A 115,343-nucleotide genomic window follows, 5' to 3' on the forward strand; every position below is an offset into this window, starting at 1 on the left:
TCGACCGCATGCAGGCTGCCTCCATGGCCGAGCTCACCCTGTCGCGTGAGCAGCTGGAAGCCGCCTGGTTGCGTCTGCCTGCCGAAGTGCAACAGGCGCTGAGCGCTGCTGCCGAGCGGGTACGCCGCTACCACGAAAAACAGCTGGCCCATTCCTGGAGCTACGAAGACGAAGACGGCACCCTGCTGGGCCAGCAAGTCACCGCGCTGGACCGCGTGGGTATCTACGTGCCCGGTGGCAAGGCGGCGTATCCCAGCTCGGTGCTGATGAACGCCATGCCGGCCAAGGTGGCCGGTGTGGGCGAAATCATCATGGTGGTGCCCACCCCGCAAGGCGAGCGCAACGATCTGGTGCTGGCTGCCGCTTTCATTGCCGGTGTGGACAAGGTATTCACCTGTGGTGGTGCCCAGGCCGTGGCTGCGCTGGCTTATGGAACGGAAACCATCCCGCAAGTGGACAAGATTACCGGGCCGGGCAATGCCTATGTGGCGGCAGCCAAGCGCCGCGTGTTCGGCGTGGTGGGCATCGACATGGTGGCCGGTCCGTCCGAGATTCTGGTGATTTGCGATGGCAACACCCCGGCCGACTGGATTGCCATGGACCTGTTCAGCCAGGCCGAGCACGACGAAATCGCCCAGGCCATCCTGCTGTGCCCGTCAGCGGAATACATTGCCCAGGTGGAAGCCAGCATTGAAAAACTGCTGCCGACCATGCCGCGCCGCGCCATCATCGAAGCCAGCCTGGGCAACCGTGGTGCGCTGATCCAGGTGCGCGACCTGGCCGAAGCCTGCGAGATTGCCAACTACATCGCCCCGGAACATCTGGAACTGTCGGTGGCCGATCCGGACGCCAGCCTGCCGCTGCTGCGTCATGCCGGTGCCATCTTCATGGGCCGTTTCACCTCTGAAAGCCTGGGCGACTACTGTGCCGGCCCCAACCACGTGCTGCCCACCAGCCGCACCGCACGTTTCGCCAGCCCACTGGGCGTGTACGACTTCCAGAAACGCTCCAGCCTGATTCGCGTGTCTGCCGCCGGCGCGCAGAAGCTGGGCAAGATCGCCAGCGTGCTGGCGCACGGCGAAGGCCTGACCGCCCACGCGCGTGCGGCCGAGCTGCGTCTGGAATCCTGAGCAGTATTGCCGCGCGTGAAGACATGGCCGGGCATTGACCGGCCATGCTTTTGTCTGGTAGTGCCGCTGTCGTTTTCGCGCCCGGTACGGCTGCTGGCGTACTGGTCCGGCTAGCCCAAAACGGCCGAACACGGTAGGATAGCCAGCCTGTGCGTTGTTCAGACAGCGCCCCTTGTATACCTGAAACAGCTACACCAGAAACAGCCGGTCGGTTGTGATGACAACCGACTCAGCTCCATCATCATGACATTGACTGCCAAGCAACTGGTCCGTCCGGAAATTGCCGGAATCAAGGCCTACCACGTGGCTGATGCCAGCGGCCTGATCAAGCTGGACGCCATGGAAAACCCCTACGCGCTGCCAGCTGCATTGCGTGCCGAACTGGGACAGTGCCTGGCCGACGTCGCCATCAACCGTTATCCCGATCCGCATGGCGGCGGGTTGAAGGACGAACTGAAAGCCGCGTTTGACATACCGGCAGCCGCCAGTGTGCTGCTGGGAAATGGTTCGGACGAAATCATCACCCTGATTGCCCAGGCGCTGGCGCGTCCCGGTGCGGTGATGCTGGCGCTGGAACCGTCCTTCGTCATGTACCGCATGAATGCGCTGTTCTCCGGCCTGCAGTATGTCGGTGTGCCATTGAATGCCGATTTCAGCCTGAACCTGCCGGCTTTGCTGGAGGCCATTGCAGAGCATCAACCGGCGGTGGTGTTCCTGTCCTATCCCAATAATCCCACTGGCCCGCAGTTTAGCCGCGAGCAGGTTCTGGCCGTGCTGGATGCCGCTCCGGGACTGGTGGTGGTGGATGAGGCCTATCAGGCCTTCGCCAGTGACAGCCTGATGAACCTGGCCGGAAGCCGGGCCAATCTTCTGGTGATGCGCACCCTCTCCAAGCTGGGTCTGGCTGGTCTGCGGCTGGGCTATGCTGCAGGCTGTGCCGAATGGATAGACGAACTGGACAAGGTACGCCCGCCCTACAACATCAATGTACTGACCCAGGCGGCCGCCCGTTTTGCCCTGCGTCATCTGGCTGTGTTCATGCAGCAGGCACAAACCCTGCGCGACGAGCGCCAGCGTCTGTTGCAGGCCTTGCGTCAGTACCGCGCGCTGACCGCGTTTGATTCACAGGCCAATTTTGTCACCATCCGCGTACCGGATGCCGCAGAACTGTTTGCCTTCCTGAAGAAAAATGGCATCCTGATCAAGACCTTGCATGGCAGCCACCCGCTGCTGGACCAATGCCTGCGCATTACCGTGGGCAGCCCGGATGAAAACACGGCCGTGCTTGCCGCACTGGCCGACTACTTTGCCTGAAATCATGAGAACAGCCTCCGTTACCCGTAATACCCTGGAAACCCAGATCACCGTCACCCTGAATCTGGATGGCACTGGTCGCAGCCATTTCGATACCGGCGTGCCTTTTCTCGACCACATGATGGACCAGATTGCACGTCACGGCCTGATCGACCTGGATATCGTGGCCAAGGGCGATTTGCATATCGACGCCCACCACACGGTGGAGGACATCGGCATCACCCTGGGCCAGGCTTTTGCCAAGGCCATTGGCGACAAGAAGGGCATTCGCCGCTATGGCCATGCCTACGTGCCGCTGGACGAAGCGCTCAGCCGCGTGGTGATCGACCTCTCCGGCCGCCCCGGTCTGGTGTACAACGTGGACTACACCCGCGCCAGCATCGGCCAGTTCGATGTCGACCTGTTCTCCGAATTTTTCCATGGCTTCGTCAACCACAGCATGGTGACCCTGCATATCGACAATCTGCGCGGGGTAAACAGCCACCATCAGGCCGAAACCATCTTCAAGGCCTTCGGCCGCGCGCTGCGCATGGCCTGTGAAGTGGACGAACGCATGGGCGGTGCCACGCCTTCCACCAAGGGTACGCTGACGGCCTGAGCCGCAGCCCACCTTCACCCGAACAGTTAGGGGCATGATGAAAGTCGCAGTAATCGACTATGGCATGGGCAACCTGCACTCGGTGCTCAAGTCCATCCAGGCAGTCAACGACCAGGGCGCGGACATTTTCCTCAGCCGCGACCCGGACGCCATCGTCAAGGCAGACAAGGTGGTGTTTCCCGGCCAGGGTGCCATGCCGGACTGCATGCGCGAGCTCAACAGTTACGGCCTGGCCGAAGCCGTACGTGAAACCACGCAGACCAAGCCGTTTTTTGGCATTTGTGTGGGTGCACAGTTGCTTTTCCAGCACAGTGAAGAGGGCGATACCCCCGGACTTGGCTTGTTTCCGGGCAATGTGGTCCGTTTTTCGGCTAACCTGACTGACGCCGCTGGCGAGCGCCTGAAGGTGCCGCACATGGGCTGGAACCGCGTTTACCAGACAACATCCCATCCGCTGTTTGCCGGGATAGAAGATGGTGAGCGTTTCTATTTTGTCCACAGTTACCATTTCGCCCCGGCTGATGCAGCGCTGACGCTGGCGGAAAGTGAGTACCCGGACAGATTTTCCTGTATCGTCGGGCGTGGCAATATCTTTGCGACGCAGTTTCATACCGAAAAGAGCCACCGTGCCGGTCTTCAGATGATGAAGAACTTCCTGGCATGGGACGGCAGTGTTTAACTTACGTTGATCTAGCACCATGCTGCTTATACCCGCTATCGACCTCAAAGATGGTCAATGCGTACGCCTGAAACAAGGCGTTATGGACGATGCCACCGTCTTTTCCGATGACCCGGTCCAGGTGGCCGCTCACTGGCGAGACCAGGGCGCCCGCCGCCTGCATCTGGTGGACCTGAACGGTGCCTTTGCCGGCAAACCCAAGAACCTGAATGTCATCCGCTCCATCCTGCAGGAAGTGGGCAACGACATGCCGGTTCAACTGGGTGGCGGCATCCGCGACCTGGATACCATCGAAAAATACCTCGACATGGGCCTGTCCTACGTCATCATCGGTACCGCGGCGGTGAAGACCCCCGGTTTCCTGCATGATGCCTGCGATGCCTTCCCCGGCCAGGTGATTGTCGGTCTGGATGCCAAAGACGGCATGGTCGCCATTGATGGCTGGGCCAAGATCACCAATCACAATGTGATTGACCTGGCCAAGCGCTTCCAGGACTACGGTGTCAATTCGGTGATTTACACCGACATTGGCCGTGACGGCATGATGAACGGCGTCAATATCGAAGCTACCGTCAAGCTGGCACAGGCACTCACCATCCCGGTCATCGCTTCTGGCGGCCTGACCAATCTGGATGATGTGCGCAATCTGTGCGCCGTGGAAGACGAGGGCATTGAAGGTGCCATCACCGGCCGTGCCATCTACGAAGGCAGCATCGACTTTGCTGCCGCGCAGACGCTGGCCGACGAATTGTCCGAGGCTTGATCCTGCCTGAAACCCCAGTTTGGCCGAAGACGCTTCGGCCAAATTTTTTTGTGTTGCGAACATGACTCTGGCCAAACGCATTATTCCCTGCCTGGACGTGACTGCCGGTCGCGTCGTCAAGGGCGTCAACTTTGTCGGCCTGCGCGATGCCGGTGACCCGGTGGAAATCGCCCGGCGCTACAACGAGCAGGGTGCCGACGAGCTTACCTTTCTGGACATTACCGCCAGCTCGGACGACCGCGACCTGATCCTGCATGTGATCGAATCGGTGGCCGAGCAGGTGTTCATTCCGCTGACCGTGGGTGGTGGCGTGCGCAAGGTGGAAGACATCCGTCGTCTGCTGAACGCCGGTGCCGACAAGGTCAGTATCAATACCGCTGCGGTGACCAATCCCGAACTGGTGCGCGAAGCTGCCGCCAAGTTTGGCAGTCAGTGCATCGTGGTGGCGGTGGATGCCAAAGCCGTCACGCCGGAAAACGACCGCTGGGAAGTGTTTACCCATGGCGGACGTAACCGTACCGGTATTGACGCGGTGGAATGGGCGCAAAAGATGCAGGAATACGGTGCCGGGGAAATCCTGCTCACCAGCATGGACCGCGACGGGACCAAGATCGGCTTCAATCTGCCGCTGACCCGTGCCGTATCCGAAGGGGTGGGCATTCCGGTGATTGCCTCCGGTGGCGTGGGCAATCTGCAGCATCTGGTGGACGGGGTGAAGCTGGGCAAGGCCGATGCCGTGCTGGCTGCCAGCATCTTCCACTTCAGCGAATACACCGTGCGTGAAGCCAAAGAGGCCATGCGTGACGCGGGCATCGAGGTACGGCTATGAGCAACTGGCTGGACGACGTGAAGTGGGACGCCCAGGGCCTGGTCACTGCCATTGCCCAGGACAGCGCCACCGGCCGTGTGCTGATGGTGGCCTGGATGAACCGCGAGAGCCTGCAACTGACGGCCGATACCGGCATTGCCCATTACTGGAGCCGCTCGCGCCAGAAGCTGTGGAAAAAGGGTGAGGAATCCGGCCATCTGCAAACCGTGGACGAATTGCGGCTCGATTGCGATGGGGATGTGATCGTGATGCAAATCCAGCAGGCTGGCGGCATTGCCTGTCACACTGGCCGCGAAAGCTGCTTCTACCGGCGCTTCGAAAATGGCGGCTGGACCATCGTGGACGCCGTACTCAAAGACCCGGACGCCATTTACCAGCACAAGCATTGAGTTGCGCCGTGTCAAACGGCTGCCAGCGGCAGCCGTTACAATGGCAGGCCGCCTTCTGGCGCTAACGGCCGATGTGTGAATCGGCCTATACTTGCCGAATTCCCAGTATGCAAAGGTGAAGTATCATGACCTTCGATGTGCTCAAGACTGTAGCCGACACCCTGGAAGCCCGCCGCGAGGCGAGCCCCCAGTCCTCCTATGTGGCCTCCCTGTTTCACAAGGGTGAAGACGCCATTCTGAAAAAAGTGGCAGAAGAGGCGGCAGAAACCATCATGGCCTCCAAGGACAAGGACAAGCTGCATCTGGTGCGTGAAGTAGCCGACCTGTGGTTCCACTCCATGGTGCTGCTGGCTTATCATGGCCTGCGTCCGGAAGATGTGCTGATGGAACTGCACCGTCGTGAAGGCATTTCCGGCATCGACGAAAAAGCCTCCCGTCCCTCCTGAACACCCGACAGGAACACGCTATGAGCGACTGCATTTTCTGCAAGATTGCCGCAGGGGAGATTCCCTGCAACAAGGTATACGAAGACGACGACGTTCTGGCTTTCCATGACATCCGTCCGCTGGCACCGGTTCATTTCCTGATCATTCCCAAGTTGCACGTGGCTTCACTGGCCGAATGCGGCCCCGAGCACGAAGCCCTGCTGGGTCGCATCATGGGCCTGGTACCGCGTCTGGCTGCCGAGCAGGGACTGGCGGCCGGCTTCAAGACCGGCATCAATACCGGTCATGGTGGCGGCCAGGAAGTGTTCCACCTGCATGTGCATGTATTCGGCCACAAAGGCTGATGGCTTTATCGGCGTGCCTGCTGGCCGGGCGCGCCAAATCATGATGAAAGGAAGTTGCAATGGGTTCTTTCAGTATCTGGCACTGGCTGATTGTGCTGTTGATCGTGGTGCTGGTGTTTGGCACCAAAAAACTGAAAAACGTGGGTGAAGACCTGGGCGGTGCCGTGCGTGGCTTCAAGGAAGGCATGAAGGGCGAAAACGAAAAGGCCGACAAGCCTGCCGAAACCGGTCGCATCATCGACAACGAATCCGACAAGAAATAAGCCACAGGCCGCATCGTGTTCGATATCAGCTTTGGTGAAATTCTCCTGATCGGCATCGTGGCACTGGTGGTGCTGGGGCCGGAGCGCCTGCCCACCGTTGCCCGCACTCTGGGTGCGCTGGTGGCGCGTGCCCAGCGTTTTGTGGCCAGCGTCAAGGCGGACATCCATCAGCAGGCCAATCTGAGCGGGCTGGATGGCTTGCGCAACGACATCCAGGATGCCGCCAGCAGTTTCAAGGCGCAGATGGAAGCGGAAGTGCAGGGCGTGCGGCAGGAAATGGCCGCCCAATCCGCCCAGTTGCAGCAGTTGTCTGCGGAGGCCAAAGCACCGCTGGAAGAGGCGGCCCACACCATTCATGGCGGGCTGGACTTGCAGCCTGCCCCGGCCCCCGCTGTGTCTGCCGTGGTGGAGGAAAAATCCGTGCCGGAAGCCCCGCCGCGCGACGAGAACCAGCTGGACCTGTTTGATGACATGCCGCCAGCGTCTGGCCAGACTTCCACCCCATCCCATCCTCACGCATGAACGAACAACCTCTGCTTGTCCATCTGCTGGAATTGCGCACGCGGTTGGTCCGCGCCATTCTGGGCCTGATGCTGGTGTTTCTCGGCCTGTTCCACTGGTCTGGCGATATCTATCATTTGCTGGCCAAACCCTTGCTGGACGCGCTGCCCAATGGCGGCAGCATGATTGCCACCGAGGTGACGGCCACCTTCTTTGTGCCGATGAAGCTCACCATGCTGGTGGCCTTCCTCATCTCCTTGCCCAATACCCTGTACCAGGTGTGGGCCTTTGTTGCGCCGGGGCTGTACAGCCACGAGAAAAAGCTGATCCTGCCCTTGGTGGTGGCCAGTGTGCTGCTGTTCTTGCTGGGGATGGCGTTTGCCTATTTCCTGGTATTCCCGGTGGCATTCCATTTCTTTTCGATGATGACACCCAGCGGGGTGAGCATGATGACCGATATCGACAAGTACTTGTCGTTTGTCATGGGCATGTTCATCGCTTTTGGCGTTACCTTTGAAGTACCCATCATCGTGATCGTGCTGGTGCGCATGGGGGTGATTTCCATTGCGCAGCTGCGTGAAGCGCGGCCTTATGTGATTGTCGGTGCTTTCGTGGTGGCCGCGGTGGTGACGCCGCCGGACGTGTTGTCGCAAACCATGCTGGCCGTACCGCTGTGGTTGCTGTACGAAGTGGGCATCATCATGGCGGTATTCATGGCGCGCCCTGGTCGTGCCGTGAGCGTTGGAAGTCAGGAAAAATGAACCGAAAACTGTTTCACTATGGCGCTGCTGCCAGTCTGGTCGCCCTGATTCTGCTGACCCTGGCCTGGGAGCTGTGGCTGGCCCCGGTTCGGCCGGGTGGCTCTTTCCTTGCGCTCAAGGCGGTGATTTTGCTGGCTCCTCTGATGGGCATTCTCAAGGAGCGGCTGTATACCTACCAGTGGTCCAGCATGTTCATTCTGGCTTTCTTTACCGAGGGCATCATGCGCAGCTGGGGGGATAGCGGCCTGTCGCAAACCCTGGCCTTGTGGGAAGTGGCAATCAGCGTGGTGTTCTTTGGCTGCGTGCTGGGTTTTGCCCGTACTTTCAAGCGCAAACCGGCCTGAATTGTCATCCAGGAGGCTGCCGAACAAAACCTGCCATTGGCAGGTTTTGTTTTTTCTTTGCCAATCCCAAGCAAACGCGCAAAATCCAGCGAATATTTTGCTTGTATTTTAAAGTAAAGATTTTAACTAATCTTAACATCTTGTCGCCTTTGAAGCTTCGATTAGAATATCGTCATTAATGAAGAGTCGAGTATTTCAGACTCATCACATTCAAGCTTCTGAAGGGTCGCGCATGCACTCTCCGTCCTCTGTCGGACAACATGGTTTCATTCCTCCGCAGGCTACACATCTGGACCCCTTGCTGGATTGTCTTTTTGCCCTGGCGCGTTCGTATGGCATCAATGCCACCCGCGAATCGCTGGTGGCAGGCATTCCACTCACCAATAACCGTTTGAATCCGTCCATGTTTTCACGGTCGGCGCGGCGTATCGGCCTGACCTCCCGCGTGGTGCGCCAACCGCTGGACAAGTTGCGCGATGCACTGCTGCCCGCCGTGTTACTGCTGCATGGTGAGGAGGCCTGCATTTTGCGCGCCATCGACCCGGAAAGCGGCATGGCGCGGGTGAGTTTTTCCGAACTGACCGAATCCGAAGTCAGCATTTCGCTGGACGAGCTGGCTGACAAATACCTGGGGCTGGCCATTTTTGTCCGCCCCCGCTTCAATTTTGAACGCCGTGCGCCGGAGCTGGGTGAAATCCGTTCGCGTCACTGGTTCTGGCAAACCGTTTACGGCGGCCTGCCGCTGTATCGCGACGCCATGATTGCAGCCTTGCTGATCAACCTGTTTGCACTGGTGATACCGCTGGTGTCGATGAATGTGTACGACCGGGTGGTGCCTAACATGGCAACGGAGACGCTGTGGGTGCTGGCCATTGGCGGCTTGCTGGCCCTGGTGTTCGACTTTTTGCTGAAGATGACGCGCGCTTATCTGATCGACCTGGCCAGCAAGCGGGTGGATGTGACGCTATCCAGCCTGATCATGGAGCGGGTGCTGGGCATCCGCATGGAAGCACGTCCGGCCTCGGTGGGGGCGTTCTCCTCCAATCTGCGGGCTTTTGAAACGGTGCGCGACTTCATTGCCTCGGCTTCCATCACCGCGCTGATCGACCTGCCGTTCGTGCTGATCTTCCTGCTGGTGATCCTGTGGATTTCCCCGCTCTTGACCGTGCCGGTGCTGGTGGGCGGCTTGCTGATGATCGTGTTTGCCCTGCTCATCCAGGAAAAGATGAAAGAGCTGACCGAGGCCACCTTGCGGGCCTCGGCCCAGCGCAATGCGCAGCTGGTGGAAAACCTGGCGGGGCTGGAAACCATCAAGATCCTGGCCGCCGAAGGCCAGCAACAGGGGCGCTGGGAGCAGGGTACGCTGTTTCTGGCCCAGGTAGGGGCGCGCCTGAAGCTGCTGGCCACCTCGGCCAATACCTTTGCCGGTTTTGTCACCCAGCTGGTATCCATCGTGATGCTGGTGCTGGGGGTGTACCAGATCATGGATGGCAATACCTCGCAGGGCGGGGTGATTGCTGCGGTAATGTTGTCCGGCCGTGCCATGGCACCGCTAGGTCAGCTGGTGGGCTTGCTCACCCAGTATCACAACGCCAAGACTTCGCTGTCCTCGCTGGACGGTTTCATGAACATGCCGGTGGAGCGGCCGCAGGATGCCAACTTCTTCCACCGCACCAGCTTCCAGGGCGAAATCGAGTTCCGCAATGTCTCGTTCAGCTATCCGGATAATCCGCAGCAGGCGCTGCGCAATGTCTCGTTCAAGATCAATGCCGGTGAGCGGGTGGCCATCATCGGCCGCGTGGGTTCTGGCAAGTCCACACTGCAAAAGCTGATTCTGGGCCTGTTCCAGCCCACCGAGGGTTCGGTGCGGGTCGACGGCATCGACATCAATCAGGTGGACCCGGCCGAGCTGCGCCGTCATATCGGCTATGTGCCGCAGGATGCGGTGCTGTTCTACGGCACGCTGCGCCAGAACATCGCCATGGGCTCGCCACATGCTTACGACGCCAGTGTGGCAGCAGCGGCCGAACTGGCCGGATTGTCCGACTTCATCAACGGTCATCCGCAAGGCTTTGACATGGTGATTGGCGAGCGGGGTGATTCCTTGTCCGGCGGCCAGCGCAAGGCCGTCACCATTGCCCGTGCGCTGCTCAATGCACCCCCCATCCTGCTGATGGACGAACCCACCAGTAATATGGACCACACCACCGAAGGCCAGATCAAGCAAACCCTCGCCAAGGTGATGGCGGGCAAGACCATGATCATGGTGACCCATCACAATGCCCTGCTGGATCTGGCCGACCGCCTGATCGTGATCGACAACGGTGCCATTGTGGCTGACGGACCCAAGGCCGCCGTGATTCAGGCCTTGCAACAAGGCCAGGTGGGGAGGGCAGGCTGATGAAAAAAACATGGAAACAACGCCTGCAAGGCTGGATTCGTGGCGGACAGGGACGCACCTCGCCGTACTGGGACAAGCTGATGGATTGGGCGGCGGCCCGCGATTTGCAGGACCGCCAGGATTTTGCCACCGACGGTGACTGGGCCATCCTGGAACAGAATCCGGGCCGGCCGCGTGTGTTTGTCTGGAGCATGCTGGCCTTGCTGGTGGTGGCACTGCTGTGGGCTGCCCTGTCGCAGATTGACGAAGTGGCACGTGGTGAAGGCAAGGTGGTACCGGTATCGCAAAACCAGCATATCCAGAGCCTGGATGGTGGCGTGGTGTCGAAGATTCTGGTCAAGGAAGGCCAGATCGTGCAAAAAGGCCAGCTGCTGCTGAATATCGACAACACCCGCTTTGTCTCTTCGCTGAACGAGAACCAGGCCCAGTATCTGTCCTTGCTGGCCAAGGCTGCACGCCTGCGTGCCATTGCCAATAATGTGCCGTTCGAATTGCCCAAGGAAGTGGAGCAGCAGGCGGCCGATATTGCCCGGCAGGAAACCGACCTCTACCAGACCAAGCGCCGCGAGCTGGATGCCAACGTATCCATTGCCCGGCAAGAGCTGACCCAGCGCTCGCAAGAGCTGAACGAAGTGCGCGCCAAGCTGGCCCAGGCCCAGCAAGGTTACCAGCTGACCCAGCGCGAACTGGCGGTCACCAAACCGTTGAAAGAATCCGGTGCGGTATCGGATGTCGACCTGTTGCGCTTGCAGCGTGATGTATCGCGCTATCAGGGTGATCGCGATATGGCCAGTGCGCAGATTCCCAAACTGCAAGCCGCCATCAGCGAAGCCAACCACAAGATCCAGGAAGTAGAGCTGAACTTCCGCAATCAGGCCAGCGCGGAACTGACCGAGACCATGGGCAAGATCAACAGCCTGTCTGCCGGTAGTTCTGGCCTGGCCGACAAGGTGAAGTTGTCCGAGGTGCGCTCGCCGGTCAAGGGCGAGGTCAAGCGCCTGTTCGTCAACACCATTGGCGGCGTGGTACAGCCGGGCAAGGACATCCTGGAAATCGTGCCGCTGGAAGATTCGCTGATGATCGAAACCCGCGTGTCGCCGCGTGACATCGCCTTCCTGCGCCCCGGTCAGCGCGCCATGGTGCGTTTTACCGCCTACGACTACACCGTCTATGGCGGCATGGAAGGCAGCCTGCAGGAAATTGGTGCCGATACCGTGACCGACGACAAGGGCAATGCCTTCTATATCGTCAAAGTGCGCACCAGCCAGGGCGCATTGGGTGAGAAACACCTGCCCATCATTCCCGGCATGGTGGCGCAAGTGGACATCATGACGGGCAAGAAGAGCATTCTTTCCTATCTGTTGAAACCGGTGTTGCGTGCCAAGGCAGAGGCCTTTACCGAACGATGAACGCTCCCGTCATTCTGATTACCGCCAGCGCGGCCCTGGCCGACGGCTGGGCCGATAGCCTGGGGCTGCAAGACGCCCTGCGGTTGCCGGACCTGGCTGCGCTCAACCGGGCAAATGTGGTGGCTGACAGCCTGGTGTTGCTGGACCTGGCGGCCGCAGCTCCGCGCGAGCAGGACATGCAACAGGCTTGCCAGCACTGCCGGGTATTGGCGCTATCCTCCCTGCCTAGCGACGAAGAAGGCATGCAATGGTTGCAATACGGTGCCGCGGCCTATGCCCACGCCATGAGTACCCCTGACTTGCTGCAACAGGTATTTGATACGGTGCAGTCCGGCGGCACCTGGGTGGGGCGCAGCATCATGCAGCAGCTGTGTGCCCGCTTTGGTCGCCAGTTACCGGCCAAGACCGAAACCGACTGGCGCAGCCGCCTGTCGGCGCGTGAGCAGGACGTGGTGGAAGCACTGCGGGAAGGCCGCGCCAACAAGGATATTGCCCGCCAGCTGGATATTTCCGAACGCACGGTGAAGGCGCATCTCACCTCGGTATTCCAGAAGTTCGGGGTGGAGGATCGCCTGCAACTGCTGCTGAAACTGACCGGCCGCTAGTGCAGCTCCGGCCTTGCCCATCAAGCCGCTCCATCAGCCGATGCAGCGGCTTTGTTGTTTTCTGAGTTAACAATTTCTGAAAATAATCAGGATTTTGCCCTTCAGTACAATGTATTTTTTTGTCATGGCTGACTAAGCTGGCCGAATTGCATATTGCGTTTTCAGGAGTCAGACATGAGCACCACTGCTGTCCAAGGTCAGGTTGTTGCCGTCAACGGCGTTGCCAAAGCGATTGATGCCCAAGGGCATGAACGTATCCTCAAGGCCGGCGACATCATCCAGCCGGGTGAGCGCGTGGTGCTGCTGGACGGTGCCACCCTGTCGGTGGCCCGTGCCGACGGTGAGCTGCTGAATGTGGATGGCCCGCGCGAAATGGCGCTGACCCCCGAAACCATGCAGCCGCAAACCACGGACAAGACCGAAGCTGCCGTGGCCAAACTGGCACCGGAAGCACAGCAAGTGCTGGCAGCCCTGGAAAACGGTCAGGACCCCTTGGCTCAGCTTGATTCTGCAGCGGCCGGCCTGAATGGCGCTGGTGGTGCAGACGAAGGCAGCCACGGCTTTGTCCGCCTGATGCGGGTGAGTGAATCCCTGGGCGGAGCGCTGGGTGAGGGTGCCGGTGCTGCCGCCTTCAATCTGCAGTCGGTACAAGCCGACACCACCAGCAATACCCCGGCACCGGTCAGTGTGAGCATTGACAATATCAGTGCCACCAATGACGCCACCCCCACCATTCACGGCACCGGTATTCCGGGCCTCACAGTCATCGTTACCAATACCTCCGGAACGGTGATTGGCAGTGCCGTGGTGGGCAGCGATGGCAACTGGACCATCACCCCCACCTCGCCGCTGCCGGATGGCACCGACACGCTGATTGCCACCAGTACCAATACCGCTGGTGTCACCGCTACCGCTACGGGCACCGCCATCATCGATACCACACCGCCGGCCACGCCGACGGTGACGATTACCGAACATAACGACCCCAATGGTGTCATCAGTACACCGGACCTGGTCAACGGCAAGGTGGAAGCCACCGTCAAGCTGGATGCCGCCGACCTGGCCAAGAACGGCAGCGCCACCATCGTGGTCAACGATGGCGGCCATACCGCCACGCTGGTGGTGCACGCCGATGGCAGCGTCACCGGTACCGACAGCACGGTTGCCGCCAGCTACAAAAACGGCACGGTCACGCTCAGCATGACCACGCCGGCCGATGGCGAGTCGGTCCGCATCAGCGCAACCCAGACTGATGCCGTGGGCAACAAGTCCGGCCAGGGCAGTGATAGCGGCACCTTGCATACTGAAGGCCCGGCTGCGCCGTCGGTGACCATCCAGTCGGATAGCAACAATGACGGCATCCTCAACGTTGCCGAAACCAAGGGCCATACCACGGTGGATGCCGTGGTGCAGCTGTCCGACATGGTGATTCAGGCCGGTGGCAGTGCCACGGTGACCATTGTGGACAACGGCGTGACCAGTACCCTGACCAGTACCCTGACCGTGGACAAGAACGGTGTGGTGAGCAGCAGCAATCCGGATATCGGTGGCGAATATGTCAATGGCACCCTGCAACTGTACGGTGTGCCGCTGCCGGGGGATGGCAACAGCATCAGCATCAGCGCGGTGCAAGCTGACCAGTATGGCAACACCTCGGCCAGTGCCAGTGACAGCGCGGTAGAAAGACTGGGCGTACCAGCCGCCAGCATTACGGTTGACCCGGTCACCGCCGACAATGTGCTGAACATCAAGGAAGTCAGTGACAGCACCGTGACCATCACCGGCACGGTTGGCGGCGACGTCCAGCTGCACGACAAGGTAACCCTGACGGTAAACGGCAACCCGACGACCGGTGAGGTGATCGACCTTGGCGGTGGCAAGCTGGGCTTCAGCATTGCCGTCAGCAGTGCCGACCTGAAAGCGGACAGTCACATCCTGGCCAGTGTTACCACCAGCAATGACGCAGGCAACAGCACCACCGCCACGGCAGACCACGCCTATGGTCTGGACCTGAATGCCCCCACCATCGCCATTGCCACCACGCTGGCTGGCGATGATGTGATCAATGCTGCCGAGCAAAAGCAAGACCTGACCATCAGCGGCAGCACTACCGGCGTCGAGAACGGCCAGACGGTGGATGTGGTGCTCAATGGCACGCACTACCAGGCCATTGTCAACGGCAACAGCTGGAGCGTGTCGGTGCCGCAGGCCGATGTCGCCAAGCTGGCCGATGGCAAGAGCTACACCATCACCGCCGATGTCAGCGACAAGGCAGGCAATCCGGCACAGGAAGCCAGCCATCATCTGTCGGTCGATACCAGCGCCACCATCACCATCACCAACGATGGCAGCGGCGGTGACCACATCTTCAACCAGAACGAAGCCGGTAAGGTGAACGTGTCGGGTACCACGACCGGCGTGGAGCCGGGTCAGCCGGTGTATGTCACCTTCACTGATGGTGCGCACTCGGTCACCAGCATTGTTTATGTGCAACAGGACGGCAGCTGGAATACTGCCGACCTGACACTGAACCTGAACGCCCTGAAGCAAGGCCAGACCAGTGTGACGGCCAGTGTGACGGACTTGGCAGGTAATAGCGCCAGCGACAGCCTGAGCAAGGAAACGCTGGATACCAAAGCCAGCATCACCATCGTCAATGACGGCAGTGGCAAGGACGGCGTGTTCAACAAGAGCGAAGCCGCCGCAGCCGCCGTCAGCGGCACCACCAGCGACGTGGAAGAGGGGCGGACCGTAACCGTCACTTTCACCGACAGCCAGAACCATACGGTCAGCGTCGATACCACGGTAGGCAAGGACGGCAGCTGGAGCGTACCGGCACAAAGCCTGAGCACGCTGGTGGATGGCGCAGTGACGGTGAAGGCACAAGTCAGCGACCTGGCCGGTAATGTCGCCACCGACAGCCACAGTGACAGCCTGGACACGACGGCTAGCATCAAGATCACCAACGATGGTAGTGGCAGCGACAGCGTATTCAACAAGAGCGAAGCCGCCGCCGCCGCCGTCAGCGGCACCACCAGCGGTGTGGAAGCAGGGCGTACCGTAACCGTCACCTTCACCGACAGCCAGAACCATACGGTCAGCGTTGACACCAAGGTTGGTGCGAACGGTGGCTGGAGCGTACCGGCACAAAGCCTGAGCACGCTGGTGGATGGCGCAGTGACGGTGAAGGCGCAAGTCAGCGATGCAGCCGGCAATACGGCTACCGACAGCCACAAGGACGGTCTTGATACCAAAGCCACCATCACCATCACCAACGATGGCAGCGGCGGCGACCACATCTTCAACCAGAGCGAAGCCGGTAAGGTGAACGTGTCGGGTACCACGACGGGCGTGGAGCCGGATCAGCCGGTGTATGTCACCTTCACTGATGGTGCGCACTCGGTCACCAGCATTGTTTATGTGCAACAGGACGGCAGCTGGAATACCGCCGACCTGACACTGAACCTGAACGCCCTGAAGCAAGGCCAGATCAGTGTGACGGCCAGTGTGACGGACTTGGCAGGTAATAGCGCCAGCGACAGCCTGAGCAAGGAAACGCTGGATACGGTACCGCCGACCCTTGCCATCAGTACGCTGGCCGGTGATGACATCATCAATGCCAAGGAACACACCCAGCCGCTGACCATCAGCGGTACCACCAGTGCCGAAGATGGCCAGAAAGTGGACGTGGTGCTCAACGGTATCCATTACAGCGCGACGGTGAGCGGTGGTAACTGGAGTACCGTGGTATCGGCAGGCGATGTGGCCAAGCTGGCAGACGGCAAGAGCTACACCGTGACCGCCGATGTGCGTGATGCCGCCGGCAATGCCGCGCCGGAAGCCAGCCATGCCATCGCGGTGGACGTTACTGCTCCGGATGCACCCAAGGTCAGCTTTGTTTCCAGCGGTACTTACAGCTACAGCAATTACTTTGGCATTGACGATGCGCATATCAGCACCCCTGCCAGTGGCCAGAATGCACTGACGACCGTACTGGGTGATCTGGTCAACCTGAACCCCACGGCCACTTTCATTGCCCAGTCCATCAACTTCGGTACCAGTACCGGGGCTTGGCAAGACAGCTCGCTGGCCGTTAACAGCAATCTGGGCACATCCGGTGCACTGCAAGATTTCATTACCAACAGCAACGGCAGCACCGGCACCAACCTGCAACTGGCCGGCAACTATGGCACGACTTCGCGCGCCATCGTGGAAACCGGCGGCGTATTCACTGCTGCTACCGGTAACTACACTATTGCCGTTCGTGCGGATGATGGTTACATGCTGATGATTGACGGCAAGGTTGTGGCGCAGGAAGTCAACAACCAGTCCCCGGCAACGGCCTGGTACACGGTTCATCTGGATGCCACGGCGAACAATCAGCACACCATCCAGATGGTGTACTGGGATCAGGGCGGGCTGGCCACGCTGCAAGTCAGCCTGGAACAGAATGGCAACAACATCGTCAACCTGCTGCAACCGGGCAGCACGGTCACCGCACAGGTCACCCTCAACGCCAATGACCAGGCGGTACTGGTGAATGGTGGCTCGGTACACCTTACCGGCAGTGGCAATACCGACCTGACCCTGCATCTGGAAAACGGCAAGCTGGTAGACAGCAGCCACAACAGCTACAGCTACCAGAACGGGGTGATTTCGCTGAGCATGGCTGCCCCGGCAGCTGGTGCCTCCATTTCGCTGGCGGCAACCGTGGCCAACAAGGACGGGAATGTTTCCCCGTCGACATCCGCAAGCTACAGCCAGCCGGGTATCCCCACCGGCCATCTGCAGCATGATGCGGCCAACGATACCGGTAGCAATACCGCAGACAGCATCACGGCAGACAAGACCCCGGTCATTACCGGTACGGCAGATGCTAACAGCCAGATCACGGTTTCCCTGAACGGGCACAACTACACCACTACCGCCGATGGCAGTGGCCACTGGTCGGTCAGCGTGACTGACAGCCTGGGTGACGGTGTGTACATTCCGCTGGTCAAGGCGGTGGACAGCAATGGCGCTACTGCCACCGGCTTTGGCACCGCCTTCGCGGTGGATACCACGGCCACGATCTCCATCAGCAGCGATGGCAGTGGCAGCGGTGGCGTATTCAACAAGAGCGAGGCGGCAAGCGCGGCCGTCAGTGGCACCACCAGCGGCGTGGAAGCAGGCCAGACGGTCACCCTGACGTTTACCGACAGCGCGCATCATGTGCTTACCACCACCACCCAGGTGGGCAGCGATGGCAGCTGGAGCGTACCGGCACAAAGCCTGAGCACGCTGGTGGATGGCGCAGTGACGGTGAAGGCACAAGTCAGCGACCTGGCCGGTAATGTCGCCACCGACAGCCACAGTGACAGCCTGGATACCAAAGCCAGCATTACCATCGTCAATGATGGCAGTGGCAAGGACGGCGTGTTCAACAAGAGCGAAGCCGCCGCCGCCGCCGTCAGCGGCACCACCAGCGGTGTGGAAGCAGGGCGTACCGTAACCGTCACCTTCACCGACAGCCAGAACCATACGGTCAGCGTTGACACCAAGGTTGGTGCGAACGGTGGCTGGAGCGTACCGGCACAAAGCCTGAGCACGCTGGTGGATGGCGCAGTGACGGTGAAGGCGCAAGTCAGCGATGCAGCCGGCAATACGGCTACCGACAGCCACAAGGACGGTCTTGATACCAAAGCCACCATCACCATCACCAACGATGGCAGCGGCGGCGACCACATCTTCAACCAGAGCGAAGCCGGTAAGGTGAACGTGTCGGGTACCACGACGGGCGTGGAGCCGGATCAGCCGGTGTATGTCACCTTCACTGATGGTGCGCACTCGGTCACCAGCATTGTTTATGTGCAACAGGACGGCAGCTGGAATACCGCCGACCTGACACTGAACCTGAACGCCCTGAAGCAAGGCCAGATCAGTGTGACGGCCAGTGTGACGGACTTGGCAGGTAATAGCGCCAGCGACAGCCTGAGCAAGGAAACGCTTGACACCCAGGCACCGTTGGCGGCACAGCTGTCGTCCAGCACCAGTACCGCCGCCATCACCGGCCTGTTCAATACCGGTCTGGATGCCAGCGGCAATGCACAGACAACCGGGGTGGCTGATGCACACTACACGCTGGTGGTCAAACCGGCGGGAGCGCACCTTAATGGCACCACGGTAGTCAGCCAGACCGATGCCCAGAGCAAGTCCTGGGTGACCAATGACTACACCAAGTCGCAGTGGATTGGCGACATGTCTGATAACTATGGCCGCTATACCTACCAGACCACCTTCAAGATTGCATCCGCGGCCGATGTGGCAACGGTGCTGATCAGCTTTGATCTGTCGGCGGATGACAATGTGCACATTCTGGTCAATGGCAAGGATACCGGCCTGTCCTACAACACGCTGTGGACGCAGATCCAGCATGTCGACCTGAGCAACGATAGCGGGGCCGGTAAGCTGTTTGTGGTGGGCGATAACACCCTGACCTTCGAGGTGGACAACTCCGGTGGCGGTGCAACCGGCCTGAAAGTGGACAATATGGTGGCCACTGCCCAGAGTGAGGCGCTGGAACTGAATGTTTCGCTGGCGGGTACCGGTGCGGTCGCCAACGACACGCTCACCATCACTGCGGTGGAAAACGGCGTAACGACCAACACCACCCATGTGCTGACCAGCTCGGACATCAGCCACGGCATTGTCAGCCAGTCGCAGTATCAGCCGGAAGCCCACACGGTATCCACTTATACCGCCACCCTGACCGACAAGGCCGGTAATGTGTCCACCGTGGCGACGGAAACCGTGTTCGGTTCCGGTGATCATGCAGTGAGCGATGGCGTTGGTGTGGATACCTTCAAGTGGACGCTGGCTTCCAATGGCAACAGCAGTGCCCCGGCCACCACCACCATCAGCAACTTCGATCTGGCTGACCATGCCAACGGTGGTTCGGCACTGGACCTGAAAGACCTGCTGCAAGGAGAAAACCACGCCTCTGGCATCGGCAACCTCACCAGCTACCTGCACTTTACCCAGAGCGGCAGCGATACCACCGTGCATGTCAGTGCCTCGGGCAGTTTTGCCAACAGCACTGCCGGCGATACCGTGGACATCGTGCTCAAGGGCGTGTCGCTGGCGGATCTGGGTGGTGGCCTGGGCCATACCTCGGATACGCAAATCATTCAGAACCTGCTGAACCACGGCAAGCTGATCACCGACTAACACGGCTCAGCCAACAAAAAACCGACAGCTAAACACTGTCGGTTTTTTTCAGGCTGCAGGCAAAGTGATGTGGGGCGATTTGACCGTGCCCGGCACTGCCGGGTCTTGCAATCAGCTTGTAGATTGCGTCGCCCTTTCCCACGTGCTTACCCTGTCGGGAGGCTCGCCTTCCTGCGCAGCGCGAGAGGGCGGTTATCCGGTTTCAAACCGCGTCCCAGGGCCGGGATAAGGTGTTAGTGAATGGCCGGACCGGTCAGGCAGTGCACGCCCATCTCCACCAGCGCCCTGGCATCGTCGGCATTGCTGATGCCCTTGGCTTCCAGCCGCACCCCCATCAGTGCAGCCATGCGCAGCAGACCGCGTAGCAGTGCGGCACGACCTTCATCGGCATGAATACCCTGGGTGAGCGTGCTGTCTAGCACCAGATAGCTGATGCTGGCCTCGTGGGTACGGGCCACCAGCGCCAGATTGTGGCCCTGGATTTCCACCGCCAGCTGATGACCGGCCGGGCGGATGGCGCGGCTGAAGGCGACAAAGTGCTCCCAGTGCTCGTCCAGACCGGTTTCATGGAATTCAAAGTTGATCTGCCGTTCCGGATAGCGCTGCAACAGCTGCATGATGGCCGGCAGGAAATCCGGATACTGCAAGGAAGCCGGTGACATGTTCACCGCCAGGCAGCCGGTGGGGCCATGCTGCAAGGCCAGTTGCAGGGTGTTGATGTCCAACCGGTGCACCAGCCCCAGACGGGCGGCCTGCGAAACCAGGCGCAACGCACTCATGGCCGGCAGGGCATCCCGGGCCGGACGATACAGCATGCCCTCGTGCCACAGCACATGACGCTCCGGGTCACATACCGGATACCAGCGCAGCTGCAGCGAATCATCCTGGCAGGCAGCCTCCAGCAAGGGTTTCCAGTCCGGCTGTACCTGACTGGAGGCCTGGGCGTGCTGTTGGTCCAGCACCCAGCTGTTCAGCGGCTGGGCTTCGGCCAGGGTCAGGCTGTCGCTGGCGCGGGCCAGCACATCGCGCAGGGTGTCGCCGCTGTGGAAAGACGTAATGCCGATATGGCCCAGGCCCGGTTGGTCGGACAAGTCCATGGTCCAGTACACCGGCCATAGCAGGCAAAGTTCGTCCGCCAGCTTGCCAGCGTCTTCTGCCCCCAGTTCCGGGCAGAACAGCGCGAAGTCGGCACCGCGCAGGCGGGTAGCCATCCAGCCGCGCTGCGTCTGGCAACGGGTGGACAAATCATCCGCTACCCGCTTGAGCAGGGCATCGGTACGTTGCCCGCCCAGACGCTGGTTCAATTCGGCCAGCCCCGCCACGCGTACCAGCAGCAAGTGGCCGCTTGCCGGGTCGGCCTGCGGGTCCAGCAAGCTGTTGAAACGTTGTTCGAAGGCCTCGCGGTTGGGCAGGCCGGTATTGCTGTCGGTCAGCACCTCACGGCGCAGGCGGTCCACTTCGTCGCGCAGGCCTAGCAGGTAGTTTTGCAGCCGTTCCACCATGTGGTTCATCGCCATCGCCACTTCGGCCAGTTCCGGAATACCGGGAATGGCAATGCGCATGAAGCGCTGTTCACTGATGGCGTGGGCCTGGGTCACTACGGTTTGCAATTCGCGGCGCAGCTTGCGGATGTCCAGCACCCCCAGCAGGCCCGCAGACAGCCCGATCACCACCAGCCAGAAGACGGTTTGCAAGGCACCCTGCCACAGCGAACTGTAGGCATAGCCCAGGTGGGCGCGCACCACGATGCGCCCGGCCTGCAGCCAGCCATTGCTGACCTGGGCCTGGCCATCTTGTGGCTTGAGCGGCAACAAGTGGTGGAACCAGGCAGGGGTGTCTTCCAGACCATTGCGGTTGCGCAGATGGATGGTCATGTCGGCGGGCACACCTTCCCAGCTGATCTCGGCGAAATGCCCCTGCTCGAAAGCGGCCCCCAGCAGGGTTTGTGCCATCACCGGGTCGGCCTTGTACTGGGTGACCATCAGCGCCAGCGCATTGGCGGTATCGGCGCTTTGTGCCGTCAGCTGTTGTTCCAGATAGCTGCGGGCATTGAGCAGGTTGGCAATCAGCGCCCCGCCGATGGACAGAGAGACCAGCAACAGCAGCAACAGCCACAGGCGCTGTACTAGCGAGAGCTTGCGCGACATCACGGTTGTACTCAAAAGGCAAAACCTTCCGTTTTCAGTTTATCCAGCAGCTGTTTCCAGCGGGTCAGCCGGTTGACATTGTTGTTCTGGGTGCCGCCCACCCAGATGCTTTCCATATTGAAGCTGAATACCGGGATCAGGTCGGGCCGCTGCGAGGCAGGCTGGATGCTGGTGATCAGGTTATCCAGAATCAGCGGCTCCACGGTCGGACTGGCATAGTATGCCAGCACCATATGCGCCTGGGTAACATTGCTGGAGGGGCCGCCAATGCGGGCCTTTACATAAGTCAGCCGGATCTTGTCCGGTGCCATGCCCAGCAGCCGCAGCGAGACGTATTTGGCAATCACGAAACCCTTGCAGTCGGCCATGCCCTTGCCGAAGGTTTCCAGGGGTGTGGCCCAGTAATCTTCCTGCCGCCATACCTGGCTGTTTTCAGCGTAGGTGATGCGCCGGTTGAAAAACTCGTTCACATCCTTCAGCCGTGCGCTGTCGTTACTGCCGGCATTGTTCAGCATGGTTTGCCAGTCGCGGTACAAGCGCTGTGCCTGCGGGCCATAGCGCGCCACGGTTTGTTCGCTGGGCAGGCTGCTGCCGGTTACCGCCAGACACAGCAGCCAGCCCAGCAACACGGGCAGCAGGGCGCGCCAGCCGCTGCGTAGCAGGCTGATGGGGGCAATGACGCAAGATGTCGTCATTAAGGAAATGGGCACGCGCATGGCATTAAATGTGTAAAAAAAGGGAAATAACAGTAAAATTCCGTGTGTATAATTGTTAGATAGTGTTTAAAAAATTTGTTTAAAATTAATCACACATTCGATATGGGGTAGTATCAATGAGAAATTTGCGCAAATCCATCAGTTTGTCGGTGGCCATTGGCTTGACAGGCGTGGCCGCTTTGTTGCCGCAAGCTGCCAATGCTATCGAGGTGAATGCTGCCGTTCAGCAAGCCATCCTGAACAACCCCGAAGTGCTGGCCAAGCTGCACCAGTTCCGCGGTGCCGGCCAGGATGTGAATGTGGGCCGTTCCGGTTACATGCCGACTGTGGATTTGAGCTATGAATCAAACCGCCAGCGCTATGACTACCCCAGCACTGTTGCGGTTGCCGACCAGAATTACACCACCCGTGGCTGGAAGCTGACGCTGAACCAGAACCTGTTCCAGGGCCTGCAAACCTATAACACCGTCAAGCAACTGGGTTATGACGAACAGGCACGTTACTTTGATTTCCTCGATACCAGCGAAAGCATTGCGCTGCAAACCGTGCAGGCTTATCAAGACGTGCTGCGTTATCGCCAGCTGCTGGATACCGCGCAGGAAAATTATGCCATTCACAAGGGCATCTTCGAGCAGATTGCGCAAAAGGTACAAGCTGGTGTGGGCCGCCGTGTGGACCTGGAACAAGCCGCTGGCCGTCTGGCACTGGCCGAGACCAACCTGATCACCGATACCTCCAACCTGCATGATGTTTCGGCGCGCTATGCCCGCCTGACCGGTACCCAGGCTCCGGCCCAGCTAAGCGAGGTGCCGTCGATGAAAGACGCGCTGCCGGCCAACCCGGACCTCATCAAGAATGCTGTTGCCCATAACCCGGCCTACCTGAGCACGCTGGCCAGCGTGCGTTCGGCCACTGCCGAAGTGAATGTCCGCCGCGGTGCGTTTGCGCCGACGCTGGACTTGCAGGCCAGCAAGGCACCTACCGACAATTACAATGGTTACAATGGTCGCAGCAATATCAGCTCGGTGGCGGTCATTTTCAACATGAATCTGTTCCGTGGTGGTGCCGACCGTGCCCGTCTGGGTTCTTCCGCCGAAAAGCTGAATGCCACCAAAGACCAGCGTGAAAAAGTTTGCCGCGACATGCGCCAGACCCTGAGCATTGCCAACAACAACATCATCAAGCTCAAAGACCAGATGGAATCGCTGCGTCAGCACCAGCTTTCCACCGAGAAAGCGCGTGATGCCTATCGCAAGCAGTTCGACATCGGCCAGCGTACCTTGCTGGACGTGCTGGACAGCGAAAACGAGCTGTTTGATGCCCAGCGCGCCTATATCAATGCCCAGTCCGATTACAAAGTGGCCGAAGCCACGGTACTGGCCAATTCCGGCCGCTTGCTGGAAACGCTGAAACTGAAGCCGGTGGAAGACTTCAAGACCGACAACAGCCTGAACGAAGAAGAGCAGAACGCGTGTGATACCAGCTACACCCCGCCGCCGGTGATCGACGTGAAGTCGATTGCGGCACGTCAGTACACCGCGGCAACCGCCGAAGCCCAGGCCGCACCGCAAGCCGCGCCGCTGGCAGCCCAGCCGGTCAAGGCCGGCAAGCCCAAGGCCAAGAAGAAAAAGCCGGTAGCCTCCGCAGCCAACTGATCGTTCCGGCTCCATGAAAAACGCCACCGTAAGGTGGCGTTTTCGTATCTGGCTGATGCGCAGCGTGCCGGGGACTTAAACCCGGAAGCGGTTCAGGCTGTCATCCAGTGCGGCAGACAAATCCTTCAGCTTCTGCGCCAGCTGATTGGATTCCTGCACCGAGCGGTTGGTGCTGTCATTCATCTGCGCAATCTGTTCCACATTGCGCGCTACATCCTGACTGGCCTGGCTTTGTTCCTTGATGGCACCGGCCACATCGCCAATCTTGTCCACCGAGCGCTGCGACAGATCGCGAATCAGCTGCAAGGAGCTGGCCACCTGTTGCGTACTGCTCACCCCGGTTTCGATACGTGTATTGGCCTGCTGCATGCTGACAAAGGCTTGCTTGGTATCGCTTTGCACGCTGGAAATGCGCGAGGAAATTTCCGCTGTGGCCACGCTGGTGCGTTCGGCCAGCTTGCGTACTTCATCGGCCACCACGGCAAAGCCACGGCCCATTTCACCAGCCCGTGCCGCTTCGATGGCGGCATTGAGCGCCAAGAGATTGGTCTGGTCGGCGATGTCGCGAATCACCTGCACGATATTGCCGATTTCACCTGAGCGCTGGTTCAGCTGTTCGATCACCTTGGCCGTGCTGGTGATGCTGTCGGCAATCTGGCGGATTTCATCTGCTGCCTGGGCGGCCAGCTGGCTGCTGTGGGTGGCTTCTGCCGTGGCATGGCGTGCTTGTTCCTCCACCCCCTGGGTGTTGTCCGACACCATGTGAATGCTCACCGTCATCTGTTCGATGCTGGCGGCGCAGGCCGAAGCGGCCTCGGACTGCTGATGCGAAGCCCTGGCCACGTAGTCGCTGACATCGCCCAGCCGGTCGGCCACGCCAACCAGCTGCGATGAATACCCGTGGGATTCCTGGATCAGCGTGCGTACCGTGCCCACCAGGTCGGAAACCGAACGGCCCATGCTGCCCAGTTCGTTACGGCCCAGGTCCGGCAGCTGCTGCGTCAGGTCGCGGCTTTGTGCCAGCTGCTGGCTGCTGTCGCGCATGCTGTTGAGCGGGTGACGGATGGAATGGATGATGACCCAGGACAGGGCAATGCCCAGCAGCAAGGCAATCACCAGCAGCGCCACCACGGCATTGCGTACCGATGCCGACGTGCTGTTGATTTGCCCGCCCAGGGCATTGACTGCCTCCACCGCCGCCTTGCTGATGGTTTGCAGCATGTCTTCCATCTGGTGCACGTTTTCCTTGAACTTGCCGATGGCTGCATTGCCGTCTGCCGGGCTGGTAATGCTGCCGGCTTCTACCTGTGCGCTGACATTATTGAAGCCATCGGCATAGGCTTGCAGCAGCTCGCCTTGTTTTTGCACCGGGCCTGTCAGGCTGCCACTCAGGCTGTTGCTGCCGTCGCTCAGCGACTGGGACAGTTTTTTCACCGTGTCCTGCGCCTTGCTGTAGGTGTCTTTCCATTTGCCCAGGTATTCGCCGCGTTTTTCGCGGTTGGCAATGTTCAGGAAATAGTCTTTCTCAAAGCGGCGCAAATTACCCATGTGGACGCGCAGCTCGGAGACATCACGAAAGAACATCAGCTCGTGGCTGGCGACTTCATCGACTCGGCGGTCGATACGGCCCAGTCCTTGCAGGGTAATGCTGCCGATGATGGCCAGCGCTACCAGCAGCAGGCCGAAGCCCGCCGTGATGCGCGCGGCAATGGATAAATTTTTCATTGTGTTCCCCACCCAGGTTGACAGGCAGTCAAGACATCATCATTAGCCGATGAGTGCTGCCTGATACATTCCGCCATCTTGATGACCGGCCGATGACAGTTGCAGTGCAATGAAAGTGTGCAATGTCAGCAGTTGCTGTCCGGACTGGCGTTTATTCGGCGCGAACCTTGCCACTTCATGCCAAGGAATGCAAGCTGTTTGACAGTATTGTCATGCAGGGGTGGCCAGGCCGATGACCTGGTAGGTATTACGCCACAGTGCCTGCTTCAACTCATTCAAGTCCATCTTGCGCAATTCTGCCATGACGATAGCGAACTGATTGAGGTTGGCCGGGGTATTGGGCTGTTGTTGCGCCCATTCCGGCCGGATGTCGGGCGCGTCGGTTTCCAGCACCAGGGCGGACAGGGGAAGGGTGGCGGCCAGTTCGCGGATGCGGCGCGAGCCGCTATAGGTCATGGCACCGCCAAAACCCAGCTTGAAACCCAGCTGGATGAAGGCGTCAGCTTGCTGGCGGCTGCCATTGAAGGCGTGGGCGATGCCGCCCCTCACCGGGATCTGGCGCAGGTATTTCAGAACGCGGTCCTGCGCGCGGCGCACATGCAGCAGAACGGGTAAATCGTATTTGCGTGCCAGTTTCAGCTGTTCCACCAGCAGGGCTTCCTGGCGAGCCGCGTCCAGCCCAGGAACATAAAAATCCAGCCCGATTTCACCCACGGCAACCGGCGCATGCTGTTGCAGGTATTGCTCCAGCGTGTGCAGGTGCTCATCCAGATGCCGGGACAGGTAGATGGGGTGCAAGCCAAAGGCCAGCCAGCACCCATAACGCTCACGCATGGCCAGGCTGTCGGCAAAGCTGTCGCTGTGAATGGCCGGCAGAATCAGCTGTCCCACGCCGCTGGCTTGCGCTGCCGCCACCAACTGGTCGCGCCAGCCGGTAAATTCCGGTGCATCCAAATGGCAGTGCGAGTCAATCAGGCAGGGGCTGGGGCGGGGGGCAAAGTGTCTGGTCATGGCGCCAGTGTAACTGCTGTTAACGGCGCTGGGCGGCCAGCAGTGCCATGAATTGGTCCACCGGCATCGGGCGGCCAAACAGATAGCCCTGGAAGGCCCGGCAGTGTTGTTCTAACAGGAAGTGGCGCTGGCTGGCGGTTTCCACACCTTCGGCAATCACCTGCAACTGCATGCTGCCGGCCAGCGCCACAATGGTGCGGATAATGGACACGTCGTTGCTATCGCTGTCGATATCGCGCACGAAGGACTGGTCGATTTTCAGCTGATCCAGCGGTAGGCGCTTGATATAGGCCAGCGAGGAGTAACCCGTGCCAAAATCATCCAGCGAGAAGCACACCCCGTCCTGCTTGAGCAGCTTCATTTTACGTACGGTGTCATCCACGTCCTGCAACAACAGGCTTTCGGTCAGCTCCAGTTTCAGGCGATGGGGCGGGGCACCGCTGCGCATCAGCGCGGTACGTACCATCTCGACAAAGCTGTTTTGGTGGAACTGGCGGGCGCTGACGTTCACTGCCAGCTCCAGGCCGGCAGTGGCCGGGTCTGCCGCCCAGGCGGCTAATTGGCGGCAGGCGGTATCCAGTACCCATTCACCCAAGGGGACGATCAGGCCACACTCCTCAGCCAGCGGGATGAAGCTGGCCGGACCCACCAGCCCGAATTCCGGTCGTTGCCAGCGCAACAGGGCCTCTGCGCCGGTGATGTGGCCATCGGCATCCACCTGCGGCTGGTAATAAAGCTGGAATTCCTGCTGCTGCAAGCCGCGGCGCAGCGCACTTTCCAGTTCGGCACGGGCGCTGACGGCTTCCTGCATTTCCGGATCGAAAAAGCGCAAGGTGTTGCGCCCGGCACCTTTGGCCTGATACATGGCGAGGTCCGCCCGTTTCAGCAGCTCTTCCACCGAACTGTCATGGCCATTAAACAGCACGGCACCCATGCTGCAGGTGTTGTGATGCAGGTCGCCCAGCATGGAATAGGGTTGCGCCAGTGCTTCCAGAATATGCTGACCAATGGCGCGGGTTTGCAGCACGGCCTGGGCCGGGTCGCTATGCAGGCCTTCCAGCATCAGCACAAATTCGTCGCCGCCCAGCCGGGCCACAGTATCGCCCGGCCGCAGGCAGCCATTCAGGCGCTGTGCCACTTCCTGTAGCAGGCGGTCGCCCTTGTCATGGCCCAGGGTGTCGTTGAGGGTTTTGAAGTTGTCCAGGTCGATGAACAGCAGCGCCCCGGTTCGCAGGTGATGCTGGCAGACTTCCAGCGCCATTTGCAGACGGTCCATCAGCAAGCGACGGTTGGGCAGTTGGGTGAGCGGGTCGTAGAAGGCCAGGCGTTTGATTTTGTCCTCTGCGGCCTTGCGCTGGGTGATGTCGCTCATGGTGCCGACGTAGTGGCTGACCGAGCCATCCTCCGCCAGCACCGCACTGATGCTGAGCCACTCCGGATAAACTTCGCCATTCTTGCGCCGGTTCCAGATTTCCCCCTGCCAGGCACCCAGCTCTTGCAGGCTTTGCCACATGCGCTGATAGAACGCGGCGTCATGACGACCGGATTGCAACAGGCTGATTTTCTGCCCCACCACTTCGTCGGCAGCATAGCCGGTGATTTTGCTGAATGCCCCATTGACCCGCAGGATGGTGGTGTGACAGTCGGTCACCACCATGCCTTCCTGGGCTTCAAAGGCGGTGGCGGCAATGCGCAGCAGCTGTTCGGCGTGTTTGCGTTCGCTGATGTCGCGGGCGGAGGCATAGACATAGAGCCGTCCGGCAATGGTGACCGGCTTGGCATTCACCTCGACATCAATCATGGTGCCGTCCTTGCGCCGGTGCCGCGTTTCCACTCGCACGCCGTCACCGCTAGTGTCGTGCAGCAGCCGTTGCAGCTCGCCGGTGCTGACTGTGCTGTCCCAGTCCTGCAGGCACAGCGCATGCATTTCCGCTGTGCTATAGCCCAGCATGGCGGCAAAGGACGGGCTGCATTCGGTCAGCCGTCCTTCTTCATCCAGGATGTGAATGCCATCAGACGCTGTTTGCAGCAGGGCGGCCTGACGCATGGTTTCGGCCAGTGCCGCATGCTCTGCCGCTTCACGGTCTGACGTTTCCTGCTCCAGCGCGCGGGTGCGCAGTGCCACCAGCAAGGCCAGTTCGGCACGATTGCGGCGTAACTCCCCCATCTGCCAGGCCAGCCAGCCCAGCAGCCCGCTGATCAGCATCACCAGCAGGGTATTACTGCCCATATGGCGCGGATTACGCCAGCCATCGCGCGGTTCCACATCCAGCGTCCAGGTGCCATTAGGCATGTCTATGGTGTAATGCACCGGATCGTCCAGTGTTACGGCCTTGGGCTCGGAGGTGGCCAGCACCTGTATCTGGTGGCTGTCCGGGTGCTGACGCCACAGGCTGTAGCGATAGCCACGCCGGGGCAACCAGTCCAGCCCGGCGTTTTGCAAGACATCCGGAAAACGCACCAGCGCAATGGCAAAGCCCCAGAACACCGGCGGCACGCCACGCTCGTGGTTCAGGAATACCGGCATGCGGCCCACCGCGCCCATGCCGCCCTGAACCAGGGTAAATGGCCCGGCCAGCGTCATCTGGCCGCTATCGCGCGCCATGAAGGCCTCTTTGTTGCGCGCCGGGTCGGCCAGCAGATTATGGCCAATCGCCTTTTCATTCCCCTTGAGCGGATAGATTTGCCGCACCACGCCACCCGGCGCCAGTTGCAGCGACATCACGCCGGGGTAGTAAGTCATCAGCGCGTGGGCATAGGCATCGAAATCATCCAGCTGGCCATGCCCCTGCCGCACCATGGCGCTCAGCGCATAGGTGGAGGACAGCGCACGGTCTATCGTCACCTTCACCGCATTGCCCCGGTCGCTGGCATCGGCCAGCGCCTGCGAGCGGGCAATGTCTTCATCCTGACGCGCAGCCACATACACCACTGCCATGCCCATCAGGCAGGAAAGCAGAGTGACGAGCAGGCTGGACAGCCAGGAAGGCCAAAGTTTGTTCACGTTGGTCGGTGCCGAAGGTAATGGGGGTAGGCAATAGGCCAGACTAGCGCATAGTGTACTGACCCGGCCCAGCGCTTGCTATGCCAAACGCAAAGAAAATCACCCGCATTTGCGCTTGATCAGCCTCGCGGCGGATCCCCACTGCCAAAGCCTTGCCAATACTGGCCCTGCGACAATTGGTCACATCCCGGAACGCGGCGAAATTGCTACGCTGCCCCCCTTACGGAACAAACCGCCGTTTGTCCTACATGTGGTCAAGACCTGCGCTATCCCACCCATGCCAGCTTCTTGTCCCGATAGCGCCGGGCCAGACTCCCCCTGCACCGGTGCATGACCCTTCTGTCATTCACTTGGGAAACAATATGCATTACCAGACCAAGCCGGCCGCGCTGGCCGTCACCCTTGCCCTGGCCGCCCTTGGCCAGCTGGCCAACGCCGCCGACAGCACGGACGTACAGCAAATGCCGGAGGTGGTGGTCCACGGCACCCGGCCATCCAGCCAGGCCAATGGCAGCAGCCTCAGCCCGGCACAACTGGCCGCGCAGCAAGCACGCAGTAGCGACAGCGCCCAGCTGCTGCATGATATTCCCGGCCTCAATCTGCATGCCGCCGGTGGCTTCTCCAGCCTGCCGGTACTGCGCGGCCTGGCCGACGACCGCCTGCTGGTAAAAACCGATGGTGCCAGCCTGATTGCCGCCTGTCCCAATCACATGAACTCCCCGCTGTCCTATATGGACGCCAGCAAGGTAGACAGCGTGCAGGTGTATAACGGTGCAGCCCCGGTCAGCGCCGGTGGCGACAATATTGGCGGGGTGATTGTGGCCAGATCCGCCGCCCCGCAATTTGCCGAGGCAGGCCAGATATTGCAGACCGGGAATGTCGGTGCCTTCTACCGCAGCAATGGCGATGCGCGGGGGGCCAATGCCAGCGCCACCCTGGCCAACGACCATGTCAGCATCAACTACACCGGCTCCACCGCCCGCAGCAATAACTACGACGCTGCAGCTGACTTCAAGAAATCCGGCCTGGCCGCCACGGGCCGCGCCTGGATGGATGGCAAAACGGTAGGCTCCACCGCCTACAAAACCGAAAACCACGAACTGGGCCTAGCCTGGCGCGACAATTACCAGCTGCTGGAAGCCAAAGTTGGCGTGCAACGCACGCCTTATGAGGGCTTTGCCAACCAGCGCATGGACATGACCGACAACAGCAGCAACCAGCTGAACCTGCACTACAACGGCCAGTTTGCCTGGGGCGAGCTGGACGCCCGCCTGTACAGCCAGTACGTACGCCACAGCATGAACTTTGGCGATGACAAGCAAACCGTTTACGGCATCTATCACAATGGCATGCCAATGGATTCCGCCAGCCATACCCTGGGCGGCAGCCTGACTGCCGAGCTGGCCCTGAATGCACGCGACCAATTGAAACTGGGCAGCGAAATCCAGCGCTACAACCTGAACGACTGGTGGCCGGCAGCCGGTGGCACTGGCGGCATGGGCCCCAATACCTTCTGGAACATCAAGGATGGCAACCGCGACCGCGTGGACGCCTTTGCTGAATGGCAGGCCGACTGGAACCCGCAATGGCGCAGCATCATCGGCGCACGCTTAAGCCAGGTGAACAGCAATGCCGGCAGCGTAGCGGGCTACAACAGCAACGCCTCCTACGCTACTGATGCCGCCAGCTTCAACGCGCAAAACCACGCCCGCACCGATCTCAACCTCGACCTGTCCGCACTGGCCCGCTACACCCCGGATGCCCGCCAGCAGTACGAACTGGCCTACGCGCAGAAAACCCGCTCGCCCAATCTGTACGAACGCTATACCTGGTCGAGCAACACCATGGCCGCGGTGATGAACAACTTCGCCGGCGACGGCAACGGCTATGTCGGCAATGCCAACCTCAAGCCGGAAGTGGCCCACACCCTCAGCAGCAGCGCCAACTGGCATGCCACCGACGGCGAAGCCTGGCAGTTTACGGTCAGCCCCTACTACAGCTATGTGGAAAACTACATCGACGCCCAGCGTTACGGCACGGCCAACAACAACCAGACCGCCACCACCGGCTACGTGGTGCTGCAATACGTCAACCAGAACGCCCAGCTATACGGCGTGGATGTCAGCGGCAAGCTGCAACTGGCCAACACCACCGGCTACGGCCGCTTCGATGCCACCGCCCAGCTCAGCTACACCCGTGGCGAAAACCTGACTACCGGCGACAATCTGTACAACATCATGCCGCTCAACGCCAAACTGGCGCTGGTGAATACGCTGGGGCAATGGACCAGTACCGCCGAATGGCAGGCCGTCCGTGCCAAAACCGACGTCTCCGCCGTGCGCAACGAAGTCAAAACCCCCGGCTACAGCCTGTTCAACCTGCGCACCCGCTATGAAAACAAACGCTTCAGCGCGGACGTGGGCATCGACAACGTGTTCAACCGCTTCTACACCCTGCCGCTGGGCGGTGCCTACACCGGCCAGGGCATGACCATGAGCCGCGCCGGTATCCCCTGGGGCGTAGGCGTAGCCGGCCCCGCCCGCTCGCTCTACACCGCCCTCAACCTCAAGTTCTGACCCCACCTGATTTGTCCGCCGGATGGCAGCCAGAACAAAACACCCCCGGCCATGCAGATGGCGCGGGGGGTGTTGGACTGGAGTGATGAATGTGGGGAGTGGATGGCTGTGTATCTTTCTCATTAGGGTTTAAGAAAGGCACACAGCTCGCTGTTATAAGTCCTAATGGACAACAAAAAAACCGCAGAGCCTTGTGCTGTGCGGTTTCTGTAACTTCTTCAACTTGGATGCTAGTCGGGATATGTATCGTGGTGTGGCTGGTAACCCAATACAGACAAAAACTGCTGGGCTGTATAAACAGGGCTTATACATAGATACAGGTACAGCCTACAGATACCATAAAACGTGGCCGTGAATTTCAGTAGCTCATTGGCAATATTCGGGGTATTTCTGGGTTGAGCAAAGAACCAAGGCTGGGCGCGTTAATGTATCTTCTTTGAATGTCCGGTCTGTGTTTTTAGCTCTTTCCATGGCTAATAAGAAATATTTAATTGCGCTACCTCTGTCTCTATTGTCAAGCGCCGTTTGGCCGAGGTCGTCGTATGTCAGTGCTTCTAGCTCAGCAATCGCTTCAGCATCTGCTCCTTTTGCCTTGGCATCCGTTATGAAGTTTTTCATTTTTAGATATGAGCCTCCCCATCTCGGTGTCAAACTGATGAAGTATCTATTTCTTATTAAACGATTGCGAGGTAGTATTTTTCTTCCTTGGATGAAATAATATTCAGATGCTTTGTCATTGCCTAAGCCTGTAGATATATCCAGGAGATGGAAATAAGACAAGTATGGTTTACTAGTTAGTGATAAAGAAATATCGAGTTCGGATTTTGATAGTTTAAACAACTCTTCCATTTTGTCAAGGTTGAATTGCAGTGTCTCTGCAATAGATTTCGTGCCGCGGAAATACTCACCACGTTTTTTCAGGTAAATGCCCAATGCCAAATGTGCAGGATATGATTTAGGGGAAGATCTTGCCCATTCTTGTAAATACCATGCTTGTTTGGCTGTGAGAGTATAAAATGCGCGATATGCATTTCGAAGTTCAATTTCAGAGATTTCTCCAGACTCAAAACTATTCTGAATGTTATTCAATGATAAATCAAGTTCGGAAAATTTTTTTGAATCAAGTGCACATGGATAGCACATATTTTCGGCTTTTCCGATACTGGGGGCTGCTAGTAGAAGTAGTAATAATGCTATGCGATAGTAAATATTTTTCAATTTTCTCTTACCTTTGAAAGTAATTATTAAATTGTTAGTGTTGTCTGGAGTATTTTAGCTTCGATGCAGTATTTTTTTTGTGATAATTGATTATCAATCTTAAAAATGCCAAGTCAAATATTGAGTATATTCAATGCATCAGTTTCGCACATGAAGCGTGCTAATGTCATGCTTGATCAACAAAAAATAGCCTGATGATCTATCGGCATCAATCGGACGGCTTTTAGATGTTTGAAAAGTGGGGATGCCATGTAGTACTGCAGCGGCCTTGGTGTCGCAGTCAGCTTGCAGTGAAATTATGCGTACAGTGGCGACGGCAAGTGTTCCGGCGCAATTGATCTGGCCTGCACTGGGTGGTAGGGGGAGGCTTGCGTAAACGACTGGCAACAAAAAGCGCCTTGCGGCGCTGTCTGTTCTTTTAGAGAAGTTGGCCGATATCGGTGCGCGCGAGGCTTATTTGCTGATGCAGCGGGGTCAGCAGCCCGGCCAGCTGGTTGGCTGGCAGCGGCACGTCCTCGGCGTGGTGCAGCAGATCAAGCAGGCATTGCATGCAGTCAGCGGCATGGTCCAGCGTGCAGATTCCGTCGGCAATGGTGTGCTGGATGGTCTGGGAGAGGCGGGTCAGCTGGCTGATGGGTTCGCGCAGCGCGGCGTGCTCCGGCAGGCTAGTCAGGGATTGCAGGTGGCTGAGTTGGTCTTGAAAGGTGGCCAGGGCCAGATAGGCGGCGGGAACGTCCGGGTCGAGAAGGGGCTGGGTGTTCATGCGCGGGCCTCCTTGCGGAAGGATGGCAGGGCGGTAACGGCAATGACATTCGCGGGGGGAGGGTGCAACAGGGCGTGGGAGATGCCAGGCATGGTATGCCTCCTATGTCGGGATTAGACCCGCACCCCGCTTGCAATCGGGGTGGCAGGCACATGGCAGGGTTTGCAAGACCGGGACATAGGAACCGGCAGCCCGAAGGCTCCCCACCACGGCCCGCCATAGAAAAAGGACGTACCAATGGTGTGTAACGGACGTAAAAAATGCCGCAAAGCGGCTGTCCGCCTATGTCTTTCGGGCTTGCATTCCCGGTGCCGCTATTGAACAGCACGCGGCAATTGTTGGGTGGCGGGGTGGGCTTGTCAATACCGGGGAAGGGTGTGGCACGGCATGGCTGTGGGCTGAGCCTGCCGGGGTGTGCTGTGTTGGTGTTCTACCAGTGTTCCATGGCGGGATTTGGGCAACAAAAAAGCGCCTTGCGGCGCTGTTTTTGATTCTTGCTGCAATCCTTAATCTGGTAAGGACTTGGTTGTATGGCTGTGAGGGGCATGGGGTCTACCTGTTGCTATGGCTGTAATGTCTGGGGGCACATTTTCATGCCACCAAAACCGATGCCCCCGAATATGCCCCCGCTGATTGCTGGATTGCAATAGGCCATTTTGGACTGCTATAGACGTAAAAAAACCCGCAAACCTATATTTGGCGCGGGTTTCTTACACTTCTGTGGACTTCTTTGGTCTTGCAGATGGTGCCCGGGGTCGGACTCGAACCGACACACCTTGCGGCGGGGGATTTTGAATCCCCTGCGTCTACCGATTTCGCCACCCGGGCATCGCAAGAGGAGGCAAGTCTATCCCATCTGTCTTGGCTTGTAAATCACTCCTCGGCATCCTTTTTCATTTTCAGTGCATGGTCATATAGCAGCTTGCGGTTGGCACCGGTAATTTGCGCGGCCAGGGTGGAGGCTTGCTTCATGGGCAGGTCGGCGCTGAGGATGTTCATCACCCGGATGGCTTCTTCCGGCAAACCGGCGTTGTCTTCCGCTTGCGGGGCGGCGTCGATGATGAGGACAATTTCGCCGCGCTGCTGGTTGCTGTCGGCCTTTACCCATTCCAGCAGCTCGCCTGCGGGCAGGCTGTGGAAGGTTTCAAAGGTTTTGGTCAGCTCGCGCGCCAGCATCAGGCGGCGGTCCGGCCCAAGTTCGGCCACGATGTCCTGCAGGGTATCCACAATGCGGTGCGGCGCTTCATAGCACACCACCAGGTGGTCGGCGCCCAGCCATTGTTGCAGTGTACGGCGGCGTTCGCCGCTTTTCGGCGGCAAAAAGCCGTGAAACAGGAAGGCATTACTGGTAAAGCCGCTGGCGGACAGGGCGGTGATGACGGCGGATACGCCAGGAATGGGGCGTACCGGGTGACCAGCGGCGCGCACGGCTTCCACCAGTCGCGCGCCAGGGTCGGATACCGCAGGGGTGCCGGCATCGGATACCTGCACCACGATCTGCCCTTCCGCCAGCCAGCGGATGACTTGCTCGGCCATGCTGCGTTCGTTGTGCTCGCGCAGGCTCACCAGCTTGTTGGCGTGGATGCCGTAGGCAGTCAGCAGGCTGCCGGTGACGCGGGTGTCTTCCGCGCAGACCACATCGGCGGCGGTAAAGGCCGCCAGCGCACGTGCGGTAACATCTCCCAGGTTTCCAATGGGAGTGGCCACCACATATAATGTGCCGCGACAGAAACTTTCCCGTGCAGTTTCAAGCAAGTGAGCGAACGAAGTATGCAAAGACTGGCTCCGCTGTTGGTTGGCGTCATGATGACATGGTTGACGGCTGCGCATGCGCAGGCACCGGACTATATCATCCAACTCAATGCTGCGCCGCTCAATAGCGTGGCCGGACAAAGCCCGCGCGCGCAGACGCAGCCGGCATCCGCCCCTGTTGCCCCGGTGGCCAAGCCGCTGGCAGCGCCCGGCAAGCAGGTGGCACGTCTTAAAATAGGCCTGTTGCTGCCCACCGAGTCCAAATTGCTGGGCGAGGCGGCTGCCGTGGTGCGTAGCGGGGTGGAAGCCGCGCACGATGCCGAACCGCAAGCCGATGTGGTGGTGATTGATGCTGACGAACACAACGCCGCCCAGCGCTACCGCGAGGCGGTGGCCAGTGGCGTCAACGTGGTGATAGGCCCCTTGTCGCGTGGCGGTATTGCCGCGGTGGCACCGCATGTGAGTGTGCCCACGCTGGCGCTCAATGCCGTAGGGCGCGATGTGCCGACCAACCCCAGGCTGTTTACCCTGGCCCTGAATGTGGAAGTGGAAGCACGCCAGATTGCCCGGCTGATGCGTGAAGATGGCCGCAGCAATCCCTTGATCATTGCCGATGGCGAGGTATTGTCCAGCCGCTTGAAGCAAGCCTTTGCCGACGAATGGCGCAACCAGAGCGGCAAGGACGCGCCACAGGTGGAAGATAACGGTCAGAGCCTGACGGAGTTGTTGCAGGCGGCCAGCAAGGCCGATGCGGTGTTTCTGGCGGTGGAGCCGGCCGAGGCCGCCCGGCTGAAACCGGCCTTGCCGCCGGATTTGCCGGTGTATGCCACCTCGCAAATCAGCACGCGCAGTCCGGACAAACAGCTGGCCGGTGTACGTTTTATCGACATGCCGTGGTTCCTGATGCCGCAACACCCGGCGGTAAAACGTTTTGCCCGCCCGGCCTCCGCGCTGACCCTGCAAACCGAACGCCTGTATGCGCTGGGGATTGATGCCTATCGTCTGGCGCTGTTGCTGGGTACCACGCGCAACCCTGCCAGCATCAAGCTGGATGGTGTCACCGGCGACCTGAAACTGGGCCGCGACCGGGTGTTTGACCGTCAGCTGCCGGTATCGCTGATTGGCGAAGGCGAATAAGGCCGATGAACCGCCAGGGGCAGCAGGCAGAGGAACGCGCGCTGGCCTTTCTGCAGCAGCAGGGCCTGAAGCTGCTGGAGCGCAACTGGTTATGCCGTGGCGGTGAGATCGACCTGATCATGCGTGACGGGCGCTATCTGGTGTTCGTGGAAGTGCGCCACCGGGCCAGCCCGCGTTATGGCGGTGCAGCCTACAGCATTACACCGGCCAAGCAGAGGAAACTCCTGCATGCGGCCACGGTCTACCTGTCCGATAAGCGAGTAGACGCGCCCTGTCGTTTTGATGCTGTGCTGAGCGAAGGCCAGCAGCCGCTGCAGTGGTTGAAAAACATTTTTGCATAGCAGCCATCCCGCGCTGCTACAAGGAAAAGCATGGACCTGATTGAACGCGTCAACGGACATTTTCTGGAAAGCATTGCCGCCAAGCAGGAAGCAATGGAACTGCTATCGCCCGCCGTGGCGCTGGCTGCCGAGCGCATGGTCAGCTGCCTGATGAACGAAGGCAAGATCCTGGCCTGTGGCAATGGCGGTTCGGCTGCAGATGCCCAGCACTTTGCTGCTGAAATGCTGGGCCGCTTCGAAAAGGAGCGCCCCGGTCTGGCCGCCATTTCGTTGGCAACCGACTCTTCGGCGCTCACTGCCATTGGCAATGACTACGATTTCGACATGATTTTTTCCAAGCAGGTGCGTGCGCTGGGGCATACCAACGACCTGCTGCTGGCCATTTCCACCTCGGGCAATTCCGCCAATGTGATTGAAGCCATTTATGCTGCGCACGAGCGCGGCATGGGTGTGATTGCCCTCACCGGCAAGGATGGCGGCAAGATCAGCGAAATCCTGTCGCCGGAAGACATCCAGCTGAATGTGCCGGTGCTGCGCACCGCGCGTATTCAGGAAGTACACATCCTGCTGGTGCATGCCCTGTGCGATGCCATCGATTACATGCTGTTGGGAGGTGAGTAAATGAAACGTACTGTCCTGTCGCTGTTGCTGGCCGCTGGTGTGTCCAGTGCGCTGTCCGGTTGTTTCGCCCTGGCTGCCGGTGGTGTGGCCGGTGGTGCGCTGGTGGCTACCGACCGCCGTTCCAGCGGTGCTTATGTGGACGACCAGAGCATTGAAGCCAAGGTGTCGCACCAGATTGGCGAGAAATTGCCTTCGGCTCACGTCAATACCACCAGCTATAACCGTGCCGTATTGTTGACCGGTGAAGTGCCGTCGGCAGAAGCCGGCCAGCAGGCCGAGGTGATTGCCCGTGCCATGCCCAATGTGCGCCGCGTGTTCAATTACACCGTGGTGGCTCCGTCTTCCGGTTTCTCCGAGCGCAGCAACGACACCTGGATCACCAGCAAGGTGCGTACCCGCCTGCTGGATGGCAAGGGCTACTCGCCCAACCATATCAAGGTAGTGACCGAACGCGGCGTGGTGTACATGCTGGGTCTGGTTACACCGGCGGAAGGGCAGGCGGCGGCACAGGTGGTGAGCGAAACTGCCGGGGTGCAAAAAGTGGTGACGCTGTTTGAAAGCATTACCGAAATCACGCCTGCGCAGTAAGTTGTGCTGAAACAGAAAAAGGACCGCATGCGGTCCTTTTTTTATGATGTCTGGCCTGAGCGTGCTTCAGCCGTGACTGCTGTGCACACGCGGTGCCAGCACATCGGCACACAGCACGTGCATGGCTTCGTCAATTTCAATCGCCATGGACAGGGTGACGCAGGAGCGGGTGTCGGTCATCGACAGATAAGGCTCGCTCATGTACAGCACGCCGGGCTGGTCGATGGCATGCTGGAAATACGCGCGGCGCGACCACACCGCACCGGTGGTATCGGCCAGCGGGGCAAACTTCAAGCTGCTGGCAATGGTGTTGTGGCGGCTGTTGAGGTTGCGGCCAATCTGGCGGCCTTCGCTGTCCAGCAAAAAACAGCGGATGACATCGGGCATGGCCAGCATGGGGGTGGCCGCCTGGTCGAACGGGGTGCCCTGCATCAGCGAAATGGCCGATTGCACAAAAGCCTGGCGGGCCAGTTCGATCTGCCGCCGGGTAATCTTGCGCTTGAGCAGGTCGCGCACCATCAGTTCGTCCCAGCGCGAATCCAGCCGTTTGGTGATGATGTCGTCGGCATCCGGGCTGGCGGAGGGGCGGGCCACATAATAGCCCTGTACCAGATCGCAGCCGGACTCCAGCGCCACCAGTACATCGTTCTCGGTTTCAATCCCTTCCTCCACCACCAGTGCACCAATTTCGTGCATCAGCCGCACCAGTCTGGACAGCAGATTGCGGGTGCGTGGCTGGCTGACGGCACTGCGCAGCAAATCCTTGTCGAACTTCACCAGGTCCGGTTCCAGCTGGCATACCCGGTCCAGGTTGGAATGGCCGACGCCAAAGTCGTCAATCGCAATCAGGAAGCCGGCTTTTTTCAGCAGATTCACGCCTTCGATCAGCGCTTCATCCACTTCCAGCACATGTTCCAGCACTTCCAGTACCACATTGCCCGGCTGCAGGCCGGCTTCGCGAATGGTGTTGGCCAGTGCCATGGCCCGTTCCGGGCGGGACAGCGAGGCGGCATCGACATTCAGAAACAGCCAGTGCGGATGGCTGTGTTCCAGCTCGGTAAAGTGCTGTACATGGGCCTGGCTGACGGCCAGGTCCAGCCCGTGGCGTCGCTCGGGGGACACCATGGTATAAAATGCCTCGGCCGGTGACAGCGGCAGCTGGTTCTGCTCGGCGCGCAGCAAGGCTTCCACGCCCACGGTACGGCGGTGCGCCAGACTGTAGATGGGCTGGAAATGGCTGCCGAGTATCAGACCGGCATGCTCGAAACGTTTCATTGCAGTACATTCCTTCCTGAGATAGGGCTCTTGCTGGCCCATGAACCCGTTACCTAGCAATCGGCATTCCAGTGTAGAGCATGGCCGGATAATAAAAAACGGGCCCGACAGGGCCCGTTAAGATAAATCCAACAAAAAACCAGAAATTACTCTTGTTGAATGCCAGCTACCAGCCATTTGCCGCCGGTACTGCCATCCTTCACGTAATGCCAGTATTCGCTGAACGGTACTGCCGCGGCATTGACCGACTCGCTCACCGTACCGGAGAAGCGCACAGTGGCGATAAAGCGGCCACCTTCTTCCACGGCTTCGGCCAGCTGGCAGTCCAGCTGCGGGAAGTCAGCCACATCGGTATTGCTGCCGATTTCATTGCGCAGGCCTTCGAACAGATCCGGCGTCATGTACTTGCGTACTTCTTCCAGGCTGTCCGGCGTGTTCAGGCTTTGCAGGTGCAGGAAGGTTGCCTTGGCCTGACGCAGGAAGTTCGGGGTTTCCGTACCATCCGGCAGGCGTCCCGGCACTGCACCAGCCATGGCCGGTGCTGCGCCATAACCAGCCGGTTGACCCAGGCCAGAGCCAATCTTGGGAATCGGCTCGAAGCGGGCAGCGTCCTGAGCATTGCTATTGAAGACCGGGCCGTTACCGGCAGGCATCGGGCTGTTGACGGTTGCCTGGCTGGCAGTCTTGCGGCGGAACCACATCAGGCCGCCAATACCCAGCAGGCCCAGCAAGGCCAGCGTGCCCCAGGGAATGCCAGACCCGGCACCTGCGGTATCCACGGCGTTACCCGAAGCGTGGTTGTTGTTCATGGCCGAACCCAGCATGTAGCCGGCGGCAGCACCTGCCGCACCCGCTGCAATGGCGGTACCAATGCCAGGACCCTTCTTGGGTTGGGCTTGCGGCGCAGCCTGCGGAGCAGGTGCCGGAGCCGGCATCGGAGTGGGTTGCTGGTAGCTTTTGGTCGGGGCCGAGCGGCGCATGCCGGCGCTCTTGCCTCCGCCCAAGCGTGCGGCTTCCGCAAACGGTGCCGCCAGGACAGAAACCAGGGTGAAGGCGAGCATGATCGTCTTCGCGCGAGGTGTCATGATTTTATTCTCCAGAGTAAAGGGCTCCGGTGTGACCGGAGCATGGAAGTTTAGTTCGGGGCAAGCGGCTGGATTTCAAGCACGTGAGCATGGTTATCCCGGATGCAAAAGCGGATGTTGTAGTCATAAAGCCGCACGCCGTAGATGCGTTCCGGGTCGTGCTGATAGGCCGGGCGCGGGTCTTGTGCCAGTACTTGTTCAATCAGCTGTGCCAGGCCGGGCGGTGCAGAGGGCAGGGCGGCCAGCTGTTGCAGGGCCGGCTGACTCCAGCAGATTTCCAGGCTGGGCGGCGGGCCATCGACAAAGCCGCCGCGTGCTTCCGGGTGGGCTTCCACAAACGGGATATAAGGCTTGATGTCCAGCACCGGCGTGCCATCCAGCAAGTCCGCGCCTTCCAGATGCAGCCACACGCCATGCCCGGTATCGATGCCGCGCAGCGCCACCAGCGACAGGCCCAGCGGATTGGGCCGGTGGGTGGAGCGGCTGGCAAACACGCCCACCTTGGCATTGCCGCCCAGCCGTGGTGGGCGTACCAGCGGCTGCCAGCCACGATGGGCAGTTTCGTGGAATACGAAGCTGATCCAGACATGGGAGAAGGCGTCCAGACCACGTACCGTATCCGGATGATTGAACGGTGGCAGCAGTTCGATGCGTACATCCGCAGCCGGAGCCAGCGCGGGCTGGCGCGGAATGCCGAATTTTTCTTTGTAGGGCGAGTGGACTATACCCACCGGGTGAAATGCGTAGCTCATGGCGGGATTGTAGCCGGGTTATGGCTGGCTGATCCTGCTTAATCCACCAGACAGAAGCGCTTGGCAAACAGAACAGCCCGGCCGAACGGGGGCTTCGGCCGGGCTGATGACAGCGACAGCGCTGTGCAGGCTGGGGAATCAGCCTACGAAGTGACGGTTGTAGCGGCCGGTCAGGCGGCTCATGGGCAGCAGCATGAAGAAGTCTGCGCAGTTGAAGTCAGGGTCCCAGGCTGGTTCACCGCAGATGAAGGCCCCGGCGCGCAGATAGCCCTTGATCAGCGGCGGCATCGGCGAGGAGGGTGCGTCGTCGTGAATGCGGTCCAGCGGTAGCGGCAGGTGCGGGAATACACGCCATTCGGCCGGGCTGAGGTGGCTGGATTCCAGTTGGCGGTACAGGCTGACGGCCTGATGGCCACCATCGGCCAGGCTCACGCTGGCGCAGCCTGCCAGATAGGCACCGCCCTTTTTCTGGACATAGTCGGCCAGACCAGACCACAGCAGGGCAATCACACCGCCGCTGCGAAAATCCTTGTGTACGCAAGAGCGGCCCACTTCGATCAGGCTGTCGCGCAGGTTGTCCAGGCGGGTGAGGTCGAATTCGTGTTCGGAATACAACGAGGGAGCACGGCGTGCCATATCCGGCGGCAGCATGCGGTAAGTGCCCACCACCAGGCCGCTGTTGGCATCTTCCACAATCAAATGGTCACACAGGGCATCGTACTCATCGCAATCAATGCCCAGGGCTTGCGATGACAGCTCGGCACCCATTTCACCGGCAAATACGTCAAAGCGCAGTTTCTGTGCACGGCGGATGTCTTCGGCCGTTTCTGCTACACGCACGCCCAGTTTCAGCTGGCGGCGGCTACTGATGCTTTCATTCAGTTGCATGACTTACTCCCCTGGCGGATATGCGGACAGGCTTGTTGTGTTGGTCCGGAATGCTAGCCTTGCTGTGGTTTGTTGCCATCAGCCATTTCCGGATATGGGCACGGCAACTCCTTCATTTGGCAGTAGCTTTTCGCTGGGCCGGCCTTGCAACACATGCTAGTGATGGAGTTTGACGGGGACATTTCGCGCATATGACTTGTGGATGACCGGCGTTTGAACTGCCGGTTACAACAGGGGCGAAACAAATCAATGACTTATCACGCAATCGGTTTTGCCGTAGAATAGGCCGTTTTTCCTGCACGCTTCGCCCTGCCTGCCTCTTGCGCACGGGCTTCCGAGTACAGCCGATGATTTATCCCACACAGTTTGACGTGATCGTGGTTGGCGGCGGACACGCCGGCACCGAGGCCGCGCTGGCTGCCGCCCGCATGGGTCGCGCCACGCTTCTGCTTACCCACAATATCGAGACCCTGGGTCAGATGTCGTGCAACCCGTCCATCGGTGGCATCGGCAAGGGGCATTTGGTGAAAGAGGTGGATGCGCTGGGTGGCGCCATGGCGCTGGCCACTGATATCGGTGGCATCCAGTTTCGTACCCTCAATGCCTCCAAGGGCCCGGCGGTGCGCGCCACGCGTGCGCAGGCCGACCGTATCCTGTACAAGGCGGCCATCCGCGAAATGCTGGAGAACCAGCCCAATCTGACGCTGTTCCAGCAGCCGGTGGATGATTTGTTGGTTGAGGGTGATCAGGTGGCCGGTGCCATTACCGCCATCGGCATTGTGTTCCGCGCCCGTACCGTGGTGCTGACGGCCGGTACTTTCCTGTCCGGCAAGATTCATGTGGGCCTGGAAAATTACACCGGCGGCCGCGCTGGTGATCAGGCCGCGTCCACCCTGGGTGCACGTCTGCGCGAGCTGGATTTGCCGGTGGGCCGCCTGAAAACCGGCACGCCGCCGCGTATTGATGGCCGCAGCATCGACTTCTCCGTGATGGAAGAGCAGCCGGGTGATACGCCCGAGCCGGTGTTCTCCTATCGTGGCCAGCGCAGCATGCACCCCAAGCAGCTGCCGTGCTGGATTACCCATACCAATCAGCAAACCCACGACATCATCCGCTCCGGCTTCGAGCGCAGTCCGATGTTTACCGGGGTGATTGAAGGGGTGGGTCCGCGCTACTGCCCGTCCATCGAGGACAAGATCAACCGCTTTGCCGACAAGGACAGCCATCAGGTTTTCCTGGAGCCGGAAGGCCTGACCACGCACGAGTTCTACCCCAACGGGATTTCCACCAGCCTGCCGTTTGATATCCAGCTGGCGGCGGTGCGTTCCATCCGTGGCATGGAAAACGCCCACATCCTGCGCCCGGGCTATGCTATCGAATACGATTACTTCGACCCGCGCGGCCTCAAGTCCACGCTGGAAACCAAGTCCATCAAGGGCCTGTTCTTTGCCGGGCAGATCAACGGCACCACCGGTTACGAAGAGGCCGCAGCGCAAGGCCTGCTGGCTGGCCTGAATGCCGCCCTGTATTCGCGTGATGAAGAAGGCTGGTGTCCGCGTCGTGACGAGGCCTACCTTGGCGTGCTGGTGGACGACCTCATCACCAAGGGTGTGTCCGAGCCTTACCGCATGTTTACCAGCCGTGCCGAATTCCGCCTGCAACTGCGCGAGGACAATGCCGACTTGCGCCTGACCGAAATGGGCCGCAAGCTCGGCCTGGTTGGCGATGCGCAGTGGGATGCCTTCTGTCGCAAGCGTGACGCAGTGGAAGCCGAAACCGCCCGTCTGAAATCCACCTGGCTGCATCCGGCCAAGCTGCAGGATGCCGCTGCGCTGCAAGCCCTGCTGGGCAAGGGCATCGAGCGCGAGTACAACCTGTTCGACTTGCTCAAGAGGCCCAATGTCGCTTACCGCGACCTGATGACACTGCCGGAAGCCGCTGGGGGTGTGGCAGATGACGTGGTTGCCGAGCAAGTGGAAATTCAGGTCAAATATCAAGGCTATATCAACCGTCAGAACGAAGAACTGGCGCGCCGTGACAATCTGGAAAACATCCGCCTGCCTGCCGACATTGACTTCGGCCTGGTCAAGGGGCTGTCCAAGGAAGTGCAGCAAAAACTGAATCAGCAGCGCCCGGAAACCCTGGGTCAGGCATCGCGCATCCAGGGCATTACCCCGGCGGCCGTCGCCCTGCTGATGGTGCATCTGAAGCGCGGCTTTGCCGACGCCAAAACCGAATAATTGCAAGCCAAGCGCATGACACATACTGCAGAACTGAAACAAGGGCTGGATCAACTAGCCCTGGGCCTCACCGAACAACAGCTGGCCTTGCTGGATGGCTATCTGAACCTGCTGGCCAAGTGGAACCACACTTACAACCTGACCGCCGTGCGCGAAGAGCAGCGCATGGTCAGCTACCATCTGCTGGACAGCCTGTCGCTGGTGCCGCACCTGAACGGTGGTACCCGTCTGCTGGATGTTGGCTCCGGCGGCGGCATGCCCGGTATTCCGGCGGCCATTGCCCGTCCCGACCTGCAAGTGGTGGTGCTGGACGCCAACCACAAGAAAACCACCTTCCTGCGCCAGGCGGTCATCGAGCTGGGCCTGTCCAATGTCGAGGTTGTCACCAGCCGTGTCGAGGCCTACCAGCCGGAACACAAATTCGATCGCATCACCAGCCGTGCCTTTGCCGAGCTGGCCGAGTTTGTGCGCCTGACGCCGCACCTGCTGGCCGACGGTGGTCAATACCTGGCCATGAAGGGCGTGTATCCTTACGAAGAAATCTCGCTGCTGCCGGACACGGTAGCAGTAGCCGAAGTACTACCGGTGTCGGTGCCTGGTCTGGACGCCGAACGCCATCTGGTGAGAATGGTGGCTAAATGAATGCACGCGTGATCGCGGTTGCCAATCAGAAGGGGGGGGTCGGCAAGACCACCACCGTGGTCAACCTGGCCGCAGGTCTGGCCGAGCTGGGCCGCAGGGTGTTGATTGTCGACCTCGACCCGCAGGGCAATGCCACCATGGGTAGCGGCATTGCCAAGCAGGCACTGGAGCGTTCCGTCTATCACGTGCTGCTGGGCGATGCTTCGGTAGAAGAAGCACGCCAGCCGGCCAAAGAAGGTGGCTACCACGTACTGCCGGCCAACCGCGATCTGGGCGGGGCCGAACTGGAACTGGTGAACGAACTGGCGCGCGAAGCCCGGCTGAAAAATGCCCTTAGCGCAGTGGAAGACCAGTACGACTACGTGCTGATCGATTGCCCGCCCTCACTCAATCTGCTGACCCTCAACGGCCTGGTGGCCGCCAACAGCGTGCTGATTCCCATGGTGTGTGAATACTATGCGCTCGAAGGGCTGTCCGATCTGGTTACCACCTTGCGCAAGGTGCGCGTGGCGGTGAATCCGCGTATCGAAATAATGGGCCTGCTGCGCACCATGTTCGATGCACGTAGTAATCTTTCACAGCAAGTGTCCGAACAGCTGGCCAGCCACTTTGGCAACAAGGTGTTCGAAACCGTCATCCCGCGCAATGTGCGCCTGGCCGAAGCGCCCAGTCATGGGCTGCCGGGGCTGGTCTACGACCGTAATGCCCGTGGCGCACAAGCCTATCTCACCCTGGCGCAGGAACTGACTGCCCGCCTCGAACCCGCAACCGCAACTCCATCTGTCTGACAACATGGCCAAACTCAAAGGACTCGGGCGCGGTCTAGACGCGCTCCTCGCTACCAGCACAGTGGCGGATGACCGCCTCACCACGCTTTCCATCGACCTGATCCGTCCCGGTAAATACCAGCCACGCAGCCATATGCACGAGGCTGCGCTGGAAGAGCTGGCTGCTTCCATCCGTGCGCAAGGCGTGATCCAGCCGGTCGTGGTGCGTGAAGTTGGCCTCGGCGAATACGAACTGATTGCTGGTGAACGCCGCTGGCGTGCCGCACGCAAGGCGGGGCTTGCCGAAGTACCTGCAGTGGTGAAAACCGTGGCTGACGAAGCCGCGCTGGCGATGGCGCTGATTGAAAACATCCAGCGCCAGGAGCTGGACCCCATCGAAGAAGCACATGGTCTCAAGCGCCTGATCAGCGAATTCGGCCTCACCCACGAAAGCGCGGCGGATGCAGTAGGGCGTTCTCGCAGTGCGGTATCCAATTTGCTGCGCCTCCTGGCGCTGCCCGAGCCAGTACAAACCATGTTGCACCAAGGTCAGCTGGAAATGGGCCATGCGCGTGCGCTGCTGGCGCTGCCGGTGGTGCAGCAGCTGGAGATGGCACACGAGGCAGTGGAAAAGGGCTGGTCGGTGCGCGAAGTGGAGCGCCGTGTCCAACAATTGTCTGACCAAAAAACCACACCGCCGGTAGCAGAAAAGCGCGTCGATCCGGACATTGCCCGTCTAGAGCAAGAAGTGTCGGAACGCATTGGCGCCAAGGTCAGCATCCGCCACGGTGCGCGTGGGCAGGGGCGTTTGCAGGTGGAGTATGCCAATCTGGACGACCTGGAACGCTTGCTTGAAAAACTTCAAGCAAAATCAAGCAAATGATTTTATGTTGCACTGCAATGGTGCGGGCGATGTTCAGTTTGACGCAAATCAAGCGCTCAGCCTATAATCGAGCGATTTTTTAAGTGTCGGACATGCAAAATCCGGAAGTCGGGCGCGTACTGCGCCTGCAAGCAAAACTGCTTGTAGTGGCTGTACTACTTGGTGCCGTGCTAAGCGCCGGCACCGTTGCTGTTCCGGTGTCGGTTCTGCTTGGGGGGCTGTCGGCGCTCATTCCCGCCGCAGTGTATGCAAGAATCGCCTACGCCAAGCGGCATGTCCCACCTGCGGTGCTGATGAAGGCGCACTTCAAGGCAGAGGCAGTCAAATTCATTCTGACTGTCTTAATGTTTGGTGCATCTTTGGTGTTTTTCAAGGATTTATCGGTAGTGGGTTTGCTGGCAGGCTTTTTTGCCACGGTGTCCGGCTACTGGTTAGGGCTTCTAATCAAATAATTGAGAAAAGAGCGATGGCAAGCAACGCAATTGAGTACATTAATCACCACCTTACGTTCTGGAATTCCGATCCGTCCCCGGCTCGTGGTTTCTGGAGCCTGCACGTAGACACTTTCTCCGTCTCCCTGTTCCTGGCTTTTGTGTTTGCCGGTGTATTTGCCATGGTGGCCCGTCGTGCCAGCCTGGAAAATCCGGGCAAGCTGCAGTTGTTCGTGGAGTCCATCATCGAATTGGTGGATACCCAGGTTAAGGAAATCTTCCATGCCAAGAGCAAAGTCATCGCCCCGCTGGCGCTGACCATCTTCTGTTGGATCTTCCTGATGAACGCAATGGACATGCTGCCGGTTGACCTGCTGCCGAATCTGGCTCAGTGGATCGGCCACACCTTCTTCGGCCTGGAACCGCATCACATCTACTTCCGTTCGGTTCCGTCCGCTGACGTGAATGCCACCTTCGCCATGTCGCTGTCGGTATTCCTGTGCATCATCGGCTTCTCCATCAAGGCCAAGGGCCTGGGCGGCTGGGGCAAGGAACTGCTGACCGCACCGTTCCACACGCACAACCCGATTGGCGCCATCATCCTGGCCCCGCTGAACTTCATCTTCCAGCTGGTTGAACTGGCCGCCAAGCCGATCTCTCTGTCGCTTCGTTTGTTCGGTAACCTGTACGCTGGCGAACTGATCTTCATCCTGATCGCACTGCTGCCCTGGGGCGCACAGTGGATCCTGGGTGCACCGTGGGCCATCTTCCACATCCTGATCATCACCCTGCAGGCCTTTGTGTTCATGATGCTGACCATCGTGTACCTGAGCCTGGCTGTGGAAGCGCACTAAAGAGTTTGTGGTATCTGTTTTTTTAGAGCTTTACCTTTGTTTTAGTTTTTTTTACCAACCATCCTTGCATAAGTCTTAGGAGATACACAATGGAAGCACTCGTTTCTCAGATTCAGTCGATGACCGCTATCGCAGCTGCTCTGATCATTGGCCTTGGCGCTCTCGGCACTGCTATCGGTTTCGCCATTCTGGGTGGCAAATTCCTCGAGGCCTCCGCCCGTCAACCGGAAATGATCCCGGTTCTGCAAACCAAGCTGTTCATTATCGCCGGTCTGCTGGATGCGATCTCCATGATCGGTGTGGGTGTTGCCATGCTGTACACCTTCAGCAACCCGTTCCTGTCCGCTGCCAAAGCAGCTCTGGGTGGCTAATTTTTAGCCAGTAAACGGTTTGTGTAGAAGTCATTCTCTGGAGGAAAACAAGCGTGGAATTTAACGTAACACTACTGGGCCAGGCGATCACGTTCGCCATCCTGGTATGGTTCACCATGAAGTTTGTTTGGCCTCCGCTTACCAATATGATGGAAGAGCGTGCCAAGCGTATTGCAGACGGCCTGGCCGCTGCAGAACGTGGCAAGCAAGATCTGGAAGCTGCTGAAAAGCGCGTTGCGGACGAACTCCGCAAAGCCAAGCAACAGGCAATGGAAATCATTACTGCTGCTGAGAAGCGTGCCTCCCAGATCGTGGACGAAGCCAAAGACAATGCCAGCACTGAAGGTGCCCGTATTGTGGCTGACGCCAAGGGTCAGATCGATCAGGAAGTGATGCGCGCCAAGGAGGCACTGCGTGAGCAGGTAGCCCAGCTGGCCGTCATCGGCGCAGAGAAGATCCTGCGCAAAGAGATCGATGCAGCCAAGCACGCCGACCTGCTTTCCTCCATCAAAGCGGAGTTTTAATTAACTCATGGCAGAACTCATTACCGTCGCAAGGCCCTACGCCGAAGCGGTATACAGCCTCGCCACCGAAACGCGTACGCTGGACCAGTGGTCCGATGCGCTTGCGTGGCTGGCTGCCATGGTGAACAACCCGGATATGGTTGAAGTTGTCACCAATCCGAAACATACCGCAAAAGAGGTTGAGGCGCTGATGCTGGAAGTCCTCGGCGAGCGTACCAACGAAAGCGTGAAAAACTTTCTGGTCGCCCTGATCGAGAACCACCGCCTGATGCTGCTGCCGCATATCGCCAGTCAGTTTGAGCTGTTCAAGGCTGAAGCGGAAAACATCGTTGATGCGCAAGTTGAAACGGCGTTCCCGCTGACCGAAGAACAGAAAGCCGAACTCACCAGCACGCTTTCCAAGCAGTACGGCAAAACCGTACGTCTTGATGTGCGTGACAATGCCGATCTGATCGGTGGTGTGCGCGTGCTGGTCGGTGATGATGTCATCGACAGTTCCGTGCGCGGCAAGCTGCAAGCCATGGCGGCAAGCCTCAAGAATTAGGAGAGATCATGCAGTTGAACCCCTCTGAAATCAGCGATCTGATCAAGGCCAAGATTCAGAACCTGGCTGAAGGCGCTGAAGTCCGTACCAAGGGTACGGTAATTTCCGTGACCGACGGTATCGTTCGTGTCCACGGTCTGGCAGACGTGATGCAGGGCGAAATGCTCGAGTTCCCGGGCAACACCTACGGCCTCGCCATGAACCTGGAGCGCGACTTTGTCGGCGCCGTGGTTCTGGGTGAGTACGAACACATTTCCGAAGGCGACGAAGTCAAGTGTACCGGTCGCATTCTGGAAGTGCCGGTAGGTCCGGAACTGGTGGGCCGTGTTGTTAACGCCCTGGGCCAGCCGATCGACGGCAAGGGTCCGATCAACGCCAAGCTGTCCAGCCCGATCGAAAAGATCGCGCCGGGCGTGATTGCGCGTCAGTCGGTATCCCAGCCGATGCAGACCGGCCTGAAGGCGATTGACTCCATGGTACCGGTAGGCCGTGGCCAGCGTGAGCTGATCATTGGCGACCGTCAGACCGGCAAGACTGCCGTTGCTCTGGACGCCATCATCAATCAAAAAGGCACTGGTGTTGTTTGTATCTACGTTGCCGTAGGTCAGAAAGCATCCTCCATTGCCAACGTGGTACGCAAGCTGGAAGAGCACGGTGCACTGGGTCACACCATCATCGTGGCCGCTACCGCTTCCGAAGCCGCTGCCCTGCAGTTCATCGCCCCGTACTCCGGTTGTGCGATGGGCGAATACTTCCGCGACCGTGGCGAAGATGCACTGATCGTATACGATGACTTGTCCAAGCAAGCCGTTGCCTACCGTCAGATCTCCCTGCTGCTGCGTCGTCCGCCGGGCCGTGAAGCTTACCCGGGTGACGTTTTCTACCTGCACTCCCGTCTGCTGGAACGCGCTTCCCGCATCAACGCGGATGAAGTGGAAAAACTGACCAACGGCGAAGTGAAGGGCAAGACCGGTTCGCTGACCGCACTGCCTATCATCGAAACCCAGGCTGGTGACGTTTCCGCCTTCGTTCCGACCAACGTGATTTCCATTACCGACGGCCAGATCTTCCTGGAATCCGACCTCTTCAACGCAGGTATCCGTCCGGCCATCAACGCCGGTATTTCGGTATCCCGCGTGGGTGGTGCGGCCCAGACCAAGGTCATCAAGAAGCTCGGTGGCGGTATCCGTCTGGCACTGGCCCAGTATCGTGAACTGGCTGCGTTCTCGCAGTTCGCTTCCGACCTGGACGAAGCTACCCGCAAGCAGCTGCAACACGGTGAAGTGGTAACCGAACTGATGAAGCAAAAGCAGTTCGTACCGCTGGCCACTGCCGAAATGGCACTGACCCTGTGGGCTGTGAACAAGGGCAGCTACGAAGACGTTCCGGTGAAGAAGGCCCTGGCATTCGAAGCTGAGTTCCTCGCTTACGTGCGTGCGAACCACAGCGACCTGCTGGCCGCCGTTAACGCTTCGGGCGACCTGTCCGGCGACAACGAGAAGGTACTGGCCAAGGCGATGGAATCGTTCAAGGCTGGCTACAGCTTCAACTGAGCCTTTCGACTCACGTCGTAGCTAAAGAAAGGTTCAGGAATGGCAGTCGGTAAAGAGATTCTCACCAAGATCCGAAGCGTGCAAAACACGCAGAAGATCACTCGCGCGATGCAAATGGTGTCAACCTCCAAGATGCGCAAAACGCAAGAGCGTATGCGCGCTGCCCGTCCTTATGCTGAGAAGGTGCGCACGGTTATGGCGCACCTTGCTCAGGCAAACGCGGATCTTGGTCATCCACTGCTTGCACGCCGTGACGTTGTCAAGCGCGCTGGTATTATCCTGGTTTCCTCTGACAAGGGCCTGTGTGGCGGCCTGAACGTGAACTCGTTCAAGCGCTTCTATGCCAAGGTCAAGGAACTGCAGGAACAGAACGTCGAAATCGACGTGTGCTGCCTCGGCCAGAAGGCCGTTGCTGCCTGCCAGCGTGCTCGCCTCAATGTTGTGGCAAGCGCAGTCCAGCTCGGCGATGTGCCGAAGATGGACAAACTAATTGGCCCGCTTACAGTGCTGTTCAAACAGTACGCTGAAGGCGAACTGGACGCGGTTTACATCGTCTACTCCGGTTTCATCAACACGATGAAACAGGAACCGACGCTCGAACAGCTCCTGCCGTTGACTCCGCAACACATGGTGGTGGAGCACTCGCATTCGTGGGATTACCTCTACGAACCGGATGCACCCAGCCTGATGGAGTTCTTGGTCAAGCGTTACCTGGAGTCGGTGGTTTATCAGGCTCTGGCCGAAAATATGGCTTCCGAACAGGCAGCGCGTATGGTGGCCATGAAAGCTGCAACCGACAACGCCGGTAATACGATCAAGCAGCTGCGCCTTGTGTACAACAAGGCCCGTCAAGCGGCAATTACCACTGAGCTGTCTGAGATTGTGGCTGGTGCCGCAGCGGTGTAAGCCGTTACACAGACTGTAAAAGTTAAATGTTTAGGAACCGATAATGAGCCAAGGCAAAATCGTACAAATCATTGGTGCGGTGATCGACGTGGAATTCCCGCGCGACGCCATGCCGAAGGTTTATGATGCCCTGAAGCTGGTTGACGCTGACCTGACGCTCGAAGTCCAGCAACAGCTGGGCGACGGCGTGGTCCGTACCATTGCGATGGGTAGCTCGGACGGCCTGAAGCGTGGCATGGCTGTAGCCAACACCGGCGCACCGATTTCGGTGCCGGTTGGTAGCGCCACTCTGGGTCGCATCATGGACGTACTGGGTAACCCGGTTGACGAAGCTGGTCCGGTGGCTACCGACGCACGTCGCGCCATTCACCAGTCCGCTCCGAAGTTTGACGAGCTGTCTTCCGCTACCGACCTGCTGGAAACCGGCATCAAGGTGATTGACCTGCTCTGCCCGTTTGCCAAGGGTGGTAAGGTTGGTCTGTTCGGCGGTGCCGGTGTAGGCAAGACCGTGAACATGATGGAATTGATCAACAACATCGCGAAGGCCCACTCCGGTCTGTCCGTGTTCGCTGGTGTAGGTGAGCGTACCCGTGAAGGTAACGACTTCTACCACGAAATGAAGGACTCCAACGTACTGGACAAGGTTGCGATGGTGTATGGCCAGATGAACGAGCCGCCGGGTAACCGTCTGCGCGTTGCACTGACCGGTCTGACCATGGCCGAGCATTTCCGTGACGAGAAGGACGCTTCCGGCAAGGGCCGTGACGTTCTGCTGTTCGTAGACAACATCTACCGTTACACCCTGGCCGGTACCGAAGTATCCGCTCTGCTGGGCCGTATGCCTTCCGCAGTGGGTTACCAGCCGACGCTGGCCGAAGAAATGGGCCGTCTGCAAGAACGTATTACTTCGACCAAGGATGGTTCCATTACCTCCATCCAGGCCGTATACGTCCCTGCGGATGACTTGACCGACCCGTCTCCGGCAACCACCTTCGCCCACTTGGACGCTACCGTGGTGCTGTCCCGTGACATCGCTGCCCTGGGTATCTACCCGGCCGTTGACCCGCTGGACTCCACTTCCCGTCAGCTGGACCCGCTGGTAGTTGGTGACGAGCACTACTCCGTAGCTCGTGGCGTGCAATCCACGCTGCAGCGCTACAAGGAACTGCGCGACATCATCGCCATTCTGGGTATGGACGAACTGTCCGAGGACGACAAGCTGGTAGTGGCACGTGCGCGTAAGATTCAGCGCTTCCTGTCCCAGCCCTTCCACGTAGCTGAAGTATTTACCGGTTCCCCGGGCAAATACGTCTCCCTGCGCGATACCATCAAGGGCTTCAAGGCAATTCTCGCTGGCGAATACGACCACCTGCCGGAACAAGCGTTCTACATGGTTGGCGCGATCGAAGAAGCCGCTGAGAAAGCCAAGACCCTTTAATTAAGGAGAGGGCTTATGTCCAAGATGCATGTGGAAGTGGTCAGCACCGAACAACTCATCTACTCGGGTGAAGCCGAGTTTCTGGTCGCTCCGGCGCTGGAAGGTGAGATCGGTGTCTATCCGCGACACGTGCCGCTCCTGACCCGTATCAAGCCCGGTGTGCTGCGCATGACCGTACCGGGCAGCAAGGAAGAAGTGTTGGTGGCTGTCTCCGGCGGCATGCTGGAAGTACAGCCCACCCACATCACCGTCCTGGCTGATACGGCGATCCGCGGCGAGGATCTCGACGAAGCGCGCGCCAATGAGGCCAAGCGTGCAGCAGAAGAATCTCTGCAGCATGCTACCGACGACCTGAGCACGGCAAAGGCTCACGCTGCCCTGGCAGCCGCCATTGCCCAGCTCAAGGCGTTGGACTACCTCAAGAAGCGTGTGCACTAAAAGCGCGGGAACGATTCGTGTATAGTTGCAGGCTGCCACTTTTGTGGCAGCCTTTTTCATTTTTGGTCAGCAAAGAGTTCGCATGGACAGCCTCAATATCGTGATTCTGGCAGCGGGCAAGGGTACCCGCATGTACTCCGCCAAACCCAAAGTTTTGCACCCGGTTGGTGGTGCGCCGATGCTCGCCCGCGTCATCGCCACGGCCCGTAGCCTGAATCCGGCGCGGCTGGTGGTGGTATATGGTTTCGGTGGTGATCAGGTCCGCGAGACCATCAAGGATGAAGATATTGTCTGGGCCGAACAGGCTGAACAACTGGGCACTGGCCATGCGCTGAAAATGGCCTTGCCGGCCCTGCCGGACAGTGGCAAGACGCTGGTGCTGTACGGCGATGTGCCGCTGACCCGTAGCGAAACCCTGCAACAACTGATTGCTGTTGCTGGCGATGGCATGGCAGTGCTGACCGACGTACTGGACGATGCCAGCGGTTATGGCCGCATGCTGCGCGGTAGCGATGGCAAGCTCAAGGCCATTGTCGAGCACAAGGATTGCACACCGGAGCAACTGGCCATCCGTGAAATCAATACCGGCATGATGGTGCTGCCCAACCGCCAGCTTTCTGGCTGGCTGCAGGCACTGCGCAATGGCAATGCCCAGGGCGAATATTATCTGACCGATGTACTGGCACTGGCCGTGGCCGATGGCGTGACGGTGGAAAGCGCCAGCGTCTCGGCTTCGTGGGAAGCTGCTGGCGTGAATAATAAGCTGCAACTGGCCGAGCTGGAGCGCATCCTGCAACAGAATCAGGCGCGTGCCCTGCTAACCGCCGGTGTGACACTGGCCGACCCGGCCCGCATCGACATCCGTGGCCAGCTGCGGCATGGCCGTGATGTCAGCATCGATGTCAATTGCGTGTTCGAAGGCGCGGTAGAGCTGGGCGACAATGTCGAGATCGGTGCCAATTGCGTGCTGAAAAACGTCAAGATCGCGGCAGGCACCCGTATCGCCGCGTTCTCCCATCTGGAAGATGCCGTGGTCGGGGCAGATTGCCGCATCGGCCCGTATGCGCGCCTGCGTCCTGGCGCGGCTCTGGCCGATGAAGTGCACATCGGCAATTTTGTTGAAATCAAGAAGAGCACGGTTGGTCTGGGCTCCAAGGTGAATCACCTTACTTACATCGGCGATGCTGAAATCGGTAGCAAGGTAAATGTCGGTGCCGGTTCGGTAACTTGCAATTACGATGGCGTGAACAAGTTCAAGACGGTCATCCAGGACAATGTATTTGTCGGTTCCGGTACCTTGATGGTGGCACCGGTCACGCTGGAAGCCGGCGCGACGGTGGGGGCGGGCTCGGTGATCAGCCGCACGGCCCCGGCAGATGCCCTCACGGTGGCGCGTGCGCGTCAGGTCACCATTGCTGGCTGGAAGCGTCCACAGAAAAAGAGCTGATTTCCGGCTTGTCTGACTGCATGGCATGCCCGCTGCGCTTTCTCGACGAAAGCCCGGTGGGCATTTTCTTTGGTCGATATCGTATCGGTGCTGTTGCATTTCTTTCGTTGCAAAAGAAAAGTAACAAATTTTATGGTTCTGATGATTGATATCGGCATATTGCCTCGTTATCATGACAAAACTTTCGAAACGAAACGTTTCAATGACCAAACGAAATACCCAGCAACGTCGCCATGCCATCGCCACCCTGGTGCAGGAGCGTGGTGAAATCAGCGTAGATGAGCTGACGCGACGTTTTGCCACTTCCGAAGTTACCATCCGTAAAGACCTCGCCCTGCTGGAAACCGGCGGTCTGCTACTGCGTCGTTATGGTGGTGCCGTGGCCCTGCCCAGTGAAATGGCGGTGGAGCCGCAAGTCGGCGTGGTCTCCGATCGCAAGCTGGACATAGCCCGTGCAGCGGCGGAGCGCATTCGCGACCATAACCGTATCATCATCGACAGCGGTACTACCACCAGCGGCATGATTCCGCTGCTGGGCAGCAAGCGCGGCCTGGTGGTGATGACCAACTCGCTCAATGTCGCGGCAGCGCTGCGCGAACTGGAAAATGAACCCACTCTACTGATGACCGGTGGCACCTGGGACCCGCACTCCGAGTCCTTCCAGGGTCAGGTGGCCGAGCAGGTTCTGCGTTCTTACGACTTCGACCAGCTGTTCATCGGTGCTGATGGCATCGACCTGGAGCGTGGCACCACCACCTTTAACGAGCTGGTGGGCTTGTCGCGGGTGATGGCCGAAGTGGCGCGCGAAGTCATCGTCATGGTGGAGTCGGACAAGATTGGCCGCCGCATTCCCAATCTGGAATTGCCGTGGCACACCATTCACACCCTGATTACCGATGCGGCACTGCCGGCGGAGTCCAGGGAAATCATTCAGGCCAAGGGTGTCACGCTGATCTGCGCACCTGCTGGCAACGATAGTGCAAGGAGAAAATAATGTGTGGCATTGTTGGCGCCATTGCGGCGCGTAATGTTGTACCGGTTCTGGTTGATGGCCTCAAGCGCCTGGAATACCGCGGTTATGATTCCGCTGGCATCGCAGTGCATACCGGTGACGCCATCAGTCGCGTGCGCCGTGTCGGCCGGGTAGCAGAAATGGAAGCCGCTGCCGCAGCGGAAAACCTGCAAGGCCAGCTTGGCATCGGCCATACCCGCTGGGCCACCCATGGCGGCGTGACCGAACACAACGCACATCCGCATATCTCCTTCGACAAGATTGCCGTGGTGCATAACGGCATCATCGAAAATCACGAAGAACAGCGTCAGCAGCTGAAAGCGCTGGGCTATGAATTTACCTCGCAGACCGATACCGAAGTGATCGCCCATCTGGTGCATCACTACTATCAAGGCGGTGTCAGCCTGTTTGATGCGGTGAAGCAAGCCACCCGCCAACTGACTGGTGCTTACGCCATCGGCGTCATCGCGCTGGACCGCCCGGACGAACTGGTATGCGCCCGCATGGGTTGCCCGCTGCTGGTGGGCCTGGGTGAGGGCGAACACTTCATCGCGTCTGATGTCTCTGCCATCCTGTCTGCCACCCGTCAAGTCATCTTCCTGGAAGAGGGCGATATCGGCCTGCTCACCCGCGACAGCGTGGTGCTGCATGACAAGAACGATCAGGTGATCGAACGCGCCGTGCATGTGTCCGACGTATCGCTGGCTTCGCTGGAACTGGGCCCGTACAGCCACTTCATGCAGAAGGAAATCCACGAACAGCCCAAGGCTCTGTCCGACACCATCGAAGCGGTGCTGGAAGATGGCTTTGCTGCTGGCCTGTTTGGCTCCAATGCTGCGAAGCTGCTGCCGCAAGTGGAAGGGGTGAAGATCCTCGCCTGCGGTACCAGCTACTACGCCGGCCTTACCGCCAAATACTGGATCGAAAGCATTGCCGGTATCAGCTGCGATGTGGAAATCGCCAGCGAATACCGCTACCGCGCTGCTTTTGCCAACCCCAAACACCTGGTAGTCACCATCTCCCAGTCCGGTGAAACCCTGGACACCATGGAAGCGCTGAAATACGCCAAGGAACTGGGCCATACCATGGCGCTGTCCATCTGCAATGTGCGCGAATCGGCCATTCCGCGTGCCAGCGAACTGGTGTTCTACACGCGCGCCGGTGCCGAAATCGGTGTCGCCTCCACCAAGGCCTTCACCACCCAGCTGGTGGGTCTGTTTGCCCTGGCGGTAACGCTGGGCAAGCTGCGCGGCCGCGTGGATGCAGCCGCCGAGCATGGCTATCAGGAAGCCCTGCGCCAGCTGCCGGGCTCGGTACAGCATGCGCTCAATCTGGAGCCGCAGATCAAGGCCTGGTCCGACAAGTTTGCCGCCAAGCAAAACGCGTTGTTCCTCGGCCGTGGCCTGCACTACCCGATTGCACTGGAAGGTGCGCTCAAGCTCAAGGAAATTTCTTACATCCACGCTGAAGCCTATCCGGCAGGCGAGCTGAAACACGGCCCGTTGGCACTGGTGGATGAAAGCATGCCGGTGGTGGTGATCGCCCCCAACGATGCACTACTGGAAAAAGTGAAGTCGAACATGCAGGAAGTGCGCGCCCGTGGTGGCGAGCTGTTCGTGTTTGCCGACCTGGACAGCCATTTCAGCGAGTCGGACGGCGTGCACGTCATCCGCACCCCGCGCCATGTCGGCGTGCTGTCCGCCATTGTGCATACCATCCCGGTACAGCTGCTGGCCTACCATGTAGCCCTGGCACGCGGCACCGACGTGGACAAGCCGCGCAACCTGGCCAAGAGTGTGACGGTGGAATAATGACCGTGCGGGTTGGTGACTAGTGATCTAAAAGAATAAAGTCTGTCACGAGGTAATGAAGTCTGTCACGACGATGGCATGAACGATTTTGCCGGTAGTGCTAAACAAAGAGGCCCGCTAGGGCCTCTTTTTGTTTGAGATTTCGTGGCTTGATGATTCGCAAGGGAATGGCCGAAGGGGCCGTTCATCGGCCGAAGCTGACGCTCGCTCAGCAAATGACCAGAGGCACCTTGTATCCAAGAAGCAGTCATTAATGTAACTGACATTCAGTCAATCTTTGTGTACAAGACACATGGTGTAAGTTTTTGTAAGCATCAATGACAGCATGGTCGATTAAAATGCTTGTCCTCAAAAAATGCAGAACAGATTGTGGCAAAAGTCTTATTGGTAGAGGATGAGGTCGAACTACGCGAGGAGCTCGCCAGATTCCTGCTGCGTAGTGGCCACCAGGTAATACAGGCTGGTTCTCTGGCCGAGTTTGCGCAGTTGCAGGCAACGGTGGATATTGCAATTCTCGATATCGGCTTGCCCGATGGAACCGGGCTTGATGTGGCACAGCTCATCCGCAGTAAAACGCCGCGTACCGGCATCATCATGCTGACCGCAAGAAGTTCGACACAGGATATGCTGAGCGGTCTGAATGGCGGTGCTGATCATTATCTGGTGAAACCGTTCCGGCTGCTGGAGCTGAATGCAATCATCAATGCCCTATATCGCCGGATTGGTGGTGACTGGTGTCTGAATTTGCGTACGCGCCGCTTACTTTCTGCACAAGGACTGCAGATCTCGCTGTCACTGGCCGAGCTGGAGTTGTTTCAACAACTGGCCACTGCCGGTTTGCATGTCTTGAATCGCCGAGATCTGGTTGAAGCGATGGGGTATAACTGGCTGGAGTTTGACATGCGCAGGCTGGATACCATGATTAGCCGATTGCGCAAACGGTGGGCGGACGAAACCGGCACGGCTTTGCCCTTGAAAACCGAACATGGCAAGGGTTACAGTTTTCTTGCCACCATTACCGTCGTGCAGTGAGTGCTACCCTGCCGGCGAGCCCGGGCCGATTTGACCGGCCCATCAGGCAATGCAGGTTTCAGCAACCAGCTCATGAACTGGCAGGTATAGATGGATTGTGCAACCTTTGCCTTCCGTGCTCTCTACTTCCAGGCGGCCGCCCTGATTCTCCATCAGTTTGCGCGCCAACATCAAGCCCAGCCCGCTACCGGGCTTGCCTACGCTGTTTTTACCCCGGAAGTGTGGCTCGAATACGCGTGATAATGTCTCGGCATTCATACCTGGTCCATTATCCCTGATTACAATATTGATGTGATCGGGCACGTGGTTGCCGGTGAACAAGATGGTTGATTCGGCAGGGGTATATTTCACCGCATTGTCAGCCAGACTGCGCAATACCAGTAGCATCAGATCCGGGTCACAGACGATGCTTTCCGGTAGCTGATCCAGTTGCAGCACGAATTGGTGCGAGCTGGACAGAATGGAGGCCGAGTGGGCCGCATCATCAAGCATCATGTGCAAATTACAATGGCGGTATTGAACGCCACGCCGCATCAGCGTGAAACTGTCTTCGTTCAAATACCTGTCCAGTAGCAGGCTCAGGCGGTTTGTTGCCTGCAGTATCTTTCCATATCGGGTGCGTGTTTCCGCATCTGCCTCTATTGCATCCAGTTCCAGGTTTTGTGCTGTCATATCAATCACAGTCAGCGGTGTGCGCAACTCATGCGAAACAGTTGCAAAGAACTCACGCTGCTCCGCCTGTGCACGCCGCTCCACTTGCAAGGATGCTTCAACACGCCGTACAGCTTGCTGCAATTGCATGGTGCGCTGAATGACTTGCTCTTCCAGTTCCAGTTCATTCTTTTTGGAAAGTCGTAATGCTTCGGCCAGCGCATGGTCATGTGCCTTGCGTAATGCTTTTACCTTGATACTCACTGCGTAATTAAGGGCAAGTACATACAATGCCATGCCGATGTAATAGGCATCGTCAGTGAACATATTTGATGGCAGTAATGCCACATTGCGAAAGCCGCGGATGGTAACGGCCAGCCAAAATGGCAACAAGCCTACCAGGATGCGCATGGCCATTTTGTTTTTATGGCGAATCGTGAAGACAAATACCGTACCGAACAGCATATTCAGTAGCATCCATCCCTGGTAAATAGGACGGATCCATTCCTGACCTGCCATGCAAAGCGAGATGATTGCCAGCAGGGAGACACACCAGTCCAGCTGGACAACCCGTCTGAATAGGCGACTTTTTATTTCCAGGTAATAGATAAGAAGTTGCCCGCCGGTGGGAACTCCAAAATAAATACTGGCAATCAATATCGCCTCATTCAATTCTGGATGATTTCCTAGCAGATATTGATATAGGTAGCCCTCCGACCCCAGCATGACGATCAAATTGCATAGCGAATAGAGCGCAAACCAGCCATAAGACCGATCGCTGGAGGCACGATATAGAAAATAACCATTCAATAGTAGAGCAAAATACACTGAAGCCAGTGAGCCAAAAAATATCTGCTCGATTGCAATGTGATTTATCAGGGATTGATATGAATAAAAATTGGGTGATACGGTAAGCGTATTCTTGCTTCTAAGCTGTAAATAGATGATGTAAGGCTTATTCGCAGGAATGTCCAGTTTGAATACCGGATTGCGGTAGTCGATTTCACGGTCGTCAATGGGAATATGGTCTCCCATGGTCTTGGAAACTGTTTTTCCTGATGTATCTATCTGATACAGCGTAGCAAAGTCCAGCATCGGGGATTGCAGTTCCAGCCACCAATGGGATTGCTGTTCCGGCTTGCGCAATATCTCGATTCTTATCCATAGGGCGCCTTGCAGATAGCCAAATGCATTGGAGCTGACTGGTTTGAACAACTGATCCCGCGCGCGTATTTGATCAATCCCCATCTTCCCGCTCGTATCTTCCAGAACTTTCCAGTGGTATTGCACAGCGCTGCTTTCTGATGCGGAAAATGCATTTTGAATATTCAGCAAACAAAGCAATACGGCAATAAATAACCATGAAGAAAGCCGGAAGGGCATAGCGGGCATGTGTTCTGTCAGTAGTGGAAAAGCAGAGCCGAATCCTAGTGATGTTTCGTTTTTTTTTCCAGTTATTCCCATTAAAAAATGAGCAGTAAGGATTTGTAAGGATTTGTAAGGATTTGTAAGTAACGGTAAGGGCGATATGTCATGAAATTGGCATCATCAACCCGGTTTTTCTCTTCATGTCATGAGAGTGTTGTTCCTGAATAGCACCAATTGCCGTTGTTGATTTAAGCCAAAATTATTATTTAAAAAATATACTTACAAATCGGCAGGCCTGAGTCAGTCCCTCGTGATATGACATGGCTGTGGGGTAATGAAAAAATGAAAAGATCCGACATCGGGTATCGTTTGACCAAGGTTGGCGGGAAGATGGCCTCTGTGGCCATGTGTGCCCTGACCGGCACGGTAATCATGTCCATGACCAATATGGCCATGGCAACACCAGTTGTGTATTTTCAGACCTTTACTGCTGGCGAAACTCGCTTGCAGGATACAGTCAATACCTACTCAACCGGAAGCTCTTCCACATTTACCAGTACTTCGGTAACTGGCTTGAGTGATGGTTCAAGCTGGAATGTAGGTGGAATCAATATTTCCGCCACAAATGGTGCAAGCCGTACGATCGATGCCACTTATCTGAGTAATTCACCAAGTCTTATCGCGGCCTCCGGTACAACGGGTCAAGGCATCAATATGACAGCTTCGGGCACCGACCCAACGGGAAGTGGCTTGACCTTCAAATTCGGAACACTGATGAATGCATTCGGTATCCAGCTCGGTGACTGGGGTACTTGTTGCTATAATTCGTCGTTGTATATCCAGTTTGGCAATCAGGCAGCTAATACATGGGAAAATGCACAGCTTATCGGTACAGCAACGAAACGTGCTGATGTCCCTGAGCAAAATGGTAGCCAAACCTTCACGTTTATTGGCGCAATCAATGACAACAACTTCTTCGATGAAGTCCGTATTTATGGTAACGGCAATGGTGATGTATTGTACGCAGGTGGTACGATTTATACTGGTGAAGTGACAACAAACTCGGTTCCATCAACTGCCGGTTCCTCTACCCAGACCAGTAGTACTGATATTGATAAGGCCCAATCTCAGTATCTGGCCAGTAATATTGGCTCAACGGTAAACCCCACTTTTGTTGGTGGCACACTGAAAAGTGATACGGCGACTGTTGCGCAGAATTTCACTATTGATGACTCAGCCAATGGAGCAAGTAGCACTATTGACCAGAATGGTATGAACAGTACCTACACTGGAGTTCTGTCCAACGCTACTGGCAAAACAGGTTCTATTACCATCAGCAATACCGGCTCTGGTGGTAGTGTCACATTCTCTGGTGCTAATACCTATACCGGCAGTACGACAATCAATAGCAATGCAAAGTTGGCCTTGACCGGTGCTGGCAGCATTTCCGCGTCCAGCTCTGTCATTGACAATGGCAATTTCGATATTTCGGCCACCGATAGTGGTGCCAGCATCAAGAGCCTTTCCGGTAGTGGCAACGTGGCACTTGGCAACAAGACGCTGACGCTCACGAATGCCAACGATACCTTCTCCGGTGGAATTGGTGGCACGGGTGGCCTGACCGTAACTGGTGGCAACGAGACCCTGACGGGTGCCAACACCTACACCGGTGCCACCCAGGTAACTGGCGGCAGCCTGACTCTGTCTGGCAGCGGCAGCCTGGCCAGCACGGCAGTCAGCATCGCCAACGGCGCAAGCCTGCATGACAACAACAGCGGCCTGTCCACTGCCACCAACCTGACGGCAGATGGCGCATTGACCCTGGGCGCGGATCAGACCATTGCCCAGCTGAACGGTGCAACAACCGGTACGGTAGCGCTGGATTCGCACACCCTGACCATTGGTAACGGTGGCAGCTTCGCCGGTGTGGTCAGCGGTACAGGTGGCGTGACCGTGGCTGGCGGCAACGAAACCCTGACTGGTGCCAACACCTATAGTGGAACCACCACCATTCGCAGTGGTGCCGGCCTGACCCTGGCCAGCGGCGGTAGCCTGGCCCACTCGACGATTGCCGATGCCGGTAGCCTGACCCTGACCGCCAATGCAACGGCCAAGTCCTTGTCCGGAGCCGGTAGTGTGAATCTGGGCAGCAATACCCTGACCCTGAACAGCGCTGGCGATACTTTCTCTGGCGCGATTGGTGGTAGCGGTAGCCTGGTGCTGAACAGCGGCACCGAAATCCTGAGCGGTGCCAACACCTATAGCGGTGGCACCCGCGTCAATGGCGGCACCTTGCAGGTTTCTGCTGATAACAATCTTGGCAGCGGAGCACTAACCCTGAATGGCGGTACGCTGCACAGCACTGGCAGCTTTACCACCAGCCGGGCACTCACCTTGCAGGCAGGTTCCACCAGCGCCATTACTACCGATACCGGTACCAACCTGCTGCTGGAAGGTGTCATCAGCGGCTCGGGCAATCTGCTAAAGAATGGCAACGGTACGCTGGAGGTGAATGGCGCACACAACACCTTCTCCGGGCAGACCACCATCAATGGCGGTGTGGTGCAGATTGATGATGGTGCATCCTTGGGGACCGGGCAGATTCTGCTCAATGGCGGTACCCTGCAGACGCTCAGTACCTTGAGCAATGCACAGCAGGTGGTCGTGACTGGTAGTTCCTCCGTGAACACCAATGCAGGTACCACGGCCACCATGTCCGGTACGGTAACCGGTTCGGGCAGCAGCTGCTTCAACAAGACCGGTGCCGGTACCCTGAACATGACCGGCAATGCCACGCTGTCCAACGGCACTTGCGTGCAGGAAGGTACCTTGCGTGCCAATGGCGACCTCACCAGTAATGTTACAGTGGACAGTATCGGCACTTTGCGCGGCACTGGCGTAATCCGTGGTACTACCACCGTAACCGGCAAGCTGGCCCCGGGTAACTCTCCGGGTACGCTGTATTCCACCGGCACGGTCACCATGACCAGTGGCAGTACCTTTGAAGAGGATATCGATGGCACCGGGACCGGGACTGGGGCGGGGAATTACTCGCGCCTGATCATCAGCGGTAGCACCAGCCAGTTTATTGCTGCCGGTACCCTGACCCCGCTGCTGCGCGGTATCACCACCGATCCGGCCATTCCGACAAGTACGGCCAATAACACCTTCACACCGTCCCTGGGAGACAGCTTCCGCATTGTTTCGGCTGAAGGTGGCATTGTCGGCCGCTTCGCCAGCCTGGTACAGCCCAGCTCTGGTCTGGCAGCAGATACTCAGTTCGTGGCTTTCTACAATCAGCTGGGCAGCAATAGCATCGATTTGCGCCTGACACCCACTTCGTATGCCAAGTATTTGACTGGCGGCAATCAGAATGCGCGCAATGTCGGCGGGGTTCTGGACAAGCTGCTGACTGGCCAGGTAAACAATACGGATACAACAGCGCAAAGCAATCTGCTTTATGCCGCGTCCGGATTGAATGCCAGCCAGCTCAAAACCGCAGCCCGCCAGTTGTCGGGTGAAGTGCATGCGGAACTTGCCGCAACGGCACCACTGGCCTCACGCGCTTTGCAATCTGATGTCAGCAACCACCTGCAACAGGATGCGGCTGCTGGTGAGAATCAGGATGGTACGCCGGCAAGAGTGCTGTGGGCTACATCGAATGTTGACCACCAGCAGTTCAAGGCAGATGACTTTGCATCGGGCTACAAGACAAACCGTAGTCAGTTTAGCGTCGGTATTGATGCATTCACGACCAGCCGGACCCGTGCCGGTTTCGGTATGTCGCATGCTGAAACATCGATCGGCCAGGAGTCGGGTAGTGGTAGCCTGACTGAAACCATGGTGTTCGTGTATGGATCGCAGGCACTTGGCAAGTTCTATCTGGATGGCATGGCATCTATCGGTAGCGCGGACTGGAGCAGTGGTCGCAGCGACCCCTTGCAACTGAGCGGTGGTCTGGCTTCCAGTTCCACGGGTAGCAACACGCTGTTCAGTACTGGCCTGCGCATGCCGATTGCCATGAGCAACGGGGTGGTCGAGCCGTTTGCCCGGGTGATCTGGCAGCGTAGCAGCCGGGACGCGCAAAACGAGGGCAGTGCATCGGTATCCGCGCTGAGCCTGCAAGGCTATTCCGCCAGCGGTGTGCGCAGCATGGTTGGTTTCAGTGGCAAGTCGCTGGAGCAGGATCCGCTGAAGGCTGCGTTTACCTATCAGCTCTCGCTGGCCGTGGGACAAGATAGCGGCAAGTTGTCCCGTCCTCAGGTGAACAGCCAGCTTGCAGGTATAGACCTGACAACCACGTCACCGCACAGTGGCCGCCAGTTTGTGCAAACCCAACTGAACGGAACGCTGAAAATCGGCAAGCAGTCGTATCTGTATGGCGGGGTGAATAGTGAGATGGCGCAAGGACGTAGCGAATACGGTGCTTCTGCCGGGGTTCGTGTCGCGTTTTAAGCCTGTCTGACCGTTTCACAAAGTTGAAGCCGGGTGCTTTTCACAGGAAGGGCACCCGGCTTTTCTTTGCCGGGTGGTCATGATTTGTCTTCCTGGCGTCAGTCTGTGACTGACTTGCCATCTTGTTTGTGGCATCGACAATGATCCGTATTTACCTGCTTCTTGTGCTGATGGGCGTCTTGTCTGCGGGAAGCGTGCATGCCATCAGTTTGCGTACCAGTGCGCAGGATGGAAACCTGATGTGGTTCAATCCCAATGATTCGGTCATGCCAGGCTTCAGTATGGAGTTGATCCGTTTGCTGCAGCAAACGGATACGCAGTTGCATATTTCCGGCCAGGAAAATGTGCGCTCCTTGCGACGGCTGGAAACCGACCTGGCCAACGGAAAAATTGACATGGCGGTAGGGATGGTGGACTCGCCTTCGCGCCGACAACATTTTGTCGTGATCAGCAAGCCAGTACTTTATGTGCAACATGCTGCCCTGGCCGTGCGCAAGGATGATTACTTGTTCCGCTTGCCGGAAGGCGGGGTGGGGGCGCTGGGGCAATACGGGGTGCTTGCCATTGCCCAGGGTTCTGCATACGGGGAATACCTGCACGCGCTGGGGGCACTGCCGGTGGATGATGGCGCGATTACTGTTGCCGGCAATCTGGGTAAGCTGGTGCGCCATCGGGTGCGTTTCGTTCTGCATGCCCAAGAAGAGTTGGGCTGGCATATTCGGCTGCTGCAGTTACAGCAGCGCGTGCGCTTGATTCCGGTAGCCGGTGGGCAAAAGGATGTGTGTCTCATGCTGTCCAGAAAGTTACCTAATGGTACGGTCAGGCGTCTGCACTCTGTCCTGCTGAAGCTGGAGCGCTCGGGAAGTCTGGGGGCCTTGAGAGTCAAATATGGACTGAACGGTATGTCGTAAGCTAGCGGTGTCAGGAAATAGCATCAAAGCTGCTATTGGCTGATGCTCTGCTGAATGGCGGCTTTGGCCGACGACCAGACTCCGATCTAACTCACTTGGGTGCTGCCTGGTCAAAGCGGTCATTGGCACAGGTGGGAGGGGCTGCAATGGGGCTCGACAGACTTTGTTTGATGAGGCATTTGGGGTTGTCGTATTGATCCTGCCCTCGACGAACTTTGCGATGTGATCGACACTATTAAAAATCAATAGACTAGAGTTCGGACTCGCGACGAACTTTATTTGCTCTAGTCATTGGTCACTAGAGCAAATAAAGTCTGTCGGATCCGAATAAAGTTCGTCGGAGTCTGATCAAGTAAAAGGGGCCATTGGCCCCTTTTACTTTTCCGGTTAGCGGGTGTGCTGAATTGCCGGGGGTGCTTTGATGTGGAGCGAGTACTTTTCACCCAAAGCGGCAGGGCGTTATCAGCTATTCAGTCGCACTGGATTTTGGAATCCATCCGGCACGAGTGGAATCTCGACTGTCCGTGATCTGCCAGACAGTCCAGGATGTCGTACTAGTGAATGCGCATGGGGGCTTGCTGCTGTCTGCGCAGTTCATTCTCCATCAGCCGGTTCAGGCTTCCATCCTTGGTCATGCGGCTCATGGTCTGGTCGAAGAGGACTGCTAGCCTGGCGGCATCTGGGCCGGGAGTGAATACCAGGTAGCTGGCCACTTTTTCGATACTGGGTCCGGTTTGTACGGCTTCGTTCCCACCTGGTATTTTTTGTAGCAATTGCAGCCCTACTACACGGCTGCATGGCACGATGTCCACCCGCCCGGCCAGTAATTTGCGCAAATTCAATTCATGGCTATCCGTGCTTTCCACTGCAGCAAATAGCCCTGCTTTTAGTGCCTGGTCCAGACGAGGGCTATAGAACACATTGCGGGTGATGCCAATGCGTGCGCCAGCAATGGATGCCAATTGGCCGTTGAACTTCCATGGCGAGTTCTTGCGGACGAAAAATACATAGTCCTGAATAAGCAGGGGTTGATTGGGATAAACCATGGTCGATTCCCGCTCCGAGGTCTTTTTTAGCGGGAACAAACCATCTACCCGGCGGTGGTTGACAAGATTGAGCGCACGGTTCATCGGATAGAGTTTGATCTGTGCATGTTTGCCTATCCGGGCAAAGACTTCGCTCACTATGCTGGTGGCCAGGCCTTCGGGCCCCTGATCACCCTCTGTGATATAGGGTGGATAGTCGAAGGTCACCAGCCGTAGCGGGGTGGCATGACAAACTTGGAATAACAGCAGCATCAGCGGCCAGTATGGAAGTCGCATACATTGGGTTGGCAGAGTAATTATCAGCCATAATTTATGGTTTGTTTATAATAGACCCTTTCCGCATGGAATTAGCCTGACTCTATGTTTAAAGAGGCTGATAATTGTTCTTTGTTGGGAATAGTGCACAGGCCAGCTTGCCTGCCCGGTTATTTGCGGTGCCTGCCGTATGGCTAGAGCGCGGCAGCCACTTGTACCTTTAGCGGCTGCGGGGTGGCGTGGGTGGCATCCCGCACTGCAGCGTTGTCGCCTGACGAAACAAGTCATGTGACATCACGTGTGTCTGTGCCGGGGTAAACAAGGCTTCAGAACGTTGACACGCAGGCAAGCCGGGTGTGGGTCCGACCATATCTGAAGCTGTTGATGACATTTGGCCTGCAGATCGTATTGGCATGCTGTTTGCATGGTTGTTGCCACTTCATTCCAGGGGGCACACCATGCTCATCCCAGGCCTGACCCGTGCTGGCAATGTTTCCGGGGTATACAAGTCCATTGCCGCCACGCAGAACCAAGCTGACAATACTGCCGCCCGGACGACAAATCTTGCCGATGTCATCAGTATTTCATCTGCGGCACGTGAGCGTCTGGCCGCAGAGGCGAGTGCAGCCTCAGGTGCCGGCGTCAAAATGGATACCGACAAGGGGGAGGTTGCACTGAATCTGGAGTCGTATTTTTCGCCGAAACCGCAAGGTGGGAGCGGCGAACTTCCCCCTTTGATGCTGCCATCACAGCGCAATATCGATGCCCTGACCCAGGACATCAACCAGAAATTCCCGGCATTTCTCTCCGCCAACGGCATTCCGGCTGCACCTTCCCGCATCCAGTACGATAGTTACGGCCAGCCACAGTTTCCTGCCGATTACCCCTATGCGTCCCAGCTTAAGCAAGCCTTGACTGATAACCCGGGTATCGGACGCGAGCTGAGCACGGTTTACGCCTTGGGTGAATTCAAGAACCTGCTGGATGACAGCCAGGCATTCCAGCAGGAATATGCCGCTGCGGGCAGCCAGGGTGAGCTGGACAAGGTGATCGCCAAATATTCCTGGCTGTTTTCGGCCAATCCGCCAGCAATAAAATCCATTCTGATGATTGATGCTGATGGCCATCTACGCACCGGTGAAGCCGCAGGGCATTCTGGCACTGTCGCACGGAGCAAGGCGGCTTGAATGTCCGTTTGCAGCGCTGTCAGCCAAAGGCAGTGGGACTGCTGGGCTATAGTGCGGCAGCAGGCTGAACCAGCAAGGGCTGCGGGGTGGCATTGGTGGCATCCCACACCGCATTGAAGTGATCAATCACCTGTTCTCCGCTCAAGGCAAAGGCGCTCAGGGTTGTGTGGCCATCACCGATGACCGTGACCTGAAAGCCGCGCGACACCGCATTACGCAGCGTGCTATCCAGGCAGAAGTCGGTGGCGCAGCCACCCAGCCACAGTTTGCTGACACCCAGATTCTCCAGCAGGGCGGCCAGCGGGGTATCACAAAAGCTGTCGCCATGCCGTTTGTAGATGAAATGGTCGGCGGCCGTGGCTGGCAGGGCCGGATGCAGCTGCCAGGCTGCGCTGCCACGCTCCAGCCCGGCTTCTTCATGCTGAACAAAAATCACGGGCAAACCGCGCTGGCGGGCCTTGGCAATGGCCAGGTTCAGACTATTCAGCACTTGCTCCAGCCGGACGGCGGCTGGCTCAGCGGCCACCACACCACATTGCATGTCCACAATCAGTAAAGCGCTATCCGGCATGGTGTTTCCTTTGATGATTTGCAATCCGGCCAGCATAGCTGATTTGTTGGTGTGGCTGGCAAGCCAGAACGATTCCTCTTGTCCGCTTGATTGCACCATCGTCGCAATGGCAGCCTACCTGTGTAATGGTTTGTGATCAGACATGGTTTGATTTTTGACCAAATAGAAAAAGCCGTACTGTATTCAGGCAGTGCGGCTTTTTTCATGCAGAAAGGATGTTCTGCTTCAGTGTTTGGCCTCGGCATCAATCAGCGAGCCCTTGCGGGTGTCGCGCATGAACCAGCAAACCAGCAGGGTGCAGGCAATCACGCAGGTGGTGTACCAGTAAAAGCCGCTCTCCAGCTGGATGGATTTGAACCACAAGGCCAGGTATTCCGCGGTGCCGCCAAAAACCGAGACGGCAAAAGCGTAAGGTACGCCCACGCCAGTGGCGCGGATGCTGGCCGGGAACAGCTCGGCCTTCACCAGTGCATTGATGGAGGTATAGCCGGAGACGATGATCCAGGCGCAGGCGATCAGGCCAAAGGCTTCCCACGGCCCGCTGGCGTGGCGGATAGCGGTGAGCAGCGGCACGGTGAACAGGGTGCCCAGCAGGGCAAAGCCGATCAGCAAGGGTTTGCGGCCAATGCGGTCGGACAGCGCGCCGTACAAGGGTTGCAAGCACATGGCAAACAGCAGCGAGGCGGCAGAAACCGCGGTGGTCTGCATGTCGGTCAGCCCCACTGACAGGCGCAGGAATTTCTGCATATAGGTGGTGTACACATAAAAGGCCAGCGTGCCGCCCATGGTCAGGCCCACTACCAGCAGGACTTCTTTGGGATGCTGCGCCAGTTGCTTGAGGCCGCCCATGGCCTTGGCGCTTTTGCGTGCCGCTTCAAACGACTGGGTTTCCGGCAGATTGTGGCGCATGCGCAGGGCCAGTACCGCCAGTGCCGCCCCGACAAAAAACGGAATGCGCCAGCCCCAGGCGCGCAGTTCTTCGGCACTGAGCAGGAATTTCTGCAAGACCAGCAGCAATAGCAAGGCCAGCAACTGGCCGCCGATCAGTGTGACGTACTGGAAGCTGCTGTAGAAGCCGCGGTGTTTGGACTCTGCCATTTCCGACAGATAGGTTGCGCTGGCACCGTATTCACCGCCCAGGCTCAGACCTTGCAGCAGGCGGGCCAGCAGCAGGATGCAGGGAGACAGGATGCCGGCGCTGGCATAGGTCGGCGCGCAGGCAATCAGCAAGGAACCAAAGCACATCAGCAGCACCGAGGCCATCAGCGCGGTCTTGCGCCCCATGCGGTCGCCGATATGGCCAAACAAAATGCCGCCGATGGGACGGATGAAAAAGCCGAGGGCGAAGATGCCGGCGGTGGACATCAGCTGGGCGGTGGGGTCCTGGGCCGGGAAGAAGGCATTGGCAAAATACAGGGCAAAGGCGGAATAGCAGTAAAAATCGAACCATTCCACCAGGTTGCCGGCCGAGCCGACAATGATGGCATGCAGGCGTTTGCCTGAGATTCGTTCGTGGCTGGCCGCGGTGGCGGTGGCGCTGGACATGGTGGTCTCCTCTGGTGTGACGGGATATATCCGGGTTTCCCGTTTGTCGCCATCTACTATGCGCAGTCGGGTAGCGGTCGACATCCGCAACTTTGCCCTGATCGTCTCCGTAGAACTACGGAGGAGTGTTCCCGTTCGGTGTCCGGGCTGCTATGGTCTTTGCTTCCCCGGCCCAGGAGATGCCATGCCCAGCCCCCGCACACACCAAGCACGCTATTGGCGCTGGCTGGGGCTGACCATGGCCGCCATCGGCCTGATCGTGTTGAGTGCCAACTGGGCGGAGCGTCACGAACTGGCCACGCGCACCGCCGCCTTGCGCCAGGCTGCGGCTGCCCATGTGCTGGGTTTGCGCGGGCTGGTGGAAAAGCATGATTTCCTGCCCTATGCCGCCGCGCGGCATCCGGATGTGCTGGCCTTGCTGCAAGCGCCGCAAGACAGTGCACTGCGCCGGCGGGTGAACCAATACTTTGCCGATTTGCAGGCCACCACCGGCGCGGCGGCCTTGTTTCTGGTGGATCGCAACGGCCTGACTCTGGCGGCCAGTAACTGGAACCAGCCGGCCAGCTTTGTCGGCCAGTCCTACCGCCAGCGGCCTTACTTTGAAGACGCACTGCGCGGCCAGCGTGGTTTGTTTTACGGGCTGGGACTGACCACGGGCCAGTCCGGCCTGTTCATTGCCGAGCCGGTGCGCGGCCCGGCAGGCATCATGGGGGTAGCGGTAGTCAAGATCAGCCTGGAGCCCTTGCAGGCGGCATGGCGACGCGGTATCGACCCGGTGTTGCTGCGCGACAGCCGTGGCGTGGTGTTTCTCAGTTCGCAGCCCGAATGGCTGTTCCAGGCCCGCCAGCCGCTGAGTGCGGCACAGGCTGACTGGATCAGCAGCCATCGCCAGTACGGTACCCGCAGCCAGTTTGCCGTATTGCCCTGGCGGGTGACGCCCTTGCCGGATTCTGCCGCTTACAGCCTGCAAACCGTCGTACAGGGGCAGCACCGTGCCTTGCTGGCGCTAGACACCTCCTTGCCGGAACTGGGGTGGACGCTGACCGTGACATCCGACCTGAAAGAAGTCACCCAGACCCGGCAACTGGCGCTGGCGCTGACGACCTTGCTGGTGGCGCTGCTGTTGCTGGCCAGCTTGTACTGGCGTTTGCGCGAAAAACGCTTTGTCGAGCAGCGCAGCGCGCGGCTGGAGCTGGAGCGACGGGTGGAGGAGCGCACCCGCGATCTGGAAGAAGCCCACACCTTCCGCAAGGCGATGGAGGATTCGCTACTGGTGGGCATGCGTGCGCGTGACCCGCAAGGCCGCATCATTTACGTCAACCCGGCGTTCTGCGCCATGGTGGGCTATGGCGCGGAAGAATTGCTGGGCTGCCTGCCGCCCTATCCGTACTGGCATCCGGATGATCTGGAAAAGCAGGCCCGGGTGAGCCAGGACGTGCTGCAGGGCAGGGTGGTGCCACATGGCTATGAGTCGCGCATCCGTCACAAGGACGGACATGATGTGATCACCATGATTTATACCGCCGCGCTGGTTGATGCATGCGGCGTGCATCGGGGCTGGATGAGTTCGGTGGTGGATATCACGGCGCAGAAACAGGCCGAGGCCCGTCAGCGGGATCAGGAGCGACAGCTTGAACGCAGTGCGCGGCTGGCCAGTGTCGGCGAAATGGCTTCCACGCTGGCGCACGAGCTGAATCAGCCGCTGATGGCGCTGTCCAATTTTGCCCTGGCTGCCCGGGCACTGGCCGAGCACGGGGAGGGCGGCCTGCTGGCAGAAACCCTGAACGACATCATTGCCCAGTCGAAACGGGCCAGTGAAATCGTCAAGCGGGTAAGAGTGTTCATCAACCCGCAACGCGCCCAGTATGAAAACCTGGCACCGGCGGAGGTCATCCAGCATGCAGTTGAGCTTCTCAAGCCCGAATTACAGCGCCACCATGTGCAACTGCTGCTGCAGCTGGAGGAAAACCTGCCACCGGTACGCGGGGATAGCGTGCTGCTGGAGCAGGTGCTGATGAACCTGATCCACAATGCGCTGCATGCCATGCAGACGCAGCCGCCGGGCAGCCGCCGCATCACCTTGCAGTGTCGGCAACAGGATCAAGGACTGAGCGTGACCGTGGCCGATAGCGGGCCGGGTATTCCGGCAGAACAGATCGAGCAGATCTTTGCCCCGTTCTTTACTTCCAAACCCGACGGTCTGGGCCTGGGCCTGAATATTTGCCGTACCATCATCGAAGCCCACGGTGGTTGTATCAGCGTGGAAAACAGCCCCGCTGGCGGGGCCGCCTTTACCTTTACCCTACCGCTTGCATCATGAAAGAAATGCCGCTCACCCTGTTTATTGTCGATGATGACGAAGCCTTGCGCCGGTCCCTGTTGCTGCTGTTGCTGTCACAGGGGCTGGCGGTGCAGGCTTTTGATTCCGGCGAAGCCTTTCTCAGTGCCGTCAACCTGCGTCAGCCTGGCTGCGTGATTCTGGACTTGCGACTGGGCGGTATCAGCGGCCTGTCGGTGTTTGATAGTCTGCTGGCCGCACACAGCCCGCTGGTGACGCTGTTTTTATCGGCGCATGGTGATATTCCCACGGCACTGGAGGCCGTCAGGCGTGGGGCATTTGATTGGGTGGAAAAGCCGGATACCCAGCACTTGCTGGACAAGCTGCCGGCTGCCATCGCACTGGCCCGTGCCCGCGCGCAGGCGTTGCGGCAATGGGCGGAGCTGACCCCGCGTGAGCGGGAAGTGGCACGGCTGGTGGGGCTGGGGCAGCCCAACAAGGAAATTGCCCGCGTGCTGGTGCCGCCTTGCGGCCATCGCTCGGTGGAAACCCACCGCGCCAATATCTTCAGCAAGCTGCAATGTGCCAACGATAACGAATTGGGCCGCTGGCTGGCGGCTCATCCCTGGCTGGACTGAGCGCAGCGGGCATCGCCAGGGAGAGAGGACGGGCCACGGCAACCGTGACCCCCTGGGTTAAGAGACGGGCGCTGGGGTTTACAGGTGTTGTGCCAGGAACTGCAAGCTGCGGCCGGTGGCCAGTGCTGCGGCGGACTGGTCGTACACCGCGCGGCGGCCCCAGCAATTGAAGCCATGCCCTGCGCCGGGGTAGTCAAAGAACACCGCATTGTCCTTGCCGACAAACGCCGCCTTGACGGCGCTGACCGCGGTTTGCGCAATGTGTTCGTCCTTGCCAGCGTAATGGAACAGGATGGGCTGGGTGATTTGTCCGGCCAGTTCCAGATGCTGATCAATACCGCCACCGTAATAGCACACCGCAGCATCAGCCTGACTCAGTGCCGCTGCGCGGAACGCCAGCTGCCCACCCAGGCAGAAGCCCAGTGTCGCCACCTTGCCGCTGACTTCCGGGCGCTGGCGCAGCAGGGCGACGGCAGCGGCCACATCGGCAGTGGCCTGCGCGGTATCCACCTGCTGGTAGTAGCCAAAAGCTTCTTGCGTTCCGGCGGCATCGTAGTCCAGGTCCACCCGCGGCTTCAGTCGCCAGAACACATCCGGGGCCAGTACCACATAACCGGCTAGCGCGTACTGATCGGCCACGGCACGGATATGTTCGTTGACCCCCCAGATTTCCTGCACCAGTACGATGCCCGGGCCGGTGCCGGTGGGGGGGAGTGACAGATAACCGCCAAATTGCTTGCCGTCCTGGGTGGGAATGTCGATCCAGCTTGCGTTCACGGGAAACTCCTTTGTGCGAGAGTGCATCGGAATGGCCATCGGGCTGGCTGCCCGCAGGCATGAAAAGGGCAGGGCATGGTCAGGCGCAGTTGTCCTGACGGATTCAGCCAGGCATGCCCTGCATGACCTTGGCTATGTCGTAGCAGGCATGGCTTTTTCAATAGTGCTGCGCAGAAAATGCGCAGCACTATTTGGCTGGCTTCGATCAGACTGGCAGAAAATTATGTCAATAAGGTCAGCTTTGCTAACATGAGAGATATCGCTTACCAACCAGCATTTCTCTCATGAAGCAGCGCGCGCAACGCATGTTCATTGTGTTCTTCTTGCTGCTGTTTCTGGGCACGGCGGCCCTGATTGCGTTTCTCCTGGGTGTGGCCTATCAGGAAAAGCAGCGTCAGGCCGAGGTGAATGCCAGCAATGTGGTGGAGGCGCTGGAAGCCAGGCTGGAGGCCACCTTGCGCCGCAGCCAGGCCACGCTGGAAGAGCTGGCGCGTACCACCAATCCGGCCCTGATGTCATTGGCGGTGCGTAGCGAACACGCCAGTGCCATGCAAAGAGAGCTGGCCTTACGCGCCAGCCACTTTCCGGAAATTGTCGGACTGCGCCTGATCGATGCCCAGGGCAATGTGCTGTACGCCTCGGACCTCCCCCTGCCCAATGCGTCGGTGCGAGACCGCAGCTATTACATTGCCTTGCGCCAGAATCCCCGGATACCGCTGTTTTTTTCCGAAGTGACAATCGGACGGTTGAACCCAACCCGCCAGTTGTACATGGCGGTGCCTATGCGCAGTCCGCAGGGCGAATTTGCCGGCATTGCCATGGCACCGCTGGACATCGCTTACTTTCAGAAGCTGTTTGCCGCCATCAACCTGGGCCCGCACGGGGTGATTACCTTCCGCCGCAGCGATGATGGCCGATTGGTATTACGCATGCCGGCGGTGGTGGGCACCGTCAACCAGAGCTTGCATTACAACCCCATGCACCAACAGGTGGAGAGTGGCGAGAAACACGGCTTGCTGCGTTATGCCTCGGATGTTGATCAGTTGGACCGGGTTTATGCCTTCAAGCGGGTAGGTGACTTCCCTTTCTACCTGGGCGCAGGCATTGCCAGCATGGATTTTCTGGCCCAATGGCATGCCACCTTGCTGGGTACGGTAGTGGTCAGTTTGCTGGTGTTGCTGGTGCTGGGCGTATTGCTGTACCGCCTGCAACAGTCCGAGGTGCGGCAGCAGGATGCCTCGGCCAATCTGCAGGCCAGCGAGGATCGCTTCCACTTATTGCTCAATGCCGTGGGCGATGGCATTTGCGGACTGGACCAGGACGGACGCTGCATGTTTGCCAACCCGGCGGCTTGCCAGTTGCTGGGCCATGAAAGTGAAGCCGCCTTGCTGGGGCAGCAGTTGTTGCCGCTGGTGCATACCCACGGCCAGGACCGCCAGCCCTTGCCCGATGGCGCGAGTGCCATTCACCAGGCCTTGCGTCAGGGCCGCAGTGCCCATGCTGATGACGCACTGTTTACCCGTGCCGACCAGAGCCTGCTGCCGGTGCGCTACGATGCTTATCCACTGGTCAAGGACGGGCATGATATCGGGGCGGTCTTGCTGTTTCAGGATATTGGTGCCCATAAGCGGCAACAGGAGCAGATTGCCTTTCTGGCTCATCACGATGCACTGACCGGCCTGCCTAACCGCATTCTGGCCGAGGACCGCTTCCGGCAACTGCTCAGCCTGACCGAACGCCATGGCAACATGCTGGCCATGTTGTTTATGGACCTGGATGGCTTCAAGACCATCAACGACTCTCTGGGGCATGATGTCGGGGATGAAATGCTGCAAGCGGTAGCCCAGCGACTGAGCAGCCTGTTGCGTGAGCACGATACCGCCTGTCGGCTGGGTGGCGACGAATTTCTGTTGCTGTTGCCTGACATCGACGGTATCGACAGCCTGTTGCCTATGGTCAGCCGCTTGCTGCGGGCGCTGGAACAGCCCTACCAGTTGATCGGGCATCAGCTGTACAGCTCGGCATCCATTGGCGTATCGCTCTATCCACTGGATGGACAGGACTTCACCACCCTGATGAAAAAGGCCGATACCGCCATGTATCACGCCAAGGATGCCGGGCGGAATACCTGTCGTCTGTTTGATGCCAACATGCAGGTGGAGGCCGAGGAAGCCTTGCGTCTGCGCGGCCGCTTCATGCTGGCGCTGGAAACCAGCCAGTTTGTGCTGCACTACCAGCCACAGGTGAGCCTGGTGGACGGACGCATCATCGGCGTGGAGGCGCTGGTGCGCTGGCAGGATGGCGCGCAGCTGATTCCGCCGGGGCGCTTCATTCCGATGGCGGAAAGCAGCGGGCTGATTGTGCCATTGGGCGAGTGGGTGCTGCAGGAAGCCTGCCGGCAGGCCGTGCAATGGCAGCACTGCTATCCCAGCCAGGTGGGCGTGGCGGTGAATCTCTCTGCGGTGCAGTTCAAGCGTGGCAATCTGGAACAGGCGGTGGCGGCTGCATTGCGCGAAAGCGGCTTGCCCGCCCATTTGCTGGAGCTGGAGCTGACCGAAAGCTCGCTCTTGCACCAGACCGAGTCGGTACTGACCACCTTGCATCGCCTGGGGCAACTGGGTGTGCGGCTGGCCATCGACGATTTCGGCACCGGCTATTCCAGCCTGGCTTACCTCAAGCGGCTGGCGGTCAATACCCTGAAAATAGACCAGTCCTTTGTCCGCAATCTGCCGGACGACCCAGACGATGCCAATATCGTGTGCGCCATCATCGACATGGCACACAAGCTGCAACTGCATACGCTGGCCGAAGGCGTGGAAACCGCCCAGATCGCCGACATGCTGCAGGCCATGGGCTGTGAGCAGGCGCAGGGCTATCATTTTGCCCGCCCGCAAACCGCAGCCCAGTTGCAGGACTTCCTGCGCCAGCAGGCGGCCAGTCAGCCGGGTGGCAAATAGGACGGATGGCCGGGCGGAATCAGTTCGGCCACCAGAAAGTCGATGAAGGCACGAATGGCCGGTGACAGGCCGCGCCGCGTGGTAAACGCTGCATGCAAAATGCCCCAGGGGCTGTCGAATTCCGGTAGCAAACGCAGCAATTGCCCCTGGCGAATGGCTTCATCACACACCATCAAGGGCAGTGCGGCCACCCCCAGCCCGGCAATTGCCGCTTCCAGCAACACCAGGAAGTCGTCGGTCATCAGCCTTGGCTGGTCAATTTGCAGGCTGTAGCTGTGACCGGCCTGATCCAGTAATTGCCACTGCCCGCGGCCATCCGGACGACTCATGGTGAGTGCCGGCAGGCCTGGCAGATCCGCCGGGGTGCGTGGCATAGCGTGCGCGCGCATGAAGTCCGGGCTGGCGACCAGAATCACCTGGCTGACGGCTAGTTGCCGCACTACCAGATTGGCACTGTTGTCGATGCTGTTACGCACCCGCAGCGCCACGTCGATATTGTCTTCGATCAGGTCCACCCGCCGGTTGGTGGCTTCCAGCGCAATGCGCACCTGTGGATAACGCTGCATGAAACGCGGTAGTGACGGTGCCAGCAAGGTCTTGGCCAACAGTTCCGGGCAGCTGACGCGCACCAGGCCGCGCGGTTCGGCGCTGATGCGGGCAATGGCCTCTTCGGCGGCCTCGGCTTCAGCCAGCATGGCCTGGCAGTGCTGATAATAGCTGCTGCCCACTTCGGTCAGTGCCAGACGCCGCGTCGTGCGTTGCAGCAGGCGCACACCCAGCCGTTCTTCCAGCTCGGCCACCCGGCGTGACAGGCGCGACTTGGGAACCCCCAGCATGCGGCTGGCGGCCATGAAGCCACCGTGCTCCACCACCTTGGCAAAGTACAGCAGGTCATTCAGATCTTGCATTTGATTGTCCTATTGGTGGAACAATGTTTCCGTTTTAAGCAGTCTAGTCATGATTGGTCGCAAAAACTACTATTCCGTCACCAACTCTGCTTACAAGGACACCCACCATGAAACTGTTGCACCTCGATTCCAGCATCCTCGGTCAGAACTCTGTTTCCCGTCAGCTGACTGCTGCCGTGGTAGAGGCTGTTCGTGCCAAGCACGCCGATGTTCAAACCAGCTACCGCGATCTGGCAGCCCAGTCCATTGCCCACCTGTCCGGTGAAATCATTGGTGCCAATTTCACCGCCGAGGCCGACTGGACAGAAACCCAGCGCAGCGAAAGCGCATTGAGCAATGCGCTGATTGAAGAATTCCTGGCCACGGACGTTCTGGTGATTGGCGCGCCGATGTACAACTTCTCCATTCCGTCCCAGCTCAAAAGCTGGATCGACCGGGTCGCCGCTGCTGGCCGTACCTTCAAGTACGGTGCCAATGGCCCGGAAGGCCTGGCTGGTGGCAAGAAAGTGATCATCGTATCCAGCCGTGGTGGTGTGTACTCCACCGAACAAGGCCAGCTGATGGATTTCCAGGAAGACTACCTGCGCACCGTGCTGGGTTTCCTGGGCATTACCGACATTGCCTTCATCCGCGCCGAAGCCGTCAATATGGGTGAAGACAAGCGCGCTACTGCCATTCATGCCGCCAAGGAAGCGATTGCCAAGCTGGCCATCTGATTTTCCCTGCACAGATGTGACAAAACGGGCCTTGATGGCCCGTTTTCTGATTATTGGCCATACCCGTCTCGCGTTCTGCAAAGAAAGCGAGGCTCCCTTTCCGGGAAAGGGCGAGGGGATAGGGAATCGATGGGAGGCTGCGGAATCAGCCACTTCATCGAAAGGCCCGGCTTTGCCGGGTCCGGTGCAATCGCACCAAATCACTTTGTCAGCAGCCTGGAAACGGGCCTTGATGGCCCGTTTTGCATGTTCAGTCAGCCCCATGGCTTGCCGTGTTCTACCACCTGCTAATTAACTGGAATTACTTGTCAACATATCGAAAGTACGGTGTGATGCAGACAGGGGCACGGCGTGCAGGTGGCTAAGATGCGCAAGATGTGGTTAGGCGAGACGGTACTGGATCATCAGTCAGCATTTCGTAGCGGCTTGCTGCTGCTGATTGTGCTGTTGCTGCTATCCAATGGCTGGTTTGCCTACAGTCGCGCGCTCAATCTGGCCAATCAGTATGCGCACCGGGCTGTCAGCAGCCTGGAACAACACTTTGACGGCATTGATGGTTTCATTGACACCATCTACGCCGATACCGTCAGCGAGTTGAAACAACGCGATGGCGGACAGGAGCAACAGGTCACGCTGTCCTGGCTGCGCGATGCACCGGGACAAGGGTTTTATGCACTGGATGCCCATCCCACCTTGCCGTCAGGCTTGCAGCCGGGCAACCTCACCGGCCAGGGACAGGCAGCGGCACTGGATGCCGCTGCCCGGCACGAAATGGCTGTGGTGCTGGGCCTGACCCCCATGATGCAAGTGGCCTATCAGCATCTGGGCGAGCATGGTGTGGATTGGGTTTACTATGTTTCTGCCCGGCAATTCATTTATCTCTATCCCTTTGCCCCGGCTGCAACTTATCACTACAGTGCCAATACCCCGGCTGGGCAGTTCTGGCGTCTGGCAGTACCGACAGTCAATCCGCGCGGTCAGCGGGTGATGACCCCGGTGTATATCGACCAGGCCGGCAAGGGTCCCATGCTGACCATCAGCCAGCCGGTATGGGTGGCGGGGCAGTTCCGGGGTGTGCTGTGCATGGATGTGGGGCTTAACACACTCAACGAGTTGCTGCGCAAGGTGGATGCCCCGGCGGGCAGCCTGTATTTGCTCAATCGTCAGAACCAGGTGGTGGCCAGTAGCGACGATCACCCCTTGCCGCAGGAAAACCTGCAGTTGTTACCGGTGATGGCGACCTATGCCGTCAGCCCCACCGCCCATGTGCGCGTGTATGCGCTGGGCGACTCCGGCATGCGGATGCTGCAATACCTGCCCAATTACTGGCTGGCTCTGGAAGTGGCCCGTGGCTGTGCGCCGAGTGTGGTGGCCGCTGTGCTGCTGTGGCTGGCCTTGTTGCTGCTGACACGTACCTGGCAGTTCAACCGCGAATTGCGCCGCCTGTCCGAACATGATGCCCTGACCGGGGCACTGAACCATCGCGCTTTCCAAGCCTTGCTGGCGCAGCTGTATCAGGACTACCAAATGCAGGGCACGGTGTTTGCGCTGGTGATGGTGGATCTGGACCATTTCAAGAAGATCAACGATAGCTATGGTCACGCCGTAGGCGATACGGTACTGAAAGTCCTGGTCAGGCTGGCCCTGCGGCTACTGCGCAATGAAGACCGGGTGGCCAGGCTGGGTGGTGAGGAATTTGTGCTGGTGTTGCCCGCCACCGATCTGCCAGCCGCCATGAAGGCAGCAGTACGCCTGCGTTTGCAGCTGGAGCGGCTGCACTGGAGCAAACTGGGTTTGCCAGAGCCGGTGACAGCCAGCATGGGCTGTGCCGTGGCCCTGCCGAACGACCGTCATGCCGGCGATGTACTCAAGCGTGCGGACGATGCCATGTACCGGGCCAAGCAGGAGGGACGCAACCGGGTTTGCCTGGATTGGCAAGGCCCGGCGGCGCAAGAGAATTGAATTACACCCAGTCGCGGGCAGGCAGGAAGTGCTCGTACAGTGCGGCCTCTGCACTGCCCGGTTCCGGCTGATAGCCGTATTCCCAGCGTACCAGCGGCGGCATGGACATCAGGATGGATTCGGTGCGGCCGCCGGTTTGCAGGCCAAACAGGGTGCCACGGTCCCATACCAGGTTGAATTCCACATAGCGGCCACGGCGATACAGCTGGAACTGGCGCTGGGCGTCGGTCCACGCTGTGGCCTTGCGTTTGTCCACGATGGGGACATAAGCCTCGACAAAGCCCCGGCCCACCGCCTGCATAAAGGCAAAACTGCGCTCGAAGCCCCAGGCGTTCAGGTCGTCAAAAAACAGGCCGCCCACACCACGGGCTTCGTTGCGGTGCTTGAGGAAGAAGTATTCGTCACACCATTTCTTGTAATCGGTATACACGCTATCGCCAAAGGGCTGGCACAGATCGCGCGCCACGGTGTGCCAGTGAATCACGTCTTCTTCCACCGGGTAGAAAGGTGTGAGGTCAAAGCCACCGCCAAACCACCATACCGGCTCGGCATCATCTTTTTCGGCAATGAAGAAGCGCACATTGGCATGGCTGGTGGGCACATGCGGGTTTTCCGGGTGAATCACCAGCGATACGCCCATGGCTTCAAAGCGGCGACCGGCCAGTTCCGGACGGTGAGCCGTTGCCGATACCGGCAGCGCATCACCACTGACATGCGAGAAGTTCACCCCCGCCTGCTCGAATACCGCACCCTTGCTCAGCACCCGGCTGCGCCCACCACCACCGGCCGGACGCTGCCAGGCGTCTTCGACAAAACGGCCCTGACCATCGGCCTGCTCCAGCGCGGCACAGATATGGTCTTGCAGTTGCAGCAAAAAGGCTTTCACCTCGTTGGCATGGGGATGACTCATTGCAATATCCTGAAAGGTGGTGTGGCTGGCATTGTAGCAGGGGGATTCCTGCGGCTGCAGCGGCATGCGGCCGGGAGGCGGGCAAAAAAAGAACCCGCCGGGAGGGCGGGTCGCACATCGTCACACAAAGGACAGAGGAGTACAGGCCTGTTGCCAGGCCTTACAGATACAAAGCAAAAGCTTGTCACGGGCTCGGGGGTGTCCGTGGCAAGGCTGAAGCATGGAAGACAGTGTGCCAGAAGCCCGGATTGGCACTGTGCGGCTAGCGTCTTGGCTGTGTGCCCGCGTTGTGCCTGCTTGGTGACGGTGAATGACAAAGCGGCCCAGTGTGTTGCCAAACATGAAGCAAGGGAACTTTGCCGCCCGACAATGCAAAACGGGCCGCTACGCATCAGCGTGGCGGCCCGTAGTCAGGCGTGACAACAAAGTGCTCAGGCAGTAAGCGGGCTGGCCTGCCAGTTTTCTTGCGGGCTGCTGGTGACAGCAGGACGGCTGGCAGGCTTGGACTGGAAGAAGTCCACGCTGCGCGCCAGTACCGCCATGCGTTCGTTATCCACCAGAATCATGTGATAGCTGTCCGACAGCGGCATGAAGTCTACCGTTCCGCCCAGATGCTTTTGCAGATGATGTGCCGAGCGCGGGCTGGTGATGTCGTCTTCGTCGGCATGGACAATCAGCGTCGGGCAAGTGATTTGCCCCAGGCGCGGCAGTAGTTGCCGACGCAGCTTGTCCACTTCCCGGATGCAGGCCAGCGGCACATAGGGGTAGTGAAAACGTTCGCCACGCTCGAAACGCTGCTGGATCAGCTTGCGGATGCGCGGGTTCTTGATACCGAAGGGCTCGGCTTCCGGAATGCGCATGCGGCGTGCCATGCCGGGCAGGATGTAACCCAGAGGGCGCAACCACGTCAGTCGTGGCAGGCTCCAGCCATCCAGGAACAGCGGCGGTGCATACAGTGCCAGCTTGTCCTTGTGGTTTTCCAGCCGCGCTACTTCCAGCGCCACCAGTGCACCCAGGCATACGCCAGCCAGATGCACCACGCCATGGCGTTGCTTCAGCGCGCGATATTCGGCGCGCATGCTTTGGATCCAGTCAGTCCAGCGGATGTCCAGCAGCTCTTCCGGTTCGGTGCCGTGGCCGGGCAATAGCGGGGCATGGGTGACGATGCCGACGTCTTCCAGGGTACGGCCCAGCGAGCCCAGATCATAAACAGTGCCACCAAGGCCGTGGATCAGCAGGGCCGCAGGTCGGGTAGAGCGCATGGCAATTCCACATACACAAAAATTAACAGATTGCATTATGGGGGAAGCTGGCTTGCGGGTCTGTCGCCTTCGTGTCACAGCTTTGTGACAAGCTGTGACCTGTGCAGACTAGCTCAAGGCAATGCGCAGGGTGAGACGGGCGCCGCCCAGGGGGCTGGTGCCGGCAAAGGCGCTGCCGCCATGGTGTTCGGCAATCAGGCGGACATAAGACAGACCGAGGCCATAGCCGCCAGTGGCGCGGTCGCGGCTGCGGTCCAGGCGGCGGAAGGGTTCGAAAATGCGCTCCCGGTCCGCTTCGGGAATGCCATGGCCGTCATCATCCACCTGGATTTCCAGCATGGTGCCCTGACGTTCCACGATCAGGTGCACCTGGTGCTGGGCATACTTGAAGGCGTTCAGCAGCAGGTTGCGGCTGGCGACGTAAATCAGCTTGCGGTCAAAGGCCGCCTCGCCGCGGGCGCAGTCCATGGTGAGGCGGATGCCCGCCGGCTTGAGCGGCTGGACCAGGTCAATCAGGTCGTCAAACCATTCGTACAAATCCACCTGCTCGCGTTGCAGGATGGCCTCGCCCCGGTTGAGCTTGGCGTATTCCATGCTGGCGGTAATCAGTTCCTCCAGTTCCTGCATGTCGCGCTCCATGCCATCGCTGTAGCGCCGACGCTCGTCTTCGTCGTCCTCTTCTTCCAGCATGGTCAGGCCAAAGCGCAAGCGGGCAATGGGGGTGCGGATTTCATGCGCCACCGCGTGGCTCATGGCCTGGTGCATTTCCAGCAGCCGTTCCAGCCGGGCGGCCATGCTGTTGAGGGCGGTGGACAAGGGGGCAAACAGTCGGCTATGGGCTTGCGGGGTACGCACGTGAAAGTCGCCATTGGCAAACAGCTCGGCGGCATCGCGTACCGATACCAGGTCGCGCCACATCGGCCGCAAGTAAAAGTACATCAACAGGCCCAGCGTGCTGCCGGTGAAGACAATCCACAACAGCAATACCTCGATGTCCTCGGTAATCCAACCACTGTCATTGCTGTTGGGGGTGGCGTCCAGCGGGCCAAGCAACAGCATGCGCTTTTCATCCGGTAGTGGGATGTAGAGCAGGTTGTTGTCGAAATCCAGATAGGTTTTGCCACTGCTGAAGTTCTGTTTGCTTTCGGGGTCCAGGTCGGCAGGCAGGCTGCTGATCAGCTTGACCGGGTAACTGAAGTGGCGGGTGAGTTGCGGCAGCGCATGTTCGCGCGCCGCCACCGGCACGCGTTGCAGTTCCTGCACCAGTAGAGAGGCCGGGCCGTCCAGCATGCGCCGGGCGTTTTCACTGTCGCTATTCTGGTACAGCTTGCCCAGCATGAAGGCAAAACCGATGATGATGGCCAGCTCTGCCGCCATGGCAATGATGAAATAACGGGCAAACAGCGTAGCCAGCGATGGTTTGGTACTGCGGTTTTTGCGGTCGGGCCGCAGACGGCGGAGCTGTATCATTCCCAGTCGCTGCGCGAGAACAGATAGCCCTTGCCGCGTACCGTCTTGATGCGGGTGGGCGAATCCGGGCTGTCGCCCAGTTTTTTGCGCAGCCGGGAAATGCGGGCGTCAATGGAACGGTCCAGCCCGTCAAAACCGATGCCGCGCAATTCATTCATGATGTCGTCACGCGACAGCACCTGCCCGGCATGGCTGGCCAGCAGCCACAGCAGGTCGAATTCGGCCGTGGTCAGCTCCATTTCCTCGCCGCTCAGATAGGCGGCACGGGTGCCTTGGCTGATATTGAACTGGCCGAAAACCAGCTCGTCGTTGTCGCCGGCTTCCACATTATCTTCTTCTGCCACCCCACGGCGTAGCAGCGCGCGTACCCGCGCCAACAGGCGGCGCGGCTCTACCGGTTTGGCCAGGTAGTCGTCAGCCCCCAGTTCCAGCCCCAGGATTTCATCCACGTCCTCATCGCGCGCGGTCATGATGAGAATGCGGCCGTGATAGCGCAGCCGCACTTCGCGGCAGACATCGAAGCCTTCCTTGCCGGGCAACATGACGTCCAGGATGACCAGGTCGGGGCGGGTGTCCAGAATGACATCGGCTGCGGTATCACCACGACCGTGCTGGCTCACCTGATAACCATGCTTGGTCAGGTAGGCGGCGATCAGTTGTGACAAGTGGATGTCATCTTCAATGATGAGAATGTGCGGTGCCATGCGCGATCTGCAATAAACAATCCACAAATAGTATCACTATGTATACCCGTACCGGCAGATGGCTTGTAATTCCGATTCCATGCGAACAGAATGAAATACGCGTTTTCTGCGCATTCAGGCAGGCCTGCAGGCCTGCCCAAGATTAATTCAAGGACAGAGAAAATCACATGCAACGCTTAAAGGAATGGGCAATCTGGATTGCCGTCGCCCTGGCGGGCGCCATCGCCTTTGCCGTGGTGGCATTGAACCGGGGAGAGCCGGTCAATGCCATCTGGCTGGTGGTGGCCGCCGTGTCGGTGTACTCCATCGCTTATCGTTTCTACAGCCGTTTCATTGCCGACAAGGTGCTGGAGCTGGACCCGCGCCGTCTGACCCCGGCCGAGAAGCATAATGACGGCCTGGACTACGTACCGACCAACAAATGGGTGGTGTTCGGCCACCACTTTGCTGCCATTGCCGGGGCCGGTCCGCTGGTGGGCCCGGTGCTGGCCGCGCAGATGGGGTATCTGCCGGGGACTTTGTGGATTCTCGTCGGCGTGATGCTGGCCGGTGCGGTACAGGATTTTCTGGTGCTGTTCCTGTCCATGCGCCGTGATGGCAAGTCGCTGGGCGAAATCATCCGCCTGGAGCTGGGCCCCATTCCCGGCGTGATTGCCTCCATCGGCATCCTGATGATCATGATCATCCTGCTGGCGGTACTGGCGCTGGTGGTGGTCAAGGCGCTGGCTGGCAGCCCGTGGGGGACGTTCACCATTGCCTGCACCATTCCGATTGCCTTGTTCATGGGGGTGTATACCCGCTTCATCCGTCCGGGCAAGATTGGTGAGATTTCAGTCATCGGCTTCATCCTGCTGATGCTGGCCATTGTCTATGGTGGCGATGTGGCACACAGCCCGACGCTGGCTCCGCTGTTTACCTTCCAAGGCACTACGCTGGCGTGGATCCTGATCGGCTACGGCTTTATTGCCTCGGTACTGCCGGTATGGCTGCTGCTGGCCCCGCGTGACTATCTGTCCACCTTCCTCAAGATCGGCACCATTGTCGGCCTGGCCATCGGCATCCTGGTGGTGGCACCCAACCTGCACATGCCGGCGCTGACCAAGTTCATCGACGGCACCGGCCCGGTATTCGCGGGTAATCTGTTCCCCTTCCTGTTCATCACCATTGCCTGCGGTGCCGTGTCCGGCTTCCATGCGCTGGTGGCTTCCGGCACTACGCCCAAGCTGATCGAGAACGAAACCCACGCCCGTGCCATCGGCTACGGTGCCATGCTGATGGAAAGCTTTGTCGCCATCATGGCGCTGATTGCCGCCTGCGTGCTGGACCCGGGCGTGTACTTTGCCATGAACAGCCCGGCCGCCGTGATCGGCAAGACTGCGGTGGACGCGGCACAAGTGATTTCCGGCTGGGGCTTTGTCATCACGCCGGATGTGCTGACGCAAATGGCCAAGGACGTGGGCGAAGCCACCATCCTGTCGCGTGCCGGTGGCGCTCCGACGCTGGCTGTGGGGATGGCGCACATCCTGTCCGGCGTGATCGGCGGCAAGACCATGATGGCCTTCTGGTACCACTTTGCCATCCTGTTTGAAGCGCTGTTCATTCTCACCACCATCGACGCCGGTACCCGTGTGCTGCGCTTCATGATCCAGGATTTGCTGGGCATCTTCATCAAGCCGATGGCCAATACCGAATCCTGGGGGGCCAACCTGGTGGCCACCGGCCTGGCCGTGGCTGGCTGGGGCTACTTCCTGTACCAGGGCGTGGTGGATCCGCTGGGTGGCATCAATACCTTGTGGCCGCTGTTCGGCATTGCCAACCAGATGCTGGCCGGTATTGCGCTGATCCTGGCTACCGTGGTGCTGATCAAGATGCAAAAACTGCGCTATGTGTGGGTGACCGCCCTGCCCACTCTCTGGCTGCTGATTGTCACCCTGGTGGCCGGCTGGCAGAAGTTGTTCCATGCCAGCCCCAAGATCAGCTTCCTCGCCCATGCCGACAAGTTCTCCGCGGCTGCGGCCAAGGGTGAGGTGCTGGCTCCGGCGAAAAACCTGGCACAGATGCAGCAGATCATCTTCAATGATTATGTGGATGCCACGCTGACTGCCATGTTCATTGCCGTGGTGGTGGCCATGCTGGTGTTCTCCGTCAATGTCATCCGCAAGGCGCTGGCTGTGAAGTGGGTTACCACCAAGGAAGTGCCGGCGGCTTATCGTCAGGGAGAAGCCAATGTCTGAGTGGTTGCGTCAGCTGACCGAAGCGGCAAGGCTGATGGTGGGGGTGAAGGACTACGACAAATACGTCGCCAGCCGCCGCCGTTTCAGCCCCAACGCCCCGGTGATGAGCCGCGAGGCCTTTTTCGCCCACTGCCAGTCCGAGCGTTACGGTGGCAAGTCGATGAAAAAGTGCCCCTGCTGATTTCCGGTCAGCCATAGAAAACCGCCCGGTTCCGGGCGGTTTTTTGATTCTCCCGCTTGCTGCCTGCAAAGAAAGCGAGGCTCCCTTTCAGGGAAAGGGTGAGGGGATAGGGAATAGGGAATAGACGGCAAGGCTGCGGAATCGATGATTTAGTCGAAAGGCCCGGCTTTGCCGGGTCCAGTACAATCGCACCACATAAGGTTGTCAGCAGCCTGAAAAACCGCCCGATACCGGGCGGTTTTTTATTGCATGCCGTGTTTCACAGCTGGTGTAACAGATAGCTGATGCCGCTGTTGATCAGCGTGCCGCCTAACAGCAGCCAGCCAAACAGTGCGCTGGCCAACAGCATGGGTTTGCTTCCGGCGCGGCGGATGGCGGAAAAATGGGTGGTGAGGCCCAGTGCGCCCATGGCCATGGCCAGCAGCAGGTTATCCAGCGCAATCAGCCAGCTCACCCAGGCTTGCGGCAGCCAGTGCAGCGAGTTGAAACCGGCCATGGCGAGAAAACCCAGCGCAAACCACGGAATGGTGATGCGGCGTGCCTCGGTGCTGCCGGACTGGTGGCGACGGGCCAGCCAGGCCGACAGGATGAGCAGAAACGGTGCCAGCATCATCACCCGGATCATCTTGGTAATCACCGCGCTATTGGCCGCCTGCTCGCTCACCGCCCGCCCGGCTGCCACCGCCTGGGCCACTTCATGCACGGTGGAGCCGGTAAACACGCCGTAGGCAAATTCGGATACACCCAAAGCCTGGGTCAGCGCAAACAGCAGCGGGTAGAGAAACATCGCCAGCGTACCGAATACCACTACGGTGGCCACCGCTACCGCTACCTTCTCTGCATGCGCCTTCACTACCGGCTCGGTGGCCAGAATGGCGGCGGCACCGCAGATCGAGCTGCCCGCGCCAATCAGGATGACGCTTTGTTCGTCCAGCCCCAGCTTGCGTCGTCCCAGCCAGTAAGCCAGCGCAAAGGTGGAAGTCAGCACACAGGCATCAATCAGGATGCCGCTGATGCCGACAGCGGCAATGTCCTGAAACGTCAGCTTGAAGCCAAACAGAATGATACCCAGGCGCAGGATCTGGCCCTTGGCAAAGGTGACGCCGTGATGGCTGTGCGAGGCCAGGCGCGAATACAGCGTATTGCCCAGCAGCATGCCGCCGACAATGGCAATGGTGAGAGCGGACAGTCCCAGTTGACTGAATAGCAGCAAGCCCGCGGCAAACTGGGCCAGTACGGCCAGACACAGTACCAGCAGCAGACCCGGTAGTTTTTGTGCAAGGGAAGTCATGATGGTGTTCCGGTAAAGCGGGCGTTTGCCCTGTTGCCTTCACCATACGCGCCAGCAATAAAGTTGAAAAACGGATAAAATTTCTACAAATAATTAAAATTATTAATATATAACGGCCAACGGTGCTTTGTGTCCGCTGGCCAGGCAAGGAAAGCTGCCATGGCATTACGTTTGAGCCTGCGTGAACTGGAAGTGTTTGTCGCCATTGCCGAAGCCGGTACGGTCACGGCGGCGGCAGCGGCGATTGCGCTGACGCAATCGGCCGCCAGTCAGGCGCTGGCGGCGCTGGAGGCTGGCCTGGGCGTTGCCCTGTTCGACCGCATTGGCCGCCGACTGCTGCTGAACGAGCATGGCAGGCTGCTACTGCCACGGGCCCGCACCATGCTGGATGCGGCGCAGGACATGCAGCAGCTGTTTGATGATCATGCCGCCATGCATCTGCGGCTGGGAGCCAGTACCACCATCGGCAATTATCTGCTGCCGCAGCAGATCGCCCGTTTTCGTCAGGAGCATCCTGAAGCCCGGGTGGAGCTGATGGTGGCCAATACGGCCGACATAGTCGATGCGGTGGCTGGCTTCAAGGTGGACATGGGTTTTATCGAAGGGCCCTGCCATCACCCGGATATCGTGGTGGAACCCTGGCGTGATGACACCCTCCTGGTATTTGCCGCCACCAGTCACCCGCTGGCGCAAGGCGCAGTCAGCCTCTCGCAATTGGCACAGGCACAGTGGGTATTGCGCGAGCGCGGTTCCGGCACCCGCGAAGAGGTGGAGCGTCTGCTGCTGCCGCATGTGGGTAGTTTTGGCGAGGTGATGGACCTGGGGCATTCGGAAGCCATCAAGCGTGCAGTGGCTGCCGGGCTGGGGGTGAGTTGCCTGTCCTTGCATGTGGTGCAGGAACTGCTGGATAGCGGGCAGATTGTCGCGGTGCTGGCACCGCTGCCCACTTTGCACCGCACGCTGTACCGCATCACCCACAAGGACAAGGGGCAGACGCGCGGCATGACCGTGTTCAGTCAGGTGTGAGCCGACATGAAAACAGGCTGCATGCAGCAGCCTGTCAGGGTGGAGCGATTGGTGTGCTTACAGCCAGAAATCGCTGCGCTGGCGATGGGCTTCCACCAGACGCTGGAACACCTTGGGGTCCTTGGTGTAGGTCAGCTCGCCATCCATCGGCTGGTACAGGTCGAGCAGACGAGACGTCCAGAAGCGCAATGCTGCGGCACGCAGCATCACCGGCCAGGCCTGTTTTTCTTCCGCCGTCAGAGTACGGACCGACTGGTAACCTGCCAGAAAGGCGGCTGCCAGTTGTGCATCGATGCTGCCGTCTGCCAGACGGGTCCAGTCATTCAGGGCAATCGCCACGTCGTACAGCAGGATGTCGTTGCAGGCGTAGTAGAAGTCGATGAAACCAGCGATCTTGTCGCCATCCATCAGTACATTGTCTTTGAACAGGTCGGCGTGAATCACACCGCTGGGCAGGTGATCAAAGCGGTGGCTGTCTTGGAATTGCACTTCTTCACGCAGGCTGGCGGCATCGGCTGCGTCCATATAGGAATACATGGCGCTGGCGGTATCGCTCCACCAGCGCGGGCCGCGCGGGTTCTTCATCTTGCGCGGGAAGGTGGCGCTGGCTACATGCATTTGCGCCAGCATCTCGCCCACGGCGTGACACTGCGCTGCATTGGGCTGGCTGATGTCGGCACCGGACAGGCAGCTCACCAGACAGGCAGGCTTGCCAGCCAGGAGCGAGGCAAACTGGTCGGTGTTGTCCGCCACCGGAGCCGGGCAGGCCACGCCGTGACGGGCCAGATGGCTCATCAGCGTCAGGTAGTAGGGCAGTTCTTCCAGCTTCAGGGTTTCGAAGATGGTGAGAACGTAACGGCCATGGGTGGTGGTGACAAAGTAATTGGTATTGGTGACGCCAGCGGCAATGCCCTTGAGTTCGACCAGCTGGCCCAGCGCATAGCGGCTGAGCCAGCTTTGCATCATGTCATCGCTGACGGTGGTGTAAACCGACATTCCTGTTCCTCAGAAGCGCTTGAGAACCCATTGCGGGATATTGATGCGGCGATTGGGGTCCACCTGCTTCATATTGCCATTACCCTCTTCATCCATCAGGTAGTAAGGAAAGCCGATGCTCGGCGTTACCTTCACCATGTAGAGCTGGCCGTTGAGGCGGTATTCCTCAATCTTTTCATCACCGCGCTGAATGATGCGCACTTCCGGCTCTGCCACCCCGGCAGCATCCTGCGAGATGGTGGGCGGGGGCGGTACCGTGGCGGGTGCCGGCGGTGTTTCGGCCCAGGCTGCGGACAAGGGCAGCAGGGCCAGCAGGGCGAGAGAGCGGCGCATGTGGATGGGTCCTTGGTGAAGGTGTTATAGGTTGAGCAGTTTTTCGCGTTCTTCCGGCAAAGCCTCGAAGCCGCGGGTTTCGTAGTGCTTGAAGATGGTTTCCACAATCTGGCCGGGTTCGTCGATCAGCTGGATCAGGTCTACGTCCTCCGGGTTGATCATACCTTCTTTTACCAGATGATTTTTCACCCAGTCGATCAGACCGGTCCAGAAATCGCTACAGCACAGGATGATGGGGATCTTGCGGCTCTTGCCGGTCTGGATCAGCGTCAGCGCCTCGAACATCTCGTCCAGCGTGCCAAAGCCGCCGGGCATCACCACATAAGCAATGGCGTGTTTGACGAACATCACCTTGCGGCTGAAGAAGTGATTGAACTTGACGGACAAGTCCTGGTATTCGTTGGGCTTCTGTTCGTGTGGCAATACGATATTGAGTGCCACCGACGGGCTTTTGCCATAAAACGCGCCCTTGTTGGCCGCTTCCATGATGCCGGGGCCACCGCCGGAAATGACAGAAAAGCCGGAATCAGAAAGAAGACGGGCAACCTCTTCGGTCAGCTTATAATAGCGGTGGTCACGCGGGGTTCGGGCGCTGCCGAAGATGCTGACTGCCGGGGTGATACCTTGCAGTTCTTCGGCGGAGTCGACAAACTCCGACATGATCTTCATCACATGCCACGCCTCGCGCGAGCGGAAGCGCTGCATCTTGTCGTAACGATCACTGGTCTGCGGCAATTTATCGGACAAGCTCATCATTTGCCCCCTTTTCTATGAAAACATTGTTATTGATCGACGGCTCTTCTTACCTGTATCGCGCCTTCCATGCGATGCCCGATTTGCGTTCTCCGGATGGCCGGCCCACCGGTGCGGTATACGGCATGGTCAACATGCTGCGCCGCCTGGAGAAAGAGGTGCAGTTCGATTATAGCGCCTGCGTTTTCGACGCTAAAGGCAAGACTTTCCGCGATGAGCTGTATCCGGAATACAAGGCCAACCGGCCTTCCATGCCGGAAGAGCTGGCCGCACAGATTAAGCCGGTGCACGAGGTGGTGCAAGCTTCGGGCTGGCCGATGCTGATGGTGGAGGGGGTGGAAGCCGACGATGTCATCGGCACGCTGGCGAGGATGGGCGAGGCTGCCGGCTTCAAGGTCATCATCTCCACCGGTGACAAGGACATGGCCCAGCTGGTGACGCCCATGGTGTCGCTGGTGAACACCATGACCAATGAAAACCTGGACCAGGCCGGGGTGAAAGAGAAGTTCGGCGTGCCGCCGGAACGCATCATCGACTACCTCACCCTGATAGGCGACAAGGTGGACAATGTCCCCGGCGTGGACAAATGTGGCCCGAAAACCGCCGTCAAGTGGCTGGAAGAATACGGCACGCTGGACAACATCATCGCCAATGCCGACAAGGTGGGCGGCAAGGTGGGCGAAAACCTGCGCGCCGCGCTGGACTGGCTGCCGCGCGGCCATCAGCTCATCACCATCAAGTGTGATGTGGATTTGCAGCAGGACATGCCCTACGGCCTCAACAGCCTGCAACACGGCGTGAAAGACCGGCCGCGCCTGGCCGAGCTGTTCAAGGACCACGGCTTCCGCACCTTCTACCGCGAAGTGACCGAAGGTGAAGACGCGCCGGTCAGCAGTCCGTCCCCGGTGGATGCGCCTGCGGCCAGCGTCGGCCAGACTGACGATATGTTCGCCATCGCCGATGCCACGCCAGCACCGCTCGCACCGCCGCCAGCCAAGGCCATCAGCCGCCATTACCACACCATTCTGGACGAGGCCTCGCTGCAAAGTTGGCTGGACAAGCTGGGTAGCGGTGCGCTGGTGTCGCTGGACACCGAAACCACCAGCCTGGACCAGATGCAGGCGCGCATTGTCGGCATCAGCTTTGCCTTGCAGGCGGGCGAGGCAGCCTATCTGCCGCTGGGCCACCACTATGCCGGTGCACCCCAGCAACTGGCGCTGGACGACGTGCTGGCCCGACTCAAGCCCTGGCTGGAAGACGCCAGCAAACCCAAGTGCGGCCAGAACCTGAAATACGACCGCCATGTGTTTGCCAATCATGGCATCCGGCTGGCCGGGGTGGTGGACGACTCCATGCTGGCCTCCTACGTGCTGGAAAGCCACCAGCGCCACAATATGGACGACCTGGCCGCGCGCCATCTGGGCGAAACCACGGTCAGCTATGAAGACATCTGCGGCAAGGGTGCCAAGCAGATCGGCTTTGGCGAAGTGGATATCGAGATTGCCGCCAATTACGCGGCGGAAGATGCCGACATCACCCTGCGGCTGAACCAGTACTTTGCCCCGCAACTGAGCGGCAAACTTGGCGAAATCTACCGCGATATCGAACTGCCGGTAGCCGAAGTGCTGTTCCGCATGGAGCGTAACGGCGTACTGATAGACCGCGAGCAGCTGGCAGCGCAGAGCCATCAGCTGGGCACGCAGATGCTGCAACTGGAAAGCCAGGCTTACGAGCTGGCCGGCCAGCCCTTCAACCTGAATTCGCCCAAGCAGCTGCAGGAAATCCTGTTCGGCAAGCTGGGCATTCCCACCAAGGGCATCAAGAAAACGCCGTCCGGTGGCTTCTCCACCGACGAATCGGTACTGGAAGCGCTGGCGCTGGATTACCCGCTGCCCAAGTGCATCCTGCAATACCGCAGCCTGACCAAGCTCAAATCCACTTATACCGACAAGCTGCCCACGCTGATCAACCCGGACACCGGCCGGGTGCACACCAATTATTCACAAGCTGTGGCGATTACCGGGCGGCTGGCCAGCTCGGACCCGAACCTGCAAAACATCCCGGTGCGTACCGCCGAAGGCCGCCGCGTGCGCGAGGCCTTTATCGCCAAGCCCGGCCACAGCATTGTCAGTGCCGACTATTCGCAAATCGAACTGCGCATCATGGCGCATCTGTCCGACGACGCAGGCATGCTGGCTGCCTTTGCCAGTGGCGAGGACATCCACAAAGCCACAGCGGCCGAAGTATTCGGCGTGACACTGGAACAGGTGACGAGCGATCAGCGCCGCGCCGCCAAGGCCATCAACTTCGGCCTGATCTACGGCATGAGCGCCTTTGGCCTCGCGGCCCAGCTGGACATCGAACGCAGCGCCGCCCAGCAATACATCGACCGCTACTTCATGCGCTACCCCGGTGTGGCCGATTACATGCAGCGCACCCGCGAAACCGCGCGCGAGCAAGGCTATGTGGAAACCGTATTCGGCCGCCGCCTGTATCTGCCGGAAATCAAGCTGTCCAACCCGGCCCGCCGCGCCGGTGCCGAGCGTGCCGCCATCAATGCGCCGATGCAAGGCACCGCCGCCGACCTGATCAAGCTGGCCATGATTGCCGTACAGAACTGGCTGGATGCACAAAAACTGTCCAGCCTGCTGATCATGCAGGTACACGATGAACTGGTGCTGGAAGTACCGGATACCGAGCTGGAGCTGGTGAAACAGCAGCTGCCGCAAATCATGGCCGGTGTGGCGGCGCTGAAAGTGCCGCTGCTGGCGGAAGTCGGCGCGGGCAACAGCTGGGAAGCTGCCCACTAAGCTTCAGCGCTTCATCATTTTCAATCCTTCAGCCAAAGCCACCCATGCCGGTGGCTTTTTCTTTGCCTTTGTCATGGCAAAGCCAGGGGCATGGCCAGACTATTCAAATGTAATACCAGAGCCTGCTGGCAGCCTGCCATGGCAATCCCCGCGACCATGTGCTGATGCTACCGCCATGGCATATAAGCGCCGCCCTACCGTCGCAGGTCGTGTATGAAGAAATAAGGCGCTCTTGCCAAGGCGACAAAGCAAGAAGACCGAGAGATTTTTAAATAAATAAGGACTCAGTATGTACAACTTCACGCAAGAAGAGCTCAGTCAAATGTTGGAAAGCGCACGTGCCGAAATTGAAAAACAAATGCAGGCGTATGCCGAAGAGCAAAAAAAGCCGATCATCGCGCAGTTTTTTTATATCACTGACGGAGCCAAAACCCGAGATGGTGGAACGGTGGTCGCAAAAGATCGTGGCGTTTTCTGTGCAGGGCGGTTTATTGCAGCCGTTGGCGACAAAGTGGTTTATCCAGATGGACGCAAGGCGGAAATTATTTCAGGGGCTGGACGCGCGATGAGTTTGAACAATAAGGACGGTTCTTATTCAAGTGTCGCCATCCTGGGCAGCCGGCTTAGCAATGGAGATGTCGTTATTAGCACGCCGCACGCAGCGATGTCATGTGTCATTCGGGAAGGTGGGAAAATACCAGAAGGGCTTCTGGTTGATTATTTCAAGGCGGATTAAAAATGCCACAAATCCGATATGTGTGCCTACAAGGTGATCCCATCACCGGCGGTGGACAAGTCCGGGAAGGTATCGGCCATGATAAAGCCTATATTGACGGTAAAGAACCTACCGCCGATGGGCTAAAGGGGTGGTGTAATGTGTGCAAGTCGATGGGCGTTATTCGATGTGTCGGCCCCAGGCCTAGCCATGCCCCGGATAATATTCATGGTTATAAGCTAGCTTTAAATGGTGATTATTTAATATGCCAGTGCCCGAAGCCGCAAAAGCTAATGAATACATCAACGGCTTGGGAGGTAATTATTGATGATGCATATATTGTGGGGTGGAATAAAGCCAATACTGGCGCTGCAGTAGCATCGACAATTGATGATGGATTGAAAAAGTATAATGATTTTTATCAGCTGTGTGATGAAGATGGTATGCCAATGATTAATGCGGAATATTCAATAAAAAGAGCAAATGGAATTCATGAGCGTGGAATAACTGATAGTGGTGGTTACACCCACATGATTGAGGATCACAAGGATGCAGAAATTGTAGCAATCCACATCGGAGATTTTGATGGCTGATACCACTCCACTTGTCAGCGAGTCTGGCACGCCATTAATCAAGGTGGCTGAAAAAACTACCACACCGACCACTGACCGTAGAATCAAGGTTGTAAACGTGGACAAGAAGGCGGTGAGGCGCGCTCAAAACGAAGAGTTATTGAAAAATGTCAATATCAAGGCATTCTTGGGCATGATTGTTTGGGCAGAGGGTGGTGGATACGACTTCATGTATGGTGCAATCAAAGGTAAGAAAAACGACAAGTGGCGATTTACTGACTATTCAACCCACCCGGGGCCAGGGCGTGATCACCATACTACAGCAGCCGGAGCCTATCAGATCACCAAGGGAACCTGGGAAGACCATGGCATCAAAATGATGGGCCTTAGCGACTTCAGCCCACATACTCAAGATTTGATTGCTGTCGATGTCTTACGGCGCATGAAGGCTACCGATGCGTTGGTTAATAGCAACTTCTTGGGCGCAATGCAGAGAGCCTCATATCCTTGGGCATCACTCGAGCAGGGTCCGGGCATCGGCAATCGTTACCCGAAGCAGCCATACAGAAAATATCAAGATTGCCTTGCGAAGTATAAGGAACTTGGTGGAGAGGCAAAATGAAGAACCTATTCTACGTCATTCTTGGCTTGCTCTTTGTGATGGCCCCTTGCCATGCGGAAGAGTACTTGAAAGCGAACATGTCGTTTTTGCAAGCGAGAAAACTCGTTCTTGCACACGGTTGGCACCCATACAAAACACATTTAACCGGAGAGGATGGCTTTCCTTGGGCAGCAATTGAGCGCAAGTTGTTGAATCGTGGCATGGAAGAAATCTCAAGTTGTTCACTAGGTGAAACGGATTGCAACTTTTTTTACACACGCGGGAAAACCTGTTTGCAGGTAGAAACCCGTGGCGAGCAGATTAAATGGATGCGCGTGATTGACTGGAAAACAGTTACTTGCCCACCTCAAGAGTAGTTAATGAGAAGCAACGGAACAGTCAACCCACTTAAGCTCGGTTCGACAAAAAGAAGGTTTAATCGAACTCGCTCGCCTTGTCTATGAGGAAGAGTCGTGGCTCATTCATCCTGTACTGAAAACACGATCCGACAATTAAAATCTGTATGCGGAAAGCATAGTGAGTCGGGAGTTATACCAAAAACCGCCGAGATTTCTGTTATGGGAATACATTTTCAGTCAGTAATATCTATACGTGGGACGGCGTGAAAGTCAAATGAAACGGATTATAAGCCTGCTAATGATGGCAAGCTTGTCAGCCAAGGCTGCCGATCAGGCAGATACCTTCCTTAGGAAAGATCAGCCATTCAAGCCAGCCCGGAAGTCAGTGATAGCACATGGATGGAATCCGCTCAACAATACAGACCCAAGTAGATTGATGGGAGTTGACAGGGTTCTGTACCATGCTGGGTATAAAGAGGTTTACTCTTGTGCCATGGATATAGCCGTCTGTATTCTCCAATACAAGGACAAGAGCGGCCAATGTCTGTCGGTGTTCGTGAAGGGTGAAGAGCTGAAGGACATCGTTGTCAGTGATTGGAGCAATCAGTGTCAGTCGAATTGAAGGATGTCGAAACAGGTTCTGGCTTCTCAGTTAACAGCTCTTAACCCCACTTTGCCAAGAAGCGGCGATAATTAAATTGGTTAAACTGCTAGTGGTTTTAATAATTTTCCCGTGTGCCACGTTTGGAGGGGGATTAAAGCGTGATGTCACTGATTTTATAAAAAATGCAGAGATGTGCGAGCACTTTGCAGGAGAGTGGGATACTGGTTTGTCAAGTTTGCATAAGGAGAGAATTGAGCTTGAAATCCATAAATATTGCAAAAAAGCAAAAATACAAAGGAATGTATTGCTAGTTAAGTACAAAAACAATAAAAAGGTAATTGAGATTATAGATAGCTATGATTCGATTAAGTACTTTCAGGATGGATAAGGTCATCATTATTGATGAATCATCATCAAAGTGGAGGAGTAACGTTTTTGTGATTTGTGGCTATGTTTATTTTTAGTTTTGCTTATAGCCGCTGATGTGTTGCGGAAGCAGGATAATAATATTTGAGATTTTTATATTGAAGAATGCGCTGGATGCACAAAAGCTGTCCAGCCTGCTGATCATGCAGGTACACGATGAACTGGTACTGGAAGTGCCGGATACCGAGCTGGAGCTGGTGAAACAGCAGCTGCCGCAAATCATGGCCGGTGTGGCGGCGCTGAAAGTGCCGCTGCTGGCGGAAGTCGGCGCGGGCAACAGTTGGGAAGCTGCCCACTAAGCTTCAGCGCTTCATCATTTTCAATCCTTCAGCCAAAGCCACCCATGCCGGTGGCTTTTTCTTTGCCTTTGTCATGGCAAAGCCAGGGGCATGGCCAGACTATTCAAATGTAATACCAGAGCCTGCTGGCAGCCTGCCATGGCAATCCCCGCGACCATGTGTTGTTACAACCGTCATGGCCCGGAGGTGGCTCCATGTCGCAAGCCAAGCCGCGTGATTGCCCGCATGCGGGTTTTACCCTGTTTGAAATGCTGGTGGTGATGGTGGTCAGCATGATTCTGCTGACCCAGGGACTACCGGCCATGCAGGGCGTGATGGCCCGTCTGCAATTGCAGGCCCGCAGCCAGTTACTTCATGCCAGCCTGATGCTGGCGCGCAGCGAGGCCATTCGTGCCAATCGCCCGGTATGGGTGTGCGCACTCAACAGCAAGGTCAATCTGGATATTCAGGGCTGCCAGCCGGAACGCAAGAGCAGCTGGCAGGACTGGAGCGAGGGCGTGCTGGTGTTTGCCGATAGCCCGGAACAGGAGAATGGCCGATACGACAGCGGCGAGCGGCTGCACCACGCGCTGTTTTCCGCCAGCAGCATTCAGGTACGTGCCAGCCAGCATGCCTTTGCATTTTCTCCTGTCGGCAGGCTGATGGCAGGCCAGCTGCCGTATTTCGAATTACGCAGCAGCCATGGGCAGTGCCACCGCTTGCAACTGCTGGCAGGCGGACGGGCGCAGTGGTGCCGTCAGGAGAGCTGCTGTGGCTGACCTGCAGGCAAAGCTTGAGGGCTTCAGCTTGCTGGAAGTGCTGCTGACCTTGTTCATCCTCTCCTTTGCCTTGCTGCCGCTGTCCGCCATGGTGGCCAACAGCCTGCACCATGTACGCGATAGCGATACCACCAGCCGTCTGCTGCTGGCTGCCAGCAATCTGGCTGAGGCTCGACAGCTGGAAACAGCCCGCTTCGGCAAGGCCGGACCATTGGAGGCTGCCACGACGGCGGCCTTGCAACACACGGTACAAACCTTGTGGCCGGATCAATCGCCTTTGCTGAATCTGACGTGCCGTGACTCCGGTGGGCTTCCCGCCACGATTGCGTCTGCTGACTGTGCCGCGCCTGCCCAGTTGTGGTTGCAGCTGACCCTTGCCTCCGGGCTGAGCTGGCAGTTGCCCGTGGATTAGCCCTTATGAGCGTGATGCGCGGGTTTTCCTTGCTGGAACTACTACTAAGCATGACGCTGGGCCTGCTGTTATGCACCTTGCTGTTGCCGGTGCTGCAAGCAAGCTTGCACAGCCAGCGCTTTGCGCTGATGCGGCTGGATGTCCAGCAGGAAGCCCGCTTTGTCTTGCAGCAACTGGGGCGGGACATCCGCATGGCCGGAAGTTTTGGCTGTGCCGGTCCGGCCCAGTGGCCTGCCGGGCAGGAGCCTGCCATGCCATTGCCAGAGAATGGCAGTCTGGCACTGCGCTATGCCGATGCGGGTGTGGCTGTCTTACCAGACAGCGCAGAGACAGAACGACGCGGCCTGCGCTTGCTGCAAGCACCTCCACCATGGCTGCCGGGACAAGTGTTGTTGCTCAGCAGTTGTCAGCATATCGACCGGCTGGTACTGGGAGAGCAAGCCTGGCTGGAAGCTGAGGGCGATACGGTATGGCTGCGGCTGCCGCCACATCATCCGATATGGCAAAACCTGAAGCACCACCACCTGCTGTCTCTGGAATTGCAGCCGCTGCGCCAGCTGCGCTATGACTGGCAATCGTCCGGCAGCCTGTGGTGGCAACTGGATAATGACCCGCCACAGCGCCTGAGCGATGACCTTGCCAGCCTGACGGTGCAGGCAAGGCCAGCCACGGTTTGCGCTGATGGGCAACGACGCTGGTGGTGGATGGTGCAACTGACCATGCAAGGTGTCAGCTTGCCTGCATACGACATGCAGTTGGCCAGCCGCATGGGGGCCGCATGTTGAGCCGGAACCATCTGAAGCAGTGTGGTGTGGTGCTGCTGACGGCCCTGTTATGGCTGATGTTGCTGACCATCGTGGCGCTTGGTGTTGGCCGCTTGTTGCGCGATGAGCAGCGTATTGGCAGCAATCTGGACGATGCACAGCTGGCCTTCCGTCTGGCAGAAACTGCCTTGCAAGCAGGGGAGGCCGCCTTGCCAAGGCTGCCGCAACTTGCCCGCTTAGGCGCAATGTCGGCGGTGGAGCTGAATGGGCCGACTTCTCCGTTTACCCTGACTTGTCGTCAGCCGCGCAACCCACCGCCCTGGCAGCAGGGTTTGTGCTTGTCCGCCGCGCTGGCCGGTCAGGCCTATCCTGCACCGTGGCAACAGCGCGATACCGCAGGGCTGGAACTGCTGCATCCCTGTGGATCGGCCCGGCGTGTGGCATTGCAACCGCTATCCAGCGGTCATTACTGCCCGGGCGTGGCACCAGGGCCATGGTATTGGGCCGACCCGCATTATCTGATCGAGTTGCTGGACCCGCGCTATCCCGCCCCGGATGGCAGCGGGCTGTTATTCCGCGTCACCGCGCGCGGCTGGGGACGGCAGGCCGGCAGCGTGGTTACGCTGCAAAGCCATGTCCTGCTGGAGCCTGAGGGCAGGCTGGGGCATCCGTGGCGGCGACTGTCATGGCGGCGACTGCCATGAGTTGGCGCAAACCAGGTTTCAGCCTGATCGAGCTATTGATGGCACTGGCGCTGCTATCGCTGCTGTTGGGCCTTGCCGTACCACTGATGCGCGGCCATGTGGTGAAAGTGCGGCAGGCCGAGGCCCGGGTGGCCTTGCTGCAGGCCAGCCATTTCATGGCGCAATGGCGCAGTCAGCATGGTCGTTACACGCAGGGCGCGGGCCATTGGCCGCCGCTGCCGGTCAGCGAAACCACGCATTACCAGCTGGCATTCGGCGCACAAGACGGCAATGCCCGCGCCGACAGCTTTCAGTTACGGGCGGTTCCCAAGCCGGATTTCCTGTGGCTGGGCCCGGAAGTGCTGGTGCTGGATCAGGACGGCAATATCAAGCTGTGCGCCAACAATGCCGAGGGGAAATTGCGCTGCCGGGTGGATTAGCCAGTTGGGCGCGAATAGATGAAAAAGCCCGCTGGCGCGGGCTTTGTGTTGACGGATGATTTCTGGAGCGGCAGACAAGAGCGTAGCGTCCCTGGGGCAAGGCGCAACGCAGTAGCAGGGTTTGTCAGCGGCGCTTAATGCGCGCCGCTGTCGGCCGCACCACTGGAAGTAAACGGCGGCCGGGCAAACCATACCAGTGCAATCAGTGCGACAAACATGATGCCAAACAGCCAGAACACCTCGTTCACGCCAATCAGCGAACCCTGACGGGTAATCTGCAAGGCGGTGTAGGCCTGTTGCTGGCTGGTGGACATGCCGGTGCTCTCCAGCAGGCGGAACCACAGCAGGCTGGCCTGATCGTACAGCGTCACATGCTGGGTGAGCTGGGCGTGGTGCAGGGCTTCGCGCCGGTCCCACAGCGTGGTGGTGATGGAGGTGCCGATACTGCCGGCCAGAATCCGCAGGAAGTTGGACAGGCTGGAGGCGCTGGCAATCTGGTTCGGTCGCAGCCCGGACAGGGTGATGGTGGTCAGCGGCATGAAGAAGCAGGCCACGCCTATACCCTGGATGAACTGCGGCCATACCACGTAGGCAAAGTCCATTTCCGGGTTGAAAGTACTACGCCAGAAGAAGCAGGCGGCATACACGCTGAAGCTGATGGTGACCAGCCAGCGCATGTCCAGCCGGTGCGCGTTCTTGCCGATGATGGGCGACAGGAATACCGGCAAAATACCGATGGGCGCAGCAGCCAGGCCTGCCCAGGTGGCGGTGTAGCCCATTTGGGTTTGCAGCATCAATGGCAGCAGCACCACCGCGCCGAAATACAGCATGAAGCCCAGGCTGATGGCCACGGTGCCTACGGTGAAATTGCGTTTGGCAAACAGGCTGAGGTCGACAATGGGGTGTTGTTCCCCCAGCTCCCAGATCACCAGATAAATCAGCGAAACGGCCGAGACAATGGCCAGCACCACGATTTCGGTGGAGTTGAACCAGTCCAGCTCCTTGCCACGGTCCAGCATCATCTGTAACGCACCCACGCCCACCACCAGCAAGGCCAGGCCCAGCTTGTCGATGGGCAAGTCGATGATGTCGCTTTCCCGTTCCTTGAGGATTTTCCAGCTGATAAAGGCGGCTGCCAGCCCCACCGGGACGTTGATGAAGAAAATCCAGCCCCAGTGCCAGTTATCGCTGATGACCCCGCCGAGAATCGGGCCGAATACCGGTGCCACAATCACTGTCATCGCCCATAGCGCCAGCGCCAGCCCCTTCTTGGCCGGTGGATAGCAGGCCATCAGCAGGCTTTGTGACAGCGGAATCATCGGCCCGGCTACCGCGCCTTGCAGCACGCGGAACAGGATGAGCATTTCCAGGCTGTTGGCCATGCCGCACATCCAGGAGGTCAGCACGAACAACAGGGTGGAAATGGTGAACAGCTTTACTTCGCCAATCTGCTTGGCCAGCCAGCCGGTAAGCGGTACGGCGATGGCATTGGCCACGCCGAACGAGGTAATGACCCAGGTACCCTGGCTGGTGGCCGCGCCCAGATTGCCGGAAATGGTGGGCAATGCGACGTTGGCAATGGTGGTGTCCAGCACTTGCATGAACACCGACATCGACAGCGCCAGCGTGATCCACACCAGGCGCGAGCCGGTCAGTGGTGGATGATTCATCAGGGGAAATCCTCAAGACGGCACCCGCAGCGGCGGCATGGCTGTCGCCGCTGCGAATGACCGGGAATTACTGGGCGTTGGCGGCCAGCAGGCTGGCGACCAGATCGTCCGCCTGTTTCAGGTCCGGGGTGAGGGCGCGGGTTTCCTGTACCGGGTTGTCACGTGCGCTTTGCGCCAGTGTCGGGCCGTCCTGCTTGCTGGTGTCCACCACGGCATCCACCGACAAGCCGACGCGCAGCGGGTGTTCCTTCAGTTGCTTTGGGTCCAGCTGGATGCGTACCGGCACGCGCTGTACCACCTTGATCCAGTTACCGGTGGCATTTTGCGCCGGCAACAGCGAGAAGGCGCTGCCAGTCCCGGCGGACAGGCCTTGCACCTTGCCGTGATAGCTCACCTTGCTGCCATACACGTCGGCTGTCAGCTCCACGTCCTGACCAATGCGGATCTTGGCCAGCTGTACTTCCTTGAAGTTGGCATCCACCCACACGCTGTCCAGCGGCACCACCACCATCAGCGGGGTGCCGGTGGCCACGCGCTGGCCTACCTGCACATTACGGCGGGCCACATAGCCGGTGACCGGTGCCTTCACCTCGGTACGTTGCAGCGCCAGCCAGGCCTCTTTCAGCTTGCTGGCAGCACGTTGCACATTCGGCTGCTTGGCCAGCACATCCTTGCCCACCAGCGCATTGGTGGCCTTGGCTTGTTCGCGGGCAGCGTCCAGCGCGGCCTGAGCAGTTTTCACTGCATCACGGGCGTGGCCCAGTTCTTCGGCCGACATGGCATCGGTACCGGCCAGGGTTTCGCGGCGTTTCAGGTCGGACTGGGCGCGGCCCAGCTCGGCTTCACGCTGTGCCACCTGGGCAGCCAGCTGCTGGGTGCTGGTCATCAACTGGCGGGTTTCGCGCACGGTTTGCACAAATTCATTGCGCGCACGCTCGAACGCCAGCTTGGCATCGCTATTGTCAAACGCCACCACGGTCTGGCCGCTGTTGACGCGGTCGGTATCTTCGGCACTGATCTTCACCACGGTGCCTGCCACTTCCGGGGTCAGCTGCACCATGTGACCAGCCACATAGGCGTCGTCGGTATTTTCCTGATGGCTGAGTACCAGACCCCAATAGATACCGTAGCCGATGGCCAGTGCGGCAATCAGGCCGGTGGCAACAAAAAGGTTGCGTTTGCGGCTTTTCGCCGTCTCGATCTGCTTATCCATGATGGGTGTCCTTAGCGGGCTTGTTGGGTGGTTTCACTGGTGGCGAAGCCCCCGCCCAGTGCTGTGTTCAGATTGGCCCAGGCCATGCGGTTGGCGGCAGTGGCGTCTATCTTGCCGCCTTGCTGGTTCAGGTCGGCCTCTTCGGCTTGCAGTACGGCCAGCTTGTCCACCAGCCCAGCCTTGAAGCGCAGCACGGTGCTGTCGGATGCCTTGCGGCTCAGTTGGGTGGCCTGGTGGGCATCAGACAGCTGGCTGGCGGTTTTTTGCCAGGTGGACAGACTGTCGGCGGCGTCGCGCAGGGCAAACAGCACGGTCTGGTTGTAGTTTTCCACCGCGATGTCGTAGCGGGCGCGGGTAGAGGCCAGATTGGCCTGCAAGGCACCGGCAGTGAAAATGGGCAGGTGAATGGCCGGGGTGATGCCCACCACCTTGGAACCGGCCTTCAACAGATCGCCGCTTTCCAGTGCCGACTGGCCGATGAAGGCCGACAGCGACACATTGGGGTAGAACTCGGCTTTTGCCGCGTTGACCGAGGCGTTCATGGCTTCCACGCGGGCGCGCTGGGCCACGATATCCGGCCGCTGGCTCAGCATGTCCAGTGTCAGGGCGGCATCCGGCATGGCCGGAGCCGGTTTCAGCGCAGGCGGCTGCATGGTATCCAATGCGTGCGGCGGCTGGCCGCTCAAGGCTGCCAGCGCATGGCGGGCGTGGTCGGCCTGGTCGGCCAGTGCGCTGTCTTGCTGGCTCAGTTGCTTGAGGCGGATTTCGGCCTGACGCAGGCTGTCGCCCGGCAGCAGGCCGGCATTGACGCGGGCATGGGTCAGCGCCAGCTGGCTTTGTGCCAGTTGCTGGCGGGCCTTGAGTAGCTTGGCCTGGGCCGCAATGCGTTGCAGCTCGGTGTATTGCGCAATCACCGCCTGGGTCAGGGTCAGGCGCGCCTGCTGGGCTTCCAGTGCCACAGCTTGCTGATTGCCAATGGCTGCCTGTACCGCAGCGCGGTTCTTGCCCCAGAAGTCGATTTCCCAGCTGGCACCCAGCGACAGGGTGTAAACGTCGTAGTAGTTGCCGCCGATGGGGGCGGGCAGCAGGCCGTACAGCGAGTAGCGTTCGCGGTCGACGCTGGCATTGGCGGCCACTTGCAGCCCGTCCTTGCTTTCAGCCATGCCAATGGCGCTGCGTGCCTCACGCAGGCGGGCATCGGCCACTTTCAGGCTGGGGGATTGTTGCAAGGCGGTTTTGATGAGTTGGTCCAGCTGCGGGTCGGCCAGCTGTTGCCACCAGCCGGCCTGCACCTGGCTGCCGGGGCGGGCAGGGTCCAGCTGCAGCTGGCTGGCCGTCAGCGGTGTGGCCGGGTTGTTTTCCTCGCCGAAGCTGGCACAACCGCCCAGCATGGCGGTCAGCATCAACACGCCGGCAGTCTGCTGCCAATTGGGTTTATTCACCTTGTGGGTCTCCAGATTCCATCGTGATGCTTAGTAAAGTGATAGTCACATACGTTATTATTAGCTGATGCAAAGGCCTGCTCAGTCAGCAGCTTGCAGCCACCTTCAACTGCCTTTAGCCACCTAGCCGGGCCAGTAGCTTGCGCATCATTTTTTCCATCAACTGCATTTCTTCGGGGTCGAAATCGCTCCACAGCGCGCGATAGTTGGCGCGGGATACCGGTAACAGCGATTCCACCAGTTCCAGCCCTTGCTGGGTCAGCTCCAGCCCGATCTTGCGCCGGTCCGCCGCACAGGGGATGCGGGTAGCCCACCCATGGCGCACCAGTTCGTCGACAATCCGCGTGGCATTGGTGCGGGAGGAGTCCAGCGTATCGCTGATATCCGACGGGTAGAGCGACTGGTGCGGGCAGGCATACATGGCCAACAGCGACATCCACAGCGATTCGTTCAGGCCGTATTCCTTCATCCCGTCATTCAGGTAGCCGGTGAGACGCGGCAGGATATGAAAGTACAAACGGGTCAGGATGACTTGCTGGCGCGGCACACCGGGAAAACGTTCCTCGATGCGGTCCACTGCCTGCTCCAGCGGGTGGAATGATTTGTTCATGCGGCATTTTAGTAACATACGTTACTATTTTTCAAGTGATTATATGGATGGAAGCCATCCAGCAGGGGGCGCAATGTCGCGCAGTGACGACAATGCTCAGGGTGCAGAAACGACAATGCCAGACCGCTTGGCCTGGCATTGTCTGGTAGTGGCCCACGTTTGGCACCGCAAATTAAAACGTCTGCTGCGTTTGGTTTCCTTGTTGTATTCCAGGTGCGGTCAGCGGGTGGTGTGTCGCAGTGATGCCACGCGCTTGTCAGTCGCGCTTAGCTTTGCAGCAGCGCCAACACTTTTTCCGGCGGACGACCCACCACGGCCATGGTGTCGCTGACCGCAATGGGGCGCTCGATCAGCATGGGGTTATCCACCATGGTTTCAATCAGCGAGTCCCGCTCCAGGGTGATGTCGTCCAGACAGAGGGTTTCGTATTCCTCTTCCTTGGTGCGTAGCAGGTCGCGCGGTTCCAGCTGCAGCAGGGTGAGGATGTGGTCCAGTTCGGCTGCGGTAGGCGGGTGTTTCAGGTATTCGATGACCTCCACTTCGGCTCCGGCTTCTTGCAGCAGGGCCAGCGCCTCGCGCGATTTGGAGCAGCGCGGGTTGTGATACAGACGGATCATGGTGGGTCTCCCTTTTGGTTCTGGTGGGGTGGGATGAAGGGCTGCCACACCGGCCTGGCCGGGCAGTGACTTCCATCTTAGACAGAAAACTTTTTCTTTGTGTAGCGGCAATGACATCCGGTGTTGCCGCTTTTCTGCGCGGCGCATTCTCGCTCAGCAGGCGCACCGCGCCAAGGGTTTGGCTTTTGCCGGCACCCGGCGGTAACATGTGCCGCCCCCTCCGCCCTTGATCGGATTTTCATGTCGCATTCCGCGCGCAGCCATTTTGGCTTGGCCATGTTGCTGGCGGCCCTGTCCACACTCGGCCCCTTCTCGATTGATACTTTCCTGCCGGCCATGCAGGCCATTGGTCATGCGCTGTCGGCATCGCCCTTGCAGATGCAGCAGGCGCTGACGGTTTATCTGCTGTGCTATGCAGTAATGATGCTGTGGCATGGTTCGATTTCCGACGCGGTTGGTCGGCGGCCGGTGGTGCTGGTCACCACCTTGCTGTTCAGCCTAGCTTCGCTTGGCTGTGCGCTGGCCCCGTCGCTGGGCTGGCTGCTGTTGTGCCGTGGCTTGCAGGGTTTGTGTGGCGGGGCAGGGTTGGTGGTGGGGCGGGCCATCATCCGCGACAAGCTGGACGGCGCGGCGGCGCAGCGGCTGATGTCGCAGGTTACCATGTTGTTTTCCTTGTCCCCGGCCATTGCGCCGGTGGTGGGCGGCTGGTTGTTCGGGGCGTTTGGCTGGCATTCGATTTTCGTGTTCATGGCGCTGATCGGCCTCGCACTGTTCGTGATGAGCTGGTTTGCACTGGATGAAACCCATCATGCCCATCTGCGTTCCCCGCTGGCCTGGCGTTCCTTGCTGCGCAACTATCTGGAGGTGCTGGGCAAGCGCGATTTCCAGCTGCTGGCCGCGGCGGTGTCCTGCAATTTTGCCGGTTTCTTTCTGTACATTCCGTCGGCACCGGTATTCCTGATGCAGCATCTGCATTTGCGACCGGACCAGTTTTTGTGGATGTTCGGCCCGGCGGTGTCCGGCATCATGTTCGGCGCTTTTTTGTCCGGCAAGATGGCCGGGCGGCGCAGCGCGCGCGAGATTGTCACGCTGGGTTATGTGCTGATGTTTGTCGCAGCCGGGGCCAACCTGGCTTATAACCTGAGCACCAGCGCACCAGCCATGCCCTGGGCGGTACTGCCGCTGGCGCTCTACACCACGGGTATGTCGCTGGCCGCGCCTTCCATCACACTCAACCTGATGGACCAGTTTCCTGCCTTGCGCGGTACGGTGTCATCCATGCAGGGCTTTTTGCAGACCATGCTGTCCAGCATCGTGGCAGGGGTGATTGCGCCGCTGGTATGGGGCAGTACGCTTAGCCTGGCCTGTTGCATGGCGGTGTTTCTGGTATTGGGCTTGGTATTTCGCACGGCTTATCGCCGTCGGCTGGCTCGTTCGGTCGGCTGAGCCTGTCGTCAGCAGCATGGCCTGGCCGTTCCGGAAGGGCTGCTGTTGTAAATTCTGCATCAAAAATAGGGTTTTTCCGGAAATTATCAATAATTTTCCCGGATGGTTCCGGAAAGTGGATTGCGAAAGAGAATAATTCGCATATAAAATGCGAAAAATTATCATTCTCCTGCAGCTATGTGTAGCGACTTTCGCTGCCCGCTGCTTTGCATAAAGGGTAACTCATGCGTTCCACCATCAGCACCGTTTTGCTGGCTTCCGCCGCCCTGACCCTGAGTGCCGTCGCTGCCGCCAAGGAATACCCGATTGGCAAGCCGGCCATCAAGAACGGCATGGAAATCGGTGCGGTTTACCTGCAACCGACCAAGATGGAACCGGAAGGCATGATGCGTAAGGCCGAAGAGTCCGACGTGCATCTGGAAGCCGACATCCATGCCGTGAAGAACAACCCCAACGGTTTTGAAGAAGGCGCCTGGATGCCCTACCTGATGGTCAAGTACGAACTGACCAAGGTGGGGGGCAAGGGCAGTATCAAGGGCGACATGATGCCGATGGTGGCCAACGACGGCCCGCACTATGGTGACAACGTGAAGCTGCAAGGCCCGGGCAAGTACAAGCTGAAACTGACCATCCTGCCGCCGTCGGAAAACCCGCACGCCCACTTTGGTCGCCATGTGGACAAGGAAACCGGTGTGGGCCCGTGGTACAAGTCGTTTGAAGTGAACTATGAGTTCACCTATGCGGGCATCGGCAAGAAGGGCGGCTACTAAGCCTGATCCTGGACAGGCATGGCGAGAATGAGAATCTAAACGCAAACCATTCCTGTTGGAGTATCATAAGAAACAGCGCTGCTTATTTTAAGTTAGCGCTGTTTTTCATTCAGAGGTTGCACATGAAAGTTGCGATGTTTCTGGCGGCAGCCCTGCTGTCGATGACGGCACTGGCTGATGATATGCCCACTTACAAGCTGGAATTGAAGGACGGTGTGCTCAAACCCGCCCGTCTGCAAGTGCCGGTGAATACCAAGTTCCGTCTGGAAGTGAGCAATACCGGCAAGACGCCGGCCGAATTCGAAAGCACCCAACTGCGCAAGGAAAAGGTGCTGGCACCGGGCGTGACGTCGTCGGTGATCATCCTGCCGCTGAGCGCTGGCGAGTACAAATTCTTTGACGATTTTCATATGGCTACCGCGCAAGGCGTGATTGTCGCCAAGTAAGCCGTGTGGTTTGAGAGGACACAAGTAATGGGTCAGGTGCTGTTCATTGTTTGGCGCGAAAGCGTTGAAGCCTTGCTGGTGGTGGGTATCCTGAATGCCTGGATGAACCAGAACCCGCAGGGCCGTGCCGGTAAACCCTATTTGTGGGGTGGCGTGGCGCTGGGAATTGCGCTGGCGGTATTGCTGGCTGTGGCGCTGTTTTCTGCCAGCACTCTGATGGCTGGCTCGCAGGATGTGTTCCAGACCGTGATGGAATTCATGGCCTCCGGCCTGATCGTGCAGATGGTGTTGTGGATGCGCGAGCATGGCCGCACCCTGAAAAAAGAGCTGGAATCCGGCCTGGCGGATAATGCCAGCACGGCCAACTGGTGGGGCGTCACCACCCTGGTGGCCATTGCCGTGGCCCGTGAGGGTAGCGAAACCGTGGTGTTTTTGTACGGCATGCTGGGCAGCGCCGACGGGCAAACCCTGCTCAATATGAGCGGTGCGGCCTTGATGGGCCTGGCGCTGGCTTTCCTCACTTTTTATGTCTTGCAGCTGGGCGGCAAGGTGTTGTCCTGGCGGCTGTTCTTCCGCGTGACCGAAATCATGCTGCTGCTGCTGGGTGCGTCCTTGTTCCTGGCCGGGGTGGAAAAGCTGATTTCCATGGAAATTCTGCCTGCGCTGATCGACCCGCTGTGGGATAGCTCGGCATTGCTGGATGACATGACACCGGCAGGTGGCGTGGTGGCTTCACTCACCGGCTACCGTGCTCACCCGGCCTTGATGAGCCTGCTGGCTTACCTGGCGTTCTGGGCTGGTGTGGCTGGCCTGTTTTTCTGGCGCAAACGTCGTCAGGCCGCATGAAACCGCAGTCCGATCACCGCCGCCGGCCCGAGCTGGTGCGCGCCGTTGCTGGTGGATGTGGCAGCCATGCGCCGCTAGGGCAGGGCCGACTGGCCGTGGTGGGCAACTGGCTGCGCGACCATGCCGGCACCCTGCGTCTGTTGCAGTGGCTGGTGGTGCTGGTGTACGCGGCGCTGCTGATCATCCCGGCCTGTCTGCCGCTGCCGGACGACAGTGCCCGCATCGTCAACAACCTCACCATCTTTGCCCAGTTTGTGTTCTGGGGTATCTGGTGGCCCTTCGTGCTGCTGTCCATGGTGTTGTTTGGCCGGCTGTGGTGCGGTGTGCTTTGCCCGGAAGGTGCGCTCAGTGAATGGGTGGCCAAGAAGGGCCTGGGCCGACCGATTCCGCGCTGGATGCGCTGGGACGGCTGGCCCTTCGTCGCCTTTGCCCTCACCACTCTGTACGGCCAGCTGGTCAGCGTTTACCAGTATCCCAAGGCGGCGCTGCTGGTGCTGGGTGGCTCCACCGTGGCTGCCATTGCGGTGGGCCTGGTGTACACCCGTGGCAAGCGCGCCTGGTGTCGGCATCTGTGCCCGGTAAACGGCGTATTCAGTTTGCTGTCCAAACTGGCACCCATGCATTACAAGGTGGATGAACAGCGCTGGCAGGAGTCAGCCCGCCAGTCTGGCGTCATCCGCATTCAGGCAGTGGACTGCGCACCCCTGCAGCCGCTGCGCCACATGCAGGGTGGCAGTGGCTGTCATATGTGTGGCCGTTGCAGCGGTCATCGCGATGCGATCACGCTGAGCTTGCGCTCTCCGGCCGAGGAAGTGGTGAAGGTAGCCGCCAAAGAGGCCAGTGCATGGCAGACGCTGCTGATTGTCTACGGCCTGCTGGGCATTGCCATGGGTGGTTTCCACTGGACGGCCAGCCCCTGGTTTGTCGACATGAAGCAGGCTGTCGCCGAATGGCTGGTGGACCACGACATCATGTGGCCGCTGGATACCGATGCGCCGTGGTGGCTGCTGACCCATTACCCGAATCACAACGACGTGTTTTCCTGGCTGGATGGCATGGCCATCATCGCCTACATGCTGGGCACCGCGCTGGTGCTGGGCAGCGGCCTCTTGCTGGCCCTGGCCTGTGCGGTGCGAGTGGCTGGTGCATGGCGCAGCCAGCGCCTGCACCATCTGGCGCAAAGCCTGATTCCGCTGGCGGGGATCGGCGTGTTTCTGGGGCTGTCAGCGCTGACAGTCACCCTGCTCAAGGCCGAGGGCATTGCCACCGGCTGGGCGAATGATGTGCGTCTGGCCCTGCTGCTGCTGGCCAATGTCTGGTCGCTGTGGCTGGCGGCGGGCATTGTGCGGCAATGGCAGGCGGGCTGGCGCAGCGTACCGGTACTGGCTTGCCTGCTGGCTGGTATGGCGCTGGTGGATGCCGCCTGGGGCTTCATGTTCTGGTGGTGGTAAACCAGCCATTCCAGATAACCAACAGGCCGCCAAGTGCGGCCTGTTTTGCGTCCAGATTCAGGCAGCCGCCTGTACCAGCACCGGCTGCAACACGCGGATGACTTCCTGCGGGTCCACTCCGATCAGAAAACCGCGCTTGCCGCCGTTGATATAGATGCGGGGCAGCTGGGCAATACTGCTTTCCATATACACCGGCATCGGGTGGCGGGTGCCAAACGGGCTGGTGCCGCCCACCTGATAGCCGCTGTGCTTGTCGGCGGTTTTCGGGTCGCAGGGGCTGATCTTCTTCACGCCGATCTGCTTGGCCAGCATGCCGGTGCCCACTTCGCGGTCGCCGTGCATCAGCACGATGAGCGGGTGCTTCTGCTCGTCTTCCATGATCAGGGTCTTCACCACGCAGTGCTCGTCCACGCCCAGTTCGCGTGCCGACACCGTGGTGCCACCCTTGTCCTCGTATTTGTACAGGTGCTCGCTGTATTCCACCTTGTGCTCGCGCAGTACGCGAATGGCCTGGGTGACCGGCGTTTTTTCCTTGGACATATCCGTCTATCCGTTTACGGCAAAACGGCTACTTTAGTGGCTGTGGCGGTCAACTGCAAACCGGATGACTTGTGGCAAGCTGAGGTTTTATGCGAGGAAACGCCATGATTTTGGAAGCCGCCATGCTGCAAGTGAAAGCCGGGATGCAGCAAGAGTTCGAAACCGCCTTTTCCCAGGCGAAAACCATTATTGCCAGCATGCCGGGTTATCACTGGCACCAGTTGCAGCGCTGTCTGGAGGTGGAAGGCAAATACCTGCTGCTGGTGGGCTGGGACAGCGTGGCCGCCCACGAAGAAGGATTCCGGCAGTCAGCGGGTTATCAGGAGTGGAAACGGCTGCTGCATCATTTCTATCAGCCGTTTCCGGTAGTGGAGCATTTCGAGCAGGTCGAGCCTGCGCCTAGGCCACTGGGCTGATATGGTTTTGCAGTACCTGCGCCAGTAAGGGAATACAGCTTTCATGTACGTCTTGATGACGTAGTAGCAGCACCTGGGTGGTCAGCAACATGTCAACCAAGGGACGGTAGCCGACGCGCTCGGTTGCGATATGCTGCAGACCTTGTGGTACCAAGGCGATACCCAGCCCCATTCCCACCATGGTGATGATGGTTTCCCAGGTGCGGGCCTGATGCTGAATACGTGGATAAAAGCCGGCAGCAGCACATTGGGCCAGAATCTGATGGTGGAAATGGGGCGAGACTTCCGGTGCAAACAGAATGAATGATTCTTGTCGAAGGGCAGTCAGCTCGATAGTGGCTTGTTGGTGTAATGGATGAGCCTGCGGCAGGCAGCAGACAAACGCCTCTTCCACGACCACATCGGCCCGGATGCAAGGAGGAAAGTGCGCGCCATTGGCACAGCCGATATCAATCTGCCGTTTCTCCAGCGCAATAATCTGCTCCTGTGTACCCATTTCCTTCAGGGCAATGGCTACACCGGGATATTGCCTGGAAAATTGTGCGATGGCTTCCGGCAGGCCGCGATAGAGCATGGAGTTGATAAAGCCCAGGCGAATAAACCCTTTCTTCCCCTGTGCATAGCTGTGCAGCATTTGCTGCAATTCATCTGCACTTTCCAGCAGGCTTCTGCATTTGATCAGCAAAGCGTCACCACATCGGGTGAGCCGGACTTCCTTGTTGTTCCGCAAAAATAGCTTAACGCCTATTCTTTCTTCCAGTTTCCGAATGTCAAAACTCAAGGCCGGCTGAGAAATATGCAGCCGTTTTGCCGCTCGCCCAAAATGCAGCTCTTCAGCAACTGCAAGGAAGTTGCGTAGTTGTCTCAGTTCCATTGCCTTCTTCCATTGATGACGATAAAGATGATTTATCGTTCGAGA

At 58.8% G+C, this 115,343-nt stretch carries 102 protein-coding genes and 1 tRNA gene (1 of these 103 cut by a window edge); 69 read left to right on the plus strand and 34 right to left on the minus strand.

The annotated features are described in order from the left end of the window. The 17 genes from hisD to HWX34_RS08785 all read left to right on the plus strand — a co-directional run. A protein-coding gene (hisD, locus tag HWX34_RS08705) for a histidinol dehydrogenase (protein WP_178971875.1) crosses the window boundary here: on the plus strand, positions 1-1,130 show its 3' portion. The gene continues 163 nt to the left of window position 1, outside the view; 1,130 of the gene's 1,293 nt are visible here — the last part of the coding sequence; the start codon falls outside the window, past its left edge; its stop codon occupies positions 1,128-1,130. Between the two features lie 243 nt (positions 1,131-1,373). Then, positions 1,374-2,444 (plus strand): histidinol-phosphate transaminase, encoded by a 1,071-nt coding sequence (gene hisC / locus HWX34_RS08710; protein ID WP_178971876.1) that lies wholly within the window; start codon positions 1,374-1,376, stop codon positions 2,442-2,444. Positions 2,445-2,448: 4 nt separating this feature from the next. Continuing rightward, positions 2,449-3,042 (plus strand): imidazoleglycerol-phosphate dehydratase HisB, encoded by a 594-nt coding sequence (gene hisB, locus HWX34_RS08715; RefSeq protein ID WP_178971877.1) that lies wholly within the window; start codon positions 2,449-2,451, stop codon positions 3,040-3,042. Positions 3,043-3,079: 37 nt separating this feature from the next. Then, positions 3,080-3,721: an imidazole glycerol phosphate synthase subunit HisH gene (hisH, locus tag HWX34_RS08720; protein ID WP_178972016.1), complete on the plus strand. Its 642-nt coding sequence runs from the start codon at positions 3,080-3,082 to the stop codon at positions 3,719-3,721. A 19-nt stretch (positions 3,722-3,740) separates the two neighbouring features. After that, complete coding sequence (gene hisA / locus HWX34_RS08725) at positions 3,741-4,484, plus strand: 1-(5-phosphoribosyl)-5-[(5-phosphoribosylamino)methylideneamino]imidazole-4-carboxamide isomerase (protein WP_178971878.1); 744 nt, start codon at positions 3,741-3,743, stop codon at positions 4,482-4,484. Positions 4,485-4,545: 61 nt separating this feature from the next. Continuing rightward, complete coding sequence (gene hisF, locus HWX34_RS08730; RefSeq protein ID WP_045845852.1) at positions 4,546-5,313, plus strand: imidazole glycerol phosphate synthase subunit HisF; 768 nt, start codon at positions 4,546-4,548, stop codon at positions 5,311-5,313. Beyond that, complete coding sequence (hisI, locus tag HWX34_RS08735; RefSeq protein ID WP_178971879.1) at positions 5,310-5,702, plus strand: phosphoribosyl-AMP cyclohydrolase; 393 nt, start codon at positions 5,310-5,312, stop codon at positions 5,700-5,702. The genes hisF and hisI overlap by 4 nt, the downstream gene beginning before the upstream one ends. Before the next feature lie 125 nt (positions 5,703-5,827). Further along, positions 5,828-6,148, plus strand: coding sequence for a phosphoribosyl-ATP diphosphatase (locus tag HWX34_RS08740; protein WP_082086335.1), 321 nt, complete (start codon positions 5,828-5,830; stop codon positions 6,146-6,148). A 20-nt stretch (positions 6,149-6,168) separates the two neighbouring features. After that, positions 6,169-6,492: a histidine triad nucleotide-binding protein gene (locus tag HWX34_RS08745; protein WP_178971880.1), complete on the plus strand. Its 324-nt coding sequence runs from the start codon at positions 6,169-6,171 to the stop codon at positions 6,490-6,492. 59 nt (positions 6,493-6,551) lie between these two features. After that, complete coding sequence (gene tatA, locus HWX34_RS08750; RefSeq protein ID WP_045845762.1) at positions 6,552-6,755, plus strand: Sec-independent protein translocase subunit TatA; 204 nt, start codon at positions 6,552-6,554, stop codon at positions 6,753-6,755. Between the two features lie 15 nt (positions 6,756-6,770). Next, positions 6,771-7,277, plus strand: coding sequence for a Sec-independent protein translocase protein TatB (gene tatB, locus HWX34_RS08755; protein ID WP_178971881.1), 507 nt, complete (start codon positions 6,771-6,773; stop codon positions 7,275-7,277). Beyond that, a complete protein-coding gene (tatC, locus tag HWX34_RS08760; protein ID WP_045845760.1) occupies positions 7,274-8,017 on the plus strand; it encodes a twin-arginine translocase subunit TatC in 744 nt (247 codons plus the stop codon). The genes tatB and tatC overlap by 4 nt, the downstream gene beginning before the upstream one ends. Next, positions 8,014-8,361, plus strand: a complete 348-nt coding sequence (locus HWX34_RS08765) for a DUF2069 domain-containing protein (protein ID WP_045845759.1) — start codon at positions 8,014-8,016, stop codon at positions 8,359-8,361. The genes tatC and HWX34_RS08765 overlap by 4 nt, the downstream gene beginning before the upstream one ends. Positions 8,362-8,593: 232 nt before the next feature. Continuing rightward, positions 8,594-10,762, plus strand: a complete 2,169-nt coding sequence (locus tag HWX34_RS08770; RefSeq protein ID WP_178971882.1) for a type I secretion system permease/ATPase — start codon at positions 8,594-8,596, stop codon at positions 10,760-10,762. Then, positions 10,762-12,171: an HlyD family type I secretion periplasmic adaptor subunit gene (locus HWX34_RS08775; protein WP_178971883.1), complete on the plus strand. Its 1,410-nt coding sequence runs from the start codon at positions 10,762-10,764 to the stop codon at positions 12,169-12,171. Before HWX34_RS08770 ends, HWX34_RS08775 begins: the two co-directional genes overlap by 1 nt. Further along, on the plus strand, positions 12,168-12,776 hold the full coding sequence (locus HWX34_RS08780; RefSeq protein ID WP_178971884.1) for a response regulator transcription factor: 609 nt from the start codon (positions 12,168-12,170) through the stop codon (positions 12,774-12,776). Before HWX34_RS08775 ends, HWX34_RS08780 begins: the two co-directional genes overlap by 4 nt. A gap of 174 nt (positions 12,777-12,950) precedes the next feature. Then, positions 12,951-19,982, plus strand: coding sequence for a retention module-containing protein (locus HWX34_RS08785; protein ID WP_178971885.1), 7,032 nt, complete (start codon positions 12,951-12,953; stop codon positions 19,980-19,982). 233 nt (positions 19,983-20,215) lie between these two features. Here the strand turns inward: HWX34_RS08785 and HWX34_RS08790 are convergent, their stop codons facing one another. After that, positions 20,216-22,144, minus strand: a complete 1,929-nt coding sequence (locus HWX34_RS08790; RefSeq protein WP_255496639.1) for a LapD/MoxY N-terminal periplasmic domain-containing protein — start codon at positions 22,142-22,144, stop codon at positions 20,216-20,218. Then, on the minus strand, positions 22,141-22,824 hold the full coding sequence (locus HWX34_RS08795) for a transglutaminase-like cysteine peptidase (protein ID WP_178971886.1): 684 nt from the start codon (positions 22,822-22,824) through the stop codon (positions 22,141-22,143). The genes HWX34_RS08790 and HWX34_RS08795 overlap by 4 nt, the downstream gene beginning before the upstream one ends. Positions 22,825-22,961: 137 nt before the next feature. Here HWX34_RS08795 and HWX34_RS08800 point away from each other — a divergent pair, with 137 nt between their 5' ends. Further along, positions 22,962-24,500 (plus strand): TolC family outer membrane protein, encoded by a 1,539-nt coding sequence (locus tag HWX34_RS08800; protein WP_178971887.1) that lies wholly within the window; start codon positions 22,962-22,964, stop codon positions 24,498-24,500. 75 nt (positions 24,501-24,575) lie between these two features. On the opposite strand, the gene HWX34_RS08805 is transcribed toward HWX34_RS08800, so the two are convergent. The 3 genes from HWX34_RS08805 to HWX34_RS08815 form a co-directional block, all read right to left on the minus strand. Next, a complete protein-coding gene (locus HWX34_RS08805; protein WP_178971888.1) occupies positions 24,576-26,225 on the minus strand; it encodes a methyl-accepting chemotaxis protein in 1,650 nt (549 codons plus the stop codon). Positions 26,226-26,435: 210 nt separating this feature from the next. Next, entirely contained in the window at positions 26,436-27,236 is an 801-nt protein-coding gene (locus HWX34_RS08810) for a TatD family hydrolase (protein ID WP_178971889.1), read from the minus strand. A gap of 19 nt (positions 27,237-27,255) precedes the next feature. Next, positions 27,256-30,240, minus strand: coding sequence for an EAL domain-containing protein (locus tag HWX34_RS08815; protein WP_178971890.1), 2,985 nt, complete (start codon positions 30,238-30,240; stop codon positions 27,256-27,258). A gap of 362 nt (positions 30,241-30,602) precedes the next feature. On the opposite strand from HWX34_RS08815, the gene HWX34_RS08820 reads away from it, so the two are divergent. After that, positions 30,603-32,816, plus strand: coding sequence for a TonB-dependent receptor (locus HWX34_RS08820; protein WP_178971891.1), 2,214 nt, complete (start codon positions 30,603-30,605; stop codon positions 32,814-32,816). Between the two features lie 366 nt (positions 32,817-33,182). On the opposite strand, the gene HWX34_RS08825 is transcribed toward HWX34_RS08820, so the two are convergent. The 4 genes from HWX34_RS08825 to rsmI all read right to left on the minus strand — a co-directional run bounded on the left by HWX34_RS08825 (position 33,183) and on the right by rsmI (position 36,507). Next, positions 33,183-34,034 (minus strand): hypothetical protein, encoded by an 852-nt coding sequence (locus HWX34_RS08825; RefSeq protein WP_178971892.1) that lies wholly within the window; start codon positions 34,032-34,034, stop codon positions 33,183-33,185. A gap of 418 nt (positions 34,035-34,452) precedes the next feature. Continuing rightward, positions 34,453-34,797, minus strand: a complete 345-nt coding sequence (locus HWX34_RS08830) for a DUF1484 family protein (protein WP_178971893.1) — start codon at positions 34,795-34,797, stop codon at positions 34,453-34,455. 743 nt (positions 34,798-35,540) lie between these two features. Beyond that, positions 35,541-35,625: transfer RNA gene (locus tag HWX34_RS08835), tRNA-Leu, on the minus strand. 45 nt (positions 35,626-35,670) lie between these two features. Continuing rightward, positions 35,671-36,507, minus strand: a complete 837-nt coding sequence (gene rsmI, locus HWX34_RS08840; protein ID WP_370459701.1) for a 16S rRNA (cytidine(1402)-2'-O)-methyltransferase — start codon at positions 36,505-36,507, stop codon at positions 35,671-35,673. A 93-nt stretch (positions 36,508-36,600) separates the two neighbouring features. On the opposite strand from rsmI, the gene HWX34_RS08845 reads away from it, so the two are divergent. From HWX34_RS08845 to HWX34_RS08860, 4 genes are read left to right on the plus strand one after another with little or no spacing between them, the layout of a single operon-like run. Further along, positions 36,601-37,686, plus strand: a complete 1,086-nt coding sequence (locus HWX34_RS08845; protein ID WP_255496641.1) for a penicillin-binding protein activator — start codon at positions 36,601-36,603, stop codon at positions 37,684-37,686. Beyond that, positions 37,683-38,027, plus strand: coding sequence for a YraN family protein (locus tag HWX34_RS08850; RefSeq protein ID WP_199104038.1), 345 nt, complete (start codon positions 37,683-37,685; stop codon positions 38,025-38,027). Before HWX34_RS08845 ends, HWX34_RS08850 begins: the two co-directional genes overlap by 4 nt. 30 nt (positions 38,028-38,057) lie before the next feature. Next, positions 38,058-38,648, plus strand: a complete 591-nt coding sequence (locus tag HWX34_RS08855; RefSeq protein ID WP_045847689.1) for a phosphoheptose isomerase — start codon at positions 38,058-38,060, stop codon at positions 38,646-38,648. After that, complete coding sequence (locus tag HWX34_RS08860; protein ID WP_178971897.1) at positions 38,649-39,236, plus strand: BON domain-containing protein; 588 nt, start codon at positions 38,649-38,651, stop codon at positions 39,234-39,236. A gap of 66 nt (positions 39,237-39,302) precedes the next feature. Here the strand turns inward: HWX34_RS08860 and HWX34_RS08865 are convergent, their stop codons facing one another. The 4 genes from HWX34_RS08865 to HWX34_RS08880 all read right to left on the minus strand — a co-directional run bounded on the left by HWX34_RS08865 (position 39,303) and on the right by HWX34_RS08880 (position 43,236). Next, on the minus strand, positions 39,303-40,511 hold the full coding sequence (locus HWX34_RS08865; RefSeq protein WP_178971898.1) for an EAL domain-containing protein: 1,209 nt from the start codon (positions 40,509-40,511) through the stop codon (positions 39,303-39,305). 146 nt (positions 40,512-40,657) lie between these two features. Continuing rightward, positions 40,658-41,596: a Tim44 domain-containing protein gene (locus HWX34_RS08870; RefSeq protein WP_178971899.1), complete on the minus strand. Its 939-nt coding sequence runs from the start codon at positions 41,594-41,596 to the stop codon at positions 40,658-40,660. A 50-nt stretch (positions 41,597-41,646) separates the two neighbouring features. Beyond that, positions 41,647-42,348, minus strand: coding sequence for a tRNA (N6-threonylcarbamoyladenosine(37)-N6)-methyltransferase TrmO (gene tsaA, locus HWX34_RS08875; RefSeq protein WP_178971900.1), 702 nt, complete (start codon positions 42,346-42,348; stop codon positions 41,647-41,649). 138 nt (positions 42,349-42,486) lie between these two features. Continuing rightward, the gene (locus tag HWX34_RS08880; RefSeq protein ID WP_045847694.1) at positions 42,487-43,236 is read right to left on the minus strand and encodes a GNAT family N-acetyltransferase; all 750 of its coding nucleotides are present in this window, start codon (positions 43,234-43,236) and stop codon (positions 42,487-42,489) included. A gap of 347 nt (positions 43,237-43,583) precedes the next feature. Between HWX34_RS08880 and mnmG the strand changes: the two genes are divergently transcribed. The 17 genes from mnmG to HWX34_RS08965 all read left to right on the plus strand — a co-directional run bounded on the left by mnmG (position 43,584) and on the right by HWX34_RS08965 (position 60,129). Then, positions 43,584-45,476 (plus strand): tRNA uridine-5-carboxymethylaminomethyl(34) synthesis enzyme MnmG, encoded by a 1,893-nt coding sequence (gene mnmG / locus HWX34_RS08885; protein ID WP_178971901.1) that lies wholly within the window; start codon positions 43,584-43,586, stop codon positions 45,474-45,476. Between the two features lie 15 nt (positions 45,477-45,491). Further along, on the plus strand, positions 45,492-46,118 hold the full coding sequence (gene rsmG, locus HWX34_RS08890) for a 16S rRNA (guanine(527)-N(7))-methyltransferase RsmG (protein ID WP_178971902.1): 627 nt from the start codon (positions 45,492-45,494) through the stop codon (positions 46,116-46,118). Further along, the gene (locus HWX34_RS08895; protein ID WP_178971903.1) at positions 46,115-46,906 is read left to right on the plus strand and encodes a ParA family protein; all 792 of its coding nucleotides are present in this window, start codon (positions 46,115-46,117) and stop codon (positions 46,904-46,906) included. The genes rsmG and HWX34_RS08895 overlap by 4 nt, the downstream gene beginning before the upstream one ends. A 4-nt stretch (positions 46,907-46,910) precedes the next feature. Continuing rightward, positions 46,911-47,768: a ParB/RepB/Spo0J family partition protein gene (locus HWX34_RS08900; protein WP_178971904.1), complete on the plus strand. Its 858-nt coding sequence runs from the start codon at positions 46,911-46,913 to the stop codon at positions 47,766-47,768. A 92-nt stretch (positions 47,769-47,860) separates the two neighbouring features. Further along, positions 47,861-48,220 carry an ATP synthase subunit I gene (locus tag HWX34_RS08905; RefSeq protein ID WP_178971905.1) on the plus strand — a complete coding sequence of 120 codons (360 nt, stop codon included), beginning with the start codon at positions 47,861-47,863 and terminating at the stop codon, positions 48,218-48,220. Between the two features lie 14 nt (positions 48,221-48,234). Further along, positions 48,235-49,053 carry a F0F1 ATP synthase subunit A gene (gene atpB, locus HWX34_RS08910; RefSeq protein ID WP_062787388.1) on the plus strand — a complete coding sequence of 273 codons (819 nt, stop codon included), beginning with the start codon at positions 48,235-48,237 and terminating at the stop codon, positions 49,051-49,053. Positions 49,054-49,142: 89 nt separating this feature from the next. Then, on the plus strand, positions 49,143-49,424 hold the full coding sequence (atpE, locus tag HWX34_RS08915) for a F0F1 ATP synthase subunit C (protein WP_045847701.1): 282 nt from the start codon (positions 49,143-49,145) through the stop codon (positions 49,422-49,424). Positions 49,425-49,477: 53 nt separating this feature from the next. Next, positions 49,478-49,948 (plus strand): F0F1 ATP synthase subunit B, encoded by a 471-nt coding sequence (locus HWX34_RS08920; protein WP_045847702.1) that lies wholly within the window; start codon positions 49,478-49,480, stop codon positions 49,946-49,948. A gap of 7 nt (positions 49,949-49,955) precedes the next feature. After that, positions 49,956-50,492: a F0F1 ATP synthase subunit delta gene (locus tag HWX34_RS08925; protein WP_045847703.1), complete on the plus strand. Its 537-nt coding sequence runs from the start codon at positions 49,956-49,958 to the stop codon at positions 50,490-50,492. Between the two features lie 8 nt (positions 50,493-50,500). Then, entirely contained in the window at positions 50,501-52,045 is a 1,545-nt protein-coding gene (atpA, locus tag HWX34_RS08930) for a F0F1 ATP synthase subunit alpha (protein ID WP_045847704.1), read from the plus strand. 39 nt (positions 52,046-52,084) lie between these two features. Next, positions 52,085-52,951 carry a F0F1 ATP synthase subunit gamma gene (gene atpG / locus HWX34_RS08935; protein ID WP_045847705.1) on the plus strand — a complete coding sequence of 289 codons (867 nt, stop codon included), beginning with the start codon at positions 52,085-52,087 and terminating at the stop codon, positions 52,949-52,951. 43 nt (positions 52,952-52,994) lie between these two features. Then, the gene (gene atpD, locus HWX34_RS08940; protein WP_045847706.1) at positions 52,995-54,389 is read left to right on the plus strand and encodes a F0F1 ATP synthase subunit beta; all 1,395 of its coding nucleotides are present in this window, start codon (positions 52,995-52,997) and stop codon (positions 54,387-54,389) included. Between the two features lie 15 nt (positions 54,390-54,404). Continuing rightward, positions 54,405-54,827, plus strand: a complete 423-nt coding sequence (locus HWX34_RS08945; protein ID WP_045847707.1) for a F0F1 ATP synthase subunit epsilon — start codon at positions 54,405-54,407, stop codon at positions 54,825-54,827. Between the two features lie 82 nt (positions 54,828-54,909). Further along, a complete protein-coding gene (glmU, locus tag HWX34_RS08950; protein ID WP_178971906.1) occupies positions 54,910-56,274 on the plus strand; it encodes a bifunctional UDP-N-acetylglucosamine diphosphorylase/glucosamine-1-phosphate N-acetyltransferase GlmU in 1,365 nt (454 codons plus the stop codon). Positions 56,275-56,476: 202 nt separating this feature from the next. Further along, positions 56,477-57,268 carry a DeoR/GlpR family DNA-binding transcription regulator gene (locus HWX34_RS08955; protein ID WP_178971907.1) on the plus strand — a complete coding sequence of 264 codons (792 nt, stop codon included), beginning with the start codon at positions 56,477-56,479 and terminating at the stop codon, positions 57,266-57,268. After that, positions 57,268-59,097, plus strand: coding sequence for a glutamine--fructose-6-phosphate transaminase (isomerizing) (glmS, locus tag HWX34_RS08960; RefSeq protein ID WP_178971908.1), 1,830 nt, complete (start codon positions 57,268-57,270; stop codon positions 59,095-59,097). The genes HWX34_RS08955 and glmS overlap by 1 nt, the downstream gene beginning before the upstream one ends. Positions 59,098-59,439: 342 nt before the next feature. Continuing rightward, positions 59,440-60,129, plus strand: a complete 690-nt coding sequence (locus HWX34_RS08965; protein WP_255496642.1) for a response regulator transcription factor — start codon at positions 59,440-59,442, stop codon at positions 60,127-60,129. 42 nt (positions 60,130-60,171) lie between these two features. On the opposite strand, the gene HWX34_RS08970 is transcribed toward HWX34_RS08965, so the two are convergent. Beyond that, positions 60,172-62,172, minus strand: a complete 2,001-nt coding sequence (locus HWX34_RS08970; RefSeq protein ID WP_178971909.1) for a sensor histidine kinase — start codon at positions 62,170-62,172, stop codon at positions 60,172-60,174. A 1,248-nt stretch (positions 62,173-63,420) separates the two neighbouring features. On the opposite strand from HWX34_RS08970, the gene HWX34_RS08975 reads away from it, so the two are divergent. Then, a complete protein-coding gene (locus HWX34_RS08975) occupies positions 63,421-66,603 on the plus strand; it encodes an autotransporter domain-containing protein (protein WP_178971910.1) in 3,183 nt (1,060 codons plus the stop codon). Positions 66,604-66,743: 140 nt separating this feature from the next. Further along, positions 66,744-67,514, plus strand: coding sequence for a transporter substrate-binding domain-containing protein (locus HWX34_RS08980; protein WP_178971911.1), 771 nt, complete (start codon positions 66,744-66,746; stop codon positions 67,512-67,514). Positions 67,515-68,068: 554 nt separating this feature from the next. Here the strand turns inward: HWX34_RS08980 and HWX34_RS08985 are convergent. Continuing rightward, positions 68,069-68,812 carry an ABC transporter substrate-binding protein gene (locus tag HWX34_RS08985; RefSeq protein ID WP_178971912.1) on the minus strand — a complete coding sequence of 248 codons (744 nt, stop codon included), beginning with the start codon at positions 68,810-68,812 and terminating at the stop codon, positions 68,069-68,071. A 461-nt stretch (positions 68,813-69,273) separates the two neighbouring features. Here HWX34_RS08985 and HWX34_RS08990 point away from each other — a divergent pair, with 461 nt between their 5' ends. Beyond that, positions 69,274-70,002 (plus strand): hypothetical protein, encoded by a 729-nt coding sequence (locus HWX34_RS08990; RefSeq protein WP_178971913.1) that lies wholly within the window; start codon positions 69,274-69,276, stop codon positions 70,000-70,002. A gap of 46 nt (positions 70,003-70,048) precedes the next feature. On the opposite strand, the gene HWX34_RS08995 is transcribed toward HWX34_RS08990, so the two are convergent. Next, entirely contained in the window at positions 70,049-70,573 is a 525-nt protein-coding gene (locus HWX34_RS08995; protein ID WP_178971914.1) for an isochorismatase family protein, read from the minus strand. A gap of 225 nt (positions 70,574-70,798) precedes the next feature. Continuing rightward, entirely contained in the window at positions 70,799-72,118 is a 1,320-nt protein-coding gene (locus HWX34_RS09000) for an MFS transporter (RefSeq protein WP_178971915.1), read from the minus strand. Positions 72,119-72,302: 184 nt separating this feature from the next. Between HWX34_RS09000 and HWX34_RS09005 the strand changes: the two genes are divergently transcribed. Beyond that, the gene (locus HWX34_RS09005) at positions 72,303-74,438 is read left to right on the plus strand and encodes an ATP-binding protein (protein WP_178971916.1); all 2,136 of its coding nucleotides are present in this window, start codon (positions 72,303-72,305) and stop codon (positions 74,436-74,438) included. Then, on the plus strand, positions 74,435-75,034 hold the full coding sequence (locus HWX34_RS09010; RefSeq protein ID WP_178971917.1) for a response regulator transcription factor: 600 nt from the start codon (positions 74,435-74,437) through the stop codon (positions 75,032-75,034). Before HWX34_RS09005 ends, HWX34_RS09010 begins: the two co-directional genes overlap by 4 nt. Before the next feature lie 78 nt (positions 75,035-75,112). Here the strand turns inward: HWX34_RS09010 and HWX34_RS09015 are convergent, their stop codons facing one another. Further along, positions 75,113-75,811: a dienelactone hydrolase family protein gene (locus tag HWX34_RS09015; protein ID WP_370459702.1), complete on the minus strand. Its 699-nt coding sequence runs from the start codon at positions 75,809-75,811 to the stop codon at positions 75,113-75,115. 284 nt (positions 75,812-76,095) lie between these two features. Between HWX34_RS09015 and HWX34_RS21480 the strand changes: the two genes are divergently transcribed. After that, positions 76,096-78,768 carry an EAL domain-containing protein gene (locus HWX34_RS21480; protein WP_178971919.1) on the plus strand — a complete coding sequence of 891 codons (2,673 nt, stop codon included), beginning with the start codon at positions 76,096-76,098 and terminating at the stop codon, positions 78,766-78,768. Here the strand turns inward: HWX34_RS21480 and HWX34_RS09025 are convergent. Further along, on the minus strand, positions 78,750-79,676 hold the full coding sequence (locus HWX34_RS09025) for a LysR substrate-binding domain-containing protein (protein WP_178971920.1): 927 nt from the start codon (positions 79,674-79,676) through the stop codon (positions 78,750-78,752). The genes HWX34_RS21480 and HWX34_RS09025 overlap by 19 nt on opposite strands. A 107-nt stretch (positions 79,677-79,783) precedes the next feature. Between HWX34_RS09025 and HWX34_RS09030 the strand changes: the two genes are divergently transcribed. After that, positions 79,784-80,392 (plus strand): FMN-dependent NADH-azoreductase, encoded by a 609-nt coding sequence (locus HWX34_RS09030; RefSeq protein WP_178971921.1) that lies wholly within the window; start codon positions 79,784-79,786, stop codon positions 80,390-80,392. Between the two features lie 366 nt (positions 80,393-80,758). After that, positions 80,759-82,354 (plus strand): sensor domain-containing diguanylate cyclase, encoded by a 1,596-nt coding sequence (locus HWX34_RS09035; protein WP_178971922.1) that lies wholly within the window; start codon positions 80,759-80,761, stop codon positions 82,352-82,354. Position 82,355: 1 nt separating this feature from the next. On the opposite strand, the gene hemF is transcribed toward HWX34_RS09035, so the two are convergent. The 4 genes from hemF to HWX34_RS09055 all read right to left on the minus strand — a co-directional run bounded on the left by hemF (position 82,356) and on the right by HWX34_RS09055 (position 86,700). Next, positions 82,356-83,264, minus strand: a complete 909-nt coding sequence (hemF, locus tag HWX34_RS09040) for an oxygen-dependent coproporphyrinogen oxidase (protein WP_178971923.1) — start codon at positions 83,262-83,264, stop codon at positions 82,356-82,358. A 431-nt stretch (positions 83,265-83,695) separates the two neighbouring features. Next, complete coding sequence (locus HWX34_RS09045) at positions 83,696-84,526, minus strand: carboxylesterase (RefSeq protein ID WP_178971924.1); 831 nt, start codon at positions 84,524-84,526, stop codon at positions 83,696-83,698. Positions 84,527-84,634: 108 nt separating this feature from the next. Then, the gene (locus HWX34_RS09050; protein WP_178971925.1) at positions 84,635-85,996 is read right to left on the minus strand and encodes an ATP-binding protein; all 1,362 of its coding nucleotides are present in this window, start codon (positions 85,994-85,996) and stop codon (positions 84,635-84,637) included. Further along, positions 85,993-86,700 (minus strand): winged helix-turn-helix domain-containing protein, encoded by a 708-nt coding sequence (locus HWX34_RS09055; protein ID WP_178971926.1) that lies wholly within the window; start codon positions 86,698-86,700, stop codon positions 85,993-85,995. Before HWX34_RS09055 ends, HWX34_RS09050 begins: the two co-directional genes overlap by 4 nt. A gap of 167 nt (positions 86,701-86,867) precedes the next feature. Here HWX34_RS09055 and HWX34_RS09060 point away from each other — a divergent pair, with 167 nt between their 5' ends. Next, complete coding sequence (locus HWX34_RS09060) at positions 86,868-88,934, plus strand: carbon starvation CstA family protein (protein ID WP_178971927.1); 2,067 nt, start codon at positions 86,868-86,870, stop codon at positions 88,932-88,934. Further along, positions 88,927-89,115 (plus strand): YbdD/YjiX family protein, encoded by a 189-nt coding sequence (locus HWX34_RS09065; protein ID WP_089083650.1) that lies wholly within the window; start codon positions 88,927-88,929, stop codon positions 89,113-89,115. The genes HWX34_RS09060 and HWX34_RS09065 overlap by 8 nt, the downstream gene beginning before the upstream one ends. Positions 89,116-89,374: 259 nt before the next feature. Here the strand turns inward: HWX34_RS09065 and HWX34_RS09070 are convergent, their stop codons facing one another. After that, positions 89,375-90,406 (minus strand): YeiH family protein, encoded by a 1,032-nt coding sequence (locus tag HWX34_RS09070; RefSeq protein ID WP_178971928.1) that lies wholly within the window; start codon positions 90,404-90,406, stop codon positions 89,375-89,377. 159 nt (positions 90,407-90,565) lie between these two features. Between HWX34_RS09070 and HWX34_RS09075 the strand changes: the two genes are divergently transcribed. Further along, positions 90,566-91,432, plus strand: coding sequence for a LysR family transcriptional regulator (locus HWX34_RS09075; RefSeq protein ID WP_178971929.1), 867 nt, complete (start codon positions 90,566-90,568; stop codon positions 91,430-91,432). Between the two features lie 57 nt (positions 91,433-91,489). On the opposite strand, the gene thrB is transcribed toward HWX34_RS09075, so the two are convergent. From thrB to HWX34_RS09090, 3 genes are read right to left on the minus strand one after another with little or no spacing between them, the layout of a single operon-like run. Beyond that, a complete protein-coding gene (thrB, locus tag HWX34_RS09080) occupies positions 91,490-92,428 on the minus strand; it encodes a homoserine kinase (RefSeq protein ID WP_178971930.1) in 939 nt (312 codons plus the stop codon). Between the two features lie 9 nt (positions 92,429-92,437). Further along, positions 92,438-92,761: a DUF2782 domain-containing protein gene (locus HWX34_RS09085; protein WP_045847732.1), complete on the minus strand. Its 324-nt coding sequence runs from the start codon at positions 92,759-92,761 to the stop codon at positions 92,438-92,440. A gap of 24 nt (positions 92,762-92,785) precedes the next feature. Then, positions 92,786-93,514 carry a TIGR00730 family Rossman fold protein gene (locus tag HWX34_RS09090; protein ID WP_178972019.1) on the minus strand — a complete coding sequence of 243 codons (729 nt, stop codon included), beginning with the start codon at positions 93,512-93,514 and terminating at the stop codon, positions 92,786-92,788. Between the two features lie 17 nt (positions 93,515-93,531). Between HWX34_RS09090 and polA the strand changes: the two genes are divergently transcribed. From polA to HWX34_RS09150, 12 genes are all read left to right on the plus strand, one after another. Then, complete coding sequence (gene polA, locus HWX34_RS09095; RefSeq protein ID WP_178971931.1) at positions 93,532-96,324, plus strand: DNA polymerase I; 2,793 nt, start codon at positions 93,532-93,534, stop codon at positions 96,322-96,324. Positions 96,325-96,613: 289 nt separating this feature from the next. Beyond that, on the plus strand, positions 96,614-97,060 hold the full coding sequence (locus tag HWX34_RS09100; protein ID WP_178971932.1) for a PAAR domain-containing protein: 447 nt from the start codon (positions 96,614-96,616) through the stop codon (positions 97,058-97,060). 2 nt (positions 97,061-97,062) lie between these two features. Continuing rightward, positions 97,063-97,632, plus strand: coding sequence for a PAAR domain-containing protein (locus HWX34_RS09105; protein WP_178971933.1), 570 nt, complete (start codon positions 97,063-97,065; stop codon positions 97,630-97,632). Beyond that, a complete protein-coding gene (locus tag HWX34_RS09110; RefSeq protein WP_218645117.1) occupies positions 97,625-98,233 on the plus strand; it encodes a hypothetical protein in 609 nt (202 codons plus the stop codon). The genes HWX34_RS09105 and HWX34_RS09110 overlap by 8 nt, the downstream gene beginning before the upstream one ends. Then, on the plus strand, positions 98,230-98,589 hold the full coding sequence (locus HWX34_RS09115; RefSeq protein WP_178971934.1) for a hypothetical protein: 360 nt from the start codon (positions 98,230-98,232) through the stop codon (positions 98,587-98,589). The genes HWX34_RS09110 and HWX34_RS09115 overlap by 4 nt, the downstream gene beginning before the upstream one ends. Before the next feature lie 680 nt (positions 98,590-99,269). Continuing rightward, entirely contained in the window at positions 99,270-99,563 is a 294-nt protein-coding gene (locus HWX34_RS09120) for a hypothetical protein (protein ID WP_178971935.1), read from the plus strand. Positions 99,564-99,681: 118 nt separating this feature from the next. Next, complete coding sequence (locus HWX34_RS09125) at positions 99,682-99,900, plus strand: DNA polymerase (RefSeq protein ID WP_370459713.1); 219 nt, start codon at positions 99,682-99,684, stop codon at positions 99,898-99,900. 194 nt (positions 99,901-100,094) lie between these two features. Further along, the gene (locus tag HWX34_RS09130) at positions 100,095-100,658 is read left to right on the plus strand and encodes a GspH/FimT family pseudopilin (RefSeq protein ID WP_178971937.1); all 564 of its coding nucleotides are present in this window, start codon (positions 100,095-100,097) and stop codon (positions 100,656-100,658) included. Then, a complete protein-coding gene (locus tag HWX34_RS09135; RefSeq protein WP_178971938.1) occupies positions 100,651-101,070 on the plus strand; it encodes a hypothetical protein in 420 nt (139 codons plus the stop codon). The genes HWX34_RS09130 and HWX34_RS09135 overlap by 8 nt, the downstream gene beginning before the upstream one ends. Positions 101,071-101,075: 5 nt before the next feature. Beyond that, positions 101,076-101,855, plus strand: coding sequence for a PilW family protein (locus HWX34_RS09140; RefSeq protein WP_178971939.1), 780 nt, complete (start codon positions 101,076-101,078; stop codon positions 101,853-101,855). Beyond that, positions 101,849-102,538, plus strand: coding sequence for a pilus assembly protein PilX (locus HWX34_RS09145; RefSeq protein WP_178971940.1), 690 nt, complete (start codon positions 101,849-101,851; stop codon positions 102,536-102,538). The genes HWX34_RS09140 and HWX34_RS09145 overlap by 7 nt, the downstream gene beginning before the upstream one ends. Beyond that, positions 102,535-102,957, plus strand: a complete 423-nt coding sequence (locus tag HWX34_RS09150) for a type IV pilin protein (RefSeq protein ID WP_178971941.1) — start codon at positions 102,535-102,537, stop codon at positions 102,955-102,957. The genes HWX34_RS09145 and HWX34_RS09150 overlap by 4 nt, the downstream gene beginning before the upstream one ends. Positions 102,958-103,091: 134 nt before the next feature. Here HWX34_RS09150 and HWX34_RS09155 read toward each other — a convergent pair whose 3' ends face one another. The 5 genes from HWX34_RS09155 to arsC form a co-directional block, all read right to left on the minus strand. Beyond that, positions 103,092-104,627, minus strand: a complete 1,536-nt coding sequence (locus HWX34_RS09155; RefSeq protein ID WP_178971942.1) for a DHA2 family efflux MFS transporter permease subunit — start codon at positions 104,625-104,627, stop codon at positions 103,092-103,094. A 67-nt stretch (positions 104,628-104,694) separates the two neighbouring features. Further along, a complete protein-coding gene (locus tag HWX34_RS09160) occupies positions 104,695-105,840 on the minus strand; it encodes an HlyD family efflux transporter periplasmic adaptor subunit (RefSeq protein ID WP_178971943.1) in 1,146 nt (381 codons plus the stop codon). Between the two features lie 11 nt (positions 105,841-105,851). Beyond that, entirely contained in the window at positions 105,852-107,282 is a 1,431-nt protein-coding gene (locus HWX34_RS09165; RefSeq protein WP_370459703.1) for an efflux transporter outer membrane subunit, read from the minus strand. A 115-nt stretch (positions 107,283-107,397) separates the two neighbouring features. Further along, the gene (locus tag HWX34_RS09170; protein WP_178971944.1) at positions 107,398-107,892 is read right to left on the minus strand and encodes a MarR family transcriptional regulator; all 495 of its coding nucleotides are present in this window, start codon (positions 107,890-107,892) and stop codon (positions 107,398-107,400) included. 266 nt (positions 107,893-108,158) lie between these two features. Continuing rightward, positions 108,159-108,509 carry an arsenate reductase (glutaredoxin) gene (arsC, locus tag HWX34_RS09175; protein ID WP_178971945.1) on the minus strand — a complete coding sequence of 117 codons (351 nt, stop codon included), beginning with the start codon at positions 108,507-108,509 and terminating at the stop codon, positions 108,159-108,161. Between the two features lie 240 nt (positions 108,510-108,749). Between arsC and HWX34_RS09180 the strand changes: the two genes are divergently transcribed. The 5 genes from HWX34_RS09180 (at position 108,750) to HWX34_RS09200 (ending at position 113,468) form a co-directional block, all read left to right on the plus strand. Beyond that, the gene (locus HWX34_RS09180) at positions 108,750-109,955 is read left to right on the plus strand and encodes a multidrug effflux MFS transporter (protein WP_178971946.1); all 1,206 of its coding nucleotides are present in this window, start codon (positions 108,750-108,752) and stop codon (positions 109,953-109,955) included. Between the two features lie 224 nt (positions 109,956-110,179). Next, positions 110,180-110,725 carry an iron transporter gene (locus HWX34_RS09185; RefSeq protein ID WP_124645534.1) on the plus strand — a complete coding sequence of 182 codons (546 nt, stop codon included), beginning with the start codon at positions 110,180-110,182 and terminating at the stop codon, positions 110,723-110,725. A 122-nt stretch (positions 110,726-110,847) separates the two neighbouring features. After that, positions 110,848-111,171, plus strand: coding sequence for a cupredoxin domain-containing protein (locus HWX34_RS09190; RefSeq protein ID WP_178971947.1), 324 nt, complete (start codon positions 110,848-110,850; stop codon positions 111,169-111,171). A 27-nt stretch (positions 111,172-111,198) separates the two neighbouring features. Continuing rightward, on the plus strand, positions 111,199-112,017 hold the full coding sequence (locus tag HWX34_RS09195; protein ID WP_178971948.1) for an FTR1 family protein: 819 nt from the start codon (positions 111,199-111,201) through the stop codon (positions 112,015-112,017). After that, positions 112,014-113,468: a 4Fe-4S binding protein gene (locus tag HWX34_RS09200; protein ID WP_178971949.1), complete on the plus strand. Its 1,455-nt coding sequence runs from the start codon at positions 112,014-112,016 to the stop codon at positions 113,466-113,468. The genes HWX34_RS09195 and HWX34_RS09200 overlap by 4 nt, the downstream gene beginning before the upstream one ends. A 57-nt stretch (positions 113,469-113,525) precedes the next feature. Here HWX34_RS09200 and ybaK read toward each other — a convergent pair whose 3' ends face one another. Next, positions 113,526-114,008, minus strand: coding sequence for a Cys-tRNA(Pro) deacylase (gene ybaK / locus HWX34_RS09205; protein ID WP_178971950.1), 483 nt, complete (start codon positions 114,006-114,008; stop codon positions 113,526-113,528). A 104-nt stretch (positions 114,009-114,112) separates the two neighbouring features. Here ybaK and HWX34_RS09210 point away from each other — a divergent pair, with 104 nt between their 5' ends. After that, complete coding sequence (locus HWX34_RS09210; protein WP_178971951.1) at positions 114,113-114,424, plus strand: antibiotic biosynthesis monooxygenase; 312 nt, start codon at positions 114,113-114,115, stop codon at positions 114,422-114,424. On the opposite strand, the gene HWX34_RS09215 is transcribed toward HWX34_RS09210, so the two are convergent. Continuing rightward, positions 114,408-115,298, minus strand: a complete 891-nt coding sequence (locus HWX34_RS09215) for a LysR family transcriptional regulator (RefSeq protein ID WP_178971952.1) — start codon at positions 115,296-115,298, stop codon at positions 114,408-114,410. The genes HWX34_RS09210 and HWX34_RS09215 overlap by 17 nt on opposite strands. Positions 115,299-115,343 lie beyond the last annotated feature (45 nt).

This window comes from Aquitalea sp. LB_tupeE (genome assembly GCF_013391415.1).
In the GTDB taxonomy this organism is placed as follows: domain Bacteria; phylum Pseudomonadota; class Gammaproteobacteria; order Burkholderiales; family Chromobacteriaceae; genus Aquitalea.

What these genes read in the sequence shown, in the direction of transcription:
- hisH (WP_178972016.1), top strand. Translation starts at nt 3,080, where the DNA reads ATGAAAGTCGCAGTAATCGACTATGGCATGGGCAACCTGCACTCGGTG.
- HWX34_RS08860 (WP_178971897.1), top strand. Translation starts at nt 38,649, where the DNA reads ATGAAACGTACTGTCCTGTCGCTGTTGCTGGCCGCTGGTGTGTCCAGT.
- tatA (WP_045845762.1), top strand. Translation starts at nt 6,552, where the DNA reads ATGGGTTCTTTCAGTATCTGGCACTGGCTGATTGTGCTGTTGATCGTG.
- HWX34_RS09200 (WP_178971949.1), top strand. Translation starts at nt 112,014, where the DNA reads ATGAAACCGCAGTCCGATCACCGCCGCCGGCCCGAGCTGGTGCGCGCC.
- HWX34_RS09025 (WP_178971920.1), bottom strand. Translation starts at nt 79,676, where the DNA reads ATGCAAGATCTGAATGACCTGCTGTACTTTGCCAAGGTGGTGGAGCAC.
- HWX34_RS09070 (WP_178971928.1), bottom strand. Translation starts at nt 90,406, where the DNA reads ATGACTTCCCTTGCACAAAAACTACCGGGTCTGCTGCTGGTACTGTGT.
- hisC (WP_178971876.1), top strand. Translation starts at nt 1,374, where the DNA reads ATGACATTGACTGCCAAGCAACTGGTCCGTCCGGAAATTGCCGGAATC.
- HWX34_RS08945 (WP_045847707.1), top strand. Translation starts at nt 54,405, where the DNA reads ATGTCCAAGATGCATGTGGAAGTGGTCAGCACCGAACAACTCATCTAC.
- HWX34_RS08925 (WP_045847703.1), top strand. Translation starts at nt 49,956, where the DNA reads ATGGCAGAACTCATTACCGTCGCAAGGCCCTACGCCGAAGCGGTATAC.
- glmU (WP_178971906.1), top strand. Translation starts at nt 54,910, where the DNA reads ATGGACAGCCTCAATATCGTGATTCTGGCAGCGGGCAAGGGTACCCGC.
- HWX34_RS09055 (WP_178971926.1), bottom strand. Translation starts at nt 86,700, where the DNA reads ATGGCACCGCACATTCTCATCATTGAAGATGACATCCACTTGTCACAA.
- HWX34_RS08870 (WP_178971899.1), bottom strand. Translation starts at nt 41,596, where the DNA reads ATGACACCTCGCGCGAAGACGATCATGCTCGCCTTCACCCTGGTTTCT.
- HWX34_RS09045 (WP_178971924.1), bottom strand. Translation starts at nt 84,526, where the DNA reads ATGCGCTCTACCCGACCTGCGGCCCTGCTGATCCACGGCCTTGGTGGC.
- HWX34_RS08980 (WP_178971911.1), top strand. Translation starts at nt 66,744, where the DNA reads ATGATCCGTATTTACCTGCTTCTTGTGCTGATGGGCGTCTTGTCTGCG.
- HWX34_RS09085 (WP_045847732.1), bottom strand. Translation starts at nt 92,761, where the DNA reads ATGCGCCGCTCTCTCGCCCTGCTGGCCCTGCTGCCCTTGTCCGCAGCC.
- HWX34_RS09150 (WP_178971941.1), top strand. Translation starts at nt 102,535, where the DNA reads ATGAGTTGGCGCAAACCAGGTTTCAGCCTGATCGAGCTATTGATGGCA.
- HWX34_RS08995 (WP_178971914.1), bottom strand. Translation starts at nt 70,573, where the DNA reads ATGCCGGATAGCGCTTTACTGATTGTGGACATGCAATGTGGTGTGGTG.
- HWX34_RS09140 (WP_178971939.1), top strand. Translation starts at nt 101,076, where the DNA reads ATGAGCGTGATGCGCGGGTTTTCCTTGCTGGAACTACTACTAAGCATG.
- HWX34_RS08740 (WP_082086335.1), top strand. Translation starts at nt 5,828, where the DNA reads ATGACCTTCGATGTGCTCAAGACTGTAGCCGACACCCTGGAAGCCCGC.
- rsmG (WP_178971902.1), top strand. Translation starts at nt 45,492, where the DNA reads ATGACACATACTGCAGAACTGAAACAAGGGCTGGATCAACTAGCCCTG.
- HWX34_RS08895 (WP_178971903.1), top strand. Translation starts at nt 46,115, where the DNA reads ATGAATGCACGCGTGATCGCGGTTGCCAATCAGAAGGGGGGGGTCGGC.
- hemF (WP_178971923.1), bottom strand. Translation starts at nt 83,264, where the DNA reads ATGAGTCATCCCCATGCCAACGAGGTGAAAGCCTTTTTGCTGCAACTG.
- ybaK (WP_178971950.1), bottom strand. Translation starts at nt 114,008, where the DNA reads ATGTCCAAGGAAAAAACGCCGGTCACCCAGGCCATTCGCGTACTGCGC.
- atpB (WP_062787388.1), top strand. Translation starts at nt 48,235, where the DNA reads ATGGCAAGCAACGCAATTGAGTACATTAATCACCACCTTACGTTCTGG.
- HWX34_RS09075 (WP_178971929.1), top strand. Translation starts at nt 90,566, where the DNA reads ATGGCATTACGTTTGAGCCTGCGTGAACTGGAAGTGTTTGTCGCCATT.
- HWX34_RS08830 (WP_178971893.1), bottom strand. Translation starts at nt 34,797, where the DNA reads ATGAACACCCAGCCCCTTCTCGACCCGGACGTTCCCGCCGCCTATCTG.
- HWX34_RS08985 (WP_178971912.1), bottom strand. Translation starts at nt 68,812, where the DNA reads ATGCTGCTGTTATTCCAAGTTTGTCATGCCACCCCGCTACGGCTGGTG.
- HWX34_RS09105 (WP_178971933.1), top strand. Translation starts at nt 97,063, where the DNA reads ATGCCACAAATCCGATATGTGTGCCTACAAGGTGATCCCATCACCGGC.
- HWX34_RS08780 (WP_178971884.1), top strand. Translation starts at nt 12,168, where the DNA reads ATGAACGCTCCCGTCATTCTGATTACCGCCAGCGCGGCCCTGGCCGAC.
- HWX34_RS09115 (WP_178971934.1), top strand. Translation starts at nt 98,230, where the DNA reads ATGAAGAACCTATTCTACGTCATTCTTGGCTTGCTCTTTGTGATGGCC.
- HWX34_RS08855 (WP_045847689.1), top strand. Translation starts at nt 38,058, where the DNA reads ATGGACCTGATTGAACGCGTCAACGGACATTTTCTGGAAAGCATTGCC.
- HWX34_RS08800 (WP_178971887.1), top strand. Translation starts at nt 22,962, where the DNA reads ATGAGAAATTTGCGCAAATCCATCAGTTTGTCGGTGGCCATTGGCTTG.
- atpD (WP_045847706.1), top strand. Translation starts at nt 52,995, where the DNA reads ATGAGCCAAGGCAAAATCGTACAAATCATTGGTGCGGTGATCGACGTG.
- HWX34_RS09130 (WP_178971937.1), top strand. Translation starts at nt 100,095, where the DNA reads ATGTCGCAAGCCAAGCCGCGTGATTGCCCGCATGCGGGTTTTACCCTG.
- HWX34_RS09185 (WP_124645534.1), top strand. Translation starts at nt 110,180, where the DNA reads ATGCGTTCCACCATCAGCACCGTTTTGCTGGCTTCCGCCGCCCTGACC.
- polA (WP_178971931.1), top strand. Translation starts at nt 93,532, where the DNA reads ATGAAAACATTGTTATTGATCGACGGCTCTTCTTACCTGTATCGCGCC.
- HWX34_RS08970 (WP_178971909.1), bottom strand. Translation starts at nt 62,172, where the DNA reads ATGCCCGCTATGCCCTTCCGGCTTTCTTCATGGTTATTTATTGCCGTA.
- HWX34_RS09050 (WP_178971925.1), bottom strand. Translation starts at nt 85,996, where the DNA reads ATGATACAGCTCCGCCGTCTGCGGCCCGACCGCAAAAACCGCAGTACC.
- arsC (WP_178971945.1), bottom strand. Translation starts at nt 108,509, where the DNA reads ATGATCCGTCTGTATCACAACCCGCGCTGCTCCAAATCGCGCGAGGCG.
- HWX34_RS09145 (WP_178971940.1), top strand. Translation starts at nt 101,849, where the DNA reads ATGTTGAGCCGGAACCATCTGAAGCAGTGTGGTGTGGTGCTGCTGACG.
- atpG (WP_045847705.1), top strand. Translation starts at nt 52,085, where the DNA reads ATGGCAGTCGGTAAAGAGATTCTCACCAAGATCCGAAGCGTGCAAAAC.
- HWX34_RS09030 (WP_178971921.1), top strand. Translation starts at nt 79,784, where the DNA reads ATGAAACTGTTGCACCTCGATTCCAGCATCCTCGGTCAGAACTCTGTT.
- HWX34_RS08770 (WP_178971882.1), top strand. Translation starts at nt 8,594, where the DNA reads ATGCACTCTCCGTCCTCTGTCGGACAACATGGTTTCATTCCTCCGCAG.
- HWX34_RS08955 (WP_178971907.1), top strand. Translation starts at nt 56,477, where the DNA reads ATGACCAAACGAAATACCCAGCAACGTCGCCATGCCATCGCCACCCTG.
- HWX34_RS08810 (WP_178971889.1), bottom strand. Translation starts at nt 27,236, where the DNA reads ATGACCAGACACTTTGCCCCCCGCCCCAGCCCCTGCCTGATTGACTCG.
- HWX34_RS08745 (WP_178971880.1), top strand. Translation starts at nt 6,169, where the DNA reads ATGAGCGACTGCATTTTCTGCAAGATTGCCGCAGGGGAGATTCCCTGC.
- hisI (WP_178971879.1), top strand. Translation starts at nt 5,310, where the DNA reads ATGAGCAACTGGCTGGACGACGTGAAGTGGGACGCCCAGGGCCTGGTC.
- HWX34_RS09000 (WP_178971915.1), bottom strand. Translation starts at nt 72,118, where the DNA reads ATGTCCAGCGCCACCGCCACCGCGGCCAGCCACGAACGAATCTCAGGC.
- HWX34_RS09090 (WP_178972019.1), bottom strand. Translation starts at nt 93,514, where the DNA reads ATGAGCTTGTCCGATAAATTGCCGCAGACCAGTGATCGTTACGACAAG.
- hisA (WP_178971878.1), top strand. Translation starts at nt 3,741, where the DNA reads ATGCTGCTTATACCCGCTATCGACCTCAAAGATGGTCAATGCGTACGC.
- HWX34_RS08795 (WP_178971886.1), bottom strand. Translation starts at nt 22,824, where the DNA reads ATGACGACATCTTGCGTCATTGCCCCCATCAGCCTGCTACGCAGCGGC.
- HWX34_RS08820 (WP_178971891.1), top strand. Translation starts at nt 30,603, where the DNA reads ATGCATTACCAGACCAAGCCGGCCGCGCTGGCCGTCACCCTTGCCCTG.
- HWX34_RS09110 (WP_218645117.1), top strand. Translation starts at nt 97,625, where the DNA reads ATGGCTGATACCACTCCACTTGTCAGCGAGTCTGGCACGCCATTAATC.
- HWX34_RS08880 (WP_045847694.1), bottom strand. Translation starts at nt 43,236, where the DNA reads ATGCAACTGAATGAAAGCATCAGTAGCCGCCGCCAGCTGAAACTGGGC.
- HWX34_RS08990 (WP_178971913.1), top strand. Translation starts at nt 69,274, where the DNA reads ATGCTCATCCCAGGCCTGACCCGTGCTGGCAATGTTTCCGGGGTATAC.
- HWX34_RS08865 (WP_178971898.1), bottom strand. Translation starts at nt 40,511, where the DNA reads ATGAAACGTTTCGAGCATGCCGGTCTGATACTCGGCAGCCATTTCCAG.
- HWX34_RS08775 (WP_178971883.1), top strand. Translation starts at nt 10,762, where the DNA reads ATGAAAAAAACATGGAAACAACGCCTGCAAGGCTGGATTCGTGGCGGA.
- HWX34_RS08845 (WP_255496641.1), top strand. Translation starts at nt 36,601, where the DNA reads ATGATGACATGGTTGACGGCTGCGCATGCGCAGGCACCGGACTATATC.
- atpE (WP_045847701.1), top strand. Translation starts at nt 49,143, where the DNA reads ATGGAAGCACTCGTTTCTCAGATTCAGTCGATGACCGCTATCGCAGCT.
- hisF (WP_045845852.1), top strand. Translation starts at nt 4,546, where the DNA reads ATGACTCTGGCCAAACGCATTATTCCCTGCCTGGACGTGACTGCCGGT.
- atpA (WP_045847704.1), top strand. Translation starts at nt 50,501, where the DNA reads ATGCAGTTGAACCCCTCTGAAATCAGCGATCTGATCAAGGCCAAGATT.
- mnmG (WP_178971901.1), top strand. Translation starts at nt 43,584, where the DNA reads ATGATTTATCCCACACAGTTTGACGTGATCGTGGTTGGCGGCGGACAC.
- HWX34_RS21480 (WP_178971919.1), top strand. Translation starts at nt 76,096, where the DNA reads ATGAAGCAGCGCGCGCAACGCATGTTCATTGTGTTCTTCTTGCTGCTG.
- HWX34_RS08765 (WP_045845759.1), top strand. Translation starts at nt 8,014, where the DNA reads ATGAACCGAAAACTGTTTCACTATGGCGCTGCTGCCAGTCTGGTCGCC.
- HWX34_RS09215 (WP_178971952.1), bottom strand. Translation starts at nt 115,298, where the DNA reads ATGGAACTGAGACAACTACGCAACTTCCTTGCAGTTGCTGAAGAGCTG.
- HWX34_RS09065 (WP_089083650.1), top strand. Translation starts at nt 88,927, where the DNA reads ATGTCTGAGTGGTTGCGTCAGCTGACCGAAGCGGCAAGGCTGATGGTG.
- HWX34_RS09210 (WP_178971951.1), top strand. Translation starts at nt 114,113, where the DNA reads ATGATTTTGGAAGCCGCCATGCTGCAAGTGAAAGCCGGGATGCAGCAA.
- HWX34_RS09010 (WP_178971917.1), top strand. Translation starts at nt 74,435, where the DNA reads ATGAAAGAAATGCCGCTCACCCTGTTTATTGTCGATGATGACGAAGCC.
- glmS (WP_178971908.1), top strand. Translation starts at nt 57,268, where the DNA reads ATGTGTGGCATTGTTGGCGCCATTGCGGCGCGTAATGTTGTACCGGTT.
- tsaA (WP_178971900.1), bottom strand. Translation starts at nt 42,348, where the DNA reads ATGAGCTACGCATTTCACCCGGTGGGTATAGTCCACTCGCCCTACAAA.
- hisB (WP_178971877.1), top strand. Translation starts at nt 2,449, where the DNA reads ATGAGAACAGCCTCCGTTACCCGTAATACCCTGGAAACCCAGATCACC.
- HWX34_RS09195 (WP_178971948.1), top strand. Translation starts at nt 111,199, where the DNA reads ATGGGTCAGGTGCTGTTCATTGTTTGGCGCGAAAGCGTTGAAGCCTTG.
- HWX34_RS09190 (WP_178971947.1), top strand. Translation starts at nt 110,848, where the DNA reads ATGAAAGTTGCGATGTTTCTGGCGGCAGCCCTGCTGTCGATGACGGCA.
- HWX34_RS08905 (WP_178971905.1), top strand. Translation starts at nt 47,861, where the DNA reads ATGCAAAATCCGGAAGTCGGGCGCGTACTGCGCCTGCAAGCAAAACTG.
- HWX34_RS09035 (WP_178971922.1), top strand. Translation starts at nt 80,759, where the DNA reads ATGCGCAAGATGTGGTTAGGCGAGACGGTACTGGATCATCAGTCAGCA.
- HWX34_RS09180 (WP_178971946.1), top strand. Translation starts at nt 108,750, where the DNA reads ATGTCGCATTCCGCGCGCAGCCATTTTGGCTTGGCCATGTTGCTGGCG.
- HWX34_RS09170 (WP_178971944.1), bottom strand. Translation starts at nt 107,892, where the DNA reads ATGAACAAATCATTCCACCCGCTGGAGCAGGCAGTGGACCGCATCGAG.
- HWX34_RS09160 (WP_178971943.1), bottom strand. Translation starts at nt 105,840, where the DNA reads ATGGATAAGCAGATCGAGACGGCGAAAAGCCGCAAACGCAACCTTTTT.
- HWX34_RS09060 (WP_178971927.1), top strand. Translation starts at nt 86,868, where the DNA reads ATGCAACGCTTAAAGGAATGGGCAATCTGGATTGCCGTCGCCCTGGCG.
- HWX34_RS08805 (WP_178971888.1), bottom strand. Translation starts at nt 26,225, where the DNA reads ATGAAAAATTTATCCATTGCCGCGCGCATCACGGCGGGCTTCGGCCTG.
- HWX34_RS08785 (WP_178971885.1), top strand. Translation starts at nt 12,951, where the DNA reads ATGAGCACCACTGCTGTCCAAGGTCAGGTTGTTGCCGTCAACGGCGTT.
- HWX34_RS09100 (WP_178971932.1), top strand. Translation starts at nt 96,614, where the DNA reads ATGTACAACTTCACGCAAGAAGAGCTCAGTCAAATGTTGGAAAGCGCA.
- tatC (WP_045845760.1), top strand. Translation starts at nt 7,274, where the DNA reads ATGAACGAACAACCTCTGCTTGTCCATCTGCTGGAATTGCGCACGCGG.
- HWX34_RS09155 (WP_178971942.1), bottom strand. Translation starts at nt 104,627, where the DNA reads ATGAATCATCCACCACTGACCGGCTCGCGCCTGGTGTGGATCACGCTG.
- HWX34_RS08975 (WP_178971910.1), top strand. Translation starts at nt 63,421, where the DNA reads ATGAACAGTACCTACACTGGAGTTCTGTCCAACGCTACTGGCAAAACA.
- thrB (WP_178971930.1), bottom strand. Translation starts at nt 92,428, where the DNA reads ATGTCGGTTTACACCACCGTCAGCGATGACATGATGCAAAGCTGGCTC.
- HWX34_RS09005 (WP_178971916.1), top strand. Translation starts at nt 72,303, where the DNA reads ATGCCCAGCCCCCGCACACACCAAGCACGCTATTGGCGCTGGCTGGGG.
- HWX34_RS08900 (WP_178971904.1), top strand. Translation starts at nt 46,911, where the DNA reads ATGGCCAAACTCAAAGGACTCGGGCGCGGTCTAGACGCGCTCCTCGCT.